Below are 115,343 nucleotides of genomic sequence, written 5' to 3' on the forward strand. Positions count from 1 at the left end.
AGCGAGATCAACCCGGAAAAAGTAAAAGAAACGATCTCAAAGATCAACGCCGCCCTGGACGATAAGGAAGATGTCGATAAGAAAGTAAGGCAGAAGCTGAACTATGCCAAAAAGCACTGGCCGGAGAACCTGGCCCGGTATGACGAGCAGGAAAAGCTGTTAGGCGGTCGCAACAGCTTTTCGAAGACCGACCCGGGTGCCACCTTCATGCGGATGAAAGAAGACCCTATGCTGAACGGGCAGCTTAAACCCGGATACAATCTGCAGATCTCCACCCAGGAGCAGTTCATCTTGAACTATAGCCTGCACCAAACCACAACCGATTACCAGACCCTTCCATCACACATCGAACAATACGAAACTTTATATCATGCACTTCCAAAAGCGGTAGTGGCCGATGCGGGCTACGGTTCGGACGAGAACTATGGCGTATTACAGCAAAAAGGCATTGAAGCTTATATCAAATACAACACGTTCGACCAGGAACAAAATAAAGGCATCAAAGCATTCGGTAATGACAGTTTGCACTATAATGAACAGGAAGATTACCTGGTATGTCCGATGGGACAACACATGCAGCATATCGGCACCGGGCAGCGGGTCTCCACATCCGGCTATGTGCAACTGATCAGCCGCTATCAGGCGCAGAATTGTGAAAACTGCCCCATGCGGGGCGTTTGTCACCAAGCAGCCGGTAACCGCGTGGTGGAGATCAACCACAGCCTTAGAATACACAAGCAGATAGCGAAAGAAAGATTGAATACCGAACAGGGCATCAAATACCGAAAGCGACGGCCCGCAGATGTCGAACCGGTGTTCGCCAACCTGAAGCATAATCACGGCTTCAGGCGATTCCTGCTGAAGGGAATGTCCAAAACCGAGGTCGAAATAGGGTTATTATCCATCGCACATAACCTCAGAAAGTGGAAAGCCTGATAAAAAAGGCTTTTTATCCGATAAAAACACCTGAACCAACTCAAAAAAATCGAAAGCAGGCTGATACAGTCCCGCTTTCCTAATAACTCATCTAAATCGGCATCAACGAAAAAACCGCCTCATAATTGACTTATGAGACGGCCTCATTCAACTCCAAACCGTAGTGATCCGCGGGCAAAGGCCTGCTATCGAACACCGGGTTGACGGGATCGTTTTTAATATGGAAAATTTGCCCGCTGTTGCCGGAGCGGATGCATCGGATGTGTTACGAAAAGTACCGATGGTAAGCGTTGATGGCAATGGCAGCCTGATGGTTCGTGGAAGCGGGAATGTTAAATTACTGATTGACGGGAAGCCATCCGAAATTTACGCGCCATCGGTAGCCGATGCGCTGCGGACAATAAGGGGCGATCAAATAGTTAAAGTAGAGGTGATCACCGATCCGTCCTCGCGTTATGATGCCGAGGGGACCGACGCTGTGGTAAATATCATTACCCGCAAGCCGCGGCAAAACACTACTAATGGCAATATCGGTGGCATGCTGGGCAACCGCAGCGAAAACTTCATGGGCGATATTCACCATCAGCAGGGTGCGCTACAGGTTCACGGTGATGCATTTTACCAGCGCTACCGCAATCAAAACGGGGTGGTATTACAGCGGAACGGCGAAAGTTTTTCGTTGCGCCAGCAAACGGAAACCCGGCAGACCGGGGTTTACTTTTATGGCGGATTTAACCTGTTATACAGCCTTGATTCCTTAAACACGCTGAATGCCGGTTACCGCTACCGGCGGGCAGGCAGCAGCACCACAAGTAATTCTGATAACTATGACCAAATCAATACGATACCGGCGCTGTTATTCCGGCGAACAATGGAAACACCCGGCGGAAGTGAAGGAGGTAGCTTTACCCTGGGCTTTAATGGGCGCTCGCCCGACAGAAAAACCGAATACGCGTTGCTAGGCCTCTATACGCCATCTAAAAACCGCAGCGACTATACCCTACAGCAATACGCGCAAAATACTAGTAGCTATAACGAAACGTTTTTTAGTACCGGCAACAATAAGGACGGCATCATCCAGGCAGACCTGGCGCACACATTTACAGCCGGGTTGAAATGGGAAACCGGTGGCAAACTTACCATTAAAGATGTACGAAACGATAACCAATATCAACCCGATGCCGGGCGCTCGGCCATATTTGCCTATAACAGCCAGATCAGCGCCGTATATACCAATATGAGTTTCGGTTGGGGTAAATGGTCGTTCAGCGCGGGAACGCGTTACGAACGAACGGGTTTGAGCACTACTTTTAAAAATTCAGCTGCAAGTATCCCATCCTTCAGTAATGTTATCCCCCAGGCGTTAATACAGTTGGCTGTTGATAATAAAACCAGCCTGAAATTAAGCTATACGCAAAAGATCGTCCGCCCATTTGTCTCCTATCTTGATCCTACGGTAAACACCAGCGATTCGCTAACGCTGCAACATGGCAATCCAAACCTTGTCCCCGAAATAACCAAACGCTACCAGTTCAGTTATTCAGTTAATAGCGCGGACCTTTTTAGGGATGTGGTGCTGTTTTTTAATGACAATCGCAACACTATCGAAAATATACGCACGCCTTTGGCAAACGGGCGCTTTGAAAGTACATGGAAGAATCTTGGCAAAAACCAGCGGCTGGGATTATCGGCCACTGTTAACTGGAAGCCGGGCCTGGCATTCGTATTCGGCGGAACGCTTACCGTACAGTACGCCCGGTTAGCAAGCCCGGCATTGGCTATAAGCAATGGCGGGCTAATGCGGCAATTGACATTGAACGCCAGTTATAAGTTACCGGCAGGTTACAGCGTTGATTTTTACGGATACTTCGATGCTAACAACCTGAGCTTACAGGGCCATCGCGCAGGCTGGAAGTTTTATAATATGACGCTTAATAAAAAGTTTAAGAACGAACGCCTTAATCTAAGTCTTCGCGGAGAAGCGTTTTTTACCCGGCATGTATATATCGATGAGGTGATCGCAGCAGCAGCTTATACCCAGCGGCTGACTACACGTTATCAAACTCAAAACCTGCGGTTGACATTTTCTTATAAGATAGGTAAAAGGGAAGTTAAAGCGCCACAGGTTCGCACTGTAGATCAGTGAGTAACTATAAAACAATAACCGAATTTGCTGAACTGAATTTTGTTGGTAATAACTGGATCATATTAATTTGGCTGGCAATGCGCCCGGTACTTCTGTGCCGGGCTTTTTTATGCTTATACCGCATAATGTGACATACATCACATAATCACCCGGCTTTTTTGAATGTGATGTACATCACACCGTCATTCCGTTTTTCCGAAGCAATTTTGTTTCAACAACAAAAATTAAAAACGATGTCAAAAACAATTTTAATTACCGGCGCTTCCAAGGGATTTGGTAAGATCTGGGCAGAAGCTTTTTTAAAACGTGGCGATAAAGTGATCGCTACCGCACGTGATCTTAATAGTTTAAATGACCTGGTGCAGCAATACGGCGACAATATTTTCCCGGTTAAACTGGATGTGAACGACCGCGAAGCCGTGTTTGCCGCGGTTAAGGCGGGCAAGGATCATTTTGGCAGGATAGATACGCTGATCAATAACGCCGGCTTCGGTTTATTTGGCGCGGTTGAAGAAACCACCGAACAACAAGCCCGCGAACAAATGGAAACCAACTTCTTTGGTTTGCTATGGGTTACCCAGGCAGTTATCCCGATTATGCGCGAACAAAAAAGTGGCCACATTATCCAGGTATCAAGTGTATTAGGCGTAGTAACGCTGCCTGTACTGGGTATTTATAATGCATCAAAATTCGCGGTAGAGGGTTTAACCGAATCGCTTGCTCCCGAAGTGGCCCAGTTTGGTATAAAGGTTTCGCTGGTAGAACCTAATGGCTTTTCTACCGACTGGGGCGGCGCATCAGCGGTGCAAACCGCAGCTAACCCACTTTATGACAAATTAAAAACAGATCTTTTTGGTAGTTTTCCTGCCGATTTCTACGGCAAGCCCGAAGCTACAACCGACGCGGTGCTGAAACTGGTTGACAGCGAAAACCCGCCATTAAGGTTGTTCCTGGGTAAAATAGCATACCCCTTTGTTCAGCAGAACTATGAAACCCGCTGGGCCGAATGGAATGCCTGGAAAGAAGTATCAGCTAACGCTCACGGAATTTAATTATCACCTGTCATGAATAATTTTGAAAAATTCAGCAGCTTGCACCGGCAGGCCACACCTTTGATCTTACCCAATGCCTGGGACGCCGCCAGCGCCAAGATCATCGAACAATCGGGTGCGCAAGCCATTGCTACCACCAGTGCCGGGGTAGCCTGGGCATTGGGTTATCCCGATGGTTATAAAATGACCGCTCAATTGAACGCGCAGGTGGCGCAACGCATCGCGCGCGTAATTACAGTGCCGCTTTCTGTAGATTTTGAGAACGGTTATAGCCACGACCCGGCGGTGGTAGCAGAAAATATCAAACCATTGCTGGATGCCGGTGTGGCCGGTATCAATATCGAAGATGGTACCGATAGCCCCGACTTGCTGGCTAAAAAGATAGAAGCGATACGGCGTGCCGCAGAAGCGCATGGATCGGAACTATTTATTAATGCCCGCACTGATGTTTATTTGGCAGCGCTGGTGCCACCTGCCGAACGTGTAGCGGAAACGGTTAAACGGGCAAAACTATATGCAGCTGCCGGTGCCTGTGGCCTGTTTGTACCGGTAATTACTAACGGTGAAGAGATCGCCCATATTGCCGAAAACACTTCGCTCCCCCTAAATGTGCTGGCCATGCCCGGATTGGCCAAAGCCGACAGGCTTGCTAATTGGGGCGTAAAAAGGTTAAGCGCTGGTACCGGCGTATCGCACATTGCCTGGCAAACCGCTGCTAAAATAGCCCGGGCATTTTTAACCACCGGAGATTCGGCTGTTTTTGAAGCAGATGAACTGCCTGTCGTTAATCTTCAACAATTGCTATCTCATGAATAAGGCAGTTTCACCCTGGCTGGCGCTGGTCATTGTTTTGACCGCGCCGCTGCTTTCCGTTGTCGATATTTTTATCATTAATGTCGCCATCCCCTCTATAAAAACCGGGATACACGCCAGCGACGCGCAGATCCAGTTTGTAATTGCCGGGTACTTGTTGGGCTACGCCTCTTTCCTGATCACCGGCGGCCGCTCGGGCGATCATTTTGGCCGTAAGCGCATCTTTACCTGGGGAATGATCGGGTTCACGTTGTTTTCCTGCCTGTGTGGCCTTTCCCAAACCCCAACGGAACTGAACACTATGCGTTTTTTACAGGGCGTTAGCGCCGCATTTATGGTGCCGCAGGCCATCGCGTTTATCCAGGTATTGTTTACCAACGCGAAAGAGCGTTCCAAAGCATTTAGCTGGTTTGGTATTGCGTTGGGATTAGCCGCTATTATCGGCCAGGTTTTGGGCGGATATTTCGCCGGTGGTCATTTCTTTGTGGCCGGCTGGCGACTGATCTTTCTGATCAACCTTCCTATCGGGATAATCTCGCTTTTAGCCGCCTATCGTTATCTTCCTGAAACAGAACGACACAGCGGAACAAAAATGGATGTCCGTGGTGTGTTCATCCTTACCGCCGGTTTATTTTGCCTTATCTACCCGCTTATCCAGGGCCGCGAATCGGGATGGCCATGGTGGAGTTTTGCGCTGCTTGTTATCTCCGTATTTATCTTCACCTATTTCTTTTATGATCAGCGCCGTAAAAAAGCGGCCGGAAGGGCGCTTTTGATAGATAATGCCTTATTTGGCTTCAAGGATTTCAATATCGGTTTGTGGGCGGCGCTATTTCATTTTATGATGCATACCTGTTACCTGTTTTTAAGCGCCGTTTTTTTGCAGACAGGTATTGGGTTGCATCCATTAATTGCTGGTTTGTCTTTCATCGGTACCGGCGTTCTGTTTACGCTTAGTTCGATTATCGCGGGTAAACTTGTCCCTCGCTATGGTACTATTGTTTTGCAGGTGGGCCTTGCCATAATCATGGTGGCATTTGCATTACAGATCGTTTATTTTAAAACCGGCGCAGGCTTGTTGGTTCTTTTTGTGCTACAGGCTGCCTATGGGCTGGGGAACGGCCTGGCATTGCCCTCTTTAATGAACGTTACGCTGCGTAGCCTTCCACCTGCATTTGCCGGAGCGGCGGCCGGTGTTTATTCAACCGTGCAGCAAACGGCCTCGGCGTTGGGTATTTGTCTTATCGGTGGCTTATATTTTTATTTCCTTGGCCGTAGCCATAGCGTTCAGTTAGCTTATCATTATGCATTGGCGGTTCAAATTGGTTGCGGAATTTTGGTGAGTATAATGCTGTTTTGTTTACCAAAAACGGCACAAAGTAATAATACTACACACGTTGCCGAATAATGAAATATCTGCCAGGAAATGTAACTTTATCGGATGCAAGCCGAGGAAGTACTAAAACAACATTTTTTAAAACAGATAGCCCTTAGTGATGAAGAATTCGCTTATGTTTTTTCGCATTTCAAACCACATACTTTTAAGAAAGGGCAAACAGTATTTTCTGTAGGCGATACGGTAGATGCCGAATATTTTGTAGTTAGCGGCTGCCTTAAATCATTTTACATCAACGATGACCTGAAGATGTTTATCCTGATGTTCGCCATGCCAAACTGGTGGGCGTCGGATTATAACGCGCTCTATTATCATGTCAAGGCCACCACCAGTGTAGATTGTATTACCGATGCGGAAACACTGAGCCTGAACAGCGACGACCGCGAAAAACTGTGTAACGAGATCCCGCAGATCGGGCATTTCTTCCGCTGGCGAACTTACCGCGGTTATGTAGCGGCGCATAAACGGTTGCTTTCTTTTATGAACAACGATGCCAAAGGCCGGTACGAGGACCTGATGAGGCTGTATCCTGAACTGTATAACCTTGTACCCAAACAACTTATCGCCGCTTATCTTGGCGTTTCAAGGGAAACACTAAGCCGGCTTGGTTAAGCATCCGGTACCTTTTCCGGTAAAGCTTCCTAATTGCTGATTTTCAATGTCTACAGATCAATAATTAAGAAGCTCCCGTTTTATTCAATATCAATCAGTCCGATCATTTCCCTGCTTTTACCATCACCACATCCTTTATTCGCGCTGCTGGTGTTACCACAAGATTGGTCACTTTACCATTTTCCACATGGCCTTGTACCGTGGTTTGATATGGCGCGTTCAGTTTAAAATCGGCAGTCCAGTCTGCAGGCCAGGCCGGTAAAAGCTGTATGCGTTTATCGTCGCACTGCATCAGCATATTTTGCAGGGTGATCATACCGTCGCCGCCGTTGTCCAGATCGGGGATCCAATCGTGCCCGGGCTTCCAGAACCATTTAAATCGTTGGTCGCCATAGTTATTAAACTCGGCAATGGCGGCTTTTTGGGCTATCGATGTTAAACCCAGCACAGCCGCCTGCGTACCGTCTTGTCCCCAACAAGTATTTTGCGGCGAACGCCTTGCAGCGAATGTATTTTTTGCCAGTTCAAGATTAGGTTTGCCCACACCGAATATACGATATGGGAAGGCCACGTACAATTCGGGATTTTCGCCGTTGCCGGGCTTGCCATATTTTTCGGCAGGTAATATGGTGATGGTACCATCAGGGTCGCCATCGCCTAATGGTGGCAATTTGCCTTTTGCTGTTCTGCCGATAGGGATAGGCGGCAGATCATTTAAGGTTTTAGCCCATGCCGCACGCTGAGCGGCTGTGGTTAAGTTTGTTGACAAAGCCAGCATACGGGGAATTACCGACATTAAGCCGGCAATATCAGGCGTGGGGTTTACAGCCGTAAGTTGATAAGTTTCCAGCGACTGGCTGGGCGACATCAGGATCTTCCCGTTAGCATCGCGGGGCCAGTGCTGCCCGTAAAAGGTAATGATCTCATCGGCAAAAGGCACCAGTGCTTTAGCTGCAAAAGTATTATCATGACCGTAATCATAAGTATCCAGCATTTGGGCTATCACTTCCAGCGTCCCTTGCACATGATATTTTTGCCAGTGGCTTTGGATTTCATTGGTGGGGTTGTTCTTCCCGAAATCGCCTAAATTGGATATACCCCAAAAGTGCATGGTTTCAGGATAGCTTGCCCCGGCGTGGTGATAGTAAAGTTGGTTTTTGCCCTTCGCCAATGGCAGGGCATTCAGGTACATATTATACCATGGTTTTATTAAATCTGTATCGCCGGTGGCTATTAGAGGCCAGTAGAGCAGGCGGTTATTCTGATTCCAGTAGCTATCGCCCCAGGCCCGGTAATCAGCGTCGTGAATGGCGGCCCGTTGTTTTACGGTATCCGCTATATCGTGCCCAACCGTAAATACGCCTCCGTTAAACTTGGCCGGTATCTCCCCGCGCGATGAGCAGGCCAGCATATACCGCTGCATCACATAGCCCTGCGATACATTTGCCGTTTCATCCTTGCCGCTTACGTTTATCCAGCTGCGGTTCCAAAAGTCCTGCCACCATTTTTGGTGTGCCTGCTTGTCCTGCGCTAACGTGCGGTTGGTTACCGATTTAACCCGGGCGTCCATATCCTTCTTCCAGCTTGCGGGCGATACTGCCCGCGGTTGTATCAGCGCAACAATAGCAAGGCTCAGGTCCTTCGCGGCGGTTTTTGACTTTAGCGAAATATTATCGGTACTCACCAGCCCGGCACCGGTTATGGCCGCACCGAAGCAACGATGATACAGCGGATCTTTTGTTGAAGCGATAAGCGATTCTAAATGCTCTTGCCGCATCAAAAATGGATAATAACTATTTGGATTGAAGTGGCACCAACTGATTTGGTTTGCCCCGGCCAGGAATATCACATCCGACTCGGCAGGTGGATTAGCTTCGCCACTCATTACCCGCGATTGGTCGGCTTCAGTCCATTCGGCAAAGGGTTTGGTTTTGCGCCACATTTCAAGCGAAGCTTGTATCGCCGCGGGCTTATCCAGATGCGCTTCCAAGTGCACAACCGGGCGGTTAGCATCTATCCAAACCTGTAAGGTATTGTTGCCGTTTTTAATTTCGATCTCCCCTATCCCCAGCTTTAGGGTTTGGTTAAAACCTGCATTGCCTGCAAACGGATTTTCAGAAAGTTTGACGCGTACCCGTCCCAGTTTAACCAATTTTCCGGTTTCCGTCCACGTATCCGGACTGGAGAGTAACAGCACAAGATCGCCGTTTTGCTCCGTCCACACATTAGCGGCTAATCGCCCATTGCCTAAAGGCATCGAATCGTTTTCATCCTTTCCTAAAGATGTCCAGGTAACATCGTTTTTTGCGATGTAAGGGTTGCCCGCTACTTTCGCAGCAGTAGGTTGTGCATCAGCATGCTGCATTGTTAATAATGGAGCAAGCAATGCTATTGCCGCGGTAAGCAGCTGTATTTTATTTCTTTTCATTTAGCTATTCTTTATTAACGGGTGTAGGCAGATCATTTAAGATATTGCGTGAGCGGGCAATCGGGAAGCCCCTTAAGTCCCTCGGCCACACATGAAGCATTTAACCTGGCGCCCGCGATATTGGTATGCGTACCATCGCCCGGGAAAAACTTTTTAACTTCCGCTGGTCCCAATTGCTTCCAGTGCGCGGCAATAATACGGTTCAGGTTGATATAGTAAGCGCCGTTCTTTTGGGCTTCTGCCTGTGCCCATTCGGGGTATTCGGCTTCCTTTACTACTTCACCATCCTTCCAGCGATTACGTGGCACCAGCGAACATACAATTGGGATCGCCCCTTTTTGTTTGGCTTCGGTAATTAACTTTTGCAGGTACCAGCCATAAGTATGCACCGTTTCTGTTTTGTTGGTGCGCTTGCTCAGGATATCCTGCGTAGAATCGCTGATACCCAGCAAGGTCCCTTTTTGCTGACCGGTATCTGCCACTCCGGCATGATCGTTATGACCGAATTGCATAATTACAAAATCGCCCTTTTTCAGCGTGGTCAATATCTTATCCCAACGGCCATCTAAAATAAACGTACGCGTACTGGTGCCCGATTTGGCGTGATTTTGCAGCGAGATGCGCGTGGTATCAATAAACGCCTTAAATGGCGTACCCCAGCCCCAGTAATCATTGCGCCCGTTGCCATCATTGTTCTGTACCGTCGAATCGCCGATGATGTACAGCACCGGTTTTTCATCCGGCCTGATCTTTATAAATGCCGTTACCGTAAGCGCTGTTATAACTATTACTAACAGCGATAGTATCCTGCTTCTTCTCATCATCAATTGGTTTTAAGCATATTCAATAATAATTGCTGCCCCACAATATTGGCAGGATTTGCCGCCGCGTTATCAAACCCGGCCATCGACGCGTTTTCACCATCGCCCTCGGCCTTTTTTTCTGTTTTTACCGCTTTGATGCACGACAGCAGATCAAGCGCGTTCAGAATGATCTTACCACGCCCGTGTGGGATAACGCTCAACGCCGAATAAACTTCCTGCTTATGATCTGAAACCGCCCCGACAATGGTTTCGCCGCTCATCATGCGCAAGCCTATGCGGTTTTTGTTGTAGGCAGCCAGGCACTGGTACTCCCAGTTAAATACACACGACTGTGGCAAACCATCAAACAGCTTACTATCCTTTACAAAGTAATTACCGCCGTACCAACTGGTGCCCATCACCTGTATGCCCCTAAAATCCATCGCTTCCTTTTTAGCCAGGTGGGTGGCCCACTTTTCGGTGTTGCCGGCTATCACCAGGGTATTACCGTTATTTACCCATTCCAAAATATCGGTTACTAACGGGTTGCCGGTTTGCGTAGGATCATAAGCGCCAATTACAAGCACATGCCCATCCGGTTTGCCCGATCTATAGCTTTTAATATCACTAATGCCTGCCGATTTCAGGTACGATTGGATAAGGCCCGTTGTATCGGCAACTATCAATCGCTTATCAACACCCTGGGTATTGAGCTTCACGGCAAAAATGTCGTCATCGCCGGTGCAAACGGTGCTTGCTCCCTGTCGCAGTGTAGCGCTTACCCGGGTATAGCCAGCATTATTTACCGGCACCTGGATACCTTTCAGCAATAATTCGCCATAAACGGTACCGCCGCTTACCTTAACCTGTTGTTTTTTAGTCATCAGCACATGGCCCTGGTTCATCACTTTAATTTCCAGCTCGGCATCGCCATTAATATTTTTTTCGTTAACGATAAAGAAATCAGCCACGGCTGTACCACCAACAGGCATCACTTTATGATTGAGTTTTACAGCAACATATAAAGGTTTGTTGTAGCGGGATATCAACGCGGCATCACCCTTCAGGTTGCGGTAATCATCAACCACGCCCGAGTGATTTTCCTGCTTCATACTTTCCCAGCCGTTAATGGCATAGCCATCGATGATATTGTTAATGCGCACATTCTCAATCACCCGGCCCTGGTAATAGTAGGCCACGTTGCCCATTTTACGGGTCAGGCTATCTACGTTAGGGAATGCCTTCGAAAAGCCGTTCTTTTTCAGGAAGCCATCGTAAGCATCGTACCATTTTAAATAGGTATCGGTTTCCCAGCCACGGTTCACGCCTGTTCTCAGTATCTCATCGCGTATCAGCTGCAACCTTGGCGGGGTGCCGATGGCGCCTTCTTCGCCATAGTAAATGATCTCGTCTTTATGATCGGTATACTTGGCGTAGTTGGTTGGGTTGTTATACAAATTATCGTGATAAACACCCGGCCCTCCTGCATGATGCTGATCGAACCAGCCGTAATCGTAAAACTTATCATCATACGGGAACAGGTGCAGTTTAAACCGGGTATCGGGTTCGTTTTGCTTGATAGGTCCGTTTGATGAATTATAGGTGATGATGCGCGAGTTATCCAGTTTGTGTCCCGTCATCATTTCTTCCCTGTCGATAGCTTGCGGTTGCGCGCCACGCTCGTTATGCATATTGTAGATCACCAGCGATGGGTGATTACGGTCGCGGCGCACCATACGAAAAAACTTCTGATCGCGCGCAGCGAGGTAAAAATCGGTCTGCTTCTTTTCAGCCTCGTTTTTAGGGTTGAAAAGGTTATCGGGATATTGATTGCCGCCCGGCTCTTCAAAGTAAAGCAAGCCTAATTCGTCGGCAGCATCCAAAACATTGGTTTGGCCAATGGTGCGGTGAAAGTTAAGCATATTCAAGCCCAGCGCCTTTGCATCAGCCACCTGTTTGTGCGCCAGCGCGTCTGAGGGCGCGATGCCATTCCCTCCCCAAAATCCCCAGGAAATAGAAGTACGCAGGACGATGCGTTTATTGTTAAGATAAAATTGCTGATCGCCGTTAACATCCTTTACCTCGAACCAGCGGAAGCCAAAGCGCCGCTGAAAATCATCTGTTATACCATCGGCGCCCTTCCAGTTTACCAGCATGGTATAAAGGTTGGGATGCTCCACATCCCATGGTTTAGCGTTGGGAAGTTCAACTGTATAGCTTTGTTCTTTTTCTGTTTGCTGATAGCTATGCGTATAAACGATCTTCCCGGTGCTGTTATCCTTTACAGATAGCACACAGGTGCCTTTAACATCACTGCCGGCTGGGTTGTCTATCGTTACCTGCACATCAACCTTATTTATTTGCGGTGTGTTCTTCACAAACACATCCGAAATAAAGGTATTGCCGGTAGCGGTAAGCGATACCTTACCGGTGATGCCGCCAAAGCCGTGTGAGGGCTGCGTGCGGTAATCGCCCCACATAAAGTTTTGGCTGTCGCGCCAGTCGAAGTTGCCGTTGGGATCGGTTATCCTTACGGCGATATCATTCAGTTTGCCGGGGATCAATGCTTTGGTAACATCCATATCGAATGGTGTCCCCGATATCAGATCGTAGCCAACCAGTTGCCGGTTAACAAACACCTCGGCGCGGAAGCGGGCGCTTTCAAACTGTAACCGCAGGTGCTTACCTTTATAATTGACCGGTACCATTACCTTTGTGCTGAACCATGAAACGCCCAGGTAATTACCGTTAACGCCAAATTTACTGCCGTTATAGCCCCAAAAATATTCTTCAACCGTGGCCGGCAACTGTACCGTTTGGGCATTTTTACCCGGCAATGCGGCCCATCCACCCGTAGGCAGATTAACCGGCATTTGGCTGATGGGTTTAGGCACAGCATACAACTGATCGTTTTGCCACTTAGCGGCGGTATCCAGCCAAACCGACCAGTTAAGCTTAGTCAGGTCGAGCACCTGCCTTGTGGCCTGCGCGTTTGCTAACATTACATTTCCTAACAGCAGGCCCATCCCCAGGCCAATAGCAGCTTTGATCTTCATTATTATAATTTTATTTCGACAATTTAACGGGTATACGTTTTGCCCTGCGGTTTATCCTTCAGGTTTACAATGATGGCTTCAGACAGCACCGTTTCTTTTCCCTTCGCTGCCTTTACCTGGTAATAACAGGTTTGCGCTTCAGCGGGTAGCTGATCAGTAAATTCAAACGCGGCATCGGTATTTGATGCCGATGTTAGCTGCTTTACTTCCTGGTAATTCACGCCATCGCTGCTTTTTAACAAGGTGTAGGTTACGCCCTGTTGCGGCCAGCAGCTGTTAAATTGCAAAAAACAATCGATTGTTCCAAACCTCACTTTAAAATTCGCTACAGCAAGTGAGGACTGTTTTCTATCTTGTTTCAGATCAGCCCAAACCGCAAAAGGCTCCCAGTTGCCTAATACAGCTTTATTATCATAATAAATTGCCGCATCCTTAACGTTCAACTGCTTAGACCAATCTACCCTTTTACTGATATCCAACAGCGAGCCGTCTGTATTTTGGGTGTGGTATTCAGCATAAATTATATTTTCAGTCTTAGTCCCCGCATCCCACATCGACCAGCCCACCGGCTGGATAGACGCCCCCATTTTGGTGTTGAGGAAAACCACTTTGTTACCCGCGCGGGTGCGACCTTTTACTTCGGTACTGGCATCATTTTGCCATGGGCGGCCAAGGGTATAGCTGGTAATGCCATGGTTCCCTGGCAATAGGCAATCCCTAAAAACAAGACCGTAGGGCTGATTAACCGGCGTACTGGCCGCGGTTAAGTAACCACCCTTGCTCAGGTCGGTGCGGTCGCGGCAGTAGATCACACATTTATCAAACACGGCAACTGATGCGCCGTAAATAAAATCGGTATTACCATCGATATAGCAATTATAAAAATACACCCTGTAGTTAGCAGGCGCAACCATAACCGTGTCCTGCCCGCTGATGAAGCGGCAGTTCACAAAAACGATCCGGTCGGCATTTGTTTTCACCGCCAGCGATTGTGGCCCATCACCAATCCGGCCCTGCGTGTTTTCAAGCGTCAAACCGGTAAGCATGCAATCGTTAGCATTAATGGTAAAGGCTGTTGTGCCGCCTTTGCCATCGGCGTAGGCTATGGTGGTAGTGGCAACGTTCTCGCCTATCAGTTCCAAAAAAGGTTTACTGGCCGGGATGGTGATCTGTTCGGTATAGGTGCCTTTTTTAATGTATATTTTATATGGGCTTGTGCACCCCTCGGGCGCGGCATCAATGGCGGCCTGCACGCTTTTATAGGTTCCGCTTCCGTCTTTGGCCACAACGGCGTCATAGCCCGCGGCTTTGACTGTAAAAGCTGTTATCAGCAAAAGAACTGTTATTGTGATTTGTCTCATCGCTCCGTGTTTCATTCCCGTCATTCTCATTTTATCATCTTAAAAATATACCATCCGGCTGCAGGGCTGCAGCCGGGATGGTAACCAATTTATAAAAGCCATCAAGGCCCTGATGGCGGGGGGTAGATCTGTTTCTTATTAATATGCCCAGCGTGGATCGCCCACGGTACCACCGTTTGAACTTGCCGAGAACACTGCCGTATTTGTGGCAGTTGGTACCAGCAGAAAGTTTGTGGTAGCGGCCGTCCAGCCCAGGTCTATTTTCTGGTTATTATTTTGGAGCAGGCCGGTAAGCGAAATGATGGAGCCTCCGGGCGTTACATTAAACTTAAAGTAATTGTTGTTAGAGAACGACAACGCGTTTTGCGTGTTGCTGGCTCTGAACGCGGCCGTATTTATCGAACCCGATATTGGTGTATTAGCCACGATACTGTTATTAAAGTTAAAAGTGATGAGGTTGGCGTTGGCATCAATAAACGGATATTTGGTATTGCCCGAGAAGCCATTAAACGTATTGTAATCGAACGTAATTACAGGCGCGGCAGCCAAATTAGCCGGGGCAGCCAGCGCGGTACCCATATTCACCATACCATCGCCCACATTATAGAAAGTAGATTTGGTAACGCTCAGCGATTTTAACTGCAGCTTCTCCAGCGAGAACATATAATACCCCTGCACGTTGGTCTGATCGAAATTGTAGAAGATGGAGTTGTTGATGGTTATCGCGCCTATCGTCTGAACGTTGGCGGCAGTACCATAATTGCCCCTGATGATGCAGCGGGTGTAGTCATGCATCACGCAATTATCTATTTTAATATTGGCAAAGTTGGCGGCGGCGCCTGTTGTGGCGGCGGTACCGTAAAGTACAATAGGTGTGGTATTGTAAGTTGTACCGGTATAATTGCCATTAATATCCAAACCCGCCAGCGTGATACCCGCGCCATCGCCAATCAGGTCAATTTCGCGCAGTAATAATTTGGTATCGGCCGGGTTGTTTGAGGTTGAGCGGATGGTAATGGTTTTGTTCAGTACCTGGTAAATACCGGTAAGCGAGTAGGTACCCGGGCCAACACCGATCACATCGCCATCTACGGCGGCAGTAATGGCAGCGCCAAGATTCCCCCCGGCATTAATGGTGGTAGTATAAGTAACCGCTTCGGCAGTGGTTATGTTGATGATACCCTTGCTTTTAGCACCCGCAAGCAGCTGCACCGTGTATTTGGTACCCGGTGTTAATCCTGTTACCAGTTTTTGTCCGGCAGTCACATCGCCTGCGCTTAGCGTAGTTGTTACGGCTGTCCCGGTTGCCGGGGTGAAGACTAAAGTGGTCAGCCCTGCGGTTTGATCGTTAACGCTCCAGTGGATAAGGGTTGTTGTTCCCGTGATCTCGAAATCGCGTACGGCTTTTAAGTACTGCTGCCCTACCAGTCTGAACGAACGTGGAGCGTAGAAGTAATTAGAAGCATGCCGGCCGTTAAAGGCATTAGCTTTAACCCTGGTAAAGTAAGGGGTATTCAGTTTGATCTGCGGATCGATGAAAAGGGCTTTCAGCGTATCCACTACAACCGAATAATCAACCTTTGCAAATAACGAATCGGTTGAAAGATCGAGCGTGTAGGTTTGGCCCTTTAAGGCATACAGCGGCGCGTTCCATTTAAACTTAGCCGAATCGCGCACGGTGCTGACGCTCAACCCCGACGGCGTAAACTGTCTATTCACGGAAGTATCCTGCACCTCGCCCGTAAAATTCTTTTTGCAGGCGCTGTTAAACATACCAAGTATGATCAGCACCACGGCCATTGCCGGGATTATACTGATAGATCTATTATATTTTTTCATGATGATATGCTGATTAATAACCATAATTCTGTGTAATACCACCCCTGTTTTCGGTCATCACCTGGTCGGGATATGGCAGCAATTCCTTTTTGTTGGTTTCAAAGCGGCAAACCCAGCCGGTACTGCCATCATTAATATAGGTTGATGTCAGTACGCCAGCCGTCCAAAGCCCTGCTTCACGACGCCAGTAGCGCTGGGTGCAACCTGCCGGTGTACCCGAGGTAGTGTTCGGCGTAAAATAAGCCGAGCTTGGCCCCACGTTGCCATAAAACAGCAGCGATGCCGCCTCGCTGTTCGAATCACCGTTTGAGAACGGCGTACCGGCAGTCAGCGGGTAAGTATATTGCGGATAGTTGTTATATGGGTTCGGCAAACCGGTATCCGGATCGGTAGCAGGCGCACCAAAGGCAAACATCCGCATCTTGGCCCGGGTATCTGCAATGGTTTTAGTCAGCAGGTTCCAGCGGATCAGGTCGTATTTACGGATGCCCTCGCCGCCAAATTCCAACAGGCGTTCTTTTACCAGCGCGGTAAAAAAGCCAGCCTTATCAGTAGGTGTAACCGGCAATGTATTGGCGCCATAAGCCCGGCGCTGCACCATTTGCAAGGCGGCCAGCGGTGTGATGCTGCCAGAAGTGCCGAGTTCGTTCGCGGCTTCAGCATACATCAGCAGCACATCGGCATAACGGATAATTGGCCAGTTAACCCCATAAGTACCTGTAACCGTTCCCGAAAAAGCCGTCCATGATTTGCGAAACTTGCCATTACCCATCCTGATGGCGGTATAAGGGATCTTGGTATTGATGGATGAGGTAGCCACATCCTTTTCTACCTGGTACTGCGCCAGCGTTACATCGCGGCGGATATCCTTGGTGGCATCAAACTCATAATAATAGGTTGGTATAGCTACTTGCCTGCCACCGGCGTTGCCCCACGATGGCGAGTTGGAGAATACCATGCCATTTGCGCTGGCCAGGTTACTGTCGTTTATCTGTCCCCACATAGCTACTTCAAACATCAGTTCGTGCGCATCGTCGTTACGCGTTGAGCCGGTGTGCAGGGTTTTAAAAACATTCTCGTAATTAGGGTTAAGCCCATGCTTGCCCGAGTTGATGATATCCAGGGTTTCATCATACGCTATTTTATAATAAGTTTGGTAATCGCTGCGGCGCTCCATCAAATGCGTATCTGTGCGCAGCGAGTAGCCGCCACGTGCCAGTGCTATGCGTGCCCTCAGCGCTTTTACAGCCCCCTTGGTAAAGCGAAAATCTACATAATCAGGTTGCGCGTCGCGCCATGGCACCAGGTCTTCGGCTGTTTTCAGATCGGCCAGGATGTGATCATAAGTACTATCGCGGTTGGTGTTCTTCAGAAACTGGGTAGGCAGATCGGCAGCCGGAATAAAGGTAGCCGGTACATCACCCCAGTTGCGGATCAACTCGTAATAAAATTGGGCGCGCAGGGCTAATGCTTCGCCATAATAGCGTTGCATCTGCGCCTTTTGGGCAGCGCTGCCGCCGGTGTACAAAGGCGATAGCGGGATATACTTGCAGGCGATGTTTGCCCGCTCGATACCGTTATACAACTGCACAAAAACGCTGTACAAGCTGGTGTTTGATGAACTTGTACCATAGTTAGGGATGGCATAGGCCGCGCCGGTATCAAAGCTACTTGAGCCTTGCATCGAAAACTCGTCGGCGCCTATATGGAAGTAAATAGATAACTGGTTACCGTAGGCGTTGCTGCCGGCCAGCTCGGTGTAAATGCCAATCACCTGGCTATTGGTGTTATTAACGTCGTTAAAAGTTTGGTCGATGTTGAGTTTGGATGGCGATTGATAATCCAGGTATTTTTTACAGGCGGGCAGGCTGCAAACCGCAACTGCCAGCATCATCAAAATGTATTTAAATTTTTTCATGAGACTGTACTATTAAAAAGTGAGGTTTATACCGGCAACAAAATAGCGGTTGCGTGGATAAGCGTTATAATCAACACCCGGGGTGAGCGGGTTGCTGCGGCGGGTGCTGGCTTCCGGATCGTAACCTGTGTATTTGGTAAAGGTGTACAGGTTGTTTACAGTAGCGTATACCCTTAGCCGGGTAATAAAATTAGTACGCTGTAATAATTTTGCCGGCAGCGAGTACCCGAAGCTTACGTTGGTGATACGCAGGAACGAAGCATCCTCAATAGCATCCGATGTTAAAATTGGCTGCCCCCTGTTTGGCGCGTTGATGGTAGCATTGGTATTTTGGGCGGCCAGCTGATCCCAATCGGTGATCAGGTTGCCCGCGTTATCAAACCGGCGGAACCTGTTCACGTATTTATCCAGCAGGTTGTTACCATTGGCCTGGTAAACGCCGCCGTAAGCCACGCTGTTGGCATTATAGGTTTTGTTGCCGTACGAGAAGTTAACAAACACGCTCATATCAAAACCTTTATAGGCAAACTGGTTACCGAAGCCGCCATAAAACTTAGCCTGCACGTTCCCTAAAACCGTACGGTCGGATGTGCGGATAACAGAATCGGCGGTAGCGGTGGTTTTCTTCAGCTTCAACACGCCCGGGGCCACGGCCTGGTTTAGGATAACCGATGAGTTGGTTCTTCCTGGTTTCAGCACAAAGGAGCCTTTTACAATATCAGATTTGGTACGGTCGAAGTCGTCAACCGTATAAAAGCCATCGGCAACGTAGCCGTAGTATTGGCCAACCGGCTGACCCACCTGCACTTTAAAGTCCTCGCCATTCTGGCCCCAGCCCGATGATACCAGGTAGCCGTCTACACCGCCCTGTAAGGCAAGGATGGTGTTTTTATTGGTAGAGATATTAAAGCTGGCGTTCCACTGAAAGTTTTTGCTGCTGATAATAGCGGCATTCAGCTGTAGCTCTAAACCTTTGTTTTGTGTAGCACCGATGTTTTGGTACTGGGTAAGGTAACCCGTCTCCTGCGGAACGTTGGTTTGCAGCAGCAGGTCGTTGGTGCGGTTAATATAGGCATCTAAGGATAGCGTTAAGCGGCTACCCAGCATATCAAAATCTAAACCCAGATCTTTTGAGATAGTTGTTTCCCATTTTAAATTAGGGTTAGCGAGGTTGGCCGAATACAGGCCCGAGGTTTGCGACGCGTCGGTAGCGGCATAGCCCGCGGCGGTGGCGCTGGTGGTAAATATGGTTTGATAAATACGGTCGCCGCTTACCCGGTTGTTACCCGCGGTACCGTAGCTGGCCCTTAGCTTCAGGTTGTTCAGCCAATCGTGCTTAAATGCCTTCATAAACGACTCCTCGGTCATGCGCCAGGCAAACTGTGCCGATGGGAATGTGCCCCACTTATGTGCATCGGCAAATTTGGATGAACCATCGCGACGGGCCAGTAAGTTCAGGTTGTATTTGCTTTTGTACGAATACATCATGCGGCCAAAAAACGAGAACAGCCTGTCGCCCGAAACATCCGTAGTAGGTGTTGGCTGGATAGCCCCGCTTGGTGGGTTAGCCTGCTGCACGTTGGCAAAAGCCTGCTCGGCCGTTACCGCTGCCGGGAAGTATTTGATGCTTTGATTATAGGTATTACCATTATTCTGGTTGATCTCCTGCCCCAAAATCACATCCAGCGTATGGTTTTTGCCTATCGATGTATTATAATCGATGGTGTTGCTGTTGTTAATTGCCACGTTATTACCGGTGCTTAAGCTAATAAAAGGCTGACTGGCATACTGGCTTGAACTGTTGGCACTTGATACCGATACGTTAGATACGCCCGAGAATTGGTTCGATTTGTTATCGGCAACATTATAACCCACAATACTCCTGATGGTAAGCTTAGGGATAGGGTTAAAGGTTACCTGCCCGCTGGTGATCAGGTTGTTTGAATATGCCTTTTTCACGTCAGACAATGCGGCGGTAAGCGGGTTACTCAGGTTGATGGTATTATCGAAGATGGCATTCGGGTCGTACTCCTCAAAGCTCACAACGCCCTGGTAAGGCTGGTACCTGATGACATATTTAAGGTTACCGGTTGATGAGGTACCCACACCATCAACTATCTGCCGGCTGTATCTTACATTGGCGCCAAAGCGCAGCTTGGTACCGATCCTGGTATCGAAGCGCAGGCTGGCCAGTGTCCGCTTCAGGCCCGAGTTAAGCATGATGCCGTTCTCGTTGGTATTGTTCATGCTGAAATTATAGGTAGCCACGTCCGAACCGCCATTAATAGAGATATTTTGGTTGCTTGATTTCGCGTTACGTCCAAATATCTTATCCTGCCAGTCAACCCCCGGGAAGCTTTTGTAGATCTCCAGGTCCTGGTAGGTGCCATAGGTACGGGTGAACCCATTTAAGGCAACGGTGTCCGTTATCGGCCCACCGTTAAAATGCAGGTGGCTTAATTCGTATTGATAGTTTACAAAGTCGTAAGGCTTCATCACCTTTAGTTCGGTGCTGATCTGCCTGTCGCCGGCAAAGGCATCAACAGCTACAACCGTGCGGCCTTTTTTACCGCTTTTGGTGGTGATGAGCACCACACCGTTAGCGCCACGGGCGCCGTATATAGCGGTAGAAGCTAAGTCTTTAAGTACATCAATAGTTTGGATCTCGTTTGGCGATAAAATAGATAGTGCGTTATCCAGCGGTACGCCATCTACAATGTACAGCGGCGAGTTATCCTGGGTGAGCGAAGTACCGCCACGCACCACCACCTGGATATCAGCACCCGGCGCGCCTTCGGTAGTTTTTACCGAAACGCCCGCCAGTTTACCGGCCAATGCCTCGGCAACGGTACTTACGGGATAGTCCTTCAGATCTTTTTGAGTGATGGATGATACCGCGCCGGCCAGTTTTTCGCGGGCAACGCTGGTATAACCAATATTCACTACTACTTCGTTTAGCTGTGTAGCCGCGTCTTCAAGCAGTTTAACGTTCAGCTGGGTTTGTGCGCCTACCGTTATTTCCTGCGGCTTGTAGCCCAGGAATTTGAACACCAGCACCACATCCCCAGTAGTGGGAACAGCGATCTTAAATTTACCATCCACATCGGCCGATGTACCGCGGGTGGATCCTTTAATAAGTACGCTGGTACCCGGGATAGGGTTGGCTTTGTTGTCCGTTACCGTACCCGTGATGGTTTTGGTTTGCGCCCAGGCCGCGATGCAAAAAAACAGCAGCAGGGAATTTAGCAGTAAAAATCTCTTCATACGTAATTTGGTTTTGATAAACCAGTCCCGCCCGAACAGGCCCTTGCGGCCTCATCCATTAAGAACTGTTGTGTTATAAATAATTGGTTGTGCAACACCGGCGATTTGCATTTAGCCATTTTCAGAATAGCTATGCAATCGATTGTATTACATCACAAACGTAGGATGAGGGCTGATTTTAGATGTCTAAATTTTGACGAAATGTGTTCAAAAATCGACGGGAGACTGCAAAAGTGGATTTATTTTGCCTTTTCGGCCTTCTGCCGGATATATTCGGACGGGGACACTTTGTATTTTTCTTTAAAGCAAGTACTGAAGTAACGGGCATTGTTAAAGCCGACGGTATAGGCAATTACCGAGATATTGGTCTCGCCGGCATCCAGATGTTGCAGGCCACGCTTCAGGCGCATATCGCGTACAAACTCAACAGGCGCCAAATTGGTGAGGCTTTTAAATTTGGTAAAAAAGGTGGTGCGCCCCATCCCCATCGATTCGGCTACTTCATCTACCTGGAACTCGGGATTGGCCATGCCTTTTTCAACTACTTCAACTACCTGCTTCAAAAACGCTTCGTCTTTTGAGGTGATGACCAATTGCGAAGGCCCGAGATCGACAAAGTTGGTTTTTTGTTCTACTATGCCGTCAAACATCCGGCGCCGGCGGTCGAGCAAGTTTTGAACGGCAGCTAAAAGAAACTCGTTTTGGAATGGCTTGGTGATGTAGTAGTCGGCCCCGTACTTTAAGCCCTGCACCTGGTTTTCTACCGAATGCCTTGCCGATAGAATAATTACCGGTATATGGCTTGTTGCCTGTGTATTTTTAAGTTTGTCCAGCATTTCCAGCCCATCCATCACTGGCATCATTACATCGCTTAGTATCAGGTCGGGCAGTAGTTCGTTCGCTTTTCTTAATCCCTCTTCGCCATTGGCTGCGGTTTCCACCCGGTATAATTCGCTCAACTGTATGCTTAAAAACGACCGTAATTCTGCGTTATCCTCAACCAGCAGCAGCAATGGCACTGCCGGGCCATGCCCGTGTGATTGCGAAATTACCGAAAGCGGCACCCCGGCATCAGCCTCGTGTGCAACAATACCTATTGCCGGTTCATCTGTAAATATTACCTGCGATGCATTAAAATGCTGGTTGCCGGCCGGTAGTTCAATACGCACAGTCAGGCCGCCATCCGGGTTATTACGGGCCGATATCTGCCCTTTATGCAGTTCTACAAGTTCCTTTGAAAATGCCAGACCTATGCCGGTGCCTTTAACATTTTTAGTTTCATTGTTACCGGCTTCATAAAACATATCAAAAATAGCGCTTAGTTTTTCGATTGGTACACCCGGCCCCTGATCTGTTATATCGATGATGAGATTTGACGGCAGGCCCTGTTCCCTGATCTTCACCACGATCTTTTTATCTGCCGGAGTAAACTTAAAAGCGTTGGCCAAAACATTATATAGCACAATATCCATTTTTTCGGTATCTATCCACGCGAAGGTTTGGGGCTTCTCCGTCGCCAAAACCAGTTCTATTCCCTTCTCACGCTCCACATCCTTAAAATAGGTAAGGATATTGGATACAAAGGATATTAGCTCCACCTTCGAGATCCGCATCACAGCATTACCGTTTTCTACCTTACGCATATCCAGCAACTGGTTAATAAAGCGCACCATCCGGCCGGCGTTGCGCTTTACTACTTTAATATAGGCCAATCCCGGGCCGTCGTTTCTTTCGCGCTTCAGTATCTTTTCAATTTCAACTATCGGGTTTAATATCAGCGTTAGCGGCGTGCGCAATTCGTGCGATACATTGGTGAAGAAGGTCATTTTCAATTCGGCCATGCGCTTTTCAACCGCAACATTTTGTCGCAGATGCAGCATTGTCAGCGCGTTCTTCCTGATCACTACCGATATAACAGCAACAACAATCGCGTAAAGCAGGTAGGCCCACCAGGTTTGCCACCATGGCGGCAGGATGATGATCTGCAAACTACGGTACGGTTGTTTAATGTACAGATCGGTATTGAGGCTTTTTATTTCGAATAAATATTTACCCGGCGATAAATTGGTATATGTTGCCCGGCGCTGAGTTTGATTATTCCGCCAGGCCTGATCGAAGTTTTGTAACCGGTAGGCGTAAGCCTGCTTCAGTCCCGAGCGCTGATCTAACACGGTATAATCGATACTGAAGTTATTTTGATTGTGGTTAAGGGTAAGACTGCCGGTATAATTAAAATTACGGTTTAATATGGCGGTATCTGTTCCGGTAGTAATATCGCGGCTGTTGACCTGCAAATTGGTCAGCACCATATTTGCCGCGGTGCGGTGTATACTGATCTTATCCGGATCAAACGACAAATAGCCTTTTATAGTACCAAAAACCAGCCGGTTATCGGGGAGCCGCACGCAGGATGCCTCAGAAAAACCAGCCTTTGGCAAACCATCGTACGAGTTATAATTTCTGAACGTATGGGTATCGATATTGAACCTGGATAAACCGTTCAGCGTCGCTATCCAAAGGTTGCGGTGGCTGTCTTCGGTGCAGCTTAGCGCGTAATCGTTGGCGAGCCCGTCTTTAGTGGAATAATTTTTAAACTTCAGCCCTTTCATCGGGTCGGCCCCAACGGCCTGGTCTATTCCCCCGCCTGATGTGGCCAGCCACATTTGGCCTTTTGTATCGCGATAAATAAACTGGATATCGTTATTCCCCAAACTCTGCTTATCGCCAGGGATCTTGCTGTAGGCTACAAATTTCCCGGCAGGATTGTTTATATCCCCTACCAGCAAGCCATCGGTAGTAGCTACCCATAAACGGCCGGCATTATCCAGTGCCATATGCCGTATTTTTTGATAGGTATTTTTGGGATATCCGGAAAAAACTGCCGCAGCGTGATCGAAATTGATATGGCCGCCCTCCTGCTTAATTAGGTTCAGTCCCCCATCGTACGATCCTGCCCAAACCCGGCCCTGCTTATCTTCTAACAACGCATAGATCTCATTACTGCTGATACTGCTCTTATCGTTCTTATCAGGCAAAAAATGCCTTAAACGAAAGTGGCCACCTTCCGGACTTGCCATAAATAAGCCATTTGCCTTGGTGCCCAGCCAGATATTTCCGCGGCTATCCTGCAAAATGGCGTAAACCAAGCCCATCCCCCCGGCAGGTTCGTTTATAAAAAGATTGTTTAACAGCTTCCCTTTTTCGTAAATGTAAAGCTTACCGCTTTTCACGCCCAGCCATAAGCGCCCGTTACGGTCATAGCAAATGCCGCGCACCTCATTGTCCGATTTAAACCGCGCCGGGTCTACCAGTAACTGCTGGTTAAAATCATTGCGCTGAAAGGTTACCTTTTCGATGCCGCGGTCTTCGGTGTTCAGCCATAATATGCCCGAGGCATCGTAATAAAAGTCCATCACGATGTTGGAGAACTGGCGTGTTGGCGATCCCGGTTCGTTATAAAAATATTCGAAGCTGCCTTTTGCCGCGTTATACCAACCGAAGCCACCACCTTTTAAGCTGGCCCAAACCACACCGTTATTATCCTCAAAAACCCTGAAGCGATCGCCATTGGCATTGTATTTAGCATCGTTAACCTGGGTAAACCAATGTAAAGAGCCATCGCCGGGGGCGTACCTGATGATACCACCTTTGTCGGGTGCCACCCATAAATTACCGCTCTTATCCTCGTACATGGATGATAACCCACCCGCATTACAATTTACGCGGGAACTTACCCTCCCTCCTGTAATATCCACCGTCAAAATTTCTCCCGATGCGGTAGTGCCATATAATACCCGGCGCGATTTGGAGCGTAACAACCTGTTTAATCCGCCCGGAGTTATATTTATTGATGTTAGCCGGCCGGTTTTCTTTTGATAAGTGATGAGCTGCCCCTGCGATGTTGAAAAATACAGGTATTGGTCATCGCCCGCTGCCGACCGGAAATCGCCCGGGCCGACGATGCGCTTATCTAATAATTGAGATCGGTAAACGCCGGGACCTGTATGCTTTATAAACGCCAGCCCGGCAGGTGTACCTATCCAAATGTTGCCAGCATCGTCCTGGTGATAAAAGCTGACGGTGTTGGAGGGCAGTTGATGAGCGGCATCACCCTCTTTTGTATAAAATGTAAAATGATTTAAAGTGGTGTCGTTTTTGGGGAACAGTACCAGGCCCTTGCCTTTACTAACCAGCCAAACATCCCCGCTTTGGGTTTCAAATATCTTTTCGAACAGCAATTGCTTGTGGCCTGCAGAAGTTAACTTATCGGCAACCAGCTCAAAGTGCTCTGTCCGTTTATCAAAGCGGTAAATATTATTATCGTAACCCTTCAGCCATAAATGATTGGTTTGATCTTCAACGATCTGATCGATACGGTCGTTTTTAAACCGCGACATATCGCCCGGTGCGGATTTGTAGGACACAAAATGATGCCCGTCGAAACGGTTGATCCCATCCCAGGTGCCAAACCACATAAACCCTTCGTGGTCTTTTACAATGCAGGTAACGCCATCGTGCGAAAGGCCATCTTCGGTTGAATAATGTTCAATTTTGCATTTAAGCTGTCCGTATACCCCAGCAGGCACGCAGGCCAGCAATATAAAGGATAAAAATAAGGTTAAACGGCTAACTGACATTAAGAAACTCCAATTTAAGCAATCGATTGAGTAGATAAAGGTAATGAAATATCGCCCTCCGGCACGAATAAACTTGCGGAATCAGCTATTTAAAATAAGTTCCCGGCTAACGCGATATTCTTCTTTATCGCAATAGCAAAAAACAACAACATCATTTATATTCGTAGCATGATAGGAATGTCTTTGCTGGTTCGCCTGGCTTTATTGCTGCCCCCTAATGTACCGCAGATACCGGTATTGTGTTACCACCAGATACGCGACTGGCGACCAAAAGACCGTACCGCCGACAAAGCATATATCATGCCGCCGGCTACTTTTCGCCTGCACATGAAAATGCTGGCCGACAGTGGTTACCATGCCATATTGCCCGATGAATTGTACGCCCACCTCACCAAAGGCACACCGCTCCCCTCAAAGCCTGTAATGCTCACCTTCGACGATACCGATGGCGACCAATATAGCATAGCAAGGCCCGAAATGGCCAAATACGGCTTTAAGGGCGTATACTTTATTGTTTTTAACAACATCAACAAAAACAAGTATTACATGAGCCGCGCGCAGATACGCCAGTTATCGGACGAAGGGCATGTGATTGCCTGCCATACGCTTACCCATCCCAATATCCGCAAATTAAAAGGGAGCGACTGGGCCGCGGAACTGGATGTGCCCGCGCGAAAACTGGAACTGCTGACCGGTAAACCGGTACGCTACTTTGCCTATCCCTTTGGCATTTGGGATCAGCAGATATTGCCCGAACTTTCGCGTTATGGCTACCTGGCCGCCTTTCAACTGGATGAGCCGCGGGATAGCGCCAAGCCGCTGCTCACCGTGCGCCGGGTGATTGATGATGGCCGCTGGGACACCTCTACGCTCGACCGCTATCTTAAACATGGCTTTGGCCATAAATAGCCCGGTTTTTTTATTTGTCGCAATTACCCCTTTAACTGGCGCATACCTACCGCACAGTTCATTACAACATTGCCGAGATTTACATCATAACAAAACCATTTCAACGGCAATGTTTTTAATAATCAAAAAGGGAGGACAATTATTATGAGAAGAATCATCGTTTTATCATTCATCACCTTAGATGGTGTAATGCAGGCACCGGGCGGCCCTGAAGAAGATCCGTCGGAAGGTTTTAAATACGGCGGCTGGGTTGCACCCTACGGCGACGAATCATCGGGCGAGACCATGCAAAAGATATTGGAACCCGCCGACCTGCTTTTGGGCCGGAAAACATTTGATATTTGGGAGAACTACTGGCCACAACACGCCGAACAATGGCCGGGTGTAAACGAGGTTACCAAATATGTTTTGTCTGGCACCCGGACCGATTCAAGCTGGAACAACTGCGTATTCCTTTCCGGTGTGGAGGATATCGAAAAACTTAAAAACTCAGCTGGATCGGACATTAAGATCTGGGGTAGCAGCAAAGTGGTTCAGTTACTGTTGCAGCATCATATGGTCGATGAGTTTTGGCTGATGATCCACCCGGTAGTTTTGGGTAAAGGGAAAAGATTGTTTGATGATGGTTCGATGCCCGCTTCGTTCAAACTTGCCGAAAGTACCATTACCTCAACTGGTGTTATTATGGCCAATTACAAACTGGCCGGTGAAGTAAAAACTGGCACTATAGGTGCTTAACCATAAACCACAATAAAAAACGCCCGGGGTATTTTGATCTCAGGCGTTTTTGTTTGGGATGCTTTTCCTGTTGATGAGTGGGGAAATATTAATACTTTCACGCATGCCATTCACCTTTGCCCATCCTGCCATTGTTTTGCCTTTTGGCCGCTTATCAAAACGTTGGGTTTCCTTAACAGGCCTTGTAATTGGCAGTATGGTGCCTGACTTTGAATATTTTATCCGCATGCGGGTATGCAGCAATTACAGCCATACCTTACCGGGTTTATTTTGGTTTGATCTGCCTTTGGGTTTATTGTTAGTATTTATATACCAGATCTTAATTAAGGATAAACTGATCTGCAATTTGCCGTCATGGCTAAACCAGCGTTTTTCATCTTTCATGTGGCGCCCCTTTTACACGGCCAACCATTTTCTAATATTAATTATATCTATATTAACTGGCGCTGCATCGCATCTTTTGTGGGATGGCTTTACCCATCCGGCCGGTTATTTTGTACAACGTATCGATTGGCTCAGAACTACGCCCCCAGTATTCGGTTTCCGGATACATGTATTCAAGGTACTTCAACATCTTAGCACCATTACAGGCTTCATCGTTATATTTTGCACGATATGGTTTTTGCCGAAGGAGCCTGGCCGAACATCGCCCGGCATATTTAAATATTGGAGCATTGTTACGCTTACAGCAATTGCGGTGCTATTAATACGTTTCTTTATAGGTTTGTCCATAACAGCCTATGGCGATTGGATTGTTACCAGCATATCCGGCTTTTTATTGGGGATATTGACAGCATCCCTTTTCATCAAACATTCCCCGCATCAAACCGTTCCACATCCATGAAAACCCATCTGCTGATACGCGAGCAAAATATCCCCATCCCTTTAGAACAAGCCTGGGATTTCTTTTCATCGCCCATGAATCTGGCTAAGATCACGCCTGCGGAAATGAACTTCAAAGTAACATCGCCCTTTGATCCGGTAGCTAAAATGTATGAAGGGATGATCATCACCTACAAGATCACCCCGCTATTGGGCATTAAGATGAACTGGATGACCGAGATCACACACATTAAAGCACACGAATACTTTGTAGATGAACAGCGTTTTGGCCCCTATGCCATGTGGCACCACGAGCATCACTTTAAAGAAATAAAAGGCGGCGTACAAATGACCGATATCCTGAACTATGCCATCCCTTACGGCCCCATCGGCACCTTAGCCAATAGTCTGCTGGTAAAAAAACAGGTGGAAAAGATCTTTAGCTATCGCGAAAAGGTGATTGTGGAGATGTTTGGAATATTTGGTTCATAGTTGATGGTTCATAGCAGCTTCTTCCAATACTATGAACTATGAACTATGCCCCCTACAACTTAAATATCATCTGTACCGAGCCGCCGTAGCCCTGGCCTGTATTACGGCCTATCAGCGTATAGAAGCCGGTGAGGAATACCGAATAGCGCCGGGTGAACGTATGCCCGTAGTCGAGCGAGACCTTGGTAAATGAGAAATCGCGGTTGACGGCCAGGTTGGGATTGAATGATTTGTTGACACTGGTAGAGTATTGCCCGCCTACTTCAACACCGGCCTGGTTACGTTTGCCCAACGGCACACCTAACATGGCGGTATAAATGAGCACATTGGGGCCCTGCACATCAAAATAATGGCGGTAACCGGCTTCAAGGTTGTAATAGGTATGCTTCAGGATGCCGTTATCAATACCGCCCGAATACATCAGCTTTAATTCGGCGCCGTAAGTGGCATAACCAAGGGCCACCGTATAAGTAGTATCGTAAGCCGGAATAATGGCCGAACCCATTACCGAAAGAAAGCTTTTGTAACCGAAATTGACCAGGTTATAAGAAAGGCCCGCCTGTATATCGCCAATACCCTGACTGGTTGACTGCACCAGTTGCCCCAGCGAATTACGGTATGCGCTATGCTGCTGCGGCGCAATGACGTTCACAATAGCATCCAGGCGACGGGTAATGCCGTAACCCACATATAAACCTACCGAGTAAGAAGTGAAGCCCGCGCCGGGTTCGCCTTTTATTTTTTGCCCGGTACTGGTCCAGGTATCCTGCGATGAATAGTAGTTGAACGATGGGATAACCACATTGCGGTATTTACCTATCGGCCACCCGGCAAAAGCCTGGTTTATTGTGCCTGCAAGCACCAGCAATAATACAATCAGGTAGGTTTTTTTCATGTGATTTTTCTTCTATTTTCGGCCTTTGTATCTTCAATATACTTTATTTTTTGTCTTACGGTCTTTCCGACTTCCGGACTTCCTACGGAATCCTCAACTGTTCGCGCAACCAGTTATTTTGGAACATGAAGTAGTTAAAGTTTACCTCGTGGGTTGAGTTAGCTACCGTTATGTACTCCTTTTTACTGGTACCCAGGTGATTATACATAGACATGCTGGACCGTGGCGGACAATACAGATCGAGCAGACCGATACCCATCAGCACCGGGCATTTTACCAGCGGGGCAAAGTTTTGCGGGTCGTAATAATCAAACACCTTGTAAAACATATCCCAGGTATAGCCCGGGTGCGTATCGTGATATTTCCTGAACATTTTGAAGGGGAATACCTGGTCTTTATAAGTAGCCGATATATCGTAGGTATCGCGTATATCCGAATAGAGCGGCACCTGTATGGTCAGCACCCTTACCCTTTTATCAAGCGCGGCCGTGGCTATACCCAAAGCGCCGCCCTGGCTACCACCCTCCACATAAATGCGCGATGTATCTACACCCATATCGTAATGGCTGTACAAAAAGTCTAAGCCACGGATGCAATCCATAATGGTACCACGATAGATATAGCGGTCGCGATCTTCAATACCCATGGTAGAATAGATATCCGTGTTCAGCTTAATATCGTCACGGCTCAGGCCGTTGCCACGCACGTCAATGTCAAAGGCTATAAAGTCGTCGGCATCCATATTGGGGTTCATGGGCACGCCATAACCCGGCACACGGTAGTGAACCGGGAAGCGGTGCCCGAAGGTCGGGACCACCATCCAGCCACGGATCATCACATTACCGTATGACCGCATCTCTACCAGGTAAACCTTTTTGTCTTTGTTTGATTTATCGGGCCTTGGGATCACTTTATACTCGGGCGCCACCTTTTTCAATTCGGCCAGGGTACCCTTCCAAAAATCGTCAAAATCGGCCGGGCGATGCATCACGCTGCTCAGTTTTTCGGGGCTTACGCCAAACACCTTACGCACGGTATCGTCATAATCGGTAAGGTTCAGCATCACATTCAGTTTATAAAAGCCTGCCTTTTGCCGGGGGATAACAATGTTAAAGTTCTCCGTTTCATGATTTTTCATCTTCACATCAAGCTTACTGCTTAATATGGGCTTATTATCATCGGTCAATACCTCGTAAGTCAGTTTACCCTCCTGCAACGCTTTGTAGTGGCTGCGCAGCTTTACCTTGTAGTTAACGTTATCATCGTCCTGGTAAACGGCGCTTTTACGGCTGGCATCAACATCTATAAAAAACTCTTCTTCCTCTTCTTTTTGGGCAGCAGCTTTTTTCTCAGCCTCTTCCTTTTCTTTTTTGGCGGCTTCTTTTTCCTTTTTGGCAGCGGCGCTTTCCTTTTTGGCATTAACAATTTGCGCCATCGCCCTATCGGCACTTACCAGTATGGCAAACACAAGCAGTAAAGTAAAAAGCGTTTTATTTTTGTTCAGCATTATTTCAATTGGATATGAATCAATTCCTTTTATTTACAATATAACCTAACGGCTGCTTCCGCTTCCTTTAACCCTAATTCCAGCGCTTTGTTCAAATCGGTACAGGCTCCCGGTTTGCCCGGCTGCACGGCGCGTACCAAACCACGGTGATAATAAGCCCGCGCATATTGCGCATCAAGCTCAATGGCTTTATTATAGTTGAGCAGGGCGCCGGTAACATCCCGCAAATTATAACGGGCCTGGCCCAGCATATCATATATCAGCGGGTTGCCGGGTTCACGTTTCAGCGCCTCGGCAAAATCGGCATTCATACGGGCGGCATAATCGGGGATAAAACTTTCGGCATAGCCGCGATAAGCCAGCACCCTGGTGCTTTTATAATTAATAAACGATGCCGCGTTGTAATCAAGCACGGCCGAATGCGGATCGTTCATAGCCATACGGATCTTTCCGCGGATAAAGTATGCCTCATCATCATTCTCGTTAATGATCAGCGCTTTATTTACATCCTTCAACGCCTGGTTATAATCGTTAAGCGCCAGGCGGATGTTGGCCCGGTTATAATAAGCTTTACCCGAAAGCGAATCTAACGATATGGCCTTGGCATAATCGATCATCGCATCGGGATAATTCCCAATATTTTGACGGGCCACACCCCTGTCTACATAAAAATTCACTTTTGCGGGATGCCTGCTGATCAGGAAATCATACAGCGGCAGGGCATCGTTATAAAAGCCGGCGTCGGACATGGCAAAGGCCACCCTTTCGTACAAACTGGTGTCATTAGGTGCCAGCGATACCACCTTTTTAAAATCCTGCAGGGCCGGGGTACGCATAGCCAGTTGCGCACGGATGATGCCGCGCTGTAAATAGCTTTCGTTATTGCCGGGGTTAAGGCTGATGGCCTTATCGTAATCCTGCGCGGCTTTGGCATATTGTTTCTGCAATGCTTCCACGTCAGCACGGATCACATAAGCATAATCGTTATTTGGATTTAACGACACTGCCTTATCCGCATCGTTAAAGGCGGCCGATGTATCTTTCAACTCTATCTGAATACGGGCACGGGTAAGGTAAGCCTGGCCATTTTTAGGATCGGTATTGATGGCCGAATCGGCATCCACCTTAGCCTCGGCATAGTGCTTATTACCATATTTCAGGTCGGCGCGGTTTTGCAGCGCGTCCGAATACTTGGGGTTCAGTTCGATGGCCTTATCAAAATCGGCAAGGGCGGCTGTGGTATCGTTCCTGTTCTTTTTCACAATACCATCATACAAATAAGCCTCGGCATTTGTTGGGGTGCGCTTAATGGCATCGCCGTAATAACTTTGCGCGGTTTGCTGGTTAGTGGCATGGCTTAAGGCGCTTGCCAAATACTTATAAGCGTTGGGCAGATCTGGATTTAACGCGATAGCACGTTTATAATCCACAATGGCCTCATCATACTTTTTCAGGTTCACCTCGGCATTGGCGGTGTAGAAAATGGCTTCTGCGTTTTTAGGGTTCAGGGCCACGGCGCGACGGTAATCGGCAATAGCGCCGGGATAATCGCCGATGTTCCCTTTCGAGTTACCCCGATAAAAGATCAGGTCGGAGTTGTTGGGATCTAAACGCACGGCGATATCATAGTCCTGTATCGCGCCTGCGTTATCGCCCAGGTTTACTTTAGCCACACCCCGATACTCGTACAAGGCAGCCGTATTGGGCGACATTTTAATAGCCTCGGTAAAATCGGCTACAGCTCCCTGGTAATCGCCCGCGCCCGACCGGGCATTGGCCCTGTACCAATACATTTGGTACGTTGGCGACCCCATACCTATAGCATGCGTAAAATCGGATACCGCATCTGCATAGCTTTTGTTCCCCGCGTTGGCATTACCACGATAGAACCAGGTAGTTTGAAAGTTTGGATCGAGGTTGATGGAGCGGGTATAGTCGTCAACCGCCTGCGCGTATTGCTTCAGGTTGGCGTATGAGTTTGCCCGGTACAGGTATGGCCTGGCATTTTTTGGCGCAAGTTCAATAGCTTTGGTAAAATCGGCAATGGCGCCGGTATTATTGCCCGCGCCCGCCTTTTGGTTGCCGCTATTAATATAGGTTTCGGCACTTTGCGCGAGAGCAAACAATGGCAACAGGAAAAGTATCGTTAGCAGTTTCTTCATAAATGTATCAAAGCAATTTATTTGCGGGCTGCCGGCTTTATCAAAAATCCCGATCTGCGGATGTAATGATTCAACGGTTCCTCAATAAATTTAAATAAAATGATGGATATGATATTCAATGCTATAAAAGCATATACCAAATTTAACTGATCGTACTGGAAGGGCGAGTTCCAGTCTACCCCCCATTTACCATACAATTCAAATGCCACATCGTTCAGCTTATCCCAGCCGGTATGCAGGTAGTTGTACATGTACCCCAAATGGACGAGGTAAAATATGTACGATGCCTTGCCCAGTAATTCTACAAACGGTGTAGCCAGTACGCGCTTCATAACGGTATCCTCAGTAAGCAAGCCATAAAAAAACAGGGCGATGGCCGATGAGATCAGGTAGTTATTCAGGATAATACCGAACGGATGCTGCAGGCCGGCCCTCCACCCTGCCGGGATAGGCAACGCGGCCATAATGGCCACAAAAACAAAGATCAGTATAAACCCGATATAGGTATATTTGATATTGTTGGTGCGGCTGAAACCTTTATCCAGCATAACAAGCGCCAACTTTATCCCTACAAAAAACTCGAAGCAGCGGCCCAGAAAGGTATACAGCATCATAAAGGTAAAATTGCCAAAAAAGCCATACCAGTCCACATTTCTGAATATCAGCACCAGCAAAAAGCCCAAAGCGGTAAGCACAACCGGCTGCACGTAAAACTTTTTGTACTTTGTAGCGATATAAAAAATAAACGGCGCCGAAAAGTAAAAGCATTCTTCAACCGTCAAACTCCAGCCCTGGCCAATGCCGGTATCCCAAAGCTGTGAAAAGAAGCCACGCACAAAAAACACGTTCATTACATATAACAGCACCGGGCTGTAAAAGCCCCGGGTGATACCCTGATCGTGCGTGTAATGGTAGTAGATGAACGCCCCGGTAGTAAGCAAAAAGTACATAGGGTAAATGCGCGCCACCCGGTTTTTAAGGTATTGCTTAAACCAATCTTTAGTTAAATGAAAATTATTAAAATAACGGTAGGTAATTAAAAAGCCCGACAACACAAAGAAAACGGTAACGCCGATGTGGAATTCGTGGAAGAAGCGCTGCACAATTTGGGGAAATCCCTCATCAAAAACATAATCGTAATGCGATATAAATACCAGGTAGGCGGCCAGTGCCCGCACGCCTGTTAACACCGGGAAGTAATTAGGCTGGCTCCGTTGTGATGTCAAAAGCTGATATATTTAGTGATAGTGTTGACCTGCTAAAGATACTAACGAAGCAAACAAAATGCCAACATCCGGTGGAATTTTGATGAGTTTAAAACTTGAGGGTGTGCGATGAACCCCAAATTCCCCTCTTGAGAGGGGATGCACTGAAATAACATAGAGCAGAAACTTTCATAGGGGGTGTGTCCTTGCTTCATGCTCAGCAATATACGTCGCTATTGTCCGCAAAACATTCAGCATATCTCTAACAACCTCAATCTCCGAAAATCTCAAAATATGCAAATTGTAAACCTTAAGTTGGGTATCCCTGTCAACATCAGATTGGAACTTACCTTCAAATTCATGATATCTCCCATCAATCTCGATCACCAATTCAAGTTCTGGACTATAAAAATCGGCAATGTAGTTTAATAAGGGTTTTTGCCGATGAAAATCATAACCAAGTTTTTTGTTTTTGATCTCGTTCCAAAGCGCTATCTCGCCGGGTGTACTGCTATTCCTTAGTTTTCGGGCGAGCTCTTTTAAGTGGATATTGTAGGGAATGATCTTTCTTTGCACACTTAAATATAGTGGTTTGTATTGATGATTTCAATGTGGCAAATGACACACCCCTCGCCCCTCTCAAGAGGGGAGGCTTTCGCTCAATTCCTGAAAACCTGACTATTGACAGCGCAGCGAATGACTCAATGACCCAATGACAGCGCAGCGTACTTTGATCCCTGCACCACGCCCCTTTCCAGCAAACGCTGATCGATAAAATACTGGATCTCTGATTTTTTTAGTCCCCAGTTGGGAGCGATGAGCAGGTCCCAGTCGGATATCCCGAACAGGCGCTGGATCACAACATCAGGGCGAACCAGCGGTAACAGGTCGCAGAGGAAATCGGCATACTCTTCCAGGCTGAACAGTTTAAAAGGCTCGCGCTTGTACTTTACGCCCATTACCGAACCTTCAACAATATGCAGGTGATGGAACTTCACGAATTTAATTTGCGGGAAGCGGTTGATCTCGCCGGCATACTTCAGCATCATCTCCTTTGTTTCGCCAGGCAGGCCGAATATGGTGTGCACGCAGATATCCAGTTTGCTGTTTTCTACCAGTTTCAGGGCTTTTACCAAATCGTCGTGCGTGCAGCCGCGGTTGATCTGGCCCAGGGTTTCGTTATAGATGCTTTCCATACCCATTTCCAGGTCTACATCAAAGCGGTCGGTGTAACTTTCCAGCAGGGCTATCTTTTCAGCATCGATGCAATCGGGACGGGTACCTACCGATAAGCCGACAATGTTTTCGGTATCGATGCTCAGCGCCTCGTCATACAGCATTTTAAGGTAATGCGTTGGCGCGTAGGTATTGGTATTGGGTTGAAAATAGATGACAAACTTATCGGCCTTGTTGCCTTTGCGGGCGCGTTCCATACCCTGGATCACCTGCTCGCGCAGGGTTGGCGCCTGGCGCGATACCGATGGCGTAAACGAATCGACATTGCAATAGGTACACCCCCCGTAGCCCTTGCTGCCATCGCGGTTAGGGCAGGTAAAGCCACCGTCTACAATCACCTTAAACACCCGTTGGCCGTTATATTTACGCTTAAGCCATGGGCCATAATTATTATAACCTTTTTCCCAAGTCGCCGCCGGTGAATCTGTTAACATCATATCGCCGGCAAAGATACAGAAATATTATTTGGTCATTAAGTCATTTACTGCGCTGCCATTGGGTCATTAGTCCCAATCAGAATTTAAGATTTAGGAATGTTCAGAATTCTGTTAATTCATTAATCCCGTAAATTCTGATTCGGACAAGTTATTTCTTAAACTCCACCTTAACCGTATACAACGATGCCGTCAGCGGTACAAAATCGGCCCAGTTAACCACACGGCTGGCAATTGCTTGCGGCCATGGGTCGCGAATGGTGACGGTTTGCGGGGTGATACCGGTTTGCTGGCCGTTAGCATCGAATTTTATGGTGTATGTCATGGCCGTTAACACAAAAGCCCGGCCTTCCATATTTGCCGCGCCGGTACCCAGGATCAACGGCCGGCCGGCAGACAGTTCGTCAAATATAACATCAGGATCAAGCGTGGCGGTGGAAGTGTATATCCTCGAATCCGCCCCCCAATCGTGCGGCGAGGTGCGGTTGATGGCAAACATCAGGTCTTGCGGAGAGTTGTGCGACGCGGCTGCCCTGTTACTATTCAGGTTTAATATTTGATCCACCTGTACATTCAGGCCGTTATAATTCAGCACCATCATAATGCAGGTAGCCCAATCGGCAGTTATTGTGGCGTTTATGGTTGCCTGCAGAGCCGCGTCCTTTTCGGCGTCTGTTGGGTTAATTGATAACGCGGGTGGCAACGGTGGTGTAACCCGCTCAAACCTGAAGGGATGATCGTAAGCCCCTACCGAAAAGGTGGTTTGACCAATGCGTTTTATATTAGGATTTTGCGCCGAAGCAAATGTGGTGATCAGGACAAAGGTCAGGATAGAGAAAAGCGTTTTCATAGGATAGTGTAAATACGTACACAAATTAGCGAAAGTATTTGATTTTTTCAGCCTTCGGGATTGCTGTTCCGTGCGTACGGCGGCACGGCGAAATACGTGCAGGCATATGAGCGAAAAACCCGGGCCAAAAAGACAAGGCCCGGGCTATTATAATCACATTCTTACCACCAGCGTCCGCTGGCGGCTTCTTGAGTTTCAGTTTTTGTAGCCGGCTTCGCTGCAGCAGCGGCTACGGGTTTCTTTTCAGGAGTGGCGGCCGTAAGTGCCTCCACGGGTTTATTTGCAGGCATGGCAGCAGTAACAGGCTTATGCTGTTCGGCTGGCACATACGCTTCCATTTGCTGATTGGCAGATACCGCAGCTACTACAGGCTTTGGGGCTGGAGTAAGCAATACCTCTTCGGCTGCTTTAGCAGCAGCCGGGTTGGGCACGCTTGGCTTCTGCTGCACGGGCTTAACAAGTTCCTCTGTTTTGGGTGTAAGCGTTACCGCATCGGCCGCTATGTTTAGCGGGCGCGGCAATTCTTCGGTCGGCAGGTGCCTTTTCAAGGTATCGGTCAGCTTTATCATGGCATAAATATCGGTGGTTACCTTTATATCGCCGTTTACTTTAGCGCCCGGTTCTATATCAATTACCGGGGCGTTTAAAGTGCCTTTTATTACAGCTGTCTTTTTTATCTCAATGCGTTCCGTACCGGTTATAGCGCCGGTTACCGTTCCGCTTATCACACAATGTTTGGCCAGTGTATTGCCTTTTAAAACAGCGGCGCGCTCAACAATACACTCCCCACCGCTGTATAAATTAGCTGTAAGCGCCTCGTTAATCAGCACCAGGTCCTGCGCGTAATAATTATCTCCCTCGTGCACCAAACTACTTATATTGGATGCTATTAAAGGGTCGGGGGTACCCTTTTTCAAAAAATTTAGCATAGCAAAAATGGGTTGGGCGTATATTATTCTCCGTCGAAATTGGTTACAACAGTGGTTGAGTTACCCACATCGATACCAACTGCCGAAGACTTGCTACCGCCCGATACACGCACTGAATTAAGCGCGTAACCCTTGCTGGCTAAAGTTGCCGGATCGCTCACCACTTCAATTTGCAATATCTCACCAAACTCAGTAGTAAAGCAATCAACCAGGTCCTGGTAATACATGCCGCCACCACACAGGTATACCTTGTTGGTGCGGGTAAGGTTTTTATCGGTGATGATGTTACGCAGGGCCGGCGAAATGACCTCGTTGTAATAAGCCTTCAGGGCGTTCTTCCTGATCTCGCGCACATCGATATTTTTCCTGTCTAAGTATAAAGAACCGCGCTGAAAAGCTTCATCAAGCGTATGCGCTGTGCGGAAGCCCAGGTAGTGGTTTTTGGTCAGTTCGTTGATCATGTAATTGATGGCATAACGCATGCCATGGGTACTGATCATGGTTTGCTCAACCACGCCCGAGTCGGTGCTTAATATCGATTCGAAGGTACCGAAGCCGCAGCTCAGGATAAAGAAGTTTCCGCTTGCCCTTTCTTCGCCTTTGCGCAGGGCAATGGAGCAACCCACTATTTCGGGGATCACATCAACATTGGCTACATCCAGCATTTTGGTTTTTTTGCCGGTGCTGCCAAAGGTAGACCCATCGTATTCAATAATATGGTTTTTACGCAGGTATTCAACAGCCGCGTCTTTATAAATGCGGTAAGTTGAATAAGGGAAACCGGTGGTAATGGTAACAGGCTGGCCAACGTTATCGGCAATAAGCAGCATGGCCGCTTTTACCAGCAACTGGTAATCCATGTCGTTTGGCGACGAATTGATAAGCTTATGCGGGGCCTGGCCTTCGGTAATGGCGAGGTTGCCGCATATATACCATTGATTGTTGTGAAACACCTTTAGGCCGTTTAACAGGTCGGTTGACGTGTTTGCCAGGTTGGTGTTGTTGTTTTCAATTAAACTTGAAAAGGTTTGTGATAATAACATTGGAGCGGAGTGTTAATTGGTTAAGATTGTTATGCTATTAGATCTGTTTTTGCGCTAAAGCTAATTTTAGTTAATAGGCAATTATGTTTTACATTTTGAAACTATTTTTCTATTCGAAAAAATATATATCCAATCTGTTTAAACCGAGGGCGTTTAATCTCCTGAAAAACCGTGCTTTAACACACCCAATATACGGGTTTAGCCCTGCCAAATCTGCATTTTTTTCCAATTACATATTGATTAACGGCAGTTATCCAATGATTAATCCACAAAAACCATTCGCTTAAATTTTTACCAAAAGATTAATAATTAACAGTTGATTAACTTGTTTTTTACAGGAAACCTACCATGAAATTATCAATTAACTGGCTTTTTTCTTCCCAAAAAATGGGCAAAAAGCAGTTTTTATAGGCCATCAGCGCATTTTTTGAAAAAAGTTAAACTTTTAAAGAACCTTTTCCAATCAACAACCGTATACTGTTACCGCGAGGTTATACGCGCATTTTATCCTGATTTTAGTACCGCATCCCATATTTACTTTTGAGAAAAAATATCCCAGGGGATGCAAGACAGATAATTTCCCGCTTAGAAATAACCGGAGCAACTATTTTTCGGTATGGAATAGCCTTACAATATCCTTCTATAATGCAAAAATACTTGCCATACATTATTAATATTCGGCAAATACTTCATCGGGATAGCACCATAACCAGCGTTCGCCGGGCTGTGCCGAACTGATAACCGGATGGCCCGTCTCATGATGATGTGCCGTCATATGCTTCATGGGCGAATCATCGCAGCAAAGGGTTACGCCACAGGTTTGGCAAGTGCGCAGGTGCACCCAGCGGCCATGATTTTTAATACAGATCTCGCAAACCAGTTCATCGGCCACCTGCAGGGTGGTCAGGTCTTTTATGTGGTTGCAAATTTCTTTCTGTGCCATAGGTTGATGTTTTATAATAATAGTATACGTTCCTCTGCTTAATTATTTACTCACCCCGACAGCGCTACGCTGGTCGGCCCTCTCTTCGCTGCGCGGAAAGAGGGCAGGAATAATGCTTACTTCACTTCAGCCAGATATTTATGAACAAAGCTGATCGCCATAGATCCCTCTCCTACTGCCGATGCCACGCGGTTCATGGCCCCGGCCCGCACATCGCCGGCGGCGAATATGCCCGGGCAACTGGTCTCTAATAAGTACGGATCACGTTTTTGCTTCCAGATCTTGTTAAAGTCGCCGTAGGTTTTCAAATCGCGGCCGGTCTCGATGAAGCCCTTGCCATCTTTAATAATGTCCAGTTCTATCCATTCGGTAAAAGGTTTGGCGCCGATGAAGATATACAAGGCATCGGCCACCTTGGTTTCCACCTGTTGGGTATCTACGTTAATAATATCCAGTTCCTCTAACCGCTCGTTGCCACGTGCTTCGGTAATTTCGCTTTTAGGTTTGATATGGATGTTTGGCGTAGCTGCTATCTGGTCTATCAAATAAGCCGACATGGTGCTGCTCAAGTCCTCCTTGCGGATAAGGATATATACGTTCTTAGCAAACTTAGACAGGTACATGGCCGCCTGACCAGCCGAATTACCGCCGCCAACCACATACACTTCCTTATCTTTACAGGCCGCCGCTTCCGTCATGGCCGCGCCGTAGTATATGCCGGCCCCGGTAAAATCGCCAATGCCGGTGGTTTCCAGCTTACGGTAGTCAACCCCGGTGGTGATCACCACGCTGCGGGTATTGATAGGTTCAGCATCATCCATAATGATCTTCTTATACCCATCTTTCTGCTCGATAGATTTAACCGATTGCGGCGAAAGGAATTCGGTACCCAAACGTGCGGCCTGTGTAATGGCACGGCGCGTTAGTTCGGCCCCGCTTAATCCTGTTGGGAAGCCAAGGTAGTTTTCTATGCGCGAACTGGTGCCCACCTGTCCGCCCGGCGCGCGGCGTTCTATCAGCAAGGTCTTTAATCCTTCCGATGCGCCATAAACCCCGGCCGCCAATCCCGCGGGACCAGCACCGATGATCACCACATCGTATACATCCTGCCGCTCAACATGCGGGTTAAGGCCAATTTTGGCGGCCAGTTCCACAATGCCGGGCTTGGACAGGTAGGTGCCATCCTCTAAAAATACAACAGGCAAGTCTTTATTAGTGAGTTTGTTTACTTCTAATAATTTAGCGCCCTCATGATCAGTAGTAATATCATGCCATTGATAAGGCACCAGGTTACCGGCCAAAAAGTCTTTGATCTCGTGCGATGAATTGGAATACTGGTAACCTATCACCTTGATGCCTTTAAATACGGGGTGATAATCGCACTCCCAGTCATCAAGCAAATCGTTAATTATCGGATATAGTTTTTCCTCGGGTGGGTCCCAGGGTTTTACCAGGTAATAATCAAGCTTAACGGCATTGATAGCCTTAATAGCCGCGTCCTTATCCGAGTAGGCGGTCAGCAAGATGCGCTTAGCCTCGGGATAAATTTTCATGGCCTTTTCTAAAAAACTAACGCCATCCATCTCGGGCATTCGCTGGTCTGATACAAACAAGGCAACGCTTTCGCCCTTGTTCTTCAATTCAAGCAGGCTATCCAACGCTTCCTGCACCTTATCGGTGCCTAATATCTTATACTTTTCGCGGTACTTCCCCTTCAGATCGCGGGTTATGGCGCGCAGTACCTGGGCATCATCATCAATACAAAATATAATGGGCAAACTCATTCAGTTCCTTTTGTTTTTCGGTTATAAATATAGGCATCAATCGCCGTTGATGGGAAACTCTACCTTAAATTCGGTACAGCCGGGCACCGAGTTTAGCTTGATGGTACCCTTATGCTGCTGTACAATACGCGTCACCACATCAAGCCCCAGGCCGGTACCCTTTCCTACCTCCTTAGTGGTAAAAAACGGATCGAAAATGCGGCTTTGAATTTCTTCGGGGATGCCCGGGCCATCGTCAATAACAGATACCTGCACACATTCGCCATCACGGGCAGTTTTAATGGTCAGTACCCCTTTCCGGTTAGCCTCCATAGCATCCAGCGCGTTATCTATCAGGTTGGTCCACACCTGGTTCAGTTCGCCAATCATGGCGTTTACCGGCGGCAACGTAGTATCAAACTGCTGATCGACGGTGATATTACCGTACTTCACCTTATGCTGCAGCATGGTCAGCGTACTCAGGATGCCTTTATGGATATCCGCATATTGCTTGCCATGGCCCTGGTCCATGTGGGTAAAGTTCTTCACCGCGCCAACCAGATCGGCAATGCGGCGCGAGGCATCTTCAATATCCATTACCATCTTTTCGGTTACCAGGTTATTGTTGATCCAGTTGAAAACCGCCGAAAGCGAATCATCGGGGATATGCGCTTTAAAACTATCCAGGTCGCCTGGAGTGAATCCAAACTCTACCATGTTCTCGGCAATTTCCTGGCTGTTGTCAATATCGTAATTATCCATCCAGTCCAACAGGTCGTCTTCCATGTTGCCGCGCTGCATCATCGTCAGTTGCGGCTTTTCCTCGCGGCAGATGACAGCAAACAGACGGTCGCTTACAAAGTCCACGCCTTCGGATGTCACCTTTACATTCATTACCTTTTTAAAGGTTTCGGGAGTTAGTTGCAGGTGTTTTAATAAGGATGCCGCCCCACGCACTACCGCTGCTGCCGGGTTATTCAACTCGTGCGCCAAACCGGCCGAAAGTTTACCCAGGGCCATCATCTTCTCGTTTTGCTGCTCAAAAGCGGTGAAGTTACGTACACGGGTAGTCATTACATGTACCAGGGCCTGCGTCAGCTCAAACTGGGTGCGGATCATCTCCTCCATCTTTTCGACGGGGAAGAACAGGTAATCCATAGTAGTTACCACCTCTCCATAACCATTAATGGCCTTAGCCCGCGAGAATGGCAGATAGCCCGTGATAGACTTCCCTTCAAAGGCCGTTACCTCGCGCAGTTCATCGCCCTGCTGCACGCAAAGCCTGAATTTGCCCGAGATGATAATATAGGTACCCTTTATCTTATCGCCATGCCTGAAGACCTCCTCGCCGGGTTCAAGCCGCATTTGCGTACAGTTGTCCAGCAGCCATTGCAGTTGTTTTTTGGGTACATCCTTAATGGCGTCGATGCTTTGCAGCCATTCTACATCTACATTTATCATAGGGCAATTTGTAATGAGTTAAAGTTATGGGTTTTAAATTAAAGTAATGTTATCGTTATTAAGCCTGGACCTTCAAAGACTGCACGGTGGCGAAGACTCACCCGGTCGTGGCTTCGCCCGACCACCCTCTCTCCGCTGTGCGGAAATAGGGAACATAGTTATCCGATACAACTCCTGCTCTCTTTTCGCGCAGCGAAGAGAGGGTCGACCAGCGAAGCGCGGTCGGGGTGAGTCCTCGCCACGCAGTAGCCACAAATGAATGGAATCGGCAGCAATAACAATATTATGCACGCATAGCTTTTACCTCTCCTTTATTTGTGTAATTTTGCTTTTCACCAATTGCAACGCATGGAAACCATTGCCCCCTATCAATCAAAATATAAAATAAGGTTTGTAACTGCCGCTTCGCTGTTCGACGGGCACGATGCTACCATTAACATTATGCGCCGCATTTTGCAAAGCACCGGCGCCGAGGTGATACACCTGGGCCATAACCGCAGTGTGGATGAGGTGGTGAACTGCGCCATACAGGAAGATGTGCAGGGCATTGCCCTTACCAGCTACCAGGGCGGGCATTTGGAGTACTTTAAATACATGTACGATCTGTTGCGCGAGCGTGGCGCGGGGCACATCAAAATATTTGGCGGCGGCGGCGGTGTGATATTGCCGCACGAGATTGAGGAACTGATGGCCTACGGCATCGCCCGTATCTACTCGCCCGATGATGGCCGTAAAATGGGCTTGCAGGGAATGATAAACGATATGATGCAGCAATGCGATTTCGAGACCCGCACCAAGTTGAACGGCGAACTAAAGCACCTGGCAGATAAGGATCCAAAGGCGATAGCGGGATTGATAACGCTGGCAGAGAACCATCCGGAGAAATTTAGCCTCACCCCGGCCCTCTCCAAAAGAGAGGGAGGTATTACTTCTGAAGCCCTCTCCCCTGGAGAGGGTTTGGGTGAGGCCCGACCGGTCATCCTGGGTATTACCGGTACCGGCGGCGCGGGTAAATCATCATTGGTCGACGAGATCGTCCGCAGGTTTTTGGTAGAGACAGGCTTGGCAGATGGGCAGAGCGGCAAAACGCTGGCTATTATTTCTGTCGACCCGAGCAAGCGTAAAACAGGCGGCGCCTTACTGGGCGACCGGATCCGTATGAACGCTATTAATAACCCGCGCGTTTACATGCGATCGCTCGCTACGCGGCAGGCTAACCTGGCGCTGAGCAAATACGTGCAGGAATCGATAGATATCTGTAAAGCGGCGGGTTACGATTTGATCATTGTGGAAACATCGGGTATTGGGCAGTCGGATACCATGATCACCGATTACTGCGATGTATCCATGTATGTTATGACGCCCGAATTTGGCGCAGCCACCCAGTTGGAAAAAATAGACATGCTGGATTTTGCCGATATGGTAGCCATTAATAAAAGCGACAAACGCGGCGCGCTGGATGCTATCCGCGATGTGCGCAAGCAATATAAACGCAACCACCAGTTGTTCAGCGCCGATGATGCCAGCTTGCCGGTATTTGCCACCATGGCATCGCAGTTTAACGACCCGGGTATGAACACCCTGTTTGCTAACCTGATGCGGGTAATAAAAGATAAAACCGGCGTTGACCTGACCAAAGGCGCCGAACACCACGAAGGCGAATCGGAAAAGATCTACATCATCCCACCCGACCGTACCCGCTACCTGGCCGAAATAGCCGAGAGCAGCGTGGCTTACAATCAGTGGGTAGATGAACAATGCAAAATTGCGCAAGCGCTATTCCAGGTAGAAGGCACACTTAAATTATTAAGCGATAACGATGTAGAGACACAATACTTTGTGTATCCCGATAATGAAGATATTACGATTAAAGAGACACAAGGTATTGCGTCTCTACGTGAGAAACTGGAAAACAGATTACATCCTGAATGTAAAACGCTGCTGAAGAAATGGCCTGAAGTAGTAAAACAGTACCAGGCCGATGAGTTTATTTATCGTGTGCGCGATAAGGAGATCCGCCAGCCATTAACTACCACTTCGTTATCGCAACTGCGCATCCCTAAAATATCCCTGCCACGCTATACCGCCTGGGGCGATATTTTACGCTGGCTATTAACCGAAAACCTGCCCGGAGAATTCCCGTACACCGCGGGTGTATTCCCGCTAAAGCGTGAAGGGGAAGACCCTACCCGCATGTTTGCCGGCGAGGGCGGCCCCGAGCGTACCAATAAGCGCTTCCACTATGTATCGCTTGGTCAGCCGGCGCACCGTTTATCTACCGCGTTCGATTCGGTTACGCTTTATGGCGAAGACCCGCATATTCGTCCGGACATTTACGGTAAAATAGGTAACTCGGGCGTAAGTATCGCTACACTGGATGATGCCAAAAAGTTGTATTCAGGCTTCGATTTGTGCCATGCCAGTACATCCGTATCCATGACCATCAATGGCCCCGCGCCTATGCTGTTGGGCTTCTTTATGAATGCCGCTATAGACCAGCAATGCGAAAAATATATCACCGAACATAAGCTGGAGCATTTAGTGGAGGCCAAGTTTAAGGAAGTATATGATGATAAGGGTTTGGAACGGCCGCGGTATCAAGGCCTCACCCCGGCCCTCTCCAAAGGAGAGGGAGGCACAGCTTCTGAAGCCCTCTCCTTTGGAGAGGGTTTGGGTGAGGCTCCTACACGAAGAGGCTACGCTACGGCCAACCCACAATTATGGGAGACTTTAAAAGCTAATTCAAGGCTAAACAGACAAAACCTAACTGAAGCCGAGAATATTTTATGGCAACATTTAAGAGATAAACAAACAGGATATAAGATAAGAAGACAACACGCGATCAATGGCTTTATTGCTGACTTTGTTTGTTTGAGCAAGGGACTGATCATTGAGGTAGACGGAGGTTATCATAACCTAACTACTGAGCAAGACGAGATCAGAACATTAATTTTAAATGAAGAGGGTTTTGATGTTATTCGCTTTACCAATGATGAAGTAGTAAAAAATACTGGGGCGGTTATCCGGAATATTAAGGCGAAATTGGAAGCGCACCCAGATAGGAGCCTCACTCCGGCCCTCTCCAAAGGAGAGGGAGGCATTAGCGATACAACTTCTAAAGCCCTCTCCCCTGGAGAGGGTTTGGGTGAGGCTTCTCCTACCCTCCCCGAAGGCAACAACGGCCTCGGCCTGATGCTTTTAGGCCTTACCGGCGACCAGGTGCTACCGGCCGATGTTTACGAAAAAATTAAAGCTTATGCTATATCATCGGTACGCGGTACCGTGCAGGCTGATATTTTAAAGGAAGACCAGGCGCAAAACACCTGTATCTTCAGTACTGAATTTGCCCTGCGCATGATGGGTGATATGCAGCAGTATTTTATCGATAAAAAAGTCCGTAACTTCTATTCGGTATCCATCTCCGGCTATCACATCGCCGAGGCAGGCGCTAACCCCATCACACAACTGGCCTTTACGCTGAGTAACGGTTTCACTTATGTAGAATACTATTTAAGTCGTGGTATGCATATCGACGACTTTGCGCCTAACCTGTCGTTCTTCTTCAGCAACGGTATCGATCCGGAATATGCGGTGATCGGTCGTGTGGCGCGCCGCATCTGGGCCAAGGCCATGAAGAATAAATACAAGGGCGGCGAACGTTCGCAGAAGCTAAAATATCATATCCAAACCAGCGGTCGTTCGCTACACGCGCAGGAGATAGATTTTAACGACATCCGTACCACGCTGCAGGCCTTGTATGCCATTTACGACAACTGCAACTCGCTGCACACCAACGCTTACGATGAGGCTATCACCACCCCTACCGAAGAATCGGTGCGCAGGGCAATGGCTATCCAATTGATCATTAACCGCGAGTTAGGCTTGGCTAAGAACGAGAACCCGCTGCAAGGCGCGTTTATTATCGAAGAACTGACCGACCTGGTAGAAGAAGCCGTTATGGCCGAGTTTAAGCGGATAAACGATCGTGGCGGCGTGTTGGGTGCTATGGAAACCATGTACCAACGCGGCAAGATCCAGGAAGAATCATTGTATTACGAGACGCTGAAGCATACCGGCGAGTTCCCGATCATCGGCGTAAACACATTCCTGAATAAGAAAGGATCGCCAACTATAACGCCATCTGAAGTAATACGCGCTACCGAAGAGGAAAAGCAATTCCAGATCTCGGCGCTTGAACAATTCCAAAAGCGCAATAAGGGCAAAACGCCACAAATGCTTGCCGAATTACAGCAGACAGCCATTGCCGGCAAAAATATTTTTGATGAGTTGATGGAGGTTTGTAAATACTGTTCGCTGGGGCAGATCTCGCACGCGCTTTACGAAGTGGGCGGGCAGTACAGAAGGAATATGTAGTCCTCCCTCTCAAAACTATTATGGCTTCAGTCTGGACTGAAGTCATAATAACTAATCCGCCGCGTCAAGCGTGGACGCTTGACGCAATTTCCTGATTAAGCGTCCACGCTTAATTTTCAAAAATCATGAGCGTGGACGCTTACATCAGGATGCCTCCAGGCGTGGACGCCTGGATGGGCGGTAAGGGGAAATCAAAAATCAAACTAAAAAGTCCGTTCACCCCCTTGACTTTTTATTGCCATTTACTTAACCTTGCTTATGCAGGATAAAGTAGTACGCATCCCTTTTAACCGACAGGCCTACCTAAACAATCAGCAGGTAATATGGGATTTGATGTATAAGGAAGTTTCGCCCAGTTATATTATTTATATAGTGGTAACGGCTGTGGTATTGATCACCGGGCTGATCATCGATCTTAAAGGCGGCTTACCGCTTACCACCATTATCGGCATCTGCATGCTGATATCCATTTCATTACGCTTCAGGCAGGTACGCAAGGTGCACCGTAATGTTTTTAATCGTGCCGAAACGCAGGCCGACCGGATGGAAGCAGGTTCGGGCATTTATACTTACACTTTTAATCAGCAGGGCATCATCTACCAGGATGATGAAACGATCATGACGCACACCTGGGACGATTTTGAGCCCCTTAAAGTTCATAAGCTATATCATTTGCTCTTATATCTAAAGGAGAAGGAAGCGGTACAATATGTAATATCGCAGGAAGAGGTTGGCGAGGATGTTTACAACGGCATTTATATGCTATTGTTAGAAAAACTCTCACCGGTTTCTTAAAAATCAGGAACGGATATTGTATCCGGCCACCCTGCTTTTTATCCATATAAATTTTAGCAAAAGCAGGGATTTGATAAAATATAGCTTAATATTGGGGCCATCATTATCACACCTGTCATGCTATCAAAAAAATTGATCCTTTTCTGCTTATCGCTCTTTTTATCTATAGGTGCCTTTGCTCATGCCGTGTTAGATATTATGCCTGAACCACAGCCATATAATGTTACGACATACACCGGTAATACCAGTAACAAATCTGTCAAACAACGTACCTTTATTAAAGAGCGTGGTGGCAGGAAGGACTTTTTCAGTACCGAATTCTATGATATCTTGGGCCGGACAACAGGGATCTCCTACACTTCCGGAAAGAAAACGCCCGATGTAAGCTATGAATATTATCCCGGCCAAAACATGAGTATCTGGCGTACCGAGGGAAAGGATAAATCGATAACTGTTCACAAAACCGTATACAGAGGGCCTGGCGATGAGCCGCCGCTATTTACTGAAAGTGCAACTACATTAAAAGGCGATACCCTTAGCATCAATAACGCACGTTTTGAATACAACGCCGATGGCCTGCTTTTAAAAAGACAGGACTTTTTGAAGCATAAAGTATACGCGACCAAAACCTACCGGTATGATCAAAAAGACCTGGTTTGGGCGGAAGTAAGATCGCCTTATAGCCCTACTTATAATGCCGTTAAATTCAGCTACGATAACAATCATCATGTAATTACAGCTACAGATTACTTTTTCAGGCCCGGCAAAACCGACACCGTGGCTTCCTTTTTTTATACTTACGATAAAGACAAACTGATAGCCGAAAGGGATATAGATCCATCCGACCCGAAAAAATATATTTCGATAAACTATACTTATGATGATAATGGCCGGATAAGTTCCATGGTATCAAAAGAAGATACCTTATACCGGCAAACCACGTTTCAGTACACCGGTAAACTTCTTACTAAAGTAACGGTTAAGGCAAATGATCCTTATAAATTAGGCAAAGGGTATTACACTACTTCGCCCAACGCGCTAACAAAAATGCCCATGACAAATGAGTTTACCTATGTGTACGATGATAAAGGCTATTTAATTAAGCTAACGGAAGTTTTAAACGGAGTGATGCTATCAGCACTCACCTACGAGATGGAGTATTACTAAACGGAGATCTGTTGATTAGAAGTTAAGTAATGCCGCCGAATCTCCAACCCATCAATGTACCTCTATTTTATACAAGATCCAGTCATCCGTTTCAAATTTCTTTTCGAGCGATAAGCGGTTATCCGCATTACGGAGGATCTGCAGGTATTTTGGGGTAAGCTGCGTATAACCGTTAGCCGGATTTTTATCGCTGGCTACCAATATATAATTGCAATACTTTCCGGGGTTTTCTACAGCGCTTAAAAAGGTAACCTGGTAAGGCATGATCAGCCCGCGCACATTGGTAATAAAGGCGCTGATGGGATAGGCTACGGCATCGTCCATCAGCAATTGCGGGTTACCCGGCAGGGCGTTAATGTAATTGGCAATATCCTGGTTATTCTCCTGGCCGGCAGGCACCTCTTTTTTCAGCAACACGTTTACAAAGTTCTGCTCTTCTTTAATGTACGATTTATCAAGGAAGGCATAACCGGTATATATCTGTAGGGCTACGATCACCAGCAGCAATATTTTAAAATTAGTTTGGTTTTTAACCGTGCTGGCCCTGAATATTACGCAAAGCAATGCCAGTATTAAAAATATCAGGTAATACTGTTGTGTAAGGTATACCTTATCATACTTTATCCTTAAAAATTCTACAAAGGCCAGCGGGGTAACCAGGGTAAGTATCTGGTGCGTTTTTTGCCTGAAAAGATAAATGGCCACCAACATCAGCGGGCAAAAAAGTATTACCCTTAACGATATAATGATAGAAGCCTCGGGAAGCTTATGATGCGTAGTGGTATCCAGCAAAATGTTGTAGTCTATCTTTTCGGCCAGTACGCTCCAGGTGGCGTAGGGGCTATCGATAAAGTAGTTCAGATCGGCCGCGTGGGTAAGGTTCAGCATCTTGTAGATCAGTACCGATACCAGCGGTAAGATAAAAATGATGATATACAGCGCGAAGGTTTTGTTGATGAGCTTGCGCCGTAGCGATGGGTTATTAAAACTGGTAAACAGGCGAAACACCGATTCCTTTTCGCTAAGGTTTAAGCTTTGGATGGATATGGCCAGCACCAGCGGCAAAAAGAAGAGCGTAAGCCAGATGAATTTATAATCGCAAAAAACCAGCACCACCAGGCAAATACTGGCAATGGATACGTGGAACGTGGTGTTGGAGGTATAAAACTTAAATATGTTTAAATAAAACATAAAGAAGAATACCAAAACCATATAGATCGATTTACCCGAGCAGGCCGCGTACAGCAAGCCGGGGTGCAACATAAATACAATAAGCAGCAGGCCGATATAAAAATCATCCTTTACACGCTTCATCAGCGTGTTGGCCATAATATTGAACAACAGGGCCGTACCTACTGCCGATGCCAGTATGGGCGCCAGGTTATAGCTGATGGCCGTGAACAGAAATGTGCTGTAGAAAGGGAAAATAGGCGATGTTAAACCCATCACCTTCAGTCGGTCGCCAATGCCCTCGAATACGATCTTGGCCTTTTCGATATAAAAAAGCGACTCCTGGTTATAGTAACCCAGGTTGTTAAGATATAACGCGCAAACGATATAGTATATACTTAATACTATGGTTAGAATGAGTAAAAAAAGCGCTCTTGAAATTCTCATTTAACAACATTTGTTGGGTTATTTACCTTACTTAAACCATGGTTGGTCTTCTCCCAGTAAAACGGGTTCACTACCAATTGGTATAGCCCCTTATATGCTGATATGGAGTGCATCAGCCAGTAAATTGGGTTGGCGATGGCAAATAAGATCAGCTCGTAATAACGGCGTTTAAATACCGCCATCATGTTTACATATATCATCAGGATATTGCCCACCATCAGGTTAAATATCGACATGAACAATACCCAATCCGGGAAGATCTCGCGGATGCCTTCCAGATCGAATATCACGTAGGCTAAAAACACGCCCAGCAATAGCGGGTAAACCAAAAAGGTAACCGGCGTAGCGCCAATAAAAAAGTTAAAGCCAAGGAAACCCCTCCACCCTACTTTCTTCAGCAGTTTGCGCGGGCTGCGCATGTGCACCAGGTAGGTTTGCATATAGCCCTTTATCCAGCGCGAGCGCTGGCGGATCCAGTTAAAGAAATCGTTATTGGCTTCTTCGTAAGTAGTGGAGTTGATAATGGCCACCTTATATCCTTTTGAATATGCCCGCAGGCCAAGGTCGGCATCTTCGGTTACGTTGAATGGGTCCCAGGCGCCCAATTCTATCAGGTTGGCCATTTTAAAGTGGTTGCTGGTGCCACCAAGCGGGATGGGGATATCCAGCGTATCCAATCCGGGCAACATATAATCAAACCAATACGAATACTCCAGCGTGAACATACGTGTAAGAAAGTTCTCGCCACGGTTAAAGTAATTTAGCGCGCTTTGCACGCAGATATAGTTTGAAGGCAGCTTATTGAACAAGGCCACCACTTTTTTCAACTGATCGGTATCGGGAATGTCCTCGGCATCGTAAATGGTAAGGAACTTTCCGCGCGAAAAGTGCAGCCCGTAATTACAAGCCTTAGGCTTGGTTTTAGGCATATGGAACGGCACTACAATTACCTCGAAGATGGCGGGGAAATCCAGGTCGCGCACGGCGTTCAGGGTCTTGTCGTCATCCTCTTCTATCAGCAGTTTAATATCCAGCTTTTCGCGGGGATAATCTAAACTCTGCAGGTTCCATATCAGTTTTTTTATCAGCTTATCTTCTTTATAAACCGGCAGGTGGATGGTGTAGGTGGGCAACTCTTCTTCTACCACCTCGCGCACTTCCTCGCGGGTAACCGCCTGGAAAAGTTCAAAACGGGAACCCACCAGCGCCAGGAAAAGCTTGAATACGATAGCCACCAGGAAAAACGAACTAAGTATCACATTAATAATAATGGATACGATCTTAAAATTCAGAAACAGGCCCACAACCGTAAGTGCCAGTAAACTGAAGATAAAGATGAGCTGCGGCGCGGTAAAAGTGATGATGGCCGAGTTGCCCGGGTCGCGGTTCAGTAACTCGAATACGGCCGACTTCACATATTTTTCGCCCAGCAGTTTATGGCTCAGCCAAATAATATCCAGGTCGGATGCTACAATAACCAGTGGCTCTTTATCAAACGTAAAACGGATAAAATCAAGAAAAAGCTCGTCGGTCGGGTCGGCCATAATGGTTACTACCCGGTCGTCTTCTATACGCAAGGGCATCGCCAGGTGCTCATCGGCAAATTTCAGGTCTATTTTGTCCAGCACATCCCGGTCAAACTCCTCCTGCCTGATCTTTTGAAAAGGATACCCGGCATTGATCATCGAGCGCTCGTAGTTTTTGCGTGATATGTAACCAAAGTTAAGCGCCACCTTTATAAACGACTGGCCTACACTTTTAGATATCTCGAATATTTTTTCCCTTTCAGCCGAAGTGATAAACTTATCGTTAACCAGTATTTCGGGGATAGCTAAACTCATTTGATGCTGACCGGATAAAAATGGGATGAATTTATATCAACATTCCCCGCCTGTGAACGGGGAATGTTGTTTGATAATTTAAATGCGGGTATTAGTCGTTAACAATATCCTGCGAGCGTTGTACCCTTGAACGTACGTACAGGAATGACAACAATATCAATATCAATATACCCAACAGGATGTACAGGTTGTAGCTTTCCCAAAAACGCGACAGCGCGCTCTTGGTATCCACATACTCCAGGTTCTCGCTCGATTTGCTGATGTTGAACAGGTATTTATTACCGTTAACATCAGATATACAAACGTTGCTCGAAAGGGTCGACAACTGCTCGGTGATTGATTTTGATACCGACAGGAACGCGTCGGCAAGGTGTGTGCCGGTAGCGGTCATCACCATGGTGGCATTATTGGCGCGGCCATAAAATATCTGCGCCAAACCGTTGGAGGTCGAGTCGGACAGGGAGTATACCACCTGGTTATTATCGTTATTATACAGGCGGAACTTCTCGTTAAATTTTATCGGCGCATCCGGAAATTCGCCCAGCAATTTATCATTGCGCTGCAACAGGGCAATGATATTATACTTTTTAATATCGCTGGTGCTGATATCGGTTGAATATTCAAATACCGGGAAATTGTTAGCGTTGATGTTGTTATTCAACTCGTAAACCACCTCGCCCATCGCGGCGGCAGCGTATTTAGCAAAATCCTTGCTCACCACAATACGGGTCGATCCGGAGTTAAACGCTTCCGGATATTGGTAGAAGCTCAGGTCGTTGGTGATGAACGGGTTTTTCGATTCCAGATACGATTTATCAACATCTATCTCGGCAAAGAAGTTGGTAAAGCTGTTCATACAGTTACCGCTGCTTGGGTAAAAGCGAAACTCGGCTTCAAGCGTATTGTATTTGTGGTGCTGGTAACGGTTAATAGTAACCGATGTTTTCAGCTTGCCCGATGCATCCAGCTTTTCGCTGTTGATCAGCATACCGTTCAGATAGATATTAAAGAAGCCGCGGTCGTTAGCATTAAGGCTGCTATAGTTGGCCGTAATGCTGATCTCCACCTCTTTGGGCGTAAAGCTAAAATCGCTGTTCTTAAAGTTATACGAACTTTTTAACGAACCGATACCCGACATAAAGTTGGTTACGCCACCAATTTGCTTCAGGGTAAGTTTAGAGCGGTTAGCATCGATGGTTTTAAAGAAAGTATTCTCGGCATGGTCTATCAGCAGGTAATCGCCAAAGGTTGAGTTAAGGATGTTCATGTTACCCAGCGCGGTGATGGTTTTTTCGTAACCCTCATCGCCGGCACCGGTAACAAATAATATTTCGCCCGGTACCGTCAGGTTTTCAATGGTGCGCACAGCTACCAGGTGGCCTCTTACATCCTGCATTTTAATAACGCTATCGGTAACGTTCAGCACGCGTTTGCTCAGGTAAAACAAACCCTGGTTTGGCTGCGGCGATACCTTTATCAGCGCGCGTTGCGCGGCAGGCATTTTGTTATAATCGCCAACCATAATGTAATTGCGCACGGTATCCGGCACTTTATCAGCTTCAAAAACCTGTATGTTTTTAATATCGGTCTTCTTCATCCTGGCGTAAGCCCAGGCCACCGCTTTCAAATCTTTCAGCGTTGGGTTAACCGGGTAAACAATAGCCCTTTTTGAATCGAAACAATTGGCGATATTAATATTGGTGAAGAAATTTTTGGTATTACGGTTTAACGACAGGTATGAATAGCCCTTTATCTTGATCCACATAGCCGGGTTATCCAGGTCGCGGCATTTATCATCCGAGATGTTCAGCAGGGTTTTTACCTGCACCTTCAGGTATTTGCCATCGTTAGACAGGTCGTTACGGGTAAGGTCGACCGTTACTTTTTGGATCGAATCCTTTGTTAACCTGCCGCTATATACCGGTTTATCGGCCACAATAACGTTAACAAACGAGTTATTGAAAACCAGCGCGCGCGATGGCTCAAAGTAAATCACCAGCTTGCTTCCCTGCATCTCTACCAGCGGATCGATCTTAAAGAAGAAAGCCGTAGAGCCGCTCATGCCATTAATAGCCTCATCATCGTGCCCGTACGATTTAAATGATGATATCACTTGTGCCGATGCCGGCAATTTTGACAGGAGGAGTATAAATGCCAAAAAGGTTAAAAATCTGTTCATCTGGTTTATGTGAAAATTAATTAGTTGATTACGTAAAACTCTACTCTGAAATAATTACCGTTCTCGTCGCTCTTATAGGTAAGTTCGCCACCCAGTTCGCGGGTCATCAGCTTAGCTATCGATAAACCCAAACCCAGCCTGCTTTCCATATGGCCCGAGGCATCGTTAAGTGTTTTTAGCTTGTTGAACATCATATCCAGTTCTTCCTGCCCAATGGCCACGCCTTCATCAATCACTTCAAATACAAAGCGCTGGCGCTGCAGGCTGGTTACCACCTTAATGTTATTATTGGTTTGCGAAAATTTGATACTGTTTGAAAGGATGTTCTGGAAGATCTGCCCGGTAAATACCTTGTCTAGTTTCACATTAAGCGGCAGCTTCAGGATATTATCTACCAGGTGAATGTTCTTCATCAGCGCGGTTTCAACCAGGCCCTTAAACACGTTTTGCACCTCGGCATTAATATCAAATATCTCCAGGTTAAACTTCAACTCCGGCGATTCGATCTCCTTCACGTCCATCAGCTTATTCAGCATGTACTGCATCTTATCGGCCGATTCGCCAATGTATTGCACAAACTCGCGCTGATCTGAACTTAAGCGGTAATCCTCTTCCTTCACCATGTTATTACTCATAATAACCGAACCGATCAGGTTCTTCAGGTCGTGGCCGGCAATATTGATAAAGCTGTTCTTTTGCTCGTCCAGCTTGCGCAGGCGGTCGTACTGCATATCGATGATGCCGTTTTTTTCGGCGATATCGTGGTTTTGGATCTTCAGCTGCTCGTTCGATTTTTCGATCAGGATCTGCGAACGCACATCACGTTCGATCACCTTGTAACGGGCATTGGGGATCAGGCACGAGATGAACAGGATAATAACAAAGTATTGCCCGCCGTTATTAACTACCAGGTCCAGATTGTAATTGCTTAGCGCGTTGAAGAAAATGGCCAGCAGCATAATGGCGATCAAGCCTTGTATCACCGAGTTGATAGGCTCCCAAAACACCTGCAGGTTAAAAAACAGGATGATGACCGAATAGGTAAGGAAATAAATAGTGAGCCGTTGATCGTTTACAATATTACAAAGCAGGGCTGATATTACCGAGAGCAGGAAAAAGCTGATATGGAGCAGTACCCGGTAATCGTACTTGCGGTTTTGGAAAAAGGTGTATAAACCCAGTATCACCAGCACGGTGATGATACGCACGATAAGGAACTGGATCCAGATATCGGGCGAGTAGATGAAATCAATAATACTAAATATAGGGTAAAGAAAAATAATAGTCCAGATAATATTATTGGTTTGGTACCAGGCCTTCTTATTTACTTCTTTTGAAAACTCTTCTTTAGTTATTTGAACAAACATTAGTACTATTGTTTAGATTAGGGTAAAGATCAGTTAACAGCTTCTACGGATGAAATATAGATGAAAAAATTTAATTATAAAACCCGGTCATTACATCCCCCGGCTGCAACGCTGATCATGCTATTCATAATGGCCTTATTGTGGCAAAATGCAAAAAGCAGTCCAACATTTCCGCCCGGCAGGCAAATAGCTTTTAACCGCGCGAAATCGCTTGATAACGGCATCAGCGTATCGTGGTTGGAACAAACCTGGAACAAGGATGTTTTGCAGATTGACGGCTTAAAGGAGGCCGACCTGAAATTACTTAAAACCTTAGGTTTTAAGAGTATCAGGCTACCGGTAGCTTTCAGATATTTTGAACAAAATAACATCAACCTCAATAGTGTACTCTCCCGCGTAGATGCAGCGTGGGAGCTTTGCCGAAAATACGGGTTTAAACTGATAATAGATTATCATTATGGCGATTTAGCTGATAATAACTTCACAACCAGCACGAATAATATTATTAATACCTGGACCATAATAGCCAAAAAGTATAAAAATAAAGCCGAAGACGATCTGTTTTTTGAATTGTATAACGAACCCCCGCCCATTAACCCGCAGGTATGGAAGGATGCCGCCTATAATATGGTTACCGCTGTACGCAAGATTGACGATAAGCGCACCCTGCTGATCGGCGCATCAAACTATAACAGTATTTACGAGTTGAGTCGTTTTGTGCGCCTGAGCGATGAGAACATTATTTACACCTTCCATTTTTACGAACCTTTTTTATTTACCCACCAGGGTGCCGAGTGGGTTGGCGACCAAATGGCAACCACCGGGGTTCCGTTTCCATACAGTGTAGATAAATTTCCCCAATTAAACCCCAAAGCAAAAGGCACCGCCGGGCAGGATAATTACAACAAATACCACCTTGACGGCAACGAAGGATCGGTACACGATAAGCTACAAATTATAAAGGCATGGGGCGATAAATATGGCGTCCCCATTATTTGCGGCGAATATGGCAGCTACGATAAGGCCGACGCCAACAGCCGGTGCCGCTACACCAAAACCGTGCGATATTACCTAAAGCAGTTAGGCATCCCCGGTATCCTGTGGGATTATAACACAAACTTCTCCATCTTTAACGGCGAACCATCGCTGGAGCATCTGAGCGATTGCATGAGGGATGCGATTGGGTATCGGGATTGATGACAAGACTGTCGTTCTATAACCCTCGTCCAGCATATTGCCGGTAGATGTGGCCGTTACTAAACGGTTCGGCTTAGCGTATGGATATTCCGGGAATACTGACCAACACATTCCGTAAGTTTCAGATCATGGAAATGCGTTTAACAATAGCGAAAATCCAATTTGATAATCAAGAGATTATCCTGATCAAAGTGTCCCGGAATTAGTTTTTCCTAATTTCAGAATATAGTGGTCAATATGACCAGAATTTCCATGTATTGATAAACATAATTACCGCCGCCATTGGGTACTGCCCGGCCTTCTTCGGTAGCGATGAACTCTACATTGCCGTTGTGGTAGGTGATCCCATCGATATACTTCCAGGTGCCGTCCGCTGCTTAGCTAAATGTAAAAGCCCGGCTTGTGGCCGGGCTTGGTATGATGGCTACATAGTCGTCCGAAGTCAGAGACGTTCGGACAGCAGGCTTCGGAGAACTGGTAGTTAATACATAATCACACCAGCACATCGCTATCAAACCAAACGTCAGGTTTATCCGCTGCATAAAATCGAAATCCTGGAGGCAAAGCTAAGTATCTCATAATATCCGACCTTTTAAAGGCAACATGATAATAATGAATTGTCTGCAATGACTTTACATCACCATCATACAAATCTGTGGTAAGCCACCATCCTGTCATATGGGTGGGTGATGGGTAACGGACGGCATTAATTACATCATTATCTAAAACACCTTTCGAAACAACAATCATTTGACTAAATGTAGGAAACAGAGGTGCCGCGTTGTGCTTATTACATTCATTAATCTGGTCAATTACGACTTTAATTGAATAATCAGCGCCTTCCACAAATCCATTCCCGTTACTTGTAAGTTCATGAATATTTATTCTACTGTCAACATCAATTATGAATTTTAATAACCATGAATGATAAGTTATAGTTTGATCCGCTTTGATTTGAGGTTTATTGTCAATAATATAGTCAATTAAGTAGGATAATAACTTTATATATTCTGACTCGTCGTGTATTTGAGTTAAAACACTTAATTCAAAATCAATAAACTTCTTTAACCCATGCGTTATTAAGTATCGTTCTTGAGATATTATTTGTATATTCCTTATAGTATTCATCATTTATTATCCAGAGTTTTATTTGCTTTCAAAATTATACTTATTGTACCACCTTGCGACCTGCTACATCCTATACATTGCGGAAAGAGTAATTGCGATGTACCGTCAGGAACAAGGGCACTTGACGGTTGATGGTCTGGCACAAAGTTACCACTTTTTGTGCCAGGAATTTTTGTACCGCAAGTGTGGCATCCAGTATCGTATCCAATTTTATTAATAGCATCTCTTTCTTCTTTGGTAAATACTTGCGCCTTTCCTCTTGCTGGGATTGACTGCCCGGCATATGGCCCAGGTTCCAATGTACTAACTTTTGCGTCTGCAATCGCATCTGTGGTCGCTACAGGAATTGGTGCTATTTCGGGCGTTCCAGCGAAGGGAATTTTACCGCCAAGAGTGAGTCCAGCAACAACCGTTGCGGCGTCTGTGGTACTTTCACTTATTACTCTTGCTTTATCAAAACCGCTGCCGTTTTGTACAGTATTTACTTTGTCATATATGCTAAGCGCCATGTCACCCGCTACATCTGCTGCACCTTGGGGGGTTTGCGTTTTAACAAATAATTGTGCTGCGGGTATTGGATTGATTATCCCTGCAATTGTATTCTTGACTGAAGTTGCTATCCCAAGTACAGCTCCGGATGCTTTAGCGGTTGTACTATTAGGGTTTTGTGCTACAGATGCTGACAAATCTGCTACCAGTTGAAATGGAACCCCCTCAAGGCCCTCTAAATCAACATTTGAAACTGGATTGTTAGAGCATGTTTGGTAGGTTGTTAATTGAGAGAATTTCTCCGCCAGCGGATCCACACTGGTCCACCTGCCAATCACCGGGTCATAGAACCTCGCGCCGTAATCGTATTGGTTAGCAAGGTCAGTCTGCAACTCCTTGCCATTATAAAGGTAGCGATTATTGATGGCATCATACAAACCATGGCGCAGGCCGAAGCTGTAATACTCATCCTCCTGCAATACCGTCGCCGTGCCGCTGTTGTTGTAGAAGGTAGAGCGCACGTTCCCCAAATGGTCTTTCAGGTTGTATTGGTAGATGTAGTTACCGCCGCCATTGGGTACCGCCCGGCCTTCTTCGGTAGCGATGAACTCTACATTGCCGTTGTGGTAGGTGATCCCGTCAATATACTCCCAGGTGCCGTCGTTGGTCGCGATACTGGTATTGCTCAGTTTCCTGCCGGTAGCATCGTAGGTGTAATTGGCCAGTTCGGTGCTGCCGTTGCGTACTTTGCGCGGCAGGTTCAGCAGGTTGTAGTCGATAGTTTTGCTGCCGCCATCGCTGGTGGCATTGCCGTTGCCGTCGTAGGCGTAGCTCCTTGTGGTGAAATTTGTGCCACTTACGCCGGTCAGCTGGTTGCCGGTATAGCCATAAGTGAGGCTGCTGTAGCTTTGCCCGCCGCGGGTAAGGGCGGTGATATTGCCCATTACATCGTAGGTCAGGCCTTCGTCCAGCGTATTGCCGGTTGAGGTGGCATTGGTCAGCCTGTTCAGCTGATCGTAGGTGTAAGTAAAACTCTTGCTGCCGCTGTAAGTACCGCTGTACAGCATTTTGCTGATATTGCCATTGTATTGTTTGCCGGTGGAGGGGCTTTCGTAGTATAATTCCTCGTTAAACAAATTGCCGCTGCTGCTAATGGTGCCAAGCCAGCCCCGCGGGTTATAGGTGTAGCCCAAATTTTGCAAAAAGCTGGCGCCATTATTGGTGCTGTGCAGGCCTTTTATCCTCAGCTGGCCAAGTTCGTTGTACAGGTTAACGGCAATAAGCGTAATGGGGTTGGTGGTGCTCCCCGAAACGATCTCTTCGTACAGGGCAACCCGGCGGCCCATGTGGTCGTAATAAAACACGTTACCTACAGCCAGTGGTACCGCATAATTCACTACATGGTAACGGCTGTTCGCTACCACCTGGTCGTTAAAATCATATGTGGGCAAGTTCACATCGTAATTGCCCGTGCTGTAAGCTGCCGCACCGCCCAGGTAATGCTGTTTGCTGGTTTGGGCCACGCGGCCTTCGGCATCATAATGGCTTACTGTCCACAACTGATCGCCGGATGTGCCATCCGGCTTTATGGTAGTGATCAGGCTGCCGGTAGGCATGCCCCTCGGCGTGGCCATGGTACCACTGCCCCAGGGGCCGTAGGCGTAGCCCGGGAAAGCGTAAGTGTCATAAAAGTTATTGCTCAGCGTACTTATCCAGCTGGCGGGCCAGGTATTGTTGGTATAGCCATAGCCCGAGGTGGTGGCCGCTTCCCAAAGGGTAGTTTGCGCATCTACAACGCTTTGCACTGCGGCACGATCTGCACTGCCGGTGCCCACTATGCCCGTCAGCACTACCCTGCCCAGGGCATCGTACTTGCTGAACAGCCACTGGTTGTTCACCCGCTGGTTGCTGTCCTGCGTGGCTACCACCTGATCAAGGGTGTTATACACCACAAAGTCCCAGCCCTTGCCCGGCAGCTTCTTTTCGGTCAGCCGCCCCCGGCCGTCGTAACGGTACTGGTAGCAAAAGTTACTGAGCGTGGTACCGCTGATAGCCCCCGTGGCATCGGGAGCAGCACCGGGTGGCAGTACATAAGCCAAAAGGCCTTTATCATCGTATACGTAATAGGTAGAAAGGATCTCCAGCGTGCTGCTTTTCCAGTTGAACGTCCGTTTCAGTACTACGCGGCCGGCCTTGTCTTTGTATTCTTCTACCGTGCCGGCCCGGCCGCTTTGCCAGTTCTCGTCTTTGCTGATCGTTACACTCAGCTGGTTGGCGCCGTATACGGCGGTATTGCTGCCGGCCCGGTTCAGCGTGCGGCTGCCGTTGCTGTTAATGGCGGCGGTATACAGGGCTACGATGCGGGTACCAGACGTATCGCTTAGCGCGGTGTTGTTGTTATTGGCATAGGCCATTTTTACGGTATGCCCGCTACCCGTGATACTGCCGCTGTAGGGTTGCCAGGCATTGCCGGGGGCGCCCTGTTCTACCGGCCTTTGCAATGGCGAAAGTTCGAACACGGTTACTGCGTAGGGCGTGGTGGTAGGGGCATAGCTTTGCCCGGTGATCTGGTAAAAGCTGTACTGCTGGCTGCCGGTATAGCCGCCGGTGCCGCTCAGGGCGGTGCCCTGGTACATGCCGGCCGTGGTGGGTGTTACGCTGTAGGGCTGGTATTTGATGGGTTCGCGGCCAAACTGGTCGTAGGCCTGGGGCTGCACCAGGTCCTGCCCGTTAGGGCTGCCGTATACCTGCACGGTTTGGATGGGCCTGCCCAGCCCGTCTAAATATTGGATGGTGCTTTGCACCGAATCTTTATTGGTGGTCAGCGTATCCAGCCGGCCCGTGGTTTTGATGACTGTTCGGGGTACCCGCGTGCGCACATAGTTTTGCGCGGTGCTTTGCCCGTAGGTATATGCAACTATGCCCAGCAGCAGTAGGGTAAACAAACCGGAGATCCGGAGAAGTGATACGATTTTCACAGCGACAGGTTTAGATGTATGGGTATTTCGATAGCCGGCCTTACTGATCGGTCTGTAAGGCTAACCTCTTTAAAGATATGGATTATGGGAGAAATTATTCCTATACCGCCTATGTTTTTTTAAAGTTAATTAATGCCTCATATCCCACAAATCTCTTGGAGGGCGCTGCGCACACATGCAAAGAATTATTTTAACAATCCACCAGTTTAGTAATTTTCCAAAAACTCATCTATCACATCTTCGCTATCCAAATTCTGAATGGCGTTTGCCAGTTTATATTGACCTTTAGCTACCGCGACGGCCGTTAGCGCAGCTGAGGTTGTACTTAAATCCCAATCTTTTGATAAGATACCTGCAGCAAGTTGTGCAAGGTCTGCAATGGCCTTATTATAATCAGCAATAAGCGCCTTGGGTAATTCGGGGTTGTTAGTCTGATGGCGCTGTATTTCGATAAGGGAAACTAAACCTAACACATTAAAATCAACGATCCCGTTTCCCTGCGCGATGCGTATCAAATGCGGCACAGCGTAGTACGATGCCAGGCCAACATCTCCCTGGTGATGCAATCCATCCCACAATTCCTGGTAAATCACATCCGCGTCTGTTGCATTATTCGCCGTTTCTAATTTTTTCAGTGCAACCGATGCATCATAAACAGAGCCATGATACCCGCCTTCAAGTTTCGCCCAGGCGGGATCATTTAAGGTTAACAAGGGATAATTTATTTTTTCCTTTGGAAAGAAGTCTCCGAGTTTCATTAGTTATATAATTTATATAAAGCTAAAAATTTATTAGTAACAGTGCCGACATTGGGCTAAAGCCCTCAAATAAAATTCCAGTATCCGTTGGCTAAAGCCAACGGCAATAAACTAACGCTTATGTTCATAACCGTCTCTTGAAAAAGGACGGCTATCGGCCAGGTGAGCAATTGGCTTTTAGCCAAACCAATCATGCCAATTACAGCGCAACCTCTCCGCGTTGAGGGATGGAAGCGGATACCGGCCCTGTGGCTAAGGCCCGTGCAGTATGAGCGGACAGCCCGGGCCGCAGGCAACGCCATAATAGTCATTAGTCATTCCGCTGCGCTGTCATTACACTTCGTTGTCATTGGGTCATTCGCTGCACTGCCATTGGGGTTACCGGCAAAAGGACGTACCCATTCATCGATACCCTCCCTATAACCGTATCTTAAACATTTAATTATCAAGCCTTTTCGTCGGCACATTTTGCCTGATTGCCGATACATCTATGCCATGGTACCCAAAGTATCCACAACTTCACATTGTATTTGATGCCGTACATCAATGCACCAATTTTAACCTGCTTTACTATGAACCACAAACAATTACTGGCAGTAATTGCCCTGGCAATTATTGCCCTTTGCGCCGCCGAAGCCTGCAAAAAGGAGAGCAACTCCACCCCCGCCACATCGGGCACCAATACCAACCTTGGCATGAGCACCACTACGCCGGCCACCGCCGTGCAAACCACCTTTGGCAGCAATATCGATCTGAACAACTTAGAGAACTACGCCGCGCAGGCCATCCCCGCCTACATTAACCGCGATAATGGCCGGGCCAACCCCATCACCAATAAGGGTGCTACGCTGGGCCGGGTGCTGTTTTATGATAAGGCGCTGTCGGTTAATAATACCATTGCCTGCGGCAGTTGCCACAAGCAAGACCTTGCCTTTGGCGATAATGTGTTGCAAAGCATTGGCGTTAACGGACTCACCACCCGCCACTCTATGCGGTTGGTGAATGCCCGCTTTGCGCAGGAGGTCAGCTTTTTTTGGGATAAACGTGCCGCCACGCTGGAAGACCAAACCACGCAGCCCATCCAAAATCATAACGAAATGGGTTACAGCGGCCAAAATGGCGACCCGGATATTACCGCGTTGGTAGCCAGGCTACAGGGTATTGGCTATTACAAGCAACTGTTTGCCTTTGTATATGGCGATGCCACCGTTACCGAGGCCCGCATTCAACTGGCGCTGGCGCAGTTTATCCGCAGCATCCAGTCGTTCGATAGCCGGTTTGATGCCGGAATGGCCTCGGTAAATAACATTAATGCCGATTTCCCTAACTTCACCACACAGGAAAATTTGGGCAAGTCGCTGTTTATTAACCCGCCATCGCCGCCGGGCACCGTGGTTACCGGCGCGGGCTGCCAAACTTGTCACCGCGCGCCTACGTTCGATATCGACCCAAATTCGCGCAATAACGGCGTCATTGGCGTAGCCGGCAGCACCACGCTGATCGATATCACCAACACCAACCCGCCATCGCTACGTAACGTGGTAAATGCCGCCGGCCGGCCCAACGGCATGTATATGCATAATGCGGCATTCGGCAACCTGCAGGGTGTGATCGATCATTACAACCAGATCCCCTTTGATGCCCGCAATACCAATTTAGATAACCGGTTGTTCAGGGGTACGCAGGGCCAAACACTGCGCCTGAGCCAGGCACAAAAGGATGCCATTATTGCCTTTTTAGGCACTTTGAGCGGCAATGATGTGTACACCAATAAAAAGTGGGGGAATCCGTTCGTGACAAATTAGGTTGATGAATTTAACCACAGAGAACACGGAGGTTTCACAGAGCGCACAGCGGCATTTGCAGGATTTGATTATGCGGAGGATTTTCCGTATATTGTATAGTCCTACGCGCGTACAGCTAATCTTATTGTACGATCCTGCAAAACACATTTCTAAATTTCGGGTAAAATTAGTTGTTTTTATTAGTAAAACAACCTGTTTGCAGGGATAAAATGGGGCAAATGCTCTTTGAAATTGATCACACAGCTACCTATTAAAGGCAAAGAGCACCTTTTTAAGTTGATTTTGGTATTATTTACTGTATCATAAACATAAAGTAGATATACGGCTAATTTTACGCCTAAAAAGGTTTTTCATGATAAGATTCTACAGTCGGCAAGTCAATAATGATAAAACAAAAAGGCCGCTCTTGCGGGCAGCCTCTTCAATTTATGATGGGTCGGTTTAGAAACCTACGGTAAAGCCGATGGACGCGTTCTTTAAGCCTTTTTGAGCAACGGTGTTGAACATATCGTTAAAATAGTACTTAGCGAAGATCCCCATGCTGCCATGACCAACACGCAGTACGCCACCGTAACGGAACTTGGTGAAGTGGTAATCGTAGTTCATCTTCTGCTTGCCATTCTCATCACTGATCTGTTTTACACGGCCGGTCAGCAACACGCCAAACTCGGGGCCTAAAACGTAGTGCCACTTCTTGCCGTTATCATCGTCCTTGCTGCGGAAATCGAACATCACCGGGATGCGCAGGTAGGCAGATGAGAAGCGGTTCTTATCGTAGTCGATATTATCATTGGTATACTTCAGGCCACTCATGTCGGGTGTGCGCTGTATGGTAATATCCTCACGCAGGCGGATCAGTTCCCAATCGAAACCACCGGCAACATACATTTTAAAAGCGGGGCTAAACCGGTATCCAGCCTGGAAAACATCGAAGCCTACGTTGCTGGTTTTCCATGAGCGGTAGCGCAAAAATTCGTTAGTTGGTGACAGGCGGGTGCTACCGTTATCGATCAGGGCAGTTAAACCCAGGTCGAAGCGTGAAAAGGTTAACCCCATGCTAAAGCCTGGTTTTTTAGAGCGGCGCTTAGCTGTGCTATCGCGGTTATTCTCCTTAAGGCCGAAGCTAAAGTTGTATTCCTTTTTATGTTTGGTGCTATCGGTTGCAGGTTTATTAGCATCCTGTGCAAACAGTCCGGTTGCTGCCGCGCCAAGTAGGGCGGTAAAAATTAAGCGTTTCATGTTATATGGAATTAGATATGTTAGATTGAATTATTTTTGTTTTTTCACTTTAATAATGCCCAGGTTTATGCCGGTAATGGCATCGCCCTCGTCGGTATCGGTAAACTCAATGATCTTGTCGTCGCGTTTATCAACCGCTGCAATCACCTTGTTTAGGAAGCCGCCTAAGCCTGTTACTTTGCGTTTTTTAGCTACCGGCTGCTCCTCGCCCTCTTTTGTTGTTGGAACGGCTGCGATAACATCCGGTTTAACGGTTGGCACCGTGGTATTATCCACTATCTTCACATCTGGTATCGCCGGGTTCGGAACTGCCTTCACTTTTTCTACCTGGGTATTATTAGCTATCAAAGCCTGTTGCTGCGGGTCAGGCGCCTGTGTTTTAACAGGATCTGTTGGTTTAGTAACTACATCGGGAGTACTAACATTAACCGGTTGCACTTTAGATGTATGTTTACCCACATTGGCTATTTGCTGTACCGGCTGTGGTTTCACAACTGCCGGTTTCACATTTACACTTGGATCAACTTGCGCTGCCGGTGTAGCATCGGGCTTAATAACATCCTCATGTTTAACTATTGGTACAACGGCTACCTTCGGTCCTTTTGTACCTTGAACAGACTGTTGTTTAGGCATGAAATATAAACCTGCCCCGATAAGCACAGCTACACTGGCGGCTATCCTCAACATCGGGATTATGCTTCTGCGCTGTTGGGGAGCACCCATCTCGCGGCTGATACTATCCCAAACATGTGCTGATGGCTCCATCTCCAAACCTTCCAGTTTTGAGCGGAATAGGTTATCCATCTCGTTATCTTGCATATTCATATCGGTTGCCCTCCAATTTTTCTATTTGTTCTTTTAATATACTCCGCGCCCTCGATAATTGCGATTTCGACGCGCCTTCTGTTATCCCGGCTATCTCGGCTATCTCTTTGTGCGAGTAGCCTTCCAGCGCATATAGGTTAAACACCATCCGGTAACCCGGCGATAGCTGCTGTATCAGCGCCATCAGGTCTTTGGCATCCAGGTTGGCGCTGGCTATGGGGTTAACAGGTATCTCGTGTCCCGATTCTTCCATGTCTACCACCTGCATCATTTTATGGTGCTTGCGATAATACTCTATCGAACTATGCACCATAATCCGCCTTACCCAACCTTCAAATGATCCGTCGCCCCTGTAATCCGCCAGTTTTTGGAATACTTTGATAAACCCGTTCTGCAGCATATCTTCAGCTTCCATCCTATCGGTGCCGTACCGCATGCAAACCGCCAGCATCTTGCCCGCAAACTGTTTGTAAAGCAGTTCCTGCGCGTTCCGCTCGCCCGCCTTGCAGCATGTGATCAGCTCTTCAGTAGTGATATGTTTTGGTTTTAAAAACATCATTTGAAGGTAAGATGAACGAAGTGCCCAAATGGTTGCATAAGGGTCGCAAAATATTTTTTAATAATTAAATAATGCTAAATTTAAGCCTTTAAGCCGTATATACACCCACCCTATATGAGAAAAGCCTTTTTGCTGATAGTTGCCTGCATCACTATGCTATCGACATCAGCACAAACCCGTCCAGCCGCCACCTATACCCTTTTAAAACCCGACCGCGTTTTCGACGGTACACAAATGCACAGCAACTGGGTAGTATTGGTTTATGGTAAACGCATCATGAGCGCGGGCGAGGCTGCTACTATACAGGTACCACCAGCGGCCAAGATAATCGAATTAAAAGGCATGACCCTTATGCCCGGCATGATCGAGGGGCACTCGCACATGTTTCTGCACCCCTATAACCAAACCCCGTGGAACGACCAGGTATTAATAGAAAGCCGTGCCGAACGTACCGCCCGCGCCGTAAACCATGTACGCGAAACGCTGATGGCGGGCTTTACATCCGCCCGCGATTTGGGTACTGAAGGGGCGATGTATGATGATGTGGGCTTAAAAGAAGCCATTAACAAAGGGGTGATCCCTGGTCCGCGGCTACAGGTGGCTACCCGGGCTATCGTGGCTACCGGTAGCTATGGACCTAAAGGTTATAACGATCAAACCGAAGCCGGCATCCCCAAAGGTGCTGAAGAAGCCGATGGTGTTGACGCGCTTACCCGGGTGGTACGGTCGCAAATTGGCAATGGCGCCGATGTGGTAAAACTTTATGCTGATTACCGCTGGGGCGCAAATGAAACGGCGGCACCAACTTTTACTGTTGATGAACTGAAACTGGCCGTGCAGGTGGCTTCAAGCAGTGGCAGGTACGTAGTGGTACATTCCAGTACCGAAGAGGGCATGCGCCGCAGCATTGAAGCCGGTGTGCGTACCATTGAACACGGCGACGGAGGAACGCCCGAACTATTTAAGCTGATGAAGGAAAAAGGCATAGCCCTGTGCCCAACCCTCAACGCCACCGAATCGATATCGAGCTACAAAGGCTGGAAAAAAGGCACCGACCCTGATCCAAGCGGCGTTAAGCAGAAACACAAGATATTTACCGACGCGCTGAAAGCCGGCGTTACCATTTGCATGGGCGGCGATGTGGGCGTATTTGCCCATGGCGATAATGCCAACGAGATGCTACTGATGGTAGAGTATGGCATGAAACCGTTGGATGTGCTGCGGTCGGCCACATCGGTGAACGCGCTGCAATTTGGCATGAAGAATTTGGGCGAGATAAAATCACTGTTCACCGCCGACCTGATTGCTGTAGATGGCGACCCATCTACCGATATTAAGGCGGTGAAACAGATAAAACTGGTAATGAAGGATGGTGTAATTTATAAACAGCCCTAAAAATGACCATCGATTTAAACCCATTCCCGGTACTGGCAACAGACCGGCTTGTATTGCGTAAGCTAGACCTATCGGATAACGAAGCATTGTTAAAGCTACGCTCGGATGAAAGCGTGAACCGTTATCTCGACCGACCACCAACTAACAGTATCGCCGATGCTGAAGCTTTCATACATAAGATAGCCGCTATCATACAAAACCAACACGGCATCTATTGGGCCATCACCCTGAAAGATGAAGATGCGCTTATCGGCACTATCTGCTTTTGGAATTTTAATCACGAAAAACGAATGGCTGATATTGGCTATGAACTTATGCCTCAATACCAGGGACAGGGGTTTATGCAGGAAGCACTTGCCAAAGTCTTAGCCTACGCGTTCGATACCATGCAGTTGAAGGTTATTACCGGGCTTATACATCCGGAAAATGAAAGATCCATACAAGCGCTAAAGCGGAATGGTTTTATTTTGGATAAAACCAATGAAATTGTGAGTAAAGAAGATGCGGGTGTAGAAGCCGTTTATGTGCTGAATAAATAATATCCTGTAGTAATAAAAATTTAATCCAGCATCATTTTTACGTATATTTGTGTATAAAATTTAATTTTTAGGTGTATGAGAACTAATATAGATATAGACGATGCATTGATGCTGAAGGCGCAAAAATTAAGCAAGTTAAAAACCAAAAAAGACGTAGTTGAAAACGCGTTAAAAATATATGTGCAACTTGAAAATCAAAAAAAACTGCTGGAGCTAAGAGGCAAAGTAGAGATAGACGACGAAGCGTATAAATAATGGAGCAGATATTAATTGACACCTCTGTCTGGATAAACTTCTTTAAAAACATTAAAACACCGGCTTGCGATTTCTTAGAAAACAATATCGGTAATATGATCATTACTACTTGCCCAACTATAACACAAGAAGTATTGCAAGGAATAGTATCTGATAAGGAAGAGAAAAAGATAAAGGCATACTTTGACAGCTTTGACCGACTGGTTGAAGAACCTTATCAAATCGCCATGGAAGCAGCAGAATTATACAGGTATTTGAGGAAGCATGGGGTCACAATAAGAAAACCTAACGATTGCCTTATAGCAATGTATGCCATAAAAAACAATATCCGTTTATTAAATGATGACCGGGATTTTACGTTTATAGCCGACCATACAGCATTGAAACTTGTTGAATAATGGGAGCTACTTCCCTTCCCTGAAACGCTTGTAAATCTTCACCGCCATCATGATAATGATGGAGAACAGAATAATCCCCACCACGCCGAAGATCCAGTTCAGCGCGCTTTTTACCACCACCAGGAAAACAATAGCGAAAAGGAAAATAGTAGCAAGTTCGTTCCAAAGGCGCAGTTGGGTTGATGTCCATTTAAAAACACCGCTGCGCATTTGCTTTATCTTGCCTTGACAGATGTGGTGATAGGCAATTAAGGCCACTACAAAGGTAAGTTTGATGTGCATCCAGCCCTCGTGCAGTAAGCCGGGCATCACATATAACATGGCCAACCCGGCCAGTATGGTAATGAACATGGATGGCACGGCAATCACGTTCCACAGCCGGCGTTCCATTACTTCAAACTGTTCCGAAAGTACCTTCCGCTCCAGGTCGGGTTTTTGTTGTGCTTCGGTATGATAGATAAAAAGCCTTACGATATAGAATAAGCCTGCCATCCAGCACACCACAAAAATGATGTGCAGGGCTTTAATGTATAGCAGGTATTCGGATAGGAAGGCTCTCATATATTCATTTAACTATGTCATTGCGAGCGATAGCATGGCAATCTCATCGCGTGTAAACCACCTAAGAGATTGCCGCGTCGCTGCGCTCCTCGCAATGACAAACTATTTTAATTAATATCTAAACTCCTTTATCACATCTACGGCGTATTTCACATTATCGAACGGAATATCGGGCATAATGCCATGGCCCAGGTTAAAGATGAAGCCATTCTCGCCGCGCATGCGTTCAAACAGGCGATGGATACGTTCTTTAATTACCTTTTTATCGGCATATAAAATATGTGGATCAAGGTTGCCCTGCACCGCTATGCCTTGCGGCAGGCGGTGTTTGATATCCAACAGGTCAACGTTCCAGTCTATCGATATCACATCGGGTTTAGCCTCGGCCATTAGCGGCGCGAATACCGAACTACCTTTGCAGAACGATATTACCGGGATATCCTTACGATCCAGTTGACTGATGATCTCGACAATGTAACGGTGCGAAAACTCTTTGTAATCGTCCCACGCCAGGGCCTGTGCCCAGCTATCAAATATTTGTATAGCGTTAACACCGGCTGCAATTTGCAGGTTCAGGTAACCGGCGGTTACTTTGGCTATTTTAGATAAAAGCTGGTGCGCCAGTTCGGGGTGGTTATGCATTAATAGCTTGGTCAGCTTAAAATCTTTCGAAGAGCCGCCTTCCACCAAATAACTCATTACCGTAAAAGGCGCGCCCGCAAAACCGATAAGCGGGATGCTGCCATTTAAACGCTGCTGTACCACTTTAATCGCATCGGCAACGTATTGCAGCTTATGTACTACTTCGGTATCCAAACGGTCAATATCGGCCTGGGTGCGTACCGGGTTGGCAAATTTAGGGCCTACACCGGCAGTAAAACTCAGGTCGCCGCCCATGGCTTCGCCTGTTACCAGGATGTCCGAAAAAAGGATAGCGGCATCGATACCCAGCAGGTCAACCGGCAGCATGGTTACATCGGCAGCAATTTCGGGCGTTTTGCACATCTCCAAAAACGAATACTTGTTCTTGATCTCCCAATATTCGGGCATAAAACGGCCGGCCTGGCGCATCATCCACACAGGTGGTCGTTCTGTTTTCTCTGAAAATGCGGCTTTAATAAATAATGAGTCTTTCATGTCTTTTTTAGATTCAGGACTTTGAGAATCAGGAGTCAAGACAATTTATCTTGATTCTTGGATCTTGTCGTCCTGCATCTCTTCTAATTATTTTCGTTTGTTTAATACTTCTTCAATTTGCGCAATTACGCTTTTCATTTTGGCGGTTACCTGCTCTTCCTTATCCTTTGCCAGTTGCAGGTAGGCTTGTGCCTTATCATATTTACCGTTGCGGATACTGATATTGGCCACGTGCACTAATGCGGCCACATGATCGTTCACGGTACGCAAAGGGTATTGGGCAGCCAACTCATAATGTTGTTCGGCTTCTTCAAAATCCTGCTTTTGCATGCAGATGCCGCCCAATATAAACTCATAAAACCCGCGTCGCTTTTTACTGAGCAACCGCGGGTTTTTAATTTGCCTCAGCAGGGCCTCGGCCGTATCGTAATTTTTTTTATGAAAATGTTTAGCGGCAAGGATAATTGGCCCTTCCTTAAAATACCCCCAAACCAATAAGCCAATAAATACAACTACTACGCCCACCAACTCGTACGTATGCTTGTAGGCAAATAACGCGCCCAGCACCAAAAACATCGCTATAACAAAAAGCCTTGCCTTATTAGTGAACATTAATGCTGATTATCGGTAAACTTATAACCTACGCCGCGGATTGAATGGAAATAAACCGGGTTTTTAGGATCGGGTTCGAAATACTTACGGAAAGTAAGGATAAAGTTATCGATAGTACGGGTTGACGGATAAACGTCGTAATTCCATACGGTTTCCAATATCTGCTCGCGCGATACGGCTTCGTTACGGCGCTCTATCAGCAGTTTCAGCAGCATGGTTTCTTTCTTGGTCAATGCGGTGATAGAACCGTCTTCGTTCACTAACTCAAACGAGTTAAAGTGAATGGTTTTTTCGCCGATCTTATAGCTGTTAAACTCTTTCAGGTCCTCGCCTTTCAGGCCGCGTTTTACCAGGTTGTTCACACGCAGGATCAATTCTTCCAGGTTAAAGGGTTTGGTCAGGTAATCATCAGCACCTTTTTTAAGGCCCGATATTTTATCCTCGTTGGTATTTTTAGCGGTAAGGAACATGATAGGCACCTCGGTGTTTTCAAGGCGGATGGTTTCTGCAACCACAAAGCCGTCAACCTCGGGCATCATCACATCAAGGATCACCAGGTTAAAGCGTTCCTCTTTAAATATTTGCAGGGCTTTTTTACCGTTATTGGCGGTTGATACTTTATAACCTTCCAATTCAAGGTTAAGTTTGATGGCCTCTAAAAGATGCTCTTCGTCTTCGGCCAGTAAAATTCTTTTTTTAGACATGATCATAAGATTTAAAGATCGAGTATGTTGTAAATTTACAGCTATAAGTCAAATTACGTTCCCCTGCACCTTATTCCTTTGTTTATTTACAGCCGTATGATAATTGGTTAAGTAAATATAAATTTAAATGACAATTTGTCTTGTTCTATGATACGCTACGGTCAAAACACCACCTCAAAAACACTTCCGGCCGGGCGGTTATCGCGCACGTGTATGGTAGCATCGTGCTTATCCAATACCATCTTTACAATATACAAACCTAATCCTGTGCCTTTAGTATTGCGGGTATCTTCGCTGCCTACGCGGTAAAAACGCTCGAAAATACGGCCTTTCTCGCTGTCGGCTATACCGATACCCCTGTCGGCCACCTGCAAATAAATATTATTATCCTTACGGAATAACTTAACGCCTACCTCTTCGCATGGTTTGGAATATTTAATGGCATTCTCCACCAAATTGGTAACTACCGATGACAGGGCGAACTTATCGCCGGTGATCTCTATCTTAGGTTCTATCTCGGCGTTGATCAGCTGTTGGTTAAAATCGCATTTATTGATCTGCAGGCGGTTCACCACGCTATCAACCAGTGCAGAAAGGCTAAAATTCTCCTTTGGGAAGGTGTACGATTGATTTTCGATCTTGGATGCCAGTAACATATTCTCTACCAGGTCATCCAGGCGTTCCACATCAAGCAGGCATTTATCAATAAAGCTCAGTATCTGCTGGCGCTCAAGCGTACTGCGCTTGTTGATGGTTTGCAGGTAGAGTTTGATGGAGGCCAGCGGCGATTTCAACTCGTGTGTAACCGATAGCAGGAAGTTCTTTTTCTGCTCGTGAAGACGGCGCTCTTTATTTACCGATTTATGCAGGCTCCACGCGCCCAGGGCAAATACCAATACAAACATCGAACCTTCGCCCAGCACCATGCCTATACGGGTAGGCTGCAGGATCACCAAACGATAGCCCCACCAAAACAGTTGGGCCAGCGCGTAGATAATGGTAGCGTAAAATATAATAAACGGCCTTTTCATAAACCCCTCCTAAATCCTCCCCGAAGGGAAGGACTTTTAAAATTGTTAAACTATCAGCTCTCCTGCTTATAAAGCCCTCTCCTTAGGAGAGGGTTGGGAGAGGTACACAATATCCAGGCTATCAAATATAGCTAATTTTGTTTTTTCCAGATCATCCATCGTATGGGCCGATGATATAAAACCAACCTCGTAGCCCGACGGACCTAAATATACCCCACGGTTCAACAATTCCCGGTGGAATATCTTAAAGTATGCCATGCTGGCTGCATCAATCTCATCGGCACGGCGGATATGCTCCTGACCGGTAAACGCGAACCAAAATATGGAACCTAACTGGAATATTTTCAAGGTATAACCCTTATCAGCCACATATTGCTGAATTGCCGATACAAAAGCTGTGGTTTTGCTTTCCAACTCCTGGTAAAAACCGGGCTTCAACAATTCGGTCAGTTGCGCGATACCAGCCCCCATAGCTACCGGGTTGCCTGATAATGTACCCGCCTGGTAAACCGGGCCAACTGGCGAGATATTGTCCATAATTGCTGCCGAAGCACCATAAGCGCCCACAGGCATACCGCCGCCGATGATCTTGCCATAAGTGATAATATCTGGCTGTATGCCATACAGACCCGCAGCACCTTCGAAACCCACCCGAAAGCCCGAGATCACCTCGTCGAAGATCAGCATTGTGCCATTTTGGCTGCATTGATCACGCAGGAATTGCAGGAAGTCCTGCTCCTGCAACAACAGACCGTTATTAGCCGGGATAGGCTCGATAATTATGGCCGCTATCTGATCTTTAAATTCCGCAAAGGCTTTTTGCAGGGCATCTTTATCATTAAGGGCGATAACGATGGTTTCATCAGCAAAAGACTTGGGTACACCTGCCGATGATGTTTCGCCAAAGGTAATCAGGCCAGAGCCTGCCTTAACCAGCAGCGCGTCGGTATGGCCATGGTAGCAACCCTCAAATTTTAGTATCTTATCGCGCTTGGTATAACCGCGGGCCAGCCTGATAGCCGACATTACGGCCTCGGTACCCGAACTTACAAAGCGGATCTTTTCGATGAATTTATTGTTGGTCAGTATCAACTCGGCCAGTTCGTTCTCTAAAGCGGTAGGTGCGCCGAACGACATGCCGTTCTGCATTACTTCGGTCACCTTTTCGCGCACGGCCGGATGGTTATGGCCCAGGATCAACGGGCCCCACGATCCGCAAAAGTCGATAAACTCGTTCCCATCAGCATCCCATATATGGCTGCCATTACCTTTTTGGATAAACAGCGGCGTGCCATAAACTGATTTAAATGCCCGCACCGGTGAGTTTACCCCACCCGGAAAAAACGTCTTTGCTTTCTCGTACAACTCGGCAGATTTGGTTCTGCTGATATCTTTTACTTGCATATTTTTAGCTTAAAGCTAAAAGCACAAGGCTTAAAGCTTTTGATCTTCTTATTTATAATTATTCTTTCGGCTTTCAGCCTTAAGCTTTTAGCTTTCCGCTTTAAAGCCACCCATTCTCCAACACTTCCTTAGCATGATACGTCAATATCGCCGTTGCACCTGCGCGGCGGATGCTGGTCAGTACCTCGGTTACCGCTCGTTGTTCATTCAGCCAACCGCGTTCTACGGCGGCTTTCAGCATGGCGTATTCGCCGCTTACATTGTAGGCGGCAACGGGTAATTCGGTATTATCTTTTAACAGTTTTATTACGTCTAAATAGGATAAGGCCGGCTTTACCATCAGGAAATCGGCGCCTTCAGCTTCATCCAGACCGGCTTCTATCAGGGCCTCGCGCTGGTTAGCAGGGTTCATCTGGTAGGTCTTCTTATCGCCAAATTTCGGTGCCGAATTAAGGGCATCCCTGAAAGGGCCATAAAAAGCGCTGGCATACTTAGCCGTGTACGACATGATGCTGACATTAGTAAACCCATTATCATCCAGCACATTGCGGATATAGCCAACGCGGCCGTCCATCATATCGCTCGGGGCGATGATATCGGCCCCCATCCGGGCCTGCGCTACGGCCATTTTGCCTAAAACTTCCAGCGTCTCATCGTTCAGGATTTGGCCGTTCTCTACGATACCATCATGCCCATCGCTGCTGTAGGGATCCATAGCTACGTCGGTAATCACGCAAGCTTCGGGGAAGCGTTGTTTCACATCGCGGATGGCGCGCAGGTACAGGCTTTCTTCGCGGTGACTTTCGGTAGCGTACTTATCTTTTAATTCTTCTGAGATATTCGGGAACAGGTCGAACGACTTCAAACCCAAATTCATGCAGCTTTCCACCTCGCGCAGCAGGTTATCAATGCTGTAGCGATAGATGCCCGGCATGGATGCCACTTCGGTTTTTTGGTTATTTCCTTCGATGATAAAAAGCGGAAAGATCAGGTTGGCGGCGGTAACATGAGTTTCCTGCACCATCTGGCGTATCACTTCGCTTTTACGGTTTCTTCTTGGTCGTTGTAGCATGAGCCCCCCATCCCCCTAAAGGGGGAGTTTGTGTGAAAATAAGTTTATAATGAGCCTTCCTCATTCCCCCTTCAGGGGGTTAGGGGGCTGCCAAACACCGCTTCCGCCAGCCCAACTTCATCGGGCGAGAATGGCAATGTGTATGTTAATCCTAATTCGGCCAGTTTGTTGCCGGTAGATTTGCCGATAGCGACCAGTTTTTGGTTCACATCCAGCAAGTTATCGGTAAAGTAAGCCTCAACGTTTGATGGACTGGTGAACACCAGGATCTCTGCGCCCGATGCTACCACTTCATCTACTAACACGGTTTCATAAACCGGCAGGTCGATGATCTTTGTTTCGGCCGACATGCTTTTTTGTATGCTGCGCATGGCGCTTTCCGAGCCCGGGAACAATACCGTATGCCCGTTGGCCAGTTTGGCAAATTCGGCACCTACTTCGGCCGTATCGCCGCTATCGCCTACGTAATCGGCAAAATGACCGTTACGGCGCAGCGCATCTTCCGACCCGGTACCCATCACCCCAAATTTTACCTTTTTAGGAAATTGCGGATTAAGGTTAAAGAAATATTCAACAGCATTCTTACTGGTGAAGAACAGCCAGTCGACATTTTTAAGAATATACGAATCGAATTTGGTGATCACCGGTACGGTGCGGATCAGCGAGCGGCCCTCTATCTCGATATCATGCTTCTCCAGCGCGCGGCGAAAATAGCTTTGCTCCGAAATATCGCGCGAAATAAATACCTTTTGCGGGAACTTGCGCTCCTTATCAAAGTATTTCAGTATGCGGTCTTCAATACCCGCAATATCATTGGTTTGCAGGTAAAGGCGATCAGGAAACTCATCGCCCTCATCGGCTTTTGATGTAAAAATCTGGTAACCATCCTCGTGCCTGCGGCAATAGCAGCCCAAAGGCAGGTGGCAGCCGCCGCCAAAGCTTTTCAGCACTTTGCGTTCAACCGATAGTTCCTCGGCTACTTCGGGGTGGTGTAAGGCTTGCAGGGCTGTAAATAGTTCAGTATCTACTTCGCGGATCTGAATGGCTAAAACGCCTTGCGCCGGGGCAGGTACAAATTCGGTCGGGGTTAATTCTTCAACATGGAACTCGCTCAAATCGATACCCAAACGGCTTACGCCGGCTTTGGCAATCATAATAGCATCGTAATTCTCGTCGCGCAGTTTGCCTATGCGGGTAGGTACGTTACCACGCAGGTCGTCTACCTCCAAATCGGGTCGCAGGGCCAGTAACTGGGCCTTGCGGCGGTTGGATGATGTACCCACCATACCGCCGAATTTTACGGATAATTTGTGCTTAACATCCACGCAATCTTTCAAGATCAGCAACAGTTCAGCCGGGTCTTCCCGTTCTGATACTGCTGCGATAATGAGTCCCGGCGGATTTTCTGTGGGCAGGTCTTTGTGCGAGTGTACCGCCAAATCAATAGTGCCTGCCAATAATTCTTCTTCCAGTTCTTTGGTGAAAAAGCCTTTGCCTTCCAGTTTATCGAAACTCAGGTTCAGGATGCGGTCGCCCTGTGTTTTAATGATTTTCAGTTCGGCAGTTACGTTGATAGCTGCCAGGCTGTCTTTAACAAAGTTGGCCTGCCATAAGGCCAGTTCGCTGCCGCGGGTTCCGATGATCAGTTTTCGTTCCAAAGAGTGTTTATTTGTGCAACGCTTAACACCTGTTGATGTTTGCTGCACAAATTTAGCTTTTTAGCTTAAGGTAGCGGAAATTTTATGAGAATGTGAGGTTGGGTTGACGGTAAATATTGAAAATCACTTCTGAAGCATCAATAAGTTGTTCCTTTTTTATAAGCATCTAACAAAACCATTAATTCTGTTGAGCCTATATTCAGATCTTTTACCCTGATCTTTTTCTTTCCAACCGATGACCTGTATACAAAATAGAAATCCCACCCTCTCCCTAATTTCCCGACAACTTTAGCTTCACTAACGTGCTGCCAATCAACAAATGGCAAGTTTGCCACCCTGATACCGGCTTCATTAATTATAATTTGCGGAGCGAAGGTTAAAAACACTTTCAAATTATACCCCATCAAAATAATTGCGCCTAAACAAAAAAGGCTCAATGGTATTAAACCAGATAATTCTTTTTCATAAAATAATCCAGGGATAGCACATATCAATATAATCGCCGGAATGATCGACCTATATATCGCATTCTGTTTAGAATAGTATATTAAAGTCTCGGCGGGAATGGGCTCGTTAAGGGTGATATATGGCGTGGTAAACTTCATTACATATACCTAAAGCTACGAAATTGTTATCATTTTTTTGAAGATCAGTGCCAGCATTTCATCGGTTACGACAGCCCCGCTCTACGTTACAAAGCCTCGCTTGCCCGGGCGCAAGCCATCACACGCTGCGGGTTTTCCACTGCGATCGGGTCTATTTATGAACAGGGCAGCACTCCGGCTACAGTACCGTCATCGAACATTTGCCGATGGTTTTTTAAATTTACGATGTCCTTGTCAGCCGGCGGCCGGTTTCGGTTAAATAATTATTCTTTTGGTATTTATAGATTTTACCGCTGCGTTGCCTGTACTTTATCAGCAATTGCGATAACTTGTCTACATTGGTATCCAAATCGTCTATCGGAAACTCCTCGCGCCCGCCGGGACAATCGTAAGCCAGCACTACTTTGGCATCCCTGCCCTCGCCTATCTGCTCAACGGTCTCGTTGCCTATCTCTTCCCATGTGTAAAATTCGGCAGCGGCGGTCTTTATACCTTCATCGTTAATAATGATCTGCGGGCTTTTATCAATAAAGGTTTTACGGGAAAAGAATGCGATAAGCGCGCCTGATATAAAAAAGAAACACACGGTTATCCATTCGCCGCGCACCAAAAAATAGATCCCTAACCCAAACCAGACCGCCAGGAATACCGCACCTATTAGTACCGAAACACGCGAGATGTATATCCTGGTCTCGTTAGTTGTAGTATGATCGGGTACAACAAGATCGTCAAGCTTAAATTTTTCTGCTATAATAGCCAGGCGCTGTTTATCCTCGCGGCTGTACCATTCCAGCTTTTCCCAAAAACCACCCTCGGGCGATAACAGGCCAATCTTGAGCGCACGCTGCTTTAACTCATGTACATTACGCACATTTTCAAAAGCCCATAAGCGCCAGCGCGTAATGGCAATGCTGCGATAGATAGCGATACTTAAAAACATTACAGGAAGCGCGAGTGTGGCCCACATATGGTGGTGCTGCCAATTCAACGCTATAAAACCGGCCAATATCAGCACCTGTATAAACATCAAAGGCCTGCTGATCATCATTTTGCCTTTGGCCAGTGCTTCGTCTACGGTAACGGTCTCGAACATTGCAGGATAGATTTATCCAGCCAATATAGTATTTTCGTGTAGTAATTTAAAAATTGGAATTGCAATATCAGCATGTGGGATGCTGAAACAAGTTCAGCATGACAGGAAGTAAAAAAGAGAGAAGATACTTACTGATTAATAAAGATCTCTTTAGCCATCACCATCGGTACGCTAATGTACTTCTTCTCCATGTAGTTCATCACCTTTTCCAGCACCAGGCGCGATTGCTCGTCCAGGCCCTGTATCTCATCGGCAAATACCGAGTTGACGGCGGTGTTGCGGATCTCCTTTATCTTTTCGGGCACCTGGCGCATCGCCAGTTCAATACGGCGCTGTTTAAGCTGTGGTAAAAAATCGGTAATGTTTTGGTCGATGATCTTTTCGGCATGCACCAGTTCCTGGTAACGCTCCTGTATGTTCTTCTGGGCGATCTCGTTCAGCGAGTGCACCTCGATAAAGTTTACCGGAAATTGCTCCAGTATCTCGGGCGCGGTATCGTTAGGAATAGCCAGATCGACGATTGTCTTTTTACCTTCCTCGCCATTCAGCAGGGTGTTGTAGATCTCGGGCGTAATAATAGGCTGTGTAGCCGATGTACAAGTTATGATCACATCGAAACCTTTTTTATAGGTTTTCAACGCTTCCAGGTCGTAAGCTTCGCCGTTTAGATCGGCAGCCAGTTCCTGCGCTTTCGACAGCGTACGGTTAAACACCGCGAAGTTGCTGAACTTATGTTTTTGCAGATACTTAGAAATATTGCGGTTAGTTTCGCCTGCGCCGATGATGATCACGCGGGCATTGGTGCACAACTTCAAATCGCGCAGCTTACGGTAAGCCAGCGATACTACCGAAATGGGATTTTTAGCGATATTGGTATGCGTATAAACCTCTTTAGCGGCTTTAACAGCGCAGCTCATTACCATGCGCAGGTAATCGCCGGTTAGGCCGGCCTCTCGGGCTGTTTCGTAAGCTTTGCGCACCTGGGCTAAAATTTCCTTTTCGCCAACCACCAAACTTTCTAAACTGCACGATGTGCGCAACAGGTGGCTCAGCGCTTCCTGATCTTCGTAAATGCAGGCTGCCTCTACAAAGTTACCCATGTGGTGCGGGCACAGGCCCATATCCAAAGCCTGGAAAAAATCGCCGGCAAAGGTTTTATCAACCGGCTGCTCGGTGGCCATTACAAAGGCTACGCGGTTACAGGTAGCCAGGTAGAAGATCTCGGGGATGTTAAATTGGTCTTTAACCTGCTGTAGTTTCGGTACCAGATTTTCCTGACAAATCACCAGCTTACCCAATTCCTTCAACTCGACTTGTTTGTGCGTAAAAGCTATAACCTTTAGATACTTCAAAGCAGTTTAAAATTTAACCCAACAAAAGTAACACGCCATATTTGCTGCAATGTCAAACCTTTGTCAAACGCATCAATTTAGAACGGTTATAAATTATTACGCAAAACATTTATATACAGTTGCTTACAATGAAAACAAAACCAAAAATTGACCATTTTCGTACATTAGTCAATGCATAAGCTTAAAAATGTTAGTATAGGGGTTCTCGTCTTAGGATATTTTGGTGCAGGCATTAATCATTTTGTTCACCCCGAGGGCTACATCCATATTATTCCAGCATACATCCCCTTTCCCAAATTAATGAATGTGCTGGCGGGTAGCTTCGAGGTGCTGTTCGCGCTGATGCTGACCTTTTCAAAAACCCGTACCATAGCCGTTTGGGGCATTATCCTGATGCTGGCTGCCTTTATGCCCGTACATATCCAAATGGTGATAGATGCGCCATTTATGCTGGGCAGCTTACATGTTACTAAATTGGGGGCATGGATAAGAGTGTTGTTGCAACCGGTGCTGATGGTTTGGGTTTGGTGGCATAGGAAATAGCTACAGGCTAAGATAAAGTAAGGCAAAAGATTATATTTGTCCATGCCATTGTTTTAAATACAGCCTATCCTACCAAATGAAAGTTTATCACATCAATTACCAAACAAACATCAAACGAAAGATCGCGGCTACGCTAATCGATTATGCCATTTACTTTATCTTCGCTTTTGTATACGTTTCGTATATGGGTACTGCAACTGAGGATGGGGGAAAGGCAGTTAACGGCCTGCCAGCCTTGCCTGTTTTTGCAGTATGGTTTTTATATTTTGTCGTGACAGAGGCTTATAACGGTTCAACGCCTGGTCATGATATTTGTGGATTGAAAGTAGTAAAGGAGAGTGGAGAAAATATTACATTTAAGGATGCGTTAAAAAGGCGGATACTGGATGTAGTTGACCTTGGTATATGGGGTATCCCTGCTATGATATGTATCAATAATACACCGAAATGCCAGCGCGTGGGCGATCTGTTTGCCCATACATTAGTAATTAGAAAGACCGATATCGTTGTTGAAGAAGTGGCATTTTAACGTATATGATCAGAAAAGAAACCTACACGCTAACCGGCTCTTCCGGCCGCTTAATGCTGGCCGACCTTACTTTTGACGATGCCAACCCACAAGGGCCGATGATCATCTTCGTACACGGTTTTAAGGGATTTAAAGATTGGGGCGCTTATAATTTGGTAGCCGAATACTTTGCCCGGCTGGGTTACCGCTTCCTGAAATTCAACTTCTCGCACAATGGCACCACGCCTGATAACCCGGTAGATTTTGCCGATATGATAGCCTTTAGCGAGAACACTTTCACAAAGGAACTGGATGACCTGGGCACCGTGATAGATTTTGCCTGCAACGGCAGCGCCATGCCCCGCGCGCAAAGCGTTTGCCTGATGGGACACAGCATGGGCGGCGGCATCAGTATTATTAAAGCGGCCGATGATAAGCGAGTTAACCGGTTAATTACCATGGCTTCTATTGGCGGCTTCCGTACCTTATGGTCGGCCGATGAGGAGCAGCAGTGGCGCATGCAGGGCATTAAATACTTCGAGAATCAGCGTCTGGGCATACAGATGCCGGTAAAGGCCAGTTTGCTCGACGACCTTGACCGTAACCCCGTGCGACTGAATATACTGGCCAAAGCCGCCGAACTTACCCAACCCTGGCTGATCGTGCACGGAGAAGAGGATGAAACCATCCCTGTACAGCAGGCTTACCAATTGCAAGCGGTACATCCAAACGCCGAATTGGTAATTGTTAAAAATGCCGATCATGTTTTCAATGTGCCGCATCCCTACCCGTCAAAAACATTAACCGTTGAGTTACAGGAATTTTGCGATGCAGCGGCCCGATTTTTGAGTAATTAGTTTGTAACAATAGTTTATTGCTAACAACATTTAGCTTAATTTGCATTACCCCTAAAGCAAACAAGCTGTACGCGCCGATATTATAATGACCTTAGCAGGATCCCGTAAAAAAGAAGGAAAATATATTAACCCCATACCCACCAGCGATGGCGGCCTGGGTAAATTGCTGCCCATATTAGTAGAATACGCCACCAACAAGGCCGAAAACATCCCTAAAAAAACATTAGGTCCGTTTAAAACCGATACGGCTATTTATAACACCCCGCCGGCAAGCGGTTTAAGGATAACCTGGGCCGGTCATTCGAGTTTGTTGATAGAGATTGATGGCAAACGCATCCTTACCGACCCGGTTTGGAGCCAGCGGGTATCGTTTTCGCAAAGTATTGGTCCCAAGCGTTTCTTTGCGCCGCCTATGGCCCTTACCGATCTGCCGCCGCTGGATGCCGTTATTGTTTCGCATGATCATTACGACCATTTGGACAAAGCTACCATGCAATTTTTTGCAGGTAAAACTATCCCTTTTTACTGTTCGCTTGGTGTAGGGCAGTACCTGGCCGATTTTGGTATAGTGAAAAATTATATTAACGAAATGGATTGGGGCGACAGCATGATGATAGGGCATGATTGTGTGCTGACGGCCACCCCTGCCCGGCATTTTTCGGGCCGCGGCATTGTAAACCGCAACACCACATTATGGTCATCGTTTGTAATTAAGGGCCCTAAACATAATATCTTCTTCGGGGCCGATTCGGGTTGGTTTGAAGGATTTAAGGACATAGGCGAAGCTTTCGGTCCGTTTGATCTAACCATGCTGGAGGTTGGCGCCTACGGGCAATACTGGCCGCAGATACACATGGGGCCTGATTATGCTACCGACGCGCACCTGGCCCTTAAAGGCAAGGTAATGATGCCCATACACTGGGGCACCTTTAACCTGGCACCGCATGCCTGGTACGAGCCGGCCGAACGTTTGCTAAAATATGCCAAACAGAAAGATATCACCCTGTTTATGCCCACGCCGGGCACGCCTGCCGAAGTTGAAGAAAAAGGTTTAAACACGAAATGGTGGAAGCCTTTTATGAGTTAGGCTCTTATTATTTACCTGCTGTCGCGATAGAATTCATCACCCAGTGATGAATTAATATAGACCAATGATTACAAAACATATTCCCTCCCCTGTTTATATTATATTGAATAACAGGTTGCCCGCCTATAAGTTTTGTATATTTAGCAATAAAATCAGTAAGCTATGGGACGCATTGTAATAGTTGCCTATAAACCCAAACCCGGCAAGGCCGAAGCTTTGAGGAAGTTAACAGACACCCATGTACCCCGCCTGCGCGAACAAGGCCTGGTGACCGGCCGCGATCCTATCCTGTTGGAAACAGCTGATGGTACGCTGATAGAAATATTCGAATGGCTATCGCCTGAGGCTATACAACAGGCGCATCGCAACGAAGAAGTGCATAAAATGTGGGCCGAATATGCAGAGGTTTGCGATTATGTGCCACTAAATGAGTTGCCGGAAACACATGGGCTGTTTGCGGAGTTTACGCCTTTGAGTTGAGATCTCCCCCCTCTATCGCTATGACGAGGTAGATGCTACACAAAATGCAAATGCTCGCCCTTTAACCGCTTCTGCATTTCCTGTTTATAATTGCGGCCAACAGGTAGTTCATGGCCATTAACCTCGACAGCAAAGGAATAGAATGATGTTATCCGCGAAAGCGAAACAATAAATGAGCGATGTATGCGCACAAACTTATTCTCGGGTAGCATTTCCTCTAAAAAGCTGATCTTTTGTTTGCTGATATAAGCCTGGTCGGGGGTAATCACCTTTACGTAATCGCGCAGGCTTTCTATCCACAAAATATCATTTACGTTTATCTTGATGGTTTTGCGGTCTACTTTGAGGTACAGGAAAGCCTCGGTATCCCCTACCGGCTTTTCGTGGCCGATGACGGCGGTCGGCTTGTTGTCGTTAAGCTGGTACACCTTGTCTATAGCCCGCAGAAAGCGATCGAACGATATGGGTTTCATCAGGTAATCAACCGCATTTAGTTCAAAACCATCTACCGCGTATTCGCTATAGGCTGTAGTAAAGATCACCTTTGGCGGGTTCTTCAGGCTTTTTAGCAGGTCGGTTCCGGTAATACCAGGCATTTTGATATCCAGGAACATCAAATCGACGGGCTTTTGCTGCAGCAATTGGAACGCATGGATGGCATTATTGCACTTACCAACAATCTCCATATTATTGAAATTGGCCAGGTAATTCTCTATCACCTCAATGGCGTGAGGTTCGTCGTCAACTATCAGTACGCGTAATTTCATGCGGTTACCATTTGTTGTTTAGGTTGTGGCTGTGTTTGCAGCTTTAATTCTAATACGGCCAAAAAGGCATCATCATCGTCAAGTATCTTTAATTTGTGAGCCGCGGGATACAGCAAGTCAAGCCTCTTTTTAAGATTTTCCAGCCCAATATGTCCCTCGTACTTTTCGGGGTTGACGATCTCGGGCTTACTATTCGATATTTTCAATTGCAGATTATCGCCCGTAATGTTAATGTTGATATTGATCCACGAATCGCCCATGCTTTCGCTGGTGCCATGTTTAAAGGCGTTCTCCACCAAGGGCAGCATGAGTAGCGGAGCTATCGTTTTTTGGCTGGTATCACCGCTGATGCTAAAGGAAAGATCCAGCCGGTCTTCATAACGCAGCTTCTCCAGATCCACAAACTGTTGCAGCATCAGTATCTCCTTGGCAAGCGGTACGCTATCAGCATTGCACTCGTAGAGCATATAGCGCAGCATCTCCGACAGCCCCATTACCACCTGCGGCGAGCGGGGTGAGTTATTGAGCGTAAGCGCGTACAGGTTATTGAGCGTATTAAACAGGAAGTGCGGGTGTACCTGACCTTTCAAAGCGTTTAGTTCGGCTTGCAGGGCGGCTTGCTTACGCTCGTACCAAAGCTTAAACAGTTTGATTACCAGCCCAAACCACATCACCATATTAATGGCCTTCAGCGCGTTGATAAAACTTACCCTATCGGTTAGCCTTTGCCAAAAAGTATGTTTTGCTTCTTCAATATACCCCCAATTAATATTAGGGCTATGGCTTATCAGGTAAGGCGATACAAACCATATATAAACTAAACGGCTCATAACCGCCACCATAAACATAATACCCAGTAAATACAACGCGAAGCTTATATAACGGGCATTGAAAAGGTAAACAGGCAGTAACCAATAAGCCACTAAATAAAAATATACGATATGCAGGGGCACATAAAACAGGTTATTACGGGCGGAGATGAGATAAGTGCTTTGAACCGAATATATGGTAGTGAATGCTATAAACACAAAAATCCAAAAAACAACATGCGCTGTTACACGGTCAACCTTTAATCGCGAAAAAGGCACGCTATTCATCACGCTAAATTACGCATAAGCTTAACAATTAACCGCATGCGCGACCGGCTTATCGACTAACAGCGCCATACAACGGACGAAATGCATAAAATCGGGCCTTATCTTCCGGATACCGCTACAAATGCAGTTTGTAGCAGGTGAAATGTTGTTGATATGCGGTATAACGACGAGTAGCGGTTATACTATTTAATGCCTTTACACAGCTATATCTTAGTACTGTAATTTAAACAACCATATCATGAAAAAAGCAATCCTAACCATAACAATAGTATCGCTGTGGATACTAAGCAGTAGCGCACAAACCAGGGTAAATGGTACCTGGGTAGTAGAAAGTAATATCCATCAGCCCAAATTGCATACGGTAAAGTTTTACGGCGATAGTAACCGCCTGCTTTATACCGAAACCATAAAGGGCCGTTTGAATATCGACAAAAAGAAGGTAAGGGACCGCATGAACAAGGTACTGGATATTTTACTGGCCAAAAACAACGACATGCAGAATAGCGGCGTATTAGCTGCTGCCTTTAAGTTGAAGCTTTAAAAAACAAAGTGATATTTCTCTGCGTCGATTGGGCTTCTGTTAAATGCTGAATCATACAGAAAGGGGTTTTTGTTGTAAGGCAAATGGGGAAGCGCGAACGACGCGGAGAAGTAAAAATGTAGAGACACGATACCTCGTGTCTCTTTTATTTCGATTATATTGGAGACACGAAGTATCGTGTCTCTACGTTTTAGGCCGGTTCTATCCAGTTGCCATCCTCGCGGATGATATTGATCAGCTCATCAAGCGCGTTTTCCGATCCTACGTTCTTCTTCACCACTTCCTTACTGCGGTAAAGGGTAACCTTGCCCGGGCCAGAACCTACATAACCATAATCGGCATCGGCCATTTCGCCGGGGCCATTTACTATACAGCCCATAATACCGATCTTTAACCCTTTAAGGTGACTGGTACGGCTGCGGATCATCTGGGTAGTCTCCATCAAGTCGAACAGTGTACGGCCACAACTTGGGCACGATATATACTCGGTTTTTGATATCCTTGAACGGGTAGCCTGTAAAATACCGAAAGCGGTAGAGGTGATCACATCCGTAGCTACTTCAGGGGCATCTATCCAAATACCATCGCCAAAACCATCAACCAGTAAAGCACCAAAATCGGTAGCGGCGTAGAGTTGCAGGAGGGTAATCTCTTCCTGTCCATGGACCATGGTCCATGGTCCATGGTCTTTCCCATAGCTCCTCTTCACTATCACCGGCACATCCAGCCCCATTTCTTCTAACTTAAAGAAGAGCGCGCGCTGATCGGCCATGCCGTGGGTTTCGTTGGTTTCCAGGACAAATACCAGCGATTTATCCAGTTGTATCGAACCAAAATCATCCGTATCCAGATCGGCATTGGTAATGCGCACCAGGTTCATAGTCGAAGAACGGTCGGAACCGGGAGCGATATATTCTTTTAGGGTGAACAGTGGATGGCATTGTGCTTTATCGCTTAGTTTAAGCCAGGTATTATAATTATACAGTTGCTTCAGGTTGCCCGGCATACTGAACGAGGGCAATTCATCGGCCAGGTAAACAAAATCTACCGATTGCTCACCCATGTTATATTTATCCAGCACCGGCGAATACAGATAGCCAGCGGCATTCAGTATCGCCGGATCTTTCAGGTTAAGCTTTGAAATATCTACCACTACCCTCGGCACCATATGGCCGCCAATGAAAGCATTCGCTTCGTAGGTTTCGCGTTTTTTGTATTCGTAGGGAGAGTAAGTTGAAGGCTGAAGGCTGAAAGCCGAAATCTTTCCATCCGTTGCTTTATGCTTTTCGCTTTCGGCATTTCGCTGAGTGTAACGATTAACCAGCGCGATGGCCACCGGCGCTTCAGCTTCGGGTTCTTCGGTAAGGGATACACGTACAGTATCGCCCAGCCCATCCTCCAGCAATGTGCCTATACCCACGGCCGATTTGATGCGGCCATCCTCGCCGTCGCCGGCTTCGGTAACGCCCAGGTGAAGCGGGTAGTTCATGCCTTCGGCTACCATGGTTTCTACCAGTAAGCGGTAAGCCTGCACCATTACCTGCGGGTTGCTGCTCTTCATGCTTACCACCAGGTTGTAGTAGCCTAACGACTCGCTCATGCGCATAAACTCCATGGCCGACTCGACCATACCCTGCGGCGTATCGCCATAGCGGCTCATGATCCTGTCGCTTAGTGAACCATGGTTGGTGCCGATACGCATAGCCGTACCATACTCCTTACAGATTTTCACCAGCGGGGTAAATTTAGTAAAAATGCGGTCTAACTCGCCCTGGTATTCAGCATCGGTATAGGTAAGCTGGTCGAATTTCTTTTTATCGGCATAGTTACCTGGGTTAACGCGCACCTTCTCTACTATCCTTGCAGCCACCTCTGCAGCGTTGGGCGTAAAGTGAATATCGGCCACCAGCGGTGTGGTGTAGCCGCGGGCGCGCAGTTGTTTTTTTATCTCGGCCAGGTTCTGCGCTTCTTTAATGCTGGGCGCGGTGATGCGCACGTATTCGCAGCCGGCATCTATCATGCGGATGCTTTGCTCTACCGTGGCTATAGTGTCCATGGTGTCGGTAGTGGTCATGCTTTGTATGCGGATGGGGTTATTGCCCCCCAGCGGCACATCGCCAATGTTTACCTCGCGTGTTACAAAACGCGAATATTCGGTAAGCGAATTACAGTACCTGCCCGGCAACAGCTTTATAGCATCAGCATTCATATAGGTGCGTTAAATTATCGGGGCAAATTTACGAATAATGATCGAAGTAGTTATGTTTCAAAAGTCAAACCTGTTATCTTTGAGTATGGCAACGCAATATATAGTTAACGATAAAGGTGAAAAGACGGCGGTGCAACAGAAACTTGAGTTGACTGATGAGTATAAGAAAATGATTGATACTATGCTCGCCACGGAAAATACCGCTAAATATGTATCGTATGGTACAATAAAAGAACGGTTTGGAATTTATTCAAACCGTTCAGATCAATAATATTTCCCCATTTATCCCGCCGATAACAAAAACTTATCCAGCTTCTCCTTACTGCTTAAAAACGTAAACTGATCGCGCAGCAAATAATATTTCTGTATATCAACGGTATAATTGTAAGCCATCAGCGCTACATCCAGCTTATCATCATCAAAAGTAAACTGGCGCAACAATTCGCTTACCTGCGCTACGGTCACCAGGTTACGCTGCAGGGCCGCTTCTATCAATTTCTTTTTACTGTCTTTAAATGGTTCTTTATTCACCAGAACCTGTAACCTCGCAAACTCATCGCGACTGAATACATCCTTTCGGCGTGGGCGATCGTTATCAACAGCGGTCTGCAAAAACTGATCGAACTTATCGCGGGTGCTGATAAAACTAAACTTATCGCGCAACTGGTAAAAGTGTTGTGTATCCGCTGTGAACGGATAGGCCATCAGCGCCCAATCCAGCTTCTCATCGTCGAAGGTAATTTGTTTTAAAACATCGTTCAGCTGATCTACCAAAAGGTACCTGCCCTGCAGGGCCAATTTAAAAATATTTCTCTTACCATCCTTAAACGGTTCTCTTTTGATCATATCCTGCATACGGGCAAATTCTCCGGGAGATAAGATCCGGCGATAGCGTTGAGCGTATGGGCGACCATAATCTGCCCTGTTGTTGTTAAAGTCCTGGGCGTAGGTTGCGGCTGTGGTACCCAGTACCAAAATCAGCACCATTATTTTTTTCATATTAAAAAGATGTAGGTTGAACACACAAGAGGCTGTCTCAAAAGCGAGGCAGCCTCTTTGTTTTTGAGCGTAATTTTCAGTAACTTAAAGGCATGGGAGGAAAAGTAGTCTTTAAGGAATATGATCCTGACCAGTTAACCTTTTTACCGTATAAACTGGAGGAACTGGTACCGCAGGGTCATCCGGTACGTATTGTATCGAAGGTGGTCGATCAGGTAGATGTTAAACCGATTAACCGCAAGTATAAAGGCGGCGGGGCATCCAGCTTTCATCCGCGGCTGATGCTCAAGCTGCTGATCTACGGTTATCTGACCAACACGTATTCTTCACGGAAGTTGGAAGACCAGGCCGCGCAGAATGTACATTTCATGTGGCTTTTAGGCATGAAAAAGCCTGATCACAATACCATCAACCGTTTCCGGAGCGAGAAGCTGTCGGGTGTTTTAAAGGAGATCTTCTCACAGATCGTATTGTTATTACAGCAGGAAGGTATCGTCTCGCTGAAAGAAGCTGTTTTTACCGATGGTACCAAGATCGAATCGGTAGCGAACAAGTACACTTTTGTATGGGGCAAAAGCATTAAGAACAGCAAGGAGAAGATGAAAGCCCAATTGGATGAACTGTGGAGTTATGCGCAAACCATCGCTGCCGAAGAACTTAAAGACACCGCACCGCTGGAATACAGCGAGATCAACCCGGAAAAAGTAAAAGAAACGATCTCAAAGATCAACGCCGCCCTGGACGATAAGGAAGATGTCGATAAGAAAGTAAGGCAGAAGCTGAACTATGCCAAAAAGCACTGGCCGGAGAACCTGGCCCGGTATGACGAGCAGGAAAAGCTGTTAGGCGGTCGCAACAGCTTTTCGAAGACCGACCCGGGTGCCACCTTCATGCGGATGAAAGAAGACCCTATGCTGAACGGGCAGCTTAAACCCGGATACAATCTGCAGATCTCCACCCAGGAGCAGTTCATCTTGAACTATAGCCTGCACCAAACCACAACCGATTACCAGACCCTTCCATCACACATCGAACAATACGAAACTTTATATCATGCACTTCCAAAAGCGGTAGTGGCCGATGCGGGCTACGGTTCGGACGAGAACTATGGCGTATTACAGCAAAAAGGCATTGAAGCTTATATCAAATACAACACGTTCGACCAGGAACAAAATAAAGGCATCAAAGCATTCGGTAATGACAGTTTGCACTATAATGAACAGGAAGATTACCTGGTATGTCCGATGGGACAACACATGCAGCATATCGGCACCGGGCAGCGGGTCACCACATCCGGCTATGTGCAACTGATCAGCCGCTATCAGGCGCAGAATTGTGAAAACTGCCCCATGCGGGGCGTTTGTCACCAAGCAGCCGGTAACCGCGTGGTGGAGATCAACCACAGCCTTAGAATACACAAGCAGATAGCGAAAGAAAGATTGAATACCGAACAGGGCATCAAATACCGAAAGCGACGGCCCGCAGATGTCGAACCGGTGTTCGCCAACCTGAAGCATAATCACGGCTTCAGGCGATTCCTGCTGAAGGGAATGTCCAAAACCGAGGTCGAAATAGGGTTATTATCCATCGCACATAACCTCAGAAAGTGGAAAGCCTGATAAAAAAGGCTTTTTATCCGATAAAAACACCTGAACCAACTCAAAAAAATCGAAAGCAGGCTGATACAGTCCCGCTTTCCTAATAACTCATCTAAATCGGCATCAACGAAAAAACCGCCTCATAATTGACTTATGAGACGGCCTCTTTCCTAATTATGATGATATGACGCTGATAAACTAAAAAGGTTAAAATAAAAATTAAAAAATCTATTTAAATAACTATTCTACAGTTGTTTATTTTTCAGATCAGTATACACCAAACCGCTATATTTGATAACAATGATGATCCGGCCCAACGATTTAAAACAGGAACTGCCTAAAGAAGTGGGCAATGGCGAAATATCCACCACTACCAAGGTGTGGGAAATATTATCGGCAAGTTACGAGGGCAATTTATCACGTGTAAAGGAACTGGTTAATAAATGCCCTGGTTTGATCTATGCGCAGTACAACTATGCGCCGCCCATCCATTTCGCCGTGCGCGAGGGGCATACCGAAATGGTAAAATACCTGCTCGATAACGGCGCGCACGATCCATCCTATCGTTTTTACCCTTTCCTGGATAGTTTGCAAACCGTTGCCGATGACCGTGGATATAGCCACATTGTACAACTGCTTGATGAGTATGAGAACACCCCCGCGAAACACCGGTTTAAAGGCGACAATGGCCGCGTATTTTACAACCGCACCACGCTGCAAAATGAGTTTGAGCAGGCTGTAGATAAAAACAACCTTAACAGAACAGCGGCCATTTTAAAACAACACCCCGAATTTGCGCTGGACGAAAGTTATTTTTGGGGCGAGGGTATCCTCACCATGCCGGCCAAGAGAAACCATCGTGAAATGATAGACCTGCTAATGAGCCACGGCGCCAAAGTACCCGATATATTGAAGTGGACGCAATTTTATTATTTTGAGCGCTACGATGCGGCAAGCTATATAATGGCAAAAGGCATGAACCCCAATACCATGAGCTGGCAACATGTCTCCATTTTGCATGATATGGCGCAAAAAGGGTTTATTGACAAAGCTGAATTGTTAATTAGCCATGGTGCCGACCTTGACCTTATTGACGAAGCCTATCTTTCCACACCGCTGGGGCTGGCTGCCCGCTGGGGCCAAACAGAAATGGTGCAATATTTAATTGAGCATGGAGCCGATATTCGTAAAGCCGGCGCAATCTGGGCTACCCCATTAAATTGGGCGAAGAAAAAAGGACATGAGGAAATTGTGGCGTTATTAGAAAAGTCGATTCAAAATTAATTGGTTATTCCACTGCAAACTTCCTCACCCCCCCATCGCGTATACCACAATATTCACCCCAAATTTGGTATTATCCTCGGCCAAAAAACGCTTGTTGCGAAAATCGTAATCCCACTCGCAGCCGTAGTCTTTATTGCTATATAACACCCTTATGCGGCCTTTTATTTCAATGGCTTTCAGGTAGTCGTGTATCAGGTCATCGCCCCAGCCGTTCAGTTCAAAACTGGTATTGGGCGGGCCTTTCTCAAACTTAAAAAACGAACTATAAATAGGATGGCTATTGGGAATTTTCTTCAGCGCTGCCGGTCCGAACAATGCTGCCATCTGCGCGTCGAATGATTTGGCGAAAAGCCCGTCGATATCGTGGTTACAATCATCAACAAATACAAAACCGCCATTTTCCACATACTTTTTAAAGTTCGCCCGTTCCTGCGCGTCAAACTGTACCAGCTTATGGCCGCTCAGGTAAAAAAAGGGGTAATTAAAAATATCCGGGCTGCTTAACGGCACCACTTTTTCTTTGGTATCGAAGGGGATGGTGGTATATTCCAGCAGCGAGTTGAGGATATTCGATGGCATCCGCTGATCGGTATCCCAATCGCCGGAGTGGTAGCTGAAGCGGGCAAATGTAAATTTGGGGCTAATAGGCATCTGTTTCTAAAACCTTAAAAGTAGTATAATATTTTATGCGGAAATCACTTTTGTTTGCCTGCCTTGTAATTTTCGCGATACTTTATTGGGCTTTTTACAAGGCCGGGTTTCTTTTATGTAAAAAGCGCCCTATATTGTGATGTTGATCAAAAAACAACGCCGGATACCAATACCGGCACACAAATATTAACTATGACTGCCGAACTGACGGAAAAAGATATTAAGACCCTGCTGGATAAACTGCCGCAGCTAAAAAACGAAATACAAAAAGTAATAGTTGGACAGGATCATATCCTCGACGAACTGCTGGTAGCTTTCCTGGCCGGCGGGCATTGCCTGCTGGAGGGTGTACCCGGACTGGCCAAAACGCTGATCGTAAAAACCATGTCGCAGGCGCTAAAGCTGTCGTTCAGGCGTATCCAGTTCACCCCCGACCTAATGCCGACCGACATTATCGGCACTGAGATATTGGAAGAAGATCATTCCACCGGCAAGCGTTTCTTTAAATTTAACAAAGGGCCGCTGTTCGCCAACATTGTACTGGCCGACGAGATCAACCGTACACCGCCCAAAACACAGTCGGCTTTGTTAGAGGCTATGCAGGAGTTTGAGGTAACCTACGGCGGGCAAACCTATCCGCTGGATAAGCCTTTCTTTATACTGGCTACCCAAAACCCCATCGAACAGGCGGGCACCTATCCCCTGCCTGAGGCACAGCTTGACCGTTTCCTGTTACTGATAAAAATAGGCTACCCTACCGACCAGGAAGAGTTCGACATATTGAGCCGTACCACCGGCACAAAAAAGGCCGATGTAAAAGCGGTCATATCCGCCGGGGAGATACAGCAGGCACAGGCACTGGTAAGGCAGGTAAATATTAACGAAGACCTGGTGCGCTACGTAAGCCAGATCATCCGCGCCACACGGCCAGATAGCACTACTGTACCTTATGTAAAAGAATGGGTGCGCTGGGGGGCTGGTCCGCGGGCGGGACAGGCATTGATACTTACCGCCAAAGCACGGGCGCTGCTGAAAGGCCGCTACGCCGTACTACCAGAAGACATCCATGCTATGGCCACACCCGTGCTGCGCCATCGTATACTGATGAACTTTAAAGCCGAAGCCGAGAACATCACATCAGACAGGGTTACGGAGGAATTGATAAAAGTTATTGAACGACCGAAGACCTTGTAATGTGCAAATATGCAGATGTGCGTATGTGCAAATGCCTGTACTGTTTCCATCTGCATATTTGCATATCCGCACATTTGCACATAAATAGCCACTAAGTAATGTTGGATCCCAAAGTACTCACCACCATAAAAGATTTGCCCCTGCTGGCGAAAACGGTTGTTGATGGCTTTATGAACGGGTTTAACAAAAGCACGGTAAAAGGCCCCGGACTGGAGTTTAGCCAATACCGCAGCTACCAACCAGGCGACGACCTGCGCTGGCTGGATTGGCGCATGTTCGCCCGGTCGGACAGATATTATATTCGCGAATCGGAGATAGAGACCAGCATATCTGTGCGTTTTTTGGTTGATGCCAGCGCCAGTATGGATCACGAAGATAACGGCATAAAAAAGATAGACTATGCCCGTTACCTTACCGCGTCGCTGGCCTATCTGGCCAATTTACAGGGCGATGCCGTGGGGCTTTACGTTTTCCAAAATGGCGGCTTGTTCTCGCTGGCCTCGCGGGCAGATCCGCAGCATTTAAAGCGGCTGTATTACCAATTAGAGCAAGTAAAACCAGCGGGCAAGTTTACGCAGCCCGTGCATTACAAAGAACTATTCACGGGCGCGAACCGCAAGGAACTACTGATCTTCATCACCGATATGTACCAGCAGGACGGTGAGATCAGTAAACTATTAGACTCGCTGGCGGCGCTGAAACACGAGGTAATTGTTTTCCAGGTGATGGGACAAAACGAGCTCGATCTGGACTTTAAAGGGTTCAGCACACTGGAAGACCTGGAGACCGGCGAAACGATACAGATCAGTCCGCAACAGGCGCAGGCCTACAAACAGAATTTACAGCAACACCTGGCCGGTATCCGCATGGAACTGCTGGGCAAGCACATCGTTCACCGCATCATCAGCACCGCCGAGCCACTGGATAAGGCCCTGCGTGATTTTTTGGTGCAAAGGAATAAAAGCTGAAAGCCAAAGGCTTTCTTTAACACAATTTGTCATTTCGACTAACGGGAGAAATCTTATACGTGCGATAAGCATGGCGTAGAAGATTTCTCTCTACGTTCGAAATGACAAAAAAATTTAAGACTAAAAACTTAGAACTTGCTACTTACCTCCCCCATATGGTTACTGGCACTGGCTGCTATCAGCATCCCGGTGGCGATACACCTGTGGAATATCCGTCCGGGCAAAACGCTGAAGGTGGGCAGTATCAGTTTATTCACCGAATCATCGCCAAAAAGCAGCCGCAGCTTTAAGTTGATGGATATTTTGCTGCTGATCTTACGCTGCCTGATGTTGGCGCTCCTGGCATTAATACTGGCTGTGCCCTTTTGGCAACAGCATCTTAAAGCCGGGAAAGCTAAAGGTTGGATATTAATACCGGAGGTAAACCTGTTGCAAACTTACAAATACTTTCAACCGCGCATAGACTCATTAACCAAAGCAGGTTACGAGTTTCATTACTTCAGGCAGGATCTTAAAAAAGAAAGTCTAACCGAACTGGTAAAAACCCGCCCCGATTCGATAGCTTTACAGGATAGTCTAAATTACTGGCAACTATGCCGTGCATTGAGCAGTAAAATCCCCGCTGCCTTACCAGTGGAATTGTTCACTACAAATACCATCAACCATTTTACAGGTGCCAAACCACAAACCAACCTGCATGTCATCTGGCATACTTATACCCCTGCCGATTCCGTCCGCACCTGGCCTGCCGCGGCCTGGTTAACCGCGAACGGTTCGATCCGGGTGATGCAGGGCACATCTGCTCCATCGGGCACTAATTACCAGTACATCGATATTAAAAACGGGGGGCAAAACGGTTCGACCTACCAAGCGAGTGTTGAGCATGGGGTACCGGTTATAAGTTCAAAAGATAAAAAAATAAGCGTTGATACGACAACCCAACATATCACTATCTATACCGATAAAAACACCACGGATGCCGCTTATTTAAAAGCCGCACTGAATGCCGTTGCGCAACTAACCCAGCGTAAGACCATCATCAAACAATATTCATCAGTACAAAACATACCGACGGAACAAGACTGGCTGTTCTGGTTATCAGAACAACCTATAGGGCAAACCTTAGTACATCAGGCCCAAAATGTCTTCCGTTACAAAGCGGGTAAAATAGCAGGGATCGATTCGTGGATAAGCAACGCTGATAGCTATGCACTATCGCAAGGAGAGGTTAAGATACCGCTGTATAAAACTATCGATACGAAACCCGTGGGCGATGTTATTTGGGCGGATGGTTTCGGCAAGGCTGTTCTAAGTAAAGATGCAGGAACCTATCATTTCTACAGCCGCTTCAACCCCGCATGGAACGACCTGGTGTGGAACGATGCTTTCCCCAAATGGCTGATGGCTTTAACCCAGTCAGCATTAACGCTGAACGCTAAGTACGAACACCGGGCTATCAGCACCGAACAACTGCAACCTACTTATGTAGCTGATAACGAAAACACCGCGGATACATCAACGCAAAATACATCGTTGGCCAATTACCTGTGGTTATTATTGGCGATCACGTTCATGGCCGAACGCTGGCTGGCCACGCAAATTAAAACCACCTTAACCAATGGCTGATATGAAAGGTAGCGATAAGATATACAGCCTGAGGCGATGGTGGATCATCTGCCAGGTAGCAGCCGACCTGATGCTATCCATAACCATTACCTTGCTGGTATTAATAGGCTTATACTTTATTAACGCCCTGCATTTCATGTTTAGCACTCCCCTTTTTATGGGGGCTATTATACTGACGATCACTTTCGGGGCTTTTCTTTTTGTCCGTAAACCATGGCAGATCACCGCGTTTACGGTTTCAGGCTTTTTGAACCGAAGCTATCCCGGGTTAGAAGAAAGCGCCGAATTAGTGCTCAAGCCATCCGGTGAACTTACTTTATTACAGAACCTACAGGTAAACCGGGTTGAAGTGGCATTAGCGCATGTACCTGCTCTACCCAAAGCATTTTTCAAACGGCTAATTATAGCGGCGTGCTGCCTTTTGGTGGCCTGCATTTTAGCAAATTTTGCCAACAAAGCGGAAGTGGTAATGCACGTAACGGGTGATAATCTCCTTACACCGCTTCCTAAAAAAGAGAAAGTACTGCCGCAGGTAGACAATATAGAACTGACCATCGCACCGCCCGCCTACACCAACAAACCCAAACGCGAACAGGATAAGTTCACCATCCTGGCCGAGGAGGGTTCGGTAGTGAACTGGATCATCCGCACCAATATCGCCGTAAAAAAACTAAGTCTGCTGTTTAACGACCGTGAGGCACTAAGCCTTAAACCCAATGTAGAAGGTACCGAATGGACAGCCCAAAAAGCCATAGACAAGCCCGGCTTTTACCAGGTGAATATCGATGACAAACTATCTGACCTGTATCAAATTGAAGTTATTAAGGATAATGCCCCGCAGATACATATTAAAACGCCTAAGCAGTATACCTATATAGATGCCGGCGAAAAACCGCAGGTAACATTGACCACCAATATCACCGACGACTACGGCATTAGCAGCGCGCAGATACTGGCTACTGTGGCCAAAGGCAGCGGCGAAGGCGTAAAATTTAAGGAATATAAGATACCTTTTGGCGAGGCGTTCATGGCGCACAGCAGCAGCTATAATTTGCAGCACATGTTCGATCTTCCTAAGCTGGATATGGAACCCGGCGACGAACTTTATTTTTATATTGAAGCGCAAGACAATCATCAGCAAAAAAGCCGTACCGATGTGTATACAGTTACCATACAGGATACCGCCGCGCTGCTGAGTATGGACGGCATCGTTAACGGCAGCAACCTAAAGCCCGAATATTTCCGCAGCCAGCGGCAAATTATTATGGATACCGAGAAGTTGCTGAAAGGCCGCGACAGCCTGAGCAAGGAGAAATTTAACGAGACCAGCAACGAGATAGGCGCCGACCAGAAAATGCTGCGCCTGCGTTATGGCAAGTTTTTGGGTGAGGAAGAGGAATCAAACGTGGGCGGACTGTCCGAAAATGATGAACTGGCCAAGGCAGAAAATTTCAGCAACGCTAAAATGCTGTTGGACGCTTATACCGATAAACACGACAATGCCGAGGATGCCACCTTTTTTGAGCCGGGCATTAAGGCCCAGCTAAAAGCCACCCTTACCGAAATGTGGAACGCCGAACTGCGCCTGCGCATGTACAAACCACAGGACGCGCTACCATTCGAATACAAAGCGCTGCGACTACTAAAAGACCTGCAGCAAAAGTCGCGTAGTTATGTGGCCAAAACATCGTACAAACCCAGTCCGCTAAAGATGGAGAAACGCCTCTCGGGCGACCTGGATAAGATCATCCAGCCAAGCAACAGGCAAGAAATGAAGCCGGGTACTGACCAGTTCGAGACGCTGAAGAACGCCGTGCAATTACTGGAACAGATCAGGCTAAGCCGTACAATTGCCCCTGCCGAGCGCCATAACCTGCAACTGGCCAGGCAGCAACTCAGCGTAAAAGCATCGGCACAGCCGGGCGTGTACTTATCGGCGGTGAGTGCCATGAACCGCATATTATCAGATAAACAACCTGTGCTGTCGGATATCGACATGGTAGAGCGGGCCATACAAAGAACATTGCCACAAAGCGCCCGTGTGCCGCAAAGTCAAACTACCCTGCCCGATATGGGGTTGGCGCAACATTATTACCAAAATCTTAAAAACAAACCATGACCTGGAATATAGCAGTGATAATAATTGGTTTGTTAATGGCCGCCTTCGCGGCCTGGCGCGAGTATCAGCGGGTTAATAAAGCGCATATATTCTGGCGGATGATAGCAGCTATAGTTGCCCCCATCAGTTTGGTATGTGTGGTTTTACCACTCAGCTATTCAACAACCGTTACAAGCAGCGCCGGCGCAGGTAAAATATTATTGACCGATGGTTTCAATACTGATAGCTTAAGCAAGAACGACCGCGTTTTTACGCTTGATAAAACCATCCATCAGCAATACCCAAAAGCCAAGTTACTGGATGATGTGCAGGATTTATTTGCGGATAGTGCGCATATCAGTCCAGTACATATATACGGTCACGGTTTAAGTACAGATGAACTAAAGCAGTTATCGGGCAGGCCCGTTATCTTTCATCCCTCTACTATTTCCGATGGTTTTACGTCGGTGAGCTGGACAGACCACGTAAAAACGGGGCAACAGTTCCGTGTACAGGGAGCATATAAAAACACATCAACCAAAACATTTGACCTTGTTTTAAAAGGCCTGAATACCACTTTAGATTCGATTCGAGTCTCAGCGGGATCACAGCCCCCATTCGCACTTAAAACTACGCCCAAAAATGCGGGGCGGGCCGTTTACAGTTTGATCGCGCTGAACGGGAAGGATACGCTGCAACAGGAAAACATGCCTGTCATCATAAATAAAGCCCAACCACTGAAAGTGCTGATGCTTTCATCATCCCCCGATTTTGAAACCAAGTTTTTAAAAGACTGGCTGGGTGCCAATGGCTACAGCGTGGCATCGCGCTCGGCTATTACCAAAGGCAAAACCGGGCAGGAATTTATCAATACCGAACAGGCAGACCTTTCGCATATCAATACCACCTTGCTGAGCAAATTCGATGTGGTAGTTGGCGACCTATCATCGTTCAAAAAATTAAGCGTGTCCGAAAATTCGGCCTTGCACGAACAGGTTTCGCAAAAAGGCCTGGGGCTAATTGTAAGGGCCGATAGCAGCGATAAAAAAACAACCTGGCTGCAGGATGGCTTCGCGCTGAATTACCAGGCTGGTAAACAGGCTGCTTTATCAACCGTAACTATTCAGGGCGCGGGCAAAACCGCTAAACTAAACATCGACCCAATTGATATCGCCCCGCAAAATAATATGCAGGCTTTAGTTAGCGATGAACGTGGGCATACGCTATCCGGCATTACCATTAACGGGGCGGGGAAAGTGCTTTTTACCACCATTAATAATACTTACAGCTGGATGCTGTCGGGTAATAAGTCGGACTATACCGCTTTATGGTCGCTACTGATAGACAAGGCAGCGCGCAGAGTACCTGCTACAGAAAACTGGTCGGTAGCGCAGGGCATAGCAGGTGTAAATGAACCTGTGCAACTGATAAGCGAAAGCGGGAGTATTGCTGGTGCGGCAAAGATCAACGGTTTGGTTGCGTACCCGGCGCGGGATGCCGGTATCTTATTCAAACAAACGTTTACTTACTGGCCTGCTAATTATGGCTGGCAGCAGGTTACCGGTTACAATGATTCAAGCTTTTGGTGGTATGCATGGAAGGATAGTGAATGGAAAACCATGGCCGCGGCCAATAAAACGATGCTGACCGCAAAATATGCCAAAGCTAACCCGGTCGAAAGCATCGTAACAAAACAAATACGGCAAAAAACCAATGCCGCCGTGCCCAAAATATATTTTTATATCCTATTTTTAGTGGCGGCAACATTCCTTTGGGCCGAAAGCAAGTTCTTCAGCTAAAACGATCGGCAACGATCATATCGTTATAAAAACTAAACTAAAACCAAACAAACAAAAAGGAGGAAAAACCTTGAAACGCAGAGATTTTATTTATTTATCAGGATTAGGGGCCAGTGCTATGGCGCTGCCTAACCTGTCGGCATTTGGGCGGTCTATCGACCCGCAGCAAGCGCTGGAAAGCATCGACGTGAAAGCCAAAAAGGCCCTGGCCGACGTGGCATTGAACGCCGCTAAAGCCGCCGGCGCCAGTTACGCCGATGTACGCATTGGTCGTTATTTGTCGCAATTTGTGGCTACCCGTGAACAACGTGTACAGAACGTATCCAACAGCGAATCGTTCGGTGTGGGGATCCGTGTTATCGCCAACGGTTGCTGGGGTTTTGCCGCTACTAACGATGTTACCCGCGATGGTATGGCCAAAACAGCTGCCCGCGCCGTTGCGGTAGCCAAAGCCAACGCCAAAATTGGTGGTAAGCCGGTTGAACTGGCCCCGCAAAAAGGCTATGGCGAAGTAAGCTGGAAAGCCCCGATAGAAAAGAACGCTTTTGAAGTACCGATAAAAGAGAAAGTTGAACTGCTGCTGGCGGCTAACGCCATCGCAACAAAAGGCGGCGCTAACTTTGTTAACTCGGGCATATCTATGATCAACGAGCAAAAATACTTCGCATCTACAGATGGTTCGTACATCGATCAGGATATCCACCGTATCTCACCAAATTTTTCGGTAACTAAAATTGATCCTAACACGCGCGAATTCCAATCGCAGCCATCGCTGAGTTCGCCGATGGGGTTGGGTTATGAATACCTTAACCCGATAGCTTCAGAAAAGGTAACCGGTGTGGTTACCCGTTACAAACAGCGTTACGATATGCTGGAAGATATGGAGCAGGCTACCCGAAACGTAGGCGAAAAGCTAAAGGCCAAATCGGTTGAACCGGGTAAGTACGACCTGGTGCTTGATCCATCGCACCTGTGGTTAACTATACACGAATCGGTTGGGCACCCGACCGAGCTTGACCGTGTATTGGGCTACGAAGCCAACTTTGCCGGTACCAGCTTTGTAACGCTGGACAAACTGCAATCAAAAACCTTTAAATACGGCAGCGAGCATGTGAATATCCATGCCGATAAACTGCAAAAAGGGTCATTAGGCGCGGTAGGTTATGATGACGAAGGCGTAAAATGCGGCGAATGGGAAATTATTAAAGACGGCGTGCTGGTTAATCTGCAGGCCATCCGCGACCAGGCTAAAATGGTTGGATTGAACCAATCGCAAGGTTGTTGCTATGCCGATAACTGGGATTCGGTACAGTTTCAGCGCATGCCTAACGTATCGCTGTTGCCGGGTAAAAAACCATTATCGCAGGAAGATATGATAAAGGGCGTTGAGAAAGGCATCTTCATCGTGAACAACGGTTCGTTCTCTATCGATCAGCAGCGCTATAACTTCCAGTTCGGCGGGCAGCTGTTCTACGAGATCAAGAACGGCAAGATCGTTGGCCAGATCAACGATGTGGCTTACCAGGCCAATACCCGCGAATTCTGGAGTTCGTGCGCGGGCGTTTGCGATGAGCGCGACTACCGTTTGGGCGGTTCGTTTAGCGATGGCAAAGGCCAGCCGCAACAGGTGAGCGCCGTATCGCACGGGTCGGCCACGGCACGTTTTAACGGGGTAAATGTTATTAACACTAAAAGGAAGATCGGGTAATTAATATGGCACTATATACAAAAGAAGAAGCACAGGCTTTATTAAAGAAAGTGCTTAGTTATTCAAAAGCCGACGAGTGTGAAGTAGGCTTGAACGGCCGCATGGGCGGCAACATTCGTACAGCGCAAAACGCGGTATCAACCGCTGCTGAAACCAGCACTACAGGTTTATTCGTAAGTTCAACATTTGGCAAAAAAACTGGTTCGGCCAGTATAAATGAGTTCGATGACGCATCACTGGAAAAAGTGGTACGCCGTTCTGAAGAACTGGCACAACTTGCCCCTGAGAACCCCGAGCATATGCCGCTGTTAGGCCCGGCTACCTTTAAGGAATCCATCACCTGGAACGCCGATACCGCCGCCATGACGCCGGATACCCGCGCCGACCTGATAGCCAAAAGCATGAAGGCCACTAAAGAGGCGGGACTGGTACAGGCCGGTTTCCTTGAAAATTCATCGGGCTTTAGCGCAGTGATGAACAGTAAGGGCCTGTTTGCTTATAACAAATCGTCAGATGTAACCTTTTCTGTTACCACCCGTAACGATGCAGGCACCATATCTGGCTATGCCGCACGTGGTTTTACCGATATTAAGAAACTGGATACCTATGGCGCTACCAAAATAGCTACCATGAAGGCCAATGCATCTAAAGAGGCCAAAGCTATCGAACCGGGTAAATACACCGTGATACTGGAACCAACTGCCGGTGCTTATATGCTGGAGAACATGTTCCGTTTTGATGCCCGCAGCGCCGAAGAAGGCCGCAGCTTTTTAAGTAAAAAAGGCGGTAGCGGCACCCGCCTGGGTGATCAGTTGATGGACGAGAAGGTAACCATTTATTCAGACCCTTTCAACGCCGACCTACCCGGTGGCACCTGGACAGGGGATGGTTTGCCATTAGAGAAAACCTACTGGATAGAAAAAGGTGTATTAAAAAACCTAAGCTATTCGCGCTACTGGGCGCAGCAAAAGGGCGTAAAACCGCTACCCGGCCCAAGCAATATCATTATGGAAGGCGGCAACAGCAGCATTGAAGAAATGATAGCCAGTACCGAACGCGGCATCCTGGTATCGCGCCTGTGGTATATCCGCATGGTGGATCAGCAGTCGCTGCTATTAACGGGCCTTACCCGCGATGGTACGTTCTATATCGAGAACGGCAAGATCAAATTCCCGGTAAAGAACTTCCGTTTTAACGAAAGCCCGGTAATTATGCTGAACAATGTGGAAGCCCTGGGCAAGCCCGAGCGCGCCATCAGTGTTGAAAGTTACCGCAGCTATATGATCCCGCCAATGAAGGTGCGCGACTTTACCTTCAGCTCGCTGAGTGACGCGGTATAGTTGTTAGATTCAGGATTTTTAGAATCAGGAATCAAGACATATTTATAAACGAACAAGGCCAGTTTTTTAGCTGGCCTTGTTCGTTTATTGAAACCCGCCGCGTCAAGCGTCCACGCTTGACGCAACTCCTAATTAAGCGTCTACGCTTAATTTAAAAAAGGGAGCGTAGACGCTTCTATAGGAACTACAGTCAAGCGTGGACGCTTGACCGAGCGTTATTTTTCTTAAATTACATCTGCGGTATCGAGTGCAAACCAATACGGTTACCCTCGCTATCGATGAAAACACCCATGTAACCATACTCAGGCGATATTTCGGTTTTAGGTACCATGATCTTGCCGCCGGCGGCTTCTACCCTATCCAGTACGTTTTGTACATCGGGGTTGGCATTTAAATAAATCAGCGGGCCTTTATCTTCAGACGGGGTGTGGAAGCCGCCGCTGTCGCAAATGCAGCCGCCTACCTGGGTCATCATATCCGTGACGGGGAACATGCGCATCTTCATTTGCTCCATGTCCATCGGGATCAGGTTGGTTTCAAAAATAGCTTCGTAAAATTTCTGGGCGCGGTCAATGTCGGTAGCCGGTATTTCAAACCAGCTGATGGCGTTGTCAAAAGTCATATCGTTAGGATTTTTAGTTTGATCTAAAGGTAGCAAAACGGCATCGATTTATACAATCCCCCTTAAAGGGTGGGAGTCGTATTTTACCACACATTTGTTGATAATTGCGATGCTTTTAGCCACGTCATAGCGAGAAGCTTAGCGACGTAGCTATCCCCGACATACAAAGCAGACCTGGTTATGGGGATAGCCACGCTACGCTCGCTATGACGGGGTAGTGATGTAATGACAGCATAGCGTAATGACTCAATAACCTACCCGTGCCGCCTCCCAGCCTATCATCGCCGTTTTACGGGTAGTTCCCCAATGGTACTGCCCAAAATCACCGGTCGAGCGGATCACTCGATGACAGGGGATCAGGAAGGCTACGGGGTTGCTGCCCACCGCGCTGCCCACTGCCCTTGATGCGTTTGGCGAATGGATGCTTTGGGCGATGCTGCCATAGTCGGTTAATCCGCCCATTGGTATCCTTAACAAGGCTTCCCAAACCTTTAACTGGAATGCAGTGCCCTTCAGGTGCAGCTTAACCTGGTTCAGTTTGCTCCAGTCCTGCGTAAAAATATAGAGGGCATTTTGCTGGATAGTGTCCACCACCTGGCTGTAACCCGCGTTGGGGAATTGCTCAGATAATAGTTCAAAGGCTTCGTCCTGCTCATCGGCGAAGGCCATATAGCAAATGCCTTTCGGGGTCGATGCGATCAATATCTGCCCGAACGGTGTTTCGGCGAAGCTGTAGTTAATGTACAGCGATTGGCCGCCGTTCTTATACTCGGCCGGGGTCATGCCCTCGATGTTCATAAACAGATCGTGCAGGCGGCCGGTGCCGGATAGACCGGTCTCGAATGCAGTATCGGCCAAGGTGGCCTGGTTCTGCTTCAGCATGTTTTTGGCGTGATCGATGCTGAGGTATTGCAAAAACTTTTTGGGACTGATACCCGCCCAATCACTAAACATCCGTTGAAAATGAAAGGGGCTGATGTGTACTTTTTCGGCCACCTCATCTAAATTGGGCTGGGTCTTAAAATTATCCTTCAGATAAGTGATAGCCTCGGCTATGCGCTGGTAGTTAATGGTTTGTTGCGTTTCCATGTGCTTTGTAAATTTATAAAACAAAAGTATAGCGTGGGTAAAGCCCATAAAACCCGAAACTTGCTGTGTTTTTTTAACTAATTTTGGCAGATACGTTTTACCAAATGGGTTACTCCAGCTTACAATCCTGCATTACCGACCTTGAGAAGAACGGGCACCTCGTCCGCATTAAACAACAGGTTGACCCTTATTTAGAGATGGCTGCCATACACCTGCGCGTGTTTGAGCACGAGGGGCCTGCTATCCTGTTCGAGAATGTAAAGGGCAGTAAGTTCCCGGCGGTGTCCAACCTGTTCGGTACGCTGGACAGGTCGAAGTTTATCTTTCGCGATACGCTGGACAAGGTAAAAACTCTGGTGGATATCAAAACCGATCCGATGCAAGCCATCAAGCATCCGTTCAGGTATATGGATACGGCGTTGACCGCCTTGTCGGCCCTGCCCATGAAGGTTGGCAAGGGCGCGTCCATCAGCTACGGTAAAACACAGATCAGCGAGTTGCCACAGATCGTCAACTGGCCGATGGATGGCGGCCCGTTCGTCACTATGCCGCAGGTGTATACCGAAGATGCTGATAAGCCCGGCGTAATGAACGCTAATTTGGGCATGTACCGCATTCAATTGGCTGGTAACGATTATATTTTAAATCAGGAAGTTGGTTTGCATTACCAACTGCACCGGGGCATAGGTGTGCATCAAACCAAAGCAAACGTCAAAGGGCAGCCGCTAAAGGTGAGCATTTTTGTAGGCGGGCCGCCATCGCACCCGGTAGCTGCCGTAATGCCGCTGCCCGAGGGTTTATCTGAACTGACCTTTGCCGGAGCGCTGGGTAATCGTCGCTTCCGCTACTTTTACGATGCGGAGGGCTTCTGTATTTCTGCCGATGCCGATTTTGTGATCACCGGGACGGTAATGCCGCACGAAAATAAACCCGAGGGGCCTTTTGGTGATCACCTTGGTTATTACAGTTTAACACATCCCTTCCCATTGATGAAGGTGCATAATGTATATCATAAAAAGAACGCGATATGGTCGTTCACCGTGGTTGGCCGCCCACCGCAGGAAGATACCAGCTTTGGTGCGCTGATACACGAGATCACCGGTTCGGCTTTACCGCAGGAGATACCCGGCCTGCATGCCGTAAACGCGGTTGATGCCGCTGGGGTACACCCTTTGCTATTTGCCATTGGCAGCGAACGCTATACCCCTTATTTAAACGAACGCAAGCCACAGGAGATACTCACCATTGCCAACCACATTTTTGGCAAGAACCAGTTGAGCCTGGCCAAATACCTGTTCATCGCCGCGCAGGAAGATAACCCGGCACTTAATGTGAACGATATCGAAGGCTTTCTGAGGCATATTCTTCAGCGCGTAGACCTTACCCGCGATCTGCATTTCCATACCCGTACCACTATCGATACGCTTGATTACAGCGGTAGCGGGCTGAATTCGGGGAGTAAGGTGGCGGTGGCAGTAGCAGGTGAAGTGAAGCGTAAGTTATGGCAGGAGATGCCGCCGGGTTTTGAGTTGCCTAATGTTTTTTCAGGCTACAAAATGGCTATGCCGGGCGTATTGGCGGTACAGGCCCCTAAATATATCAGCGAGCAGGAAACGGAGCAACAGATCGAGATCCTGAATAACGCGCTGAAGAATATCACTATGATTGGCGTACCACTGATGGTTTTATGCGATGATGCTGTGTTTACCGCGGAAAACATCAACAACCTGGTTTGGGTAACCTTTACCCGCAGCAACCCATCGCACGATATCCATGGTATTAACAGCTTTGTCGAACATAAGCACTGGGGCTGCCAGGGCCCGCTCATTATAGATGCGCGCATTAAACCACATCACGCGCCGGAGTTAATTAAAGACCCGCAGGTGGAGAAACGGGTTGATGCATTGGGTGTTAAAGGTGAGGCTTTGTATGGAATAATTTAATGCAGAATGTACGACATCGCTCCAGTTTTTATTGACAGGGAAACCGGTATGGAATGGCCGATTGTTGCAGCTGTAATGATCATCATTTTTGGACCGTGGTTCTATAGAAAAGCCCAGTATGATTGGCCTCCCGTTAATTCGAAGCAAAAAAAGCGATTTGCCATTGCAATTACGTTTTGTATAGCCTTAGGCGGAGCGATAATATATAATTCGGTTAGGGAAATCATGCAGGACCAAATCTTTAAAAAAAACGCGATGGTTACTAACGGAATAACTACCAGGTTTATTAAACAGACTAAATCGGCACCGCTTATTGAATATACCTTTGAGGTGGCTGGCCGTCGTTATATTAATACAGATGTATCACTGCGTTTAGGCATTGAACCTAAGGTGCCGGGCGGTGTATATAAAGTTATCTACAATAAACTCGATCCGCAAATGAGCGTTATGGATATGAGTGCCCGAGTTTATGAGGATCAGTAATTGTTTCACTGCTGTATCATCATCAGCAACTTTTGCGGCGTTTCGTAAGTACTGTGCTGATATTTTAGCGTGGTAATCCCCACGCAAACCGTATCGGTTTTATTATCCTTGTTAGTGATAAATATTTTGGCACGCACATCGGGTTCTTCGTCATCCATGCGCTTCATGTCGCTTAATACAGCCATTAAACTATCCATAGCAGGCTTGCTCATTACATTCATCACCAGCGGCTTTGGGAAGTTGGTCTCAAAATTATCGCAGGTGATCTTGAACAGGGTTTTGCGGCCCAATTCGGTGTATTTAATAGTGATAGCTTTTACGTTTTCGCCGGGGGATGTTGGTTTGTTTTGGCAGGCTGTTAAGGCAACAGCCCCTAAAAGCAACAAAGTATGAAGTTTTTTCATATTTAACTAACTGTAGAGACACGATACTTCGTGTATTATAACCAAATATATCAAATATAAAGAGACACGAAGTATCGTGTCTCTACCGTCAATAGATCACTTCAATTCATCCAATGTCCTGAACAGTTTCTGCCGCATGGCGCTGGTCGATCCGCCATAGTTGTTCACGATGATTGCAAAGCAATACTCGCGGCCATTTTTTGTTTGATAGCCGGCATATGAAAGGCCATTGTTAATGGTCCCGCTCTTCATTTTCATGCCATTGTAGGTGGGCAAGCTTTCGTAATAATCAGGGAACCAGGCTTCTGGCTTTACTGTTTTCAATACCTGGGCCAGGGTTTTGGTGGTCACTCTGTCGCCGGGCGATAGGCCGCTGCCGTCAACAATGTTCAGCGCGTCGGGGTCAATACCGCGGGCTTTCCAAAAGTCCTGCAATACTTTTACGCCGTTCATGGTCGATACCGGTTGACCTGCCTTCCAGGCCAATGTTTTCAATAGTTGTTCGGCATACAGATTGATGCTTTTTTGGTTGAGCCAATAGATGATCTTACTTAACTGTGGCGATGCGATGCTTGTTAATGTGGTTCGCATAGCAGGCATTAGTTGACCTGTGGCTACTAATGATGCTGCCGAGGCTGGCCCACCGGTAATAAACCCTAAACGCCTTAAAGTATCAGCCAGGCGAAAGGCTGCATCAAAAGCGGGATCGGGCAAAGCTGCCGAGATACTTTTTTTAGACTGATCGGCAGCGTAAGTACCGCGCAGGTAAAATATTTGATTACCAAGGGGTAAAAAGGCGTAGGCCTTATCGCCGGTACCAGCCGGGGCGTTCAGTAATTCGCTTTTAAACTGGTAATAAGGCATGGCGGGTACAGTGTTGCCTATACCTATAAGGCTACCAACAGAACCTGTCTTTAGTTTGATATCAAACTGATTCTCTCGCCAAACTAAGCCCGATGTACCCGTGCCATAGTAATTGCCCACATCTTGCCAGATCCATCCTTCGGGAATACTTTGCGTACCAAAAACCGATTCGTCGCCAATGATACGGCCGGCGATTTTTTTAATTCCCGCTTTTTGTATAGACGATACTATTGCAGCAAGTACTACACGTTCTTTGGTGTTTTCCCAGCGCCAGCTGCCCAGGGTAGGGTCGCCGCTGCCTTTAATGATGATATCGCCGTTCAGGGTACCATCGGCAGCAATGCTACCGCTGTAGCCTACCTGGGTTTGGTATTGAAAATCTTTCCCCAGCAAATAAAAAGCAGTAGCAGATGTTACCGTTTTCAGGGTAGATGCCGTAGCCAGGCCCATATCGGGGTTAGCAGCGAACACTACATCGCCCGTCTTAGCATCCATCACAGTTAATGATACCGACGCGTAGCGGCACTGACTATCCTGTTGCAGGCGGTTAAAAGCTGTACGTAGTTTAAGCGGCAGGTCCTGCGCGCTGGCTATGCCGGCTACGAACAGTATATTAATTATCAGTACTAATTTCCTCATTTTTGATATAACGCTTAGCCAGGTAATAAATTGGGATACCCGCTAAAACTATATATAAACCACCCCACGAGTATTGTGGTTTGTAGATCAGTAATAAAATACAGAAAGAAATCCCCATCAGCACATAAATAGCCGGCAGGAACGGGTAACCGAAAGCTTTATATGGGCGCTCGGCATTGGGGCGCTCTTTACGCAGGATGAAGATCCCGATAATGGTCAGCACGTAGAAGATCACCACCACCAGCGATATCATATCCAGCAGATCGCCATAGGTGCCGCTCAGGCAAAGCACAGCGGCTACCGCGCACTGTATCCACAAACCGAATGAAGGCACTGCGGCATTGTTCAATGTACCGGCTTTTTTAAAGAACAAACCATCCTTAGCCATGGTATAGTATACACGTGCCCCTGCCAGGATCAATCCGTTGTTACAGCCGAAGGTAGATATCATGATCATTACGGCGATCACCATGGTACCGATGTTTCCGAATATCACCGTCGATGCCGATACCGCCACACGGTCCTTTTCGGCGTTAACGATATCGTGCAGGGGCAATACGCCGGTATACATGATATTGGCCGATACATAGATCACCGTAACGATCAGTGTACCCAAAAATAAACTCAGGCCGATATTGCGTTTCGGGTTCTTCATCTCGCCGGCTATAAAGGTTACGCTGTTCCAGGCATCGCTGCTGAAGATAGAGCCTACCATCGAGGCAGCTATAGCGCCCAGCGCGGCACCAGTTGTTAAGGTGGTGATAGTGCCATCTTTAGCCAAGTTGTGCAAACTCCAGGCATTGGTCCAGTTGGCGTGCCAAACCTCGGGGTTGCGCATAATAAAACCAAATACGATCAGTCCGAATAAACTCAACAGTTTGGTAAGTGTAAAGGTAGTTTGGATGATCTTGCCGCTTTTTACACCACGGGTATTGATAAAAGTGAGCAGAACTATCAGCAATATCGATACCAGTTGGGCGGCGTTCAGCGCGAATACATGCGGCGTGCCATCGGCTTTTGCACCCCAGGTAAACTGGTACAGGATATGATCTTCGCTTACAGGCGGATAAAGGTAAGCCAAAAACTTAGAGAAAGCCACGCCAACGGCAGCAATAGTGCCGGTTTGTATTACAGCGAAGAAACTCCAGCCATATAAAAAGGCAATGAGTTTGTTATATGATTCCTTCAGATAAATATACTGACCGCCGGCTTTGGGGAACATGCCGCTTAACTCGCCATAACTTACGGCGGCGGTCAAAGTCATAAAACCGGTGATGAGCCATACCAGTATCAGCCAGCCCGACGAGCCTACGTTGCGCACAATATCGGCACTAACAATAAAAATACCCGAGCCTATCATAGATCCGGCTACCAGCATGGTACCATCCAATAGGCCCAGCGCGTGTTTCAGTTTTGGTTTATCCGAGTTTTCCTGCATCTGCAATAAAAGGTTTAATGAAAGGTTTAAAGCCCTAAACTATTAAAAAAGATCAGATATTTTATTTCCGTTATTTATTAATTCCGTTACATACGGGGTAAAAGGCATTTATTAACACCACTTTTTACGGTCTGAGATTATTCCCAATCAGCTTCTAAAACCCCGTAAAGAGGGTGTTTCCTGTATATTCAATATATTCTTTCATATATTCCATATAGTCTTTCATTATTAACAAAATAAGTTTGGTAATTAGGCATTAAGCACTATTTTTACGTCCTTTCGTTTTTTAACGTAAAAACAAAATAATAAACCTAATAGAGAACTATGGATTTTTTGAACACTTACTTAATTTATCTTATTCCCGTATTTGGCCTCATCGGTATCCTGTTTATGATCAGTAAATCGCTGTGGGTGAGCAAGCAGGACGCCGGCGACAAGAACATGAGCGAACTGGCCGGGTACATTGCCGATGGCGCGATGGCATTTTTACGCGCCGAGTGGAAGATCCTTAGTTACTTTGTAATTATAGCCGCGTTATTGCTGGCTTATTCAGGCACTACGGTAGAAAATTCGAGCCCGCTGATAGCGATATCGTTTATCGTGGGCGCTTTCCTTTCTGCTTTCGCGGGTTTTGTGGGCATGCGTATCGCTACCAAAGCTAACGTTCGCACTACGCAGGCCGCAAAAACCAGTTTATCGCAGGCGTTGAAAGTATCATTTACTGGTGGTACTGTAATGGGTTTGGGCGTGGCTGGTCTGGCTATCATCGGCCTTGGCTCGCTGTTCATCGTATTTTACACCATGTACGTAGTGAATGTTACCGGTAGCAGCGTTAACGGCCCCGCAATGGAGAAAGCGCTGGAAGTACTGGCCGGTTTCTCGCTGGGTGCCGAATCTATCGCCCTGTTTGCCCGTGTGGGTGGCGGTATCTACACCAAAGCTGCCGACGTTGGCGCCGACCTTGTAGGTAAAGTTGAAGCTGGTATCCCTGAGGACGACGTGCGCAACCCCGCTACCATTGCCGATAACGTAGGCGATAACGTAGGTGACGTTGCCGGTATGGGCGCCGATCTGTTCGGATCGTACGTGGCTACTATGCTGGCTACCATGGTGCTGGGCCGCGAATTAGTGGGTGCTGATGGTAATTCTTTACATGACAATTTTGGAGGCATTGGTCCGGTTTTATTACCAATGGTGATTGCCGGTTTAGGGTTAATATTCTCGATTGTTGGTGCAGCATTTGTTCGTATTAAAAACGAGACTGATAATGTGCAAAGAGCTTTAAATATTGGCAACTGGGCATCTATTATTTTTACAACCATTGCTACATTTTTTGTAGTGAACTGGATGTTACCATCCGGAAGCATGCATATGCTGCGTGACGAGGACAGTGCGCATGTTGTAAAGCTTGGCGTTTCACAATTCGATAAAACAGGGGTATTCCTTTCCATTGTGGTAGGTTTAGTGGTAGGTACCTTAATGTCTATTATTACCGAATATTATACCGCTATGGGCAAACGCCCGGTATTGAGCATCATTAACCAATCATCAACAGGCCACGCTACCAATATTATTGGCGGTTTGGCTATCGGGATGGAATCGACCGTGATGCCGATCTTAGTACTGGCAGCCGGTATATATGGTTCGTACCATTTTGCAGGATTATATGGTGTATCTATCGCCGCTGCGGGTATGATGTCGACCACCGCTATGCAATTAGCTATCGACGCGTTCGGCCCAATTGCCGATAACGCCGGTGGTATAGCCGAAATGAGCCAGCTACCCGAAGAAGTGCGCCACCGTACCGATAACCTGGATGCTGTAGGTAACACTACCGCTGCTACCGGTAAAGGTTTCGCTATCGCTTCGGCTGCTTTAACCTCGCTGGCTCTGTTCGCCGCTTTCGTAGGTGTTGCAGGTATCGACCATATCGATATTTATAAAGCCGACGTATTGGCCGGCCTATTCATAGGCGGTATGATCCCATTCATCTTCTCGGCCCTGTGTATCTCGGCCGTAGGCCGTGCGGCCATGTCGATGGTACACGAAGTTCGCCGCCAGTTCCGCGAGATCCCGGGCATTATGGAGTACAAGGCAAAACCTGAGTACGAGAAATGCGTGGAGATATCAACCCAGGCATCGATCCGCGAGATGGTTGCCCCGGGCATGATCGCGCTGATCACCCCGATCATTATCGGTTTCGCTTTCGGCCCCGAAGTATTGGGCGGCTTATTAGCTGGTGTTACCGTATCGGGCGTACTGATGGGTATCTTCCAAAGTAATGCCGGTGGTGCATGGGATAATGCTAAAAAATCGTTTGAAAAAGGCGTGGAGATTAACGGCGAGATCTACTACAAAAAATCAGAGCCGCACAAAGCATCGGTTACCGGTGATACCGTAGGCGATCCCTTCAAAGATACTTCAGGCCCATCTATGAATATCCTGATCAAACTGATGTCGATCGTATCGCTGGTTATCGCGCCGCACCTGCACAAAGAGGTGAATGGTAATGAGCGTCTGCAAAAGGAATTGCAGCAACGATCGAACATTACGCATACTATACATGTGGATAAGAAAGCGTAAGTATCTTTTTAATAAAACGCAGAAGGGCGCTCAAATTGAGCGCCCTTCTGCGTTTGTATACCTTATAATTAACCTATTAATTATAAATATCCCTCCTATGACCAAGGGCAACAACATCTATTAATAGTATCTTATCAAAG

The 115,343-nt window shown here is 47.2% G+C and carries 90 protein-coding genes (2 of these 90 running past the window's edge); 38 read left to right on the top strand and 52 right to left on the bottom strand.

Features of this window, described 5'->3' with window-relative positions; all coding sequences use genetic code 11:
• From HQ865_RS13680 to HQ865_RS13705, 6 genes are all read left to right on the top strand, one after another.
• Window positions 1-936: the 3' portion of an IS1182 family transposase gene (locus HQ865_RS13680; RefSeq protein ID WP_173413881.1), read on the top strand. Its footprint begins 591 nt before the window's first position; only the last 936 of its 1,527 coding nucleotides appear in the window; its start codon lies off the left edge, out of view; it ends in the stop codon at window positions 934-936.
• 220 nt (window positions 937-1,156) lie between these two features.
• A complete protein-coding gene (locus HQ865_RS13685; protein ID WP_173415429.1) occupies window positions 1,157-3,082 on the top strand; it encodes an outer membrane beta-barrel family protein in 1,926 nt (641 codons plus the stop codon).
• A gap of 233 nt (window positions 3,083-3,315) precedes the next feature.
• Window positions 3,316-4,134 carry an SDR family NAD(P)-dependent oxidoreductase gene (locus HQ865_RS13690; RefSeq protein ID WP_173415430.1) on the top strand — a complete coding sequence of 273 codons (819 nt, stop codon included), beginning with the start codon at window positions 3,316-3,318 and terminating at the stop codon, window positions 4,132-4,134.
• 12 nt (window positions 4,135-4,146) lie between these two features.
• Window positions 4,147-4,950: an isocitrate lyase/PEP mutase family protein gene (locus HQ865_RS13695; protein ID WP_173415431.1), complete on the top strand. Its 804-nt coding sequence runs from the start codon at window positions 4,147-4,149 to the stop codon at window positions 4,948-4,950.
• A complete protein-coding gene (locus HQ865_RS13700; RefSeq protein ID WP_173415432.1) occupies window positions 4,943-6,355 on the top strand; it encodes an MFS transporter in 1,413 nt (470 codons plus the stop codon). The genes HQ865_RS13695 and HQ865_RS13700 overlap by 8 nt, the downstream gene beginning before the upstream one ends.
• Before the next feature lie 33 nt (window positions 6,356-6,388).
• Window positions 6,389-6,955 (top strand): Crp/Fnr family transcriptional regulator, encoded by a 567-nt coding sequence (locus tag HQ865_RS13705; protein ID WP_173415433.1) that lies wholly within the window; start codon window positions 6,389-6,391, stop codon window positions 6,953-6,955.
• A 103-nt stretch (window positions 6,956-7,058) separates the two neighbouring features.
• Here HQ865_RS13705 and HQ865_RS13710 read toward each other — a convergent pair whose 3' ends face one another.
• From HQ865_RS13710 to HQ865_RS13745, 8 genes are all read right to left on the bottom strand, one after another.
• Window positions 7,059-9,383, bottom strand: coding sequence for a DUF5703 domain-containing protein (locus HQ865_RS13710; protein ID WP_173415434.1), 2,325 nt, complete (start codon window positions 9,381-9,383; stop codon window positions 7,059-7,061).
• Between the two features lie 32 nt (window positions 9,384-9,415).
• Window positions 9,416-10,207 carry a rhamnogalacturonan acetylesterase gene (locus HQ865_RS13715; RefSeq protein ID WP_202020386.1) on the bottom strand — a complete coding sequence of 264 codons (792 nt, stop codon included), beginning with the start codon at window positions 10,205-10,207 and terminating at the stop codon, window positions 9,416-9,418.
• Window positions 10,207-13,242 carry a glycoside hydrolase family 2 protein gene (locus tag HQ865_RS13720; RefSeq protein WP_202020387.1) on the bottom strand — a complete coding sequence of 1,012 codons (3,036 nt, stop codon included), beginning with the start codon at window positions 13,240-13,242 and terminating at the stop codon, window positions 10,207-10,209. The genes HQ865_RS13715 and HQ865_RS13720 overlap by 1 nt, the downstream gene beginning before the upstream one ends.
• A gap of 23 nt (window positions 13,243-13,265) precedes the next feature.
• Complete coding sequence (locus tag HQ865_RS13725; RefSeq protein ID WP_173415435.1) at window positions 13,266-14,603, bottom strand: pectinesterase family protein; 1,338 nt, start codon at window positions 14,601-14,603, stop codon at window positions 13,266-13,268.
• A 138-nt stretch (window positions 14,604-14,741) separates the two neighbouring features.
• The gene (locus HQ865_RS13730) at window positions 14,742-16,442 is read right to left on the bottom strand and encodes a DUF4957 domain-containing protein (protein ID WP_173415436.1); all 1,701 of its coding nucleotides are present in this window, start codon (window positions 16,440-16,442) and stop codon (window positions 14,742-14,744) included.
• Between the two features lie 13 nt (window positions 16,443-16,455).
• Complete coding sequence (locus HQ865_RS13735; protein WP_173415437.1) at window positions 16,456-18,360, bottom strand: RagB/SusD family nutrient uptake outer membrane protein; 1,905 nt, start codon at window positions 18,358-18,360, stop codon at window positions 16,456-16,458.
• A gap of 12 nt (window positions 18,361-18,372) precedes the next feature.
• A complete protein-coding gene (locus HQ865_RS13740) occupies window positions 18,373-21,624 on the bottom strand; it encodes a SusC/RagA family TonB-linked outer membrane protein (protein ID WP_173415438.1) in 3,252 nt (1,083 codons plus the stop codon).
• A gap of 239 nt (window positions 21,625-21,863) precedes the next feature.
• On the bottom strand, window positions 21,864-26,261 hold the full coding sequence (locus tag HQ865_RS13745; protein ID WP_173415439.1) for a hybrid sensor histidine kinase/response regulator transcription factor: 4,398 nt from the start codon (window positions 26,259-26,261) through the stop codon (window positions 21,864-21,866).
• Between the two features lie 168 nt (window positions 26,262-26,429).
• Here HQ865_RS13745 and HQ865_RS13750 point away from each other — a divergent pair, with 168 nt between their 5' ends.
• The 4 genes from HQ865_RS13750 (at window position 26,430) to HQ865_RS13765 (ending at window position 29,222) form a co-directional block, all read left to right on the top strand.
• Window positions 26,430-27,170 carry a polysaccharide deacetylase family protein gene (locus HQ865_RS13750; protein ID WP_173415440.1) on the top strand — a complete coding sequence of 247 codons (741 nt, stop codon included), beginning with the start codon at window positions 26,430-26,432 and terminating at the stop codon, window positions 27,168-27,170.
• A 144-nt stretch (window positions 27,171-27,314) separates the two neighbouring features.
• Entirely contained in the window at window positions 27,315-27,908 is a 594-nt protein-coding gene (locus tag HQ865_RS13755; RefSeq protein ID WP_173415441.1) for a dihydrofolate reductase family protein, read from the top strand.
• A gap of 103 nt (window positions 27,909-28,011) precedes the next feature.
• Complete coding sequence (locus HQ865_RS13760; protein ID WP_173415442.1) at window positions 28,012-28,752, top strand: DUF4184 family protein; 741 nt, start codon at window positions 28,012-28,014, stop codon at window positions 28,750-28,752.
• The gene (locus HQ865_RS13765; RefSeq protein ID WP_173415443.1) at window positions 28,749-29,222 is read left to right on the top strand and encodes an SRPBCC family protein; all 474 of its coding nucleotides are present in this window, start codon (window positions 28,749-28,751) and stop codon (window positions 29,220-29,222) included. The genes HQ865_RS13760 and HQ865_RS13765 overlap by 4 nt, the downstream gene beginning before the upstream one ends.
• 52 nt (window positions 29,223-29,274) lie before the next feature.
• Here the strand turns inward: HQ865_RS13765 and HQ865_RS13770 are convergent, their stop codons facing one another.
• The 12 genes from HQ865_RS13770 to HQ865_RS13825 all read right to left on the bottom strand — a co-directional run bounded on the left by HQ865_RS13770 (window position 29,275) and on the right by HQ865_RS13825 (window position 43,650).
• Complete coding sequence (locus HQ865_RS13770; RefSeq protein ID WP_173415444.1) at window positions 29,275-30,117, bottom strand: hypothetical protein; 843 nt, start codon at window positions 30,115-30,117, stop codon at window positions 29,275-29,277.
• An 82-nt stretch (window positions 30,118-30,199) separates the two neighbouring features.
• On the bottom strand, window positions 30,200-31,624 hold the full coding sequence (locus tag HQ865_RS13775; RefSeq protein ID WP_173415445.1) for an acetylxylan esterase: 1,425 nt from the start codon (window positions 31,622-31,624) through the stop codon (window positions 30,200-30,202).
• A gap of 29 nt (window positions 31,625-31,653) precedes the next feature.
• Window positions 31,654-33,786: a tetratricopeptide repeat protein gene (locus HQ865_RS13780; RefSeq protein ID WP_173415446.1), complete on the bottom strand. Its 2,133-nt coding sequence runs from the start codon at window positions 33,784-33,786 to the stop codon at window positions 31,654-31,656.
• Window positions 33,787-33,803: 17 nt separating this feature from the next.
• Window positions 33,804-35,012 (bottom strand): acyltransferase family protein, encoded by a 1,209-nt coding sequence (locus HQ865_RS13785; protein WP_173415447.1) that lies wholly within the window; start codon window positions 35,010-35,012, stop codon window positions 33,804-33,806.
• Window positions 35,013-35,180: 168 nt separating this feature from the next.
• Entirely contained in the window at window positions 35,181-35,567 is a 387-nt protein-coding gene (locus HQ865_RS13790) for an endonuclease domain-containing protein (RefSeq protein WP_173415448.1), read from the bottom strand.
• Window positions 35,568-35,692: 125 nt separating this feature from the next.
• Window positions 35,693-36,661, bottom strand: coding sequence for a TIGR01212 family radical SAM protein (locus tag HQ865_RS13795; RefSeq protein ID WP_173417808.1), 969 nt, complete (start codon window positions 36,659-36,661; stop codon window positions 35,693-35,695).
• 151 nt (window positions 36,662-36,812) lie between these two features.
• A complete protein-coding gene (locus tag HQ865_RS13800) occupies window positions 36,813-37,511 on the bottom strand; it encodes a cysteine peptidase family C39 domain-containing protein (RefSeq protein WP_173415449.1) in 699 nt (232 codons plus the stop codon).
• A 161-nt stretch (window positions 37,512-37,672) separates the two neighbouring features.
• Window positions 37,673-38,428, bottom strand: coding sequence for a polymer-forming cytoskeletal protein (locus HQ865_RS13805; RefSeq protein WP_173415450.1), 756 nt, complete (start codon window positions 38,426-38,428; stop codon window positions 37,673-37,675).
• A gap of 35 nt (window positions 38,429-38,463) precedes the next feature.
• Entirely contained in the window at window positions 38,464-39,483 is a 1,020-nt protein-coding gene (locus tag HQ865_RS13810; RefSeq protein ID WP_173415451.1) for a ParM/StbA family protein, read from the bottom strand.
• A 670-nt stretch (window positions 39,484-40,153) separates the two neighbouring features.
• Window positions 40,154-40,426 (bottom strand): UBP-type zinc finger domain-containing protein, encoded by a 273-nt coding sequence (locus tag HQ865_RS13815; RefSeq protein ID WP_173415452.1) that lies wholly within the window; start codon window positions 40,424-40,426, stop codon window positions 40,154-40,156.
• Window positions 40,427-40,542: 116 nt separating this feature from the next.
• Window positions 40,543-42,210, bottom strand: coding sequence for an FAD-dependent oxidoreductase (locus tag HQ865_RS13820; RefSeq protein ID WP_173415453.1), 1,668 nt, complete (start codon window positions 42,208-42,210; stop codon window positions 40,543-40,545).
• 36 nt (window positions 42,211-42,246) lie between these two features.
• Entirely contained in the window at window positions 42,247-43,650 is a 1,404-nt protein-coding gene (locus HQ865_RS13825) for an ATP-binding protein (protein WP_173415454.1), read from the bottom strand.
• A 348-nt stretch (window positions 43,651-43,998) separates the two neighbouring features.
• Between HQ865_RS13825 and HQ865_RS25975 the strand changes: the two genes are divergently transcribed.
• The 3 genes from HQ865_RS25975 (at window position 43,999) to HQ865_RS13845 (ending at window position 49,986) form a co-directional block, all read left to right on the top strand.
• A complete protein-coding gene (locus tag HQ865_RS25975; RefSeq protein WP_178126375.1) occupies window positions 43,999-48,024 on the top strand; it encodes a methylmalonyl-CoA mutase family protein in 4,026 nt (1,341 codons plus the stop codon).
• A 258-nt stretch (window positions 48,025-48,282) separates the two neighbouring features.
• Window positions 48,283-48,819 (top strand): hypothetical protein, encoded by a 537-nt coding sequence (locus HQ865_RS13840; protein WP_173415455.1) that lies wholly within the window; start codon window positions 48,283-48,285, stop codon window positions 48,817-48,819.
• A gap of 117 nt (window positions 48,820-48,936) precedes the next feature.
• Complete coding sequence (locus tag HQ865_RS13845) at window positions 48,937-49,986, top strand: hypothetical protein (RefSeq protein ID WP_173415456.1); 1,050 nt, start codon at window positions 48,937-48,939, stop codon at window positions 49,984-49,986.
• 51 nt (window positions 49,987-50,037) lie between these two features.
• On the opposite strand, the gene HQ865_RS13850 is transcribed toward HQ865_RS13845, so the two are convergent.
• The 4 genes from HQ865_RS13850 to HQ865_RS13865 form a co-directional block, all read right to left on the bottom strand.
• Window positions 50,038-51,603, bottom strand: coding sequence for a hypothetical protein (locus HQ865_RS13850; protein ID WP_173415457.1), 1,566 nt, complete (start codon window positions 51,601-51,603; stop codon window positions 50,038-50,040).
• On the bottom strand, window positions 51,600-53,444 hold the full coding sequence (locus tag HQ865_RS13855; protein WP_173415458.1) for a glycosyltransferase family 2 protein: 1,845 nt from the start codon (window positions 53,442-53,444) through the stop codon (window positions 51,600-51,602). The genes HQ865_RS13850 and HQ865_RS13855 overlap by 4 nt, the downstream gene beginning before the upstream one ends.
• A gap of 91 nt (window positions 53,445-53,535) precedes the next feature.
• Window positions 53,536-55,623 (bottom strand): cellulose biosynthesis cyclic di-GMP-binding regulatory protein BcsB, encoded by a 2,088-nt coding sequence (locus HQ865_RS13860; RefSeq protein WP_173415459.1) that lies wholly within the window; start codon window positions 55,621-55,623, stop codon window positions 53,536-53,538.
• Window positions 55,624-55,643: 20 nt separating this feature from the next.
• The gene (locus HQ865_RS13865; RefSeq protein WP_173415460.1) at window positions 55,644-56,990 is read right to left on the bottom strand and encodes a sensor histidine kinase; all 1,347 of its coding nucleotides are present in this window, start codon (window positions 56,988-56,990) and stop codon (window positions 55,644-55,646) included.
• 60 nt (window positions 56,991-57,050) lie between these two features.
• On the opposite strand from HQ865_RS13865, the gene HQ865_RS13870 reads away from it, so the two are divergent.
• Window positions 57,051-58,187 (top strand): glycoside hydrolase family 5 protein, encoded by a 1,137-nt coding sequence (locus tag HQ865_RS13870; RefSeq protein WP_173415461.1) that lies wholly within the window; start codon window positions 57,051-57,053, stop codon window positions 58,185-58,187.
• A gap of 492 nt (window positions 58,188-58,679) precedes the next feature.
• Here the strand turns inward: HQ865_RS13870 and HQ865_RS13875 are convergent, their stop codons facing one another.
• From HQ865_RS13875 to HQ865_RS13885, 3 genes are all read right to left on the bottom strand, one after another.
• Window positions 58,680-59,318, bottom strand: a complete 639-nt coding sequence (locus tag HQ865_RS13875) for an immunity protein Imm33 domain-containing protein (RefSeq protein WP_173415462.1) — start codon at window positions 59,316-59,318, stop codon at window positions 58,680-58,682.
• The gene (locus tag HQ865_RS13880; RefSeq protein ID WP_173415463.1) at window positions 59,315-62,782 is read right to left on the bottom strand and encodes a DUF6443 domain-containing protein; all 3,468 of its coding nucleotides are present in this window, start codon (window positions 62,780-62,782) and stop codon (window positions 59,315-59,317) included. Before HQ865_RS13880 ends, HQ865_RS13875 begins: the two co-directional genes overlap by 4 nt.
• A 206-nt stretch (window positions 62,783-62,988) precedes the next feature.
• Window positions 62,989-63,540 (bottom strand): hypothetical protein, encoded by a 552-nt coding sequence (locus HQ865_RS13885; RefSeq protein WP_173415464.1) that lies wholly within the window; start codon window positions 63,538-63,540, stop codon window positions 62,989-62,991.
• Window positions 63,541-64,112: 572 nt separating this feature from the next.
• On the opposite strand from HQ865_RS13885, the gene HQ865_RS13890 reads away from it, so the two are divergent.
• On the top strand, window positions 64,113-65,345 hold the full coding sequence (locus HQ865_RS13890; RefSeq protein WP_173415465.1) for a cytochrome-c peroxidase: 1,233 nt from the start codon (window positions 64,113-64,115) through the stop codon (window positions 65,343-65,345).
• A gap of 441 nt (window positions 65,346-65,786) precedes the next feature.
• Here the strand turns inward: HQ865_RS13890 and HQ865_RS13895 are convergent, their stop codons facing one another.
• From HQ865_RS13895 to HQ865_RS13905, 3 genes are read right to left on the bottom strand one after another with little or no spacing between them, the layout of a single operon-like run.
• Entirely contained in the window at window positions 65,787-66,584 is a 798-nt protein-coding gene (locus HQ865_RS13895; RefSeq protein WP_173415466.1) for an outer membrane beta-barrel protein, read from the bottom strand.
• Window positions 66,585-66,614: 30 nt separating this feature from the next.
• Window positions 66,615-67,409 carry a hypothetical protein gene (locus HQ865_RS13900; protein ID WP_173415467.1) on the bottom strand — a complete coding sequence of 265 codons (795 nt, stop codon included), beginning with the start codon at window positions 67,407-67,409 and terminating at the stop codon, window positions 66,615-66,617.
• Window positions 67,393-67,965, bottom strand: a complete 573-nt coding sequence (locus HQ865_RS13905; protein WP_173417809.1) for an RNA polymerase sigma factor — start codon at window positions 67,963-67,965, stop codon at window positions 67,393-67,395. Before HQ865_RS13905 ends, HQ865_RS13900 begins: the two co-directional genes overlap by 17 nt.
• Before the next feature lie 117 nt (window positions 67,966-68,082).
• Here HQ865_RS13905 and HQ865_RS13910 point away from each other — a divergent pair, with 117 nt between their 5' ends.
• The 4 genes from HQ865_RS13910 to vapC all read left to right on the top strand — a co-directional run bounded on the left by HQ865_RS13910 (window position 68,083) and on the right by vapC (window position 70,555).
• The gene (locus tag HQ865_RS13910) at window positions 68,083-69,363 is read left to right on the top strand and encodes a metal-dependent hydrolase family protein (RefSeq protein WP_173415468.1); all 1,281 of its coding nucleotides are present in this window, start codon (window positions 68,083-68,085) and stop codon (window positions 69,361-69,363) included.
• 2 nt (window positions 69,364-69,365) lie between these two features.
• A complete protein-coding gene (locus HQ865_RS13915) occupies window positions 69,366-69,902 on the top strand; it encodes a GNAT family N-acetyltransferase (RefSeq protein ID WP_173415469.1) in 537 nt (178 codons plus the stop codon).
• A 75-nt stretch (window positions 69,903-69,977) separates the two neighbouring features.
• Entirely contained in the window at window positions 69,978-70,157 is a 180-nt protein-coding gene (locus tag HQ865_RS13920) for a type II toxin-antitoxin system VapB family antitoxin (RefSeq protein WP_173415470.1), read from the top strand.
• Complete coding sequence (gene vapC, locus HQ865_RS13925) at window positions 70,157-70,555, top strand: type II toxin-antitoxin system VapC family toxin (protein ID WP_202020388.1); 399 nt, start codon at window positions 70,157-70,159, stop codon at window positions 70,553-70,555. The genes HQ865_RS13920 and vapC overlap by 1 nt, the downstream gene beginning before the upstream one ends.
• Window positions 70,556-70,561: 6 nt before the next feature.
• Here vapC and hemJ read toward each other — a convergent pair whose 3' ends face one another.
• The 11 genes from hemJ to hemA form a co-directional block, all read right to left on the bottom strand.
• Entirely contained in the window at window positions 70,562-71,116 is a 555-nt protein-coding gene (gene hemJ / locus HQ865_RS13930; RefSeq protein WP_173415471.1) for a protoporphyrinogen oxidase HemJ, read from the bottom strand.
• 111 nt (window positions 71,117-71,227) lie between these two features.
• Window positions 71,228-72,253, bottom strand: a complete 1,026-nt coding sequence (gene hemE / locus HQ865_RS13935) for a uroporphyrinogen decarboxylase (protein ID WP_173415472.1) — start codon at window positions 72,251-72,253, stop codon at window positions 71,228-71,230.
• 87 nt (window positions 72,254-72,340) lie between these two features.
• Window positions 72,341-72,865: a tetratricopeptide repeat protein gene (locus HQ865_RS13940; RefSeq protein ID WP_173415473.1), complete on the bottom strand. Its 525-nt coding sequence runs from the start codon at window positions 72,863-72,865 to the stop codon at window positions 72,341-72,343.
• Window positions 72,865-73,572 (bottom strand): response regulator transcription factor, encoded by a 708-nt coding sequence (locus HQ865_RS13945; RefSeq protein ID WP_173417811.1) that lies wholly within the window; start codon window positions 73,570-73,572, stop codon window positions 72,865-72,867. The genes HQ865_RS13940 and HQ865_RS13945 overlap by 1 nt, the downstream gene beginning before the upstream one ends.
• 158 nt (window positions 73,573-73,730) lie before the next feature.
• Window positions 73,731-74,600, bottom strand: a complete 870-nt coding sequence (locus HQ865_RS13950; RefSeq protein WP_173415474.1) for a sensor histidine kinase — start codon at window positions 74,598-74,600, stop codon at window positions 73,731-73,733.
• A gap of 66 nt (window positions 74,601-74,666) precedes the next feature.
• The gene (gene hemL / locus HQ865_RS13955) at window positions 74,667-76,004 is read right to left on the bottom strand and encodes a glutamate-1-semialdehyde 2,1-aminomutase (protein ID WP_173415475.1); all 1,338 of its coding nucleotides are present in this window, start codon (window positions 76,002-76,004) and stop codon (window positions 74,667-74,669) included.
• Between the two features lie 100 nt (window positions 76,005-76,104).
• Window positions 76,105-77,076, bottom strand: a complete 972-nt coding sequence (gene hemB, locus HQ865_RS13960; protein WP_173415476.1) for a porphobilinogen synthase — start codon at window positions 77,074-77,076, stop codon at window positions 76,105-76,107.
• A gap of 71 nt (window positions 77,077-77,147) precedes the next feature.
• Window positions 77,148-78,734, bottom strand: coding sequence for a hydroxymethylbilane synthase (gene hemC, locus HQ865_RS13965; RefSeq protein WP_173415477.1), 1,587 nt, complete (start codon window positions 78,732-78,734; stop codon window positions 77,148-77,150).
• 137 nt (window positions 78,735-78,871) lie between these two features.
• Window positions 78,872-79,339 carry a hypothetical protein gene (locus tag HQ865_RS13970; RefSeq protein ID WP_173415478.1) on the bottom strand — a complete coding sequence of 156 codons (468 nt, stop codon included), beginning with the start codon at window positions 79,337-79,339 and terminating at the stop codon, window positions 78,872-78,874.
• A gap of 220 nt (window positions 79,340-79,559) precedes the next feature.
• On the bottom strand, window positions 79,560-80,432 hold the full coding sequence (locus tag HQ865_RS13975; protein ID WP_173415479.1) for a hypothetical protein: 873 nt from the start codon (window positions 80,430-80,432) through the stop codon (window positions 79,560-79,562).
• A 128-nt stretch (window positions 80,433-80,560) separates the two neighbouring features.
• Entirely contained in the window at window positions 80,561-81,784 is a 1,224-nt protein-coding gene (gene hemA, locus HQ865_RS13980; RefSeq protein WP_173415480.1) for a glutamyl-tRNA reductase, read from the bottom strand.
• Window positions 81,785-81,955: 171 nt separating this feature from the next.
• On the opposite strand from hemA, the gene HQ865_RS13985 reads away from it, so the two are divergent.
• The 5 genes from HQ865_RS13985 (at window position 81,956) to HQ865_RS14005 (ending at window position 85,259) form a co-directional block, all read left to right on the top strand.
• Window positions 81,956-82,327 (top strand): DoxX family protein, encoded by a 372-nt coding sequence (locus tag HQ865_RS13985; RefSeq protein ID WP_173415481.1) that lies wholly within the window; start codon window positions 81,956-81,958, stop codon window positions 82,325-82,327.
• A 76-nt stretch (window positions 82,328-82,403) separates the two neighbouring features.
• The gene (locus HQ865_RS13990) at window positions 82,404-82,856 is read left to right on the top strand and encodes an RDD family protein (protein ID WP_173415482.1); all 453 of its coding nucleotides are present in this window, start codon (window positions 82,404-82,406) and stop codon (window positions 82,854-82,856) included.
• A 5-nt stretch (window positions 82,857-82,861) separates the two neighbouring features.
• Window positions 82,862-83,692 carry an alpha/beta hydrolase family protein gene (locus HQ865_RS13995; protein WP_173415483.1) on the top strand — a complete coding sequence of 277 codons (831 nt, stop codon included), beginning with the start codon at window positions 82,862-82,864 and terminating at the stop codon, window positions 83,690-83,692.
• Between the two features lie 85 nt (window positions 83,693-83,777).
• Window positions 83,778-84,779: an MBL fold metallo-hydrolase gene (locus tag HQ865_RS14000; RefSeq protein ID WP_173415484.1), complete on the top strand. Its 1,002-nt coding sequence runs from the start codon at window positions 83,778-83,780 to the stop codon at window positions 84,777-84,779.
• A 162-nt stretch (window positions 84,780-84,941) separates the two neighbouring features.
• Window positions 84,942-85,259 carry a hypothetical protein gene (locus HQ865_RS14005; protein WP_173415485.1) on the top strand — a complete coding sequence of 106 codons (318 nt, stop codon included), beginning with the start codon at window positions 84,942-84,944 and terminating at the stop codon, window positions 85,257-85,259.
• 35 nt (window positions 85,260-85,294) lie between these two features.
• On the opposite strand, the gene HQ865_RS14010 is transcribed toward HQ865_RS14005, so the two are convergent.
• Together HQ865_RS14010 and HQ865_RS14015 are read right to left on the bottom strand one after the other, a co-directional pair.
• Entirely contained in the window at window positions 85,295-86,026 is a 732-nt protein-coding gene (locus HQ865_RS14010; RefSeq protein ID WP_173415486.1) for a LytR/AlgR family response regulator transcription factor, read from the bottom strand.
• Entirely contained in the window at window positions 86,023-87,123 is a 1,101-nt protein-coding gene (locus tag HQ865_RS14015; protein ID WP_173415487.1) for a sensor histidine kinase, read from the bottom strand. The genes HQ865_RS14010 and HQ865_RS14015 overlap by 4 nt, the downstream gene beginning before the upstream one ends.
• Before the next feature lie 238 nt (window positions 87,124-87,361).
• Here HQ865_RS14015 and HQ865_RS14020 point away from each other — a divergent pair, with 238 nt between their 5' ends.
• On the top strand, window positions 87,362-87,664 hold the full coding sequence (locus HQ865_RS14020; RefSeq protein ID WP_173415488.1) for a hypothetical protein: 303 nt from the start codon (window positions 87,362-87,364) through the stop codon (window positions 87,662-87,664).
• 190 nt (window positions 87,665-87,854) lie between these two features.
• On the opposite strand, the gene ispG is transcribed toward HQ865_RS14020, so the two are convergent.
• Window positions 87,855-89,873 carry a (E)-4-hydroxy-3-methylbut-2-enyl-diphosphate synthase gene (gene ispG, locus HQ865_RS14025; protein WP_173415489.1) on the bottom strand — a complete coding sequence of 673 codons (2,019 nt, stop codon included), beginning with the start codon at window positions 89,871-89,873 and terminating at the stop codon, window positions 87,855-87,857.
• A gap of 37 nt (window positions 89,874-89,910) precedes the next feature.
• Here ispG and HQ865_RS14030 point away from each other — a divergent pair, with 37 nt between their 5' ends.
• Entirely contained in the window at window positions 89,911-90,144 is a 234-nt protein-coding gene (locus tag HQ865_RS14030; RefSeq protein ID WP_173415490.1) for a hypothetical protein, read from the top strand.
• Window positions 90,145-90,155: 11 nt separating this feature from the next.
• Here the strand turns inward: HQ865_RS14030 and HQ865_RS14035 are convergent, their stop codons facing one another.
• Window positions 90,156-90,872 carry a DUF4476 domain-containing protein gene (locus tag HQ865_RS14035; RefSeq protein WP_173415491.1) on the bottom strand — a complete coding sequence of 239 codons (717 nt, stop codon included), beginning with the start codon at window positions 90,870-90,872 and terminating at the stop codon, window positions 90,156-90,158.
• A 92-nt stretch (window positions 90,873-90,964) separates the two neighbouring features.
• Between HQ865_RS14035 and HQ865_RS14040 the strand changes: the two genes are divergently transcribed.
• Together HQ865_RS14040 and HQ865_RS14045 are read left to right on the top strand one after the other, a co-directional pair.
• Window positions 90,965-92,491: an IS1182 family transposase gene (locus tag HQ865_RS14040; RefSeq protein WP_173414705.1), complete on the top strand. Its 1,527-nt coding sequence runs from the start codon at window positions 90,965-90,967 to the stop codon at window positions 92,489-92,491.
• Between the two features lie 279 nt (window positions 92,492-92,770).
• Window positions 92,771-93,754 (top strand): ankyrin repeat domain-containing protein, encoded by a 984-nt coding sequence (locus HQ865_RS14045; protein WP_173415492.1) that lies wholly within the window; start codon window positions 92,771-92,773, stop codon window positions 93,752-93,754.
• A 24-nt stretch (window positions 93,755-93,778) separates the two neighbouring features.
• Here the strand turns inward: HQ865_RS14045 and HQ865_RS14050 are convergent, their stop codons facing one another.
• Window positions 93,779-94,405, bottom strand: coding sequence for a DUF4159 domain-containing protein (locus HQ865_RS14050; protein ID WP_173415493.1), 627 nt, complete (start codon window positions 94,403-94,405; stop codon window positions 93,779-93,781).
• 192 nt (window positions 94,406-94,597) lie between these two features.
• On the opposite strand from HQ865_RS14050, the gene HQ865_RS14055 reads away from it, so the two are divergent.
• From HQ865_RS14055 to HQ865_RS14085, 7 genes are all read left to right on the top strand, one after another.
• Window positions 94,598-95,599, top strand: coding sequence for an AAA family ATPase (locus HQ865_RS14055; protein WP_173415494.1), 1,002 nt, complete (start codon window positions 94,598-94,600; stop codon window positions 95,597-95,599).
• A gap of 98 nt (window positions 95,600-95,697) precedes the next feature.
• Window positions 95,698-96,567: a DUF58 domain-containing protein gene (locus tag HQ865_RS14060; RefSeq protein WP_173415495.1), complete on the top strand. Its 870-nt coding sequence runs from the start codon at window positions 95,698-95,700 to the stop codon at window positions 96,565-96,567.
• Window positions 96,568-96,702: 135 nt separating this feature from the next.
• Window positions 96,703-98,193 carry a BatA domain-containing protein gene (locus tag HQ865_RS14065; RefSeq protein WP_173415496.1) on the top strand — a complete coding sequence of 497 codons (1,491 nt, stop codon included), beginning with the start codon at window positions 96,703-96,705 and terminating at the stop codon, window positions 98,191-98,193.
• Complete coding sequence (locus tag HQ865_RS14070; RefSeq protein WP_173415497.1) at window positions 98,186-100,312, top strand: DUF4175 family protein; 2,127 nt, start codon at window positions 98,186-98,188, stop codon at window positions 100,310-100,312. The genes HQ865_RS14065 and HQ865_RS14070 overlap by 8 nt, the downstream gene beginning before the upstream one ends.
• Window positions 100,309-102,090 (top strand): hypothetical protein, encoded by a 1,782-nt coding sequence (locus tag HQ865_RS14075; protein WP_173415498.1) that lies wholly within the window; start codon window positions 100,309-100,311, stop codon window positions 102,088-102,090. The genes HQ865_RS14070 and HQ865_RS14075 overlap by 4 nt, the downstream gene beginning before the upstream one ends.
• A 70-nt stretch (window positions 102,091-102,160) precedes the next feature.
• Window positions 102,161-103,798 carry a TldD/PmbA family protein gene (locus tag HQ865_RS14080; RefSeq protein ID WP_202020389.1) on the top strand — a complete coding sequence of 546 codons (1,638 nt, stop codon included), beginning with the start codon at window positions 102,161-102,163 and terminating at the stop codon, window positions 103,796-103,798.
• A gap of 5 nt (window positions 103,799-103,803) precedes the next feature.
• Window positions 103,804-105,138, top strand: coding sequence for a TldD/PmbA family protein (locus HQ865_RS14085; protein ID WP_173415499.1), 1,335 nt, complete (start codon window positions 103,804-103,806; stop codon window positions 105,136-105,138).
• A 229-nt stretch (window positions 105,139-105,367) separates the two neighbouring features.
• Here HQ865_RS14085 and HQ865_RS14090 read toward each other — a convergent pair whose 3' ends face one another.
• Together HQ865_RS14090 and HQ865_RS14095 are read right to left on the bottom strand one after the other, a co-directional pair.
• A complete protein-coding gene (locus HQ865_RS14090) occupies window positions 105,368-105,760 on the bottom strand; it encodes a VOC family protein (protein WP_173415500.1) in 393 nt (130 codons plus the stop codon).
• 246 nt (window positions 105,761-106,006) lie between these two features.
• Window positions 106,007-106,849: a bifunctional helix-turn-helix domain-containing protein/methylated-DNA--[protein]-cysteine S-methyltransferase gene (locus tag HQ865_RS14095; protein WP_173415501.1), complete on the bottom strand. Its 843-nt coding sequence runs from the start codon at window positions 106,847-106,849 to the stop codon at window positions 106,007-106,009.
• Between the two features lie 104 nt (window positions 106,850-106,953).
• Between HQ865_RS14095 and HQ865_RS14100 the strand changes: the two genes are divergently transcribed.
• Window positions 106,954-108,792, top strand: coding sequence for a UbiD family decarboxylase (locus tag HQ865_RS14100; protein WP_173415502.1), 1,839 nt, complete (start codon window positions 106,954-106,956; stop codon window positions 108,790-108,792).
• A 6-nt stretch (window positions 108,793-108,798) separates the two neighbouring features.
• Entirely contained in the window at window positions 108,799-109,275 is a 477-nt protein-coding gene (locus tag HQ865_RS14105) for a hypothetical protein (protein WP_173415503.1), read from the top strand.
• Window positions 109,276-109,280: 5 nt separating this feature from the next.
• On the opposite strand, the gene HQ865_RS14110 is transcribed toward HQ865_RS14105, so the two are convergent.
• From HQ865_RS14110 to HQ865_RS14120, 3 genes are all read right to left on the bottom strand, one after another.
• Complete coding sequence (locus tag HQ865_RS14110) at window positions 109,281-109,679, bottom strand: hypothetical protein (RefSeq protein ID WP_173415504.1); 399 nt, start codon at window positions 109,677-109,679, stop codon at window positions 109,281-109,283.
• A 96-nt stretch (window positions 109,680-109,775) separates the two neighbouring features.
• Window positions 109,776-111,182 (bottom strand): D-alanyl-D-alanine carboxypeptidase/D-alanyl-D-alanine endopeptidase, encoded by a 1,407-nt coding sequence (gene dacB, locus HQ865_RS14115; protein ID WP_173415505.1) that lies wholly within the window; start codon window positions 111,180-111,182, stop codon window positions 109,776-109,778.
• Window positions 111,157-112,620, bottom strand: coding sequence for an APC family permease (locus HQ865_RS14120; RefSeq protein ID WP_173415506.1), 1,464 nt, complete (start codon window positions 112,618-112,620; stop codon window positions 111,157-111,159). The genes dacB and HQ865_RS14120 overlap by 26 nt, the downstream gene beginning before the upstream one ends.
• A 324-nt stretch (window positions 112,621-112,944) precedes the next feature.
• On the opposite strand from HQ865_RS14120, the gene HQ865_RS14125 reads away from it, so the two are divergent.
• Entirely contained in the window at window positions 112,945-115,203 is a 2,259-nt protein-coding gene (locus HQ865_RS14125; protein WP_173415507.1) for a sodium-translocating pyrophosphatase, read from the top strand.
• Window positions 115,204-115,279: 76 nt separating this feature from the next.
• On the opposite strand, the gene HQ865_RS14130 is transcribed toward HQ865_RS14125, so the two are convergent.
• On the bottom strand, window positions 115,280-115,343 hold the final stretch of the coding sequence (locus HQ865_RS14130) for a type II toxin-antitoxin system RelE family toxin (RefSeq protein WP_173415508.1). 194 nt of this gene lie beyond the right edge of the window; only the last 64 of its 258 coding nucleotides appear in the window; its start codon lies off the right edge, out of view; the stop codon is at window positions 115,280-115,282.

Origin of the sequence: Mucilaginibacter mali, assembly GCF_013283875.1 — a bacterium.
Taxonomy (GTDB): Bacteria; Bacteroidota; Bacteroidia; order Sphingobacteriales; family Sphingobacteriaceae; genus Mucilaginibacter; species Mucilaginibacter mali.

What these genes read in the sequence shown, in the direction of transcription:
- HQ865_RS14090 (WP_173415500.1), bottom strand. Translation starts at nt 105,760, where the DNA reads ATGACTTTTGACAACGCCATCAGCTGGTTTGAAATACCGGCTACCGAC.
- HQ865_RS13985 (WP_173415481.1), top strand. Translation starts at nt 81,956, where the DNA reads ATGCATAAGCTTAAAAATGTTAGTATAGGGGTTCTCGTCTTAGGATAT.
- HQ865_RS13765 (WP_173415443.1), top strand. Translation starts at nt 28,749, where the DNA reads ATGAAAACCCATCTGCTGATACGCGAGCAAAATATCCCCATCCCTTTA.
- HQ865_RS13860 (WP_173415459.1), bottom strand. Translation starts at nt 55,623, where the DNA reads ATGAACAGATTTTTAACCTTTTTGGCATTTATACTCCTCCTGTCAAAA.
- HQ865_RS13735 (WP_173415437.1), bottom strand. Translation starts at nt 18,360, where the DNA reads ATGAAAAAATTTAAATACATTTTGATGATGCTGGCAGTTGCGGTTTGC.
- HQ865_RS13690 (WP_173415430.1), top strand. Translation starts at nt 3,316, where the DNA reads ATGTCAAAAACAATTTTAATTACCGGCGCTTCCAAGGGATTTGGTAAG.
- HQ865_RS13745 (WP_173415439.1), bottom strand. Translation starts at nt 26,261, where the DNA reads ATGTCAGTTAGCCGTTTAACCTTATTTTTATCCTTTATATTGCTGGCC.
- HQ865_RS14055 (WP_173415494.1), top strand. Translation starts at nt 94,598, where the DNA reads ATGACTGCCGAACTGACGGAAAAAGATATTAAGACCCTGCTGGATAAA.
- dacB (WP_173415505.1), bottom strand. Translation starts at nt 111,182, where the DNA reads ATGAGGAAATTAGTACTGATAATTAATATACTGTTCGTAGCCGGCATA.
- hemB (WP_173415476.1), bottom strand. Translation starts at nt 77,076, where the DNA reads ATGCTACAACGACCAAGAAGAAACCGTAAAAGCGAAGTGATACGCCAG.
- HQ865_RS13915 (WP_173415469.1), top strand. Translation starts at nt 69,366, where the DNA reads ATGACCATCGATTTAAACCCATTCCCGGTACTGGCAACAGACCGGCTT.
- HQ865_RS14095 (WP_173415501.1), bottom strand. Translation starts at nt 106,849, where the DNA reads ATGGAAACGCAACAAACCATTAACTACCAGCGCATAGCCGAGGCTATC.
- HQ865_RS13755 (WP_173415441.1), top strand. Translation starts at nt 27,315, where the DNA reads ATGAGAAGAATCATCGTTTTATCATTCATCACCTTAGATGGTGTAATG.
- HQ865_RS13780 (WP_173415446.1), bottom strand. Translation starts at nt 33,786, where the DNA reads ATGAAGAAACTGCTAACGATACTTTTCCTGTTGCCATTGTTTGCTCTC.
- HQ865_RS13840 (WP_173415455.1), top strand. Translation starts at nt 48,283, where the DNA reads ATGCAGGATAAAGTAGTACGCATCCCTTTTAACCGACAGGCCTACCTA.
- HQ865_RS13740 (WP_173415438.1), bottom strand. Translation starts at nt 21,624, where the DNA reads ATGAAGAGATTTTTACTGCTAAATTCCCTGCTGCTGTTTTTTTGCATC.
- HQ865_RS14110 (WP_173415504.1), bottom strand. Translation starts at nt 109,679, where the DNA reads ATGAAAAAACTTCATACTTTGTTGCTTTTAGGGGCTGTTGCCTTAACA.
- HQ865_RS14000 (WP_173415484.1), top strand. Translation starts at nt 83,778, where the DNA reads ATGACCTTAGCAGGATCCCGTAAAAAAGAAGGAAAATATATTAACCCC.
- HQ865_RS14010 (WP_173415486.1), bottom strand. Translation starts at nt 86,026, where the DNA reads ATGAAATTACGCGTACTGATAGTTGACGACGAACCTCACGCCATTGAG.
- HQ865_RS13730 (WP_173415436.1), bottom strand. Translation starts at nt 16,442, where the DNA reads ATGAAAAAATATAATAGATCTATCAGTATAATCCCGGCAATGGCCGTG.
- HQ865_RS25975 (WP_178126375.1), top strand. Translation starts at nt 43,999, where the DNA reads ATGGAAACCATTGCCCCCTATCAATCAAAATATAAAATAAGGTTTGTA.
- HQ865_RS13705 (WP_173415433.1), top strand. Translation starts at nt 6,389, where the DNA reads ATGCAAGCCGAGGAAGTACTAAAACAACATTTTTTAAAACAGATAGCC.
- HQ865_RS13940 (WP_173415473.1), bottom strand. Translation starts at nt 72,865, where the DNA reads ATGTTCACTAATAAGGCAAGGCTTTTTGTTATAGCGATGTTTTTGGTG.
- HQ865_RS14085 (WP_173415499.1), top strand. Translation starts at nt 103,804, where the DNA reads ATGGCACTATATACAAAAGAAGAAGCACAGGCTTTATTAAAGAAAGTG.
- HQ865_RS13855 (WP_173415458.1), bottom strand. Translation starts at nt 53,444, where the DNA reads ATGAGTTTAGCTATCCCCGAAATACTGGTTAACGATAAGTTTATCACT.
- HQ865_RS13905 (WP_173417809.1), bottom strand. Translation starts at nt 67,965, where the DNA reads ATGTTTTTAAAACCAAAACATATCACTACTGAAGAGCTGATCACATGC.
- hemJ (WP_173415471.1), bottom strand. Translation starts at nt 71,116, where the DNA reads ATGAGAGCCTTCCTATCCGAATACCTGCTATACATTAAAGCCCTGCAC.
- HQ865_RS13695 (WP_173415431.1), top strand. Translation starts at nt 4,147, where the DNA reads ATGAATAATTTTGAAAAATTCAGCAGCTTGCACCGGCAGGCCACACCT.
- HQ865_RS13870 (WP_173415461.1), top strand. Translation starts at nt 57,051, where the DNA reads ATGAAAAAATTTAATTATAAAACCCGGTCATTACATCCCCCGGCTGCA.
- HQ865_RS13865 (WP_173415460.1), bottom strand. Translation starts at nt 56,990, where the DNA reads ATGTTTGTTCAAATAACTAAAGAAGAGTTTTCAAAAGAAGTAAATAAG.
- HQ865_RS14030 (WP_173415490.1), top strand. Translation starts at nt 89,911, where the DNA reads ATGATCGAAGTAGTTATGTTTCAAAAGTCAAACCTGTTATCTTTGAGT.
- hemE (WP_173415472.1), bottom strand. Translation starts at nt 72,253, where the DNA reads ATGAAAGACTCATTATTTATTAAAGCCGCATTTTCAGAGAAAACAGAA.
- HQ865_RS14125 (WP_173415507.1), top strand. Translation starts at nt 112,945, where the DNA reads ATGGATTTTTTGAACACTTACTTAATTTATCTTATTCCCGTATTTGGC.
- HQ865_RS13875 (WP_173415462.1), bottom strand. Translation starts at nt 59,318, where the DNA reads ATGATGAATACTATAAGGAATATACAAATAATATCTCAAGAACGATAC.
- HQ865_RS13715 (WP_202020386.1), bottom strand. Translation starts at nt 10,207, where the DNA reads ATGATGAGAAGAAGCAGGATACTATCGCTGTTAGTAATAGTTATAACA.
- HQ865_RS13800 (WP_173415449.1), bottom strand. Translation starts at nt 37,511, where the DNA reads ATGAAAACGCTTTTCTCTATCCTGACCTTTGTCCTGATCACCACATTT.
- HQ865_RS13970 (WP_173415478.1), bottom strand. Translation starts at nt 79,339, where the DNA reads ATGAAGTTTACCACGCCATATATCACCCTTAACGAGCCCATTCCCGCC.
- HQ865_RS13760 (WP_173415442.1), top strand. Translation starts at nt 28,012, where the DNA reads ATGCCATTCACCTTTGCCCATCCTGCCATTGTTTTGCCTTTTGGCCGC.
- HQ865_RS13770 (WP_173415444.1), bottom strand. Translation starts at nt 30,117, where the DNA reads ATGAAAAAAACCTACCTGATTGTATTATTGCTGGTGCTTGCAGGCACA.
- HQ865_RS13950 (WP_173415474.1), bottom strand. Translation starts at nt 74,600, where the DNA reads ATGAAAAGGCCGTTTATTATATTTTACGCTACCATTATCTACGCGCTG.
- HQ865_RS13815 (WP_173415452.1), bottom strand. Translation starts at nt 40,426, where the DNA reads ATGGCACAGAAAGAAATTTGCAACCACATAAAAGACCTGACCACCCTG.
- HQ865_RS13825 (WP_173415454.1), bottom strand. Translation starts at nt 43,650, where the DNA reads ATGATAAATGTAGATGTAGAATGGCTGCAAAGCATCGACGCCATTAAG.
- HQ865_RS13820 (WP_173415453.1), bottom strand. Translation starts at nt 42,210, where the DNA reads ATGAGTTTGCCCATTATATTTTGTATTGATGATGATGCCCAGGTACTG.
- HQ865_RS14020 (WP_173415488.1), top strand. Translation starts at nt 87,362, where the DNA reads ATGAAAAAAGCAATCCTAACCATAACAATAGTATCGCTGTGGATACTA.
- HQ865_RS14060 (WP_173415495.1), top strand. Translation starts at nt 95,698, where the DNA reads ATGTTGGATCCCAAAGTACTCACCACCATAAAAGATTTGCCCCTGCTG.
- HQ865_RS13975 (WP_173415479.1), bottom strand. Translation starts at nt 80,432, where the DNA reads ATGTTCGAGACCGTTACCGTAGACGAAGCACTGGCCAAAGGCAAAATG.
- HQ865_RS13700 (WP_173415432.1), top strand. Translation starts at nt 4,943, where the DNA reads ATGAATAAGGCAGTTTCACCCTGGCTGGCGCTGGTCATTGTTTTGACC.
- HQ865_RS13995 (WP_173415483.1), top strand. Translation starts at nt 82,862, where the DNA reads ATGATCAGAAAAGAAACCTACACGCTAACCGGCTCTTCCGGCCGCTTA.
- vapC (WP_202020388.1), top strand. Translation starts at nt 70,157, where the DNA reads ATGGAGCAGATATTAATTGACACCTCTGTCTGGATAAACTTCTTTAAA.
- HQ865_RS14040 (WP_173414705.1), top strand. Translation starts at nt 90,965, where the DNA reads ATGGGAGGAAAAGTAGTCTTTAAGGAATATGATCCTGACCAGTTAACC.
- HQ865_RS13775 (WP_173415445.1), bottom strand. Translation starts at nt 31,624, where the DNA reads ATGCTGAACAAAAATAAAACGCTTTTTACTTTACTGCTTGTGTTTGCC.
- HQ865_RS14120 (WP_173415506.1), bottom strand. Translation starts at nt 112,620, where the DNA reads ATGCAGGAAAACTCGGATAAACCAAAACTGAAACACGCGCTGGGCCTA.
- HQ865_RS13845 (WP_173415456.1), top strand. Translation starts at nt 48,937, where the DNA reads ATGCTATCAAAAAAATTGATCCTTTTCTGCTTATCGCTCTTTTTATCT.
- HQ865_RS14105 (WP_173415503.1), top strand. Translation starts at nt 108,799, where the DNA reads ATGTACGACATCGCTCCAGTTTTTATTGACAGGGAAACCGGTATGGAA.
- HQ865_RS14015 (WP_173415487.1), bottom strand. Translation starts at nt 87,123, where the DNA reads ATGAATAGCGTGCCTTTTTCGCGATTAAAGGTTGACCGTGTAACAGCG.
- HQ865_RS14005 (WP_173415485.1), top strand. Translation starts at nt 84,942, where the DNA reads ATGGGACGCATTGTAATAGTTGCCTATAAACCCAAACCCGGCAAGGCC.
- HQ865_RS13810 (WP_173415451.1), bottom strand. Translation starts at nt 39,483, where the DNA reads ATGTTATTATCACAAACCTTTTCAAGTTTAATTGAAAACAACAACACC.
- ispG (WP_173415489.1), bottom strand. Translation starts at nt 89,873, where the DNA reads ATGAATGCTGATGCTATAAAGCTGTTGCCGGGCAGGTACTGTAATTCG.
- hemL (WP_173415475.1), bottom strand. Translation starts at nt 76,004, where the DNA reads ATGCAAGTAAAAGATATCAGCAGAACCAAATCTGCCGAGTTGTACGAG.
- HQ865_RS13725 (WP_173415435.1), bottom strand. Translation starts at nt 14,603, where the DNA reads ATGAGACAAATCACAATAACAGTTCTTTTGCTGATAACAGCTTTTACA.
- HQ865_RS14045 (WP_173415492.1), top strand. Translation starts at nt 92,771, where the DNA reads ATGATGATCCGGCCCAACGATTTAAAACAGGAACTGCCTAAAGAAGTG.
- HQ865_RS14070 (WP_173415497.1), top strand. Translation starts at nt 98,186, where the DNA reads ATGGCTGATATGAAAGGTAGCGATAAGATATACAGCCTGAGGCGATGG.
- HQ865_RS13990 (WP_173415482.1), top strand. Translation starts at nt 82,404, where the DNA reads ATGAAAGTTTATCACATCAATTACCAAACAAACATCAAACGAAAGATC.
- HQ865_RS13885 (WP_173415464.1), bottom strand. Translation starts at nt 63,540, where the DNA reads ATGAAACTCGGAGACTTCTTTCCAAAGGAAAAAATAAATTATCCCTTG.
- HQ865_RS14100 (WP_173415502.1), top strand. Translation starts at nt 106,954, where the DNA reads ATGGGTTACTCCAGCTTACAATCCTGCATTACCGACCTTGAGAAGAAC.
- HQ865_RS13895 (WP_173415466.1), bottom strand. Translation starts at nt 66,584, where the DNA reads ATGAAACGCTTAATTTTTACCGCCCTACTTGGCGCGGCAGCAACCGGA.
- HQ865_RS13710 (WP_173415434.1), bottom strand. Translation starts at nt 9,383, where the DNA reads ATGAAAAGAAATAAAATACAGCTGCTTACCGCGGCAATAGCATTGCTT.
- HQ865_RS13890 (WP_173415465.1), top strand. Translation starts at nt 64,113, where the DNA reads ATGAACCACAAACAATTACTGGCAGTAATTGCCCTGGCAATTATTGCC.
- HQ865_RS13920 (WP_173415470.1), top strand. Translation starts at nt 69,978, where the DNA reads ATGAGAACTAATATAGATATAGACGATGCATTGATGCTGAAGGCGCAA.
- HQ865_RS13685 (WP_173415429.1), top strand. Translation starts at nt 1,157, where the DNA reads ATGGAAAATTTGCCCGCTGTTGCCGGAGCGGATGCATCGGATGTGTTA.
- HQ865_RS13910 (WP_173415468.1), top strand. Translation starts at nt 68,083, where the DNA reads ATGAGAAAAGCCTTTTTGCTGATAGTTGCCTGCATCACTATGCTATCG.
- HQ865_RS13850 (WP_173415457.1), bottom strand. Translation starts at nt 51,603, where the DNA reads ATGAGAATTTCAAGAGCGCTTTTTTTACTCATTCTAACCATAGTATTA.
- HQ865_RS14035 (WP_173415491.1), bottom strand. Translation starts at nt 90,872, where the DNA reads ATGAAAAAAATAATGGTGCTGATTTTGGTACTGGGTACCACAGCCGCA.
- HQ865_RS14075 (WP_173415498.1), top strand. Translation starts at nt 100,309, where the DNA reads ATGACCTGGAATATAGCAGTGATAATAATTGGTTTGTTAATGGCCGCC.
- HQ865_RS13750 (WP_173415440.1), top strand. Translation starts at nt 26,430, where the DNA reads ATGATAGGAATGTCTTTGCTGGTTCGCCTGGCTTTATTGCTGCCCCCT.
- HQ865_RS13900 (WP_173415467.1), bottom strand. Translation starts at nt 67,409, where the DNA reads ATGAATATGCAAGATAACGAGATGGATAACCTATTCCGCTCAAAACTG.
- HQ865_RS13720 (WP_202020387.1), bottom strand. Translation starts at nt 13,242, where the DNA reads ATGAAGATCAAAGCTGCTATTGGCCTGGGGATGGGCCTGCTGTTAGGA.
- HQ865_RS14050 (WP_173415493.1), bottom strand. Translation starts at nt 94,405, where the DNA reads ATGCCTATTAGCCCCAAATTTACATTTGCCCGCTTCAGCTACCACTCC.
- HQ865_RS13795 (WP_173417808.1), bottom strand. Translation starts at nt 36,661, where the DNA reads ATGTTAACAGATTCACCGGCGGCGACTTGGGAAAAAGGTTATAATAAT.